Annotated in this window: 85 protein-coding genes and 3 tRNA genes (1 of these 88 cut by a window edge); 46 read left to right on the top strand and 42 right to left on the bottom strand. The window is 49.8% G+C overall.

Going from position 1 to position 115343, the window contains the following annotated elements:
• The first annotated feature begins 197 nt into the window (after positions 1 to 197).
• Complete coding sequence (locus tag EL262_RS09370; protein ID WP_078735520.1) at positions 198 to 2150, top strand: LTA synthase family protein; 1953 nt, start codon at positions 198 to 200, stop codon at positions 2148 to 2150.
• Positions 2151 to 2229: 79 nt separating this feature from the next.
• Here EL262_RS09370 and EL262_RS09365 read toward each other — a convergent pair whose 3' ends face one another.
• Positions 2230 to 2985 (bottom strand): exodeoxyribonuclease III, encoded by a 756-nt coding sequence (locus tag EL262_RS09365; RefSeq protein WP_036844490.1) that lies wholly within the window; start codon positions 2983 to 2985, stop codon positions 2230 to 2232.
• 186 nt (positions 2986 to 3171) lie between these two features.
• On the opposite strand from EL262_RS09365, the gene EL262_RS09360 reads away from it, so the two are divergent.
• The 11 genes from EL262_RS09360 (at position 3172) to EL262_RS09310 (ending at position 18810) form a co-directional block, all read left to right on the top strand.
• Positions 3172 to 3582 carry a 5-fold beta-flower protein gene (locus EL262_RS09360; RefSeq protein ID WP_126464420.1) on the top strand — a complete coding sequence of 137 codons (411 nt, stop codon included), beginning with the start codon at positions 3172 to 3174 and terminating at the stop codon, positions 3580 to 3582.
• A 584-nt stretch (positions 3583 to 4166) separates the two neighbouring features.
• Positions 4167 to 4826: an HmuY family protein gene (locus EL262_RS09355; protein ID WP_078735519.1), complete on the top strand. Its 660-nt coding sequence runs from the start codon at positions 4167 to 4169 to the stop codon at positions 4824 to 4826.
• Positions 4827 to 4847: 21 nt separating this feature from the next.
• On the top strand, positions 4848 to 7040 hold the full coding sequence (locus EL262_RS09350) for a TonB-dependent receptor (RefSeq protein ID WP_078735518.1): 2193 nt from the start codon (positions 4848 to 4850) through the stop codon (positions 7038 to 7040).
• Between the two features lie 40 nt (positions 7041 to 7080).
• Positions 7081 to 11454 (top strand): cobaltochelatase subunit CobN, encoded by a 4374-nt coding sequence (locus tag EL262_RS09345; protein WP_078735517.1) that lies wholly within the window; start codon positions 7081 to 7083, stop codon positions 11452 to 11454.
• 172 nt (positions 11455 to 11626) lie between these two features.
• Entirely contained in the window at positions 11627 to 12361 is a 735-nt protein-coding gene (locus EL262_RS09340; protein WP_025836938.1) for a hypothetical protein, read from the top strand.
• Between the two features lie 17 nt (positions 12362 to 12378).
• Positions 12379 to 12978 carry a MotA/TolQ/ExbB proton channel family protein gene (locus EL262_RS09335; protein ID WP_036844469.1) on the top strand — a complete coding sequence of 200 codons (600 nt, stop codon included), beginning with the start codon at positions 12379 to 12381 and terminating at the stop codon, positions 12976 to 12978.
• Positions 12979 to 13074: 96 nt separating this feature from the next.
• Positions 13075 to 13389: a DUF2149 domain-containing protein gene (locus EL262_RS09330; RefSeq protein ID WP_036853325.1), complete on the top strand. Its 315-nt coding sequence runs from the start codon at positions 13075 to 13077 to the stop codon at positions 13387 to 13389.
• A gap of 570 nt (positions 13390 to 13959) precedes the next feature.
• A complete protein-coding gene (locus EL262_RS09325; protein ID WP_078735516.1) occupies positions 13960 to 14976 on the top strand; it encodes a peptidoglycan DD-metalloendopeptidase family protein in 1017 nt (338 codons plus the stop codon).
• Between the two features lie 206 nt (positions 14977 to 15182).
• On the top strand, positions 15183 to 15734 hold the full coding sequence (locus tag EL262_RS09320; RefSeq protein ID WP_025836935.1) for a shikimate kinase: 552 nt from the start codon (positions 15183 to 15185) through the stop codon (positions 15732 to 15734).
• A 4-nt stretch (positions 15735 to 15738) separates the two neighbouring features.
• On the top strand, positions 15739 to 16734 hold the full coding sequence (locus EL262_RS09315; RefSeq protein WP_036853287.1) for a glucosaminidase domain-containing protein: 996 nt from the start codon (positions 15739 to 15741) through the stop codon (positions 16732 to 16734).
• 24 nt (positions 16735 to 16758) lie between these two features.
• Positions 16759 to 18810: a gluzincin family metallopeptidase gene (locus tag EL262_RS09310; protein ID WP_078735515.1), complete on the top strand. Its 2052-nt coding sequence runs from the start codon at positions 16759 to 16761 to the stop codon at positions 18808 to 18810.
• 275 nt (positions 18811 to 19085) lie between these two features.
• Here EL262_RS09310 and EL262_RS09305 read toward each other — a convergent pair whose 3' ends face one another.
• The 4 genes from EL262_RS09305 to EL262_RS09290 form a co-directional block, all read right to left on the bottom strand.
• A complete protein-coding gene (locus EL262_RS09305; protein ID WP_078735514.1) occupies positions 19086 to 21347 on the bottom strand; it encodes an nSTAND3 domain-containing NTPase in 2262 nt (753 codons plus the stop codon).
• Between the two features lie 196 nt (positions 21348 to 21543).
• Entirely contained in the window at positions 21544 to 21978 is a 435-nt protein-coding gene (locus EL262_RS09300) for a CPBP family glutamic-type intramembrane protease (RefSeq protein WP_159442718.1), read from the bottom strand.
• 491 nt (positions 21979 to 22469) lie between these two features.
• A tRNA-Phe gene (locus EL262_RS09295) sits at positions 22470 to 22542 on the bottom strand.
• A gap of 408 nt (positions 22543 to 22950) precedes the next feature.
• On the bottom strand, positions 22951 to 23553 hold the full coding sequence (locus tag EL262_RS09290; protein WP_025836927.1) for an FKBP-type peptidyl-prolyl cis-trans isomerase: 603 nt from the start codon (positions 23551 to 23553) through the stop codon (positions 22951 to 22953).
• A gap of 193 nt (positions 23554 to 23746) precedes the next feature.
• Here EL262_RS09290 and EL262_RS09285 point away from each other — a divergent pair, with 193 nt between their 5' ends.
• From EL262_RS09285 to EL262_RS09230, 12 genes are all read left to right on the top strand, one after another.
• The gene (locus EL262_RS09285; RefSeq protein WP_126464419.1) at positions 23747 to 25102 is read left to right on the top strand and encodes a hypothetical protein; all 1356 of its coding nucleotides are present in this window, start codon (positions 23747 to 23749) and stop codon (positions 25100 to 25102) included.
• A 613-nt stretch (positions 25103 to 25715) separates the two neighbouring features.
• Entirely contained in the window at positions 25716 to 26513 is a 798-nt protein-coding gene (locus tag EL262_RS09280; RefSeq protein ID WP_025836920.1) for a glycogen/starch synthase, read from the top strand.
• Between the two features lie 95 nt (positions 26514 to 26608).
• Positions 26609 to 28045, top strand: a complete 1437-nt coding sequence (locus EL262_RS09275; RefSeq protein WP_159442717.1) for a DUF4270 domain-containing protein — start codon at positions 26609 to 26611, stop codon at positions 28043 to 28045.
• Between the two features lie 146 nt (positions 28046 to 28191).
• Complete coding sequence (locus EL262_RS09270; protein ID WP_078735511.1) at positions 28192 to 31296, top strand: PD-(D/E)XK nuclease family protein; 3105 nt, start codon at positions 28192 to 28194, stop codon at positions 31294 to 31296.
• A gap of 49 nt (positions 31297 to 31345) precedes the next feature.
• Positions 31346 to 32023, top strand: coding sequence for a lipoyl(octanoyl) transferase LipB (lipB, locus tag EL262_RS09265; protein ID WP_025836914.1), 678 nt, complete (start codon positions 31346 to 31348; stop codon positions 32021 to 32023).
• Between the two features lie 227 nt (positions 32024 to 32250).
• Positions 32251 to 33180: a sirohydrochlorin cobaltochelatase gene (locus EL262_RS09260; protein WP_078735510.1), complete on the top strand. Its 930-nt coding sequence runs from the start codon at positions 32251 to 32253 to the stop codon at positions 33178 to 33180.
• Positions 33181 to 33201: 21 nt separating this feature from the next.
• Positions 33202 to 34374 (top strand): proline dehydrogenase family protein, encoded by a 1173-nt coding sequence (locus tag EL262_RS09255; RefSeq protein ID WP_078735509.1) that lies wholly within the window; start codon positions 33202 to 33204, stop codon positions 34372 to 34374.
• Between the two features lie 53 nt (positions 34375 to 34427).
• Positions 34428 to 35141: an energy-coupling factor ABC transporter permease gene (locus EL262_RS09250; RefSeq protein WP_036851807.1), complete on the top strand. Its 714-nt coding sequence runs from the start codon at positions 34428 to 34430 to the stop codon at positions 35139 to 35141.
• A 7-nt stretch (positions 35142 to 35148) separates the two neighbouring features.
• Positions 35149 to 35445: a hypothetical protein gene (locus tag EL262_RS09245; RefSeq protein WP_025836913.1), complete on the top strand. Its 297-nt coding sequence runs from the start codon at positions 35149 to 35151 to the stop codon at positions 35443 to 35445.
• Positions 35426 to 37504: a cobalt ECF transporter T component CbiQ gene (cbiQ, locus tag EL262_RS09240; protein WP_078735508.1), complete on the top strand. Its 2079-nt coding sequence runs from the start codon at positions 35426 to 35428 to the stop codon at positions 37502 to 37504. Before EL262_RS09245 ends, cbiQ begins: the two co-directional genes overlap by 20 nt.
• Positions 37501 to 39051, top strand: a complete 1551-nt coding sequence (gene cobA / locus EL262_RS09235) for a uroporphyrinogen-III C-methyltransferase (RefSeq protein WP_078735507.1) — start codon at positions 37501 to 37503, stop codon at positions 39049 to 39051. The genes cbiQ and cobA overlap by 4 nt, the downstream gene beginning before the upstream one ends.
• A gap of 136 nt (positions 39052 to 39187) precedes the next feature.
• Positions 39188 to 39895, top strand: coding sequence for a PmeII family type II restriction endonuclease (locus EL262_RS09230; protein ID WP_025836906.1), 708 nt, complete (start codon positions 39188 to 39190; stop codon positions 39893 to 39895).
• Positions 39896 to 39910: 15 nt separating this feature from the next.
• Here EL262_RS09230 and dcm read toward each other — a convergent pair whose 3' ends face one another.
• On the bottom strand, positions 39911 to 41131 hold the full coding sequence (gene dcm / locus EL262_RS09225; protein WP_036844621.1) for a DNA (cytosine-5-)-methyltransferase: 1221 nt from the start codon (positions 41129 to 41131) through the stop codon (positions 39911 to 39913).
• 251 nt (positions 41132 to 41382) lie between these two features.
• On the opposite strand from dcm, the gene EL262_RS09220 reads away from it, so the two are divergent.
• On the top strand, positions 41383 to 42903 hold the full coding sequence (locus tag EL262_RS09220; RefSeq protein ID WP_025836902.1) for a GH3 auxin-responsive promoter family protein: 1521 nt from the start codon (positions 41383 to 41385) through the stop codon (positions 42901 to 42903).
• A 69-nt stretch (positions 42904 to 42972) separates the two neighbouring features.
• On the opposite strand, the gene EL262_RS09215 is transcribed toward EL262_RS09220, so the two are convergent.
• Entirely contained in the window at positions 42973 to 43500 is a 528-nt protein-coding gene (locus EL262_RS09215; RefSeq protein WP_078735506.1) for a GNAT family N-acetyltransferase, read from the bottom strand.
• 130 nt (positions 43501 to 43630) lie between these two features.
• Here EL262_RS09215 and EL262_RS09210 point away from each other — a divergent pair, with 130 nt between their 5' ends.
• The 3 genes from EL262_RS09210 (at position 43631) to EL262_RS09200 (ending at position 45019) form a co-directional block, all read left to right on the top strand.
• On the top strand, positions 43631 to 43810 hold the full coding sequence (locus EL262_RS09210) for a hypothetical protein (protein ID WP_126464418.1): 180 nt from the start codon (positions 43631 to 43633) through the stop codon (positions 43808 to 43810).
• Positions 43811 to 43863: 53 nt separating this feature from the next.
• Complete coding sequence (locus tag EL262_RS09205; protein WP_025836897.1) at positions 43864 to 44061, top strand: hypothetical protein; 198 nt, start codon at positions 43864 to 43866, stop codon at positions 44059 to 44061.
• A 277-nt stretch (positions 44062 to 44338) separates the two neighbouring features.
• Entirely contained in the window at positions 44339 to 45019 is a 681-nt protein-coding gene (locus EL262_RS09200; RefSeq protein WP_159442716.1) for a porin family protein, read from the top strand.
• A gap of 367 nt (positions 45020 to 45386) precedes the next feature.
• Here the strand turns inward: EL262_RS09200 and EL262_RS10080 are convergent, their stop codons facing one another.
• The 4 genes from EL262_RS10080 to EL262_RS09185 all read right to left on the bottom strand — a co-directional run bounded on the left by EL262_RS10080 (position 45387) and on the right by EL262_RS09185 (position 49900).
• A complete protein-coding gene (locus EL262_RS10080; protein ID WP_159100485.1) occupies positions 45387 to 45554 on the bottom strand; it encodes a hypothetical protein in 168 nt (55 codons plus the stop codon).
• Between the two features lie 28 nt (positions 45555 to 45582).
• A complete protein-coding gene (locus tag EL262_RS09195) occupies positions 45583 to 46254 on the bottom strand; it encodes a class I SAM-dependent methyltransferase (RefSeq protein ID WP_025836891.1) in 672 nt (223 codons plus the stop codon).
• Between the two features lie 148 nt (positions 46255 to 46402).
• A complete protein-coding gene (locus tag EL262_RS09190; protein ID WP_159100484.1) occupies positions 46403 to 47476 on the bottom strand; it encodes a DUF4249 domain-containing protein in 1074 nt (357 codons plus the stop codon).
• A 15-nt stretch (positions 47477 to 47491) separates the two neighbouring features.
• Positions 47492 to 49900, bottom strand: coding sequence for a TonB-dependent receptor (locus tag EL262_RS09185; RefSeq protein WP_025836889.1), 2409 nt, complete (start codon positions 49898 to 49900; stop codon positions 47492 to 47494).
• Between the two features lie 418 nt (positions 49901 to 50318).
• On the opposite strand from EL262_RS09185, the gene EL262_RS09180 reads away from it, so the two are divergent.
• Complete coding sequence (locus EL262_RS09180) at positions 50319 to 50831, top strand: (deoxy)nucleoside triphosphate pyrophosphohydrolase (RefSeq protein ID WP_338047371.1); 513 nt, start codon at positions 50319 to 50321, stop codon at positions 50829 to 50831.
• Between the two features lie 91 nt (positions 50832 to 50922).
• On the opposite strand, the gene EL262_RS09175 is transcribed toward EL262_RS09180, so the two are convergent.
• Entirely contained in the window at positions 50923 to 51234 is a 312-nt protein-coding gene (locus EL262_RS09175) for a hypothetical protein (protein WP_025836884.1), read from the bottom strand.
• Between the two features lie 229 nt (positions 51235 to 51463).
• On the opposite strand from EL262_RS09175, the gene gyrB reads away from it, so the two are divergent.
• Positions 51464 to 53419 (top strand): DNA topoisomerase (ATP-hydrolyzing) subunit B, encoded by a 1956-nt coding sequence (gene gyrB, locus EL262_RS09170; protein WP_025836882.1) that lies wholly within the window; start codon positions 51464 to 51466, stop codon positions 53417 to 53419.
• Positions 53420 to 53559: 140 nt separating this feature from the next.
• A complete protein-coding gene (locus EL262_RS09165) occupies positions 53560 to 55365 on the top strand; it encodes a membrane dipeptidase (RefSeq protein ID WP_126464417.1) in 1806 nt (601 codons plus the stop codon).
• Positions 55366 to 55574: 209 nt separating this feature from the next.
• On the opposite strand, the gene purN is transcribed toward EL262_RS09165, so the two are convergent.
• Complete coding sequence (gene purN, locus EL262_RS09160) at positions 55575 to 56165, bottom strand: phosphoribosylglycinamide formyltransferase (protein WP_036853285.1); 591 nt, start codon at positions 56163 to 56165, stop codon at positions 55575 to 55577.
• A 169-nt stretch (positions 56166 to 56334) separates the two neighbouring features.
• On the opposite strand from purN, the gene EL262_RS09155 reads away from it, so the two are divergent.
• From EL262_RS09155 to EL262_RS09135, 5 genes are all read left to right on the top strand, one after another.
• The gene (locus EL262_RS09155) at positions 56335 to 56577 is read left to right on the top strand and encodes an acyl carrier protein (RefSeq protein WP_025836878.1); all 243 of its coding nucleotides are present in this window, start codon (positions 56335 to 56337) and stop codon (positions 56575 to 56577) included.
• Between the two features lie 169 nt (positions 56578 to 56746).
• Positions 56747 to 58003 (top strand): beta-ketoacyl-ACP synthase II, encoded by a 1257-nt coding sequence (fabF, locus tag EL262_RS09150; protein ID WP_025836876.1) that lies wholly within the window; start codon positions 56747 to 56749, stop codon positions 58001 to 58003.
• 23 nt (positions 58004 to 58026) lie between these two features.
• The gene (locus EL262_RS09145) at positions 58027 to 58827 is read left to right on the top strand and encodes a ribonuclease III family protein (RefSeq protein WP_078735503.1); all 801 of its coding nucleotides are present in this window, start codon (positions 58027 to 58029) and stop codon (positions 58825 to 58827) included.
• 269 nt (positions 58828 to 59096) lie between these two features.
• Positions 59097 to 60827, top strand: coding sequence for a single-stranded-DNA-specific exonuclease RecJ (gene recJ / locus EL262_RS09140; protein ID WP_025836872.1), 1731 nt, complete (start codon positions 59097 to 59099; stop codon positions 60825 to 60827).
• A gap of 36 nt (positions 60828 to 60863) precedes the next feature.
• Positions 60864 to 62804: a RecQ family ATP-dependent DNA helicase gene (locus EL262_RS09135; protein ID WP_025836870.1), complete on the top strand. Its 1941-nt coding sequence runs from the start codon at positions 60864 to 60866 to the stop codon at positions 62802 to 62804.
• A gap of 164 nt (positions 62805 to 62968) precedes the next feature.
• Here the strand turns inward: EL262_RS09135 and EL262_RS09130 are convergent, their stop codons facing one another.
• Positions 62969 to 63823, bottom strand: coding sequence for a VanW family protein (locus tag EL262_RS09130; protein ID WP_036853284.1), 855 nt, complete (start codon positions 63821 to 63823; stop codon positions 62969 to 62971).
• A gap of 98 nt (positions 63824 to 63921) precedes the next feature.
• Complete coding sequence (locus EL262_RS09125) at positions 63922 to 65007, bottom strand: hypothetical protein (protein ID WP_025836866.1); 1086 nt, start codon at positions 65005 to 65007, stop codon at positions 63922 to 63924.
• 639 nt (positions 65008 to 65646) lie between these two features.
• On the opposite strand from EL262_RS09125, the gene EL262_RS09120 reads away from it, so the two are divergent.
• Positions 65647 to 66249 carry a hypothetical protein gene (locus tag EL262_RS09120; RefSeq protein ID WP_078735502.1) on the top strand — a complete coding sequence of 201 codons (603 nt, stop codon included), beginning with the start codon at positions 65647 to 65649 and terminating at the stop codon, positions 66247 to 66249.
• A 100-nt stretch (positions 66250 to 66349) separates the two neighbouring features.
• Here EL262_RS09120 and clpB read toward each other — a convergent pair whose 3' ends face one another.
• The 12 genes from clpB to EL262_RS09060 all read right to left on the bottom strand — a co-directional run bounded on the left by clpB (position 66350) and on the right by EL262_RS09060 (position 81466).
• Positions 66350 to 68941 carry an ATP-dependent chaperone ClpB gene (gene clpB / locus EL262_RS09115; RefSeq protein ID WP_078735501.1) on the bottom strand — a complete coding sequence of 864 codons (2592 nt, stop codon included), beginning with the start codon at positions 68939 to 68941 and terminating at the stop codon, positions 66350 to 66352.
• Positions 68942 to 69187: 246 nt separating this feature from the next.
• Positions 69188 to 70000, bottom strand: a complete 813-nt coding sequence (locus tag EL262_RS09110; protein ID WP_078735500.1) for a 5'-nucleotidase, lipoprotein e(P4) family — start codon at positions 69998 to 70000, stop codon at positions 69188 to 69190.
• A 22-nt stretch (positions 70001 to 70022) separates the two neighbouring features.
• Entirely contained in the window at positions 70023 to 71828 is a 1806-nt protein-coding gene (locus EL262_RS09105; RefSeq protein WP_025836861.1) for a TonB-dependent receptor, read from the bottom strand.
• A gap of 13 nt (positions 71829 to 71841) precedes the next feature.
• Complete coding sequence (locus EL262_RS09100) at positions 71842 to 74847, bottom strand: tetratricopeptide repeat protein (protein ID WP_078735498.1); 3006 nt, start codon at positions 74845 to 74847, stop codon at positions 71842 to 71844.
• 527 nt (positions 74848 to 75374) lie between these two features.
• A tRNA-Lys gene (locus tag EL262_RS09095) sits at positions 75375 to 75450 on the bottom strand.
• Positions 75451 to 75920: 470 nt separating this feature from the next.
• Positions 75921 to 76376, bottom strand: a complete 456-nt coding sequence (locus tag EL262_RS09090; protein ID WP_025836855.1) for a DUF4293 domain-containing protein — start codon at positions 76374 to 76376, stop codon at positions 75921 to 75923.
• A 47-nt stretch (positions 76377 to 76423) separates the two neighbouring features.
• The gene (locus EL262_RS09085; protein WP_025836853.1) at positions 76424 to 76774 is read right to left on the bottom strand and encodes a DNA-directed RNA polymerase subunit omega; all 351 of its coding nucleotides are present in this window, start codon (positions 76772 to 76774) and stop codon (positions 76424 to 76426) included.
• Between the two features lie 29 nt (positions 76775 to 76803).
• Positions 76804 to 77619, bottom strand: a complete 816-nt coding sequence (locus EL262_RS09080) for an outer membrane protein assembly factor BamD (protein WP_025836851.1) — start codon at positions 77617 to 77619, stop codon at positions 76804 to 76806.
• Between the two features lie 96 nt (positions 77620 to 77715).
• Complete coding sequence (locus EL262_RS09075) at positions 77716 to 78240, bottom strand: YqiA/YcfP family alpha/beta fold hydrolase (RefSeq protein ID WP_126464416.1); 525 nt, start codon at positions 78238 to 78240, stop codon at positions 77716 to 77718.
• Positions 78241 to 78377: 137 nt separating this feature from the next.
• Complete coding sequence (locus tag EL262_RS09070) at positions 78378 to 78593, bottom strand: hypothetical protein (RefSeq protein ID WP_025836847.1); 216 nt, start codon at positions 78591 to 78593, stop codon at positions 78378 to 78380.
• Positions 78594 to 78743: 150 nt separating this feature from the next.
• Positions 78744 to 79862: an LOG family protein gene (locus EL262_RS09065; RefSeq protein ID WP_078735496.1), complete on the bottom strand. Its 1119-nt coding sequence runs from the start codon at positions 79860 to 79862 to the stop codon at positions 78744 to 78746.
• A gap of 224 nt (positions 79863 to 80086) precedes the next feature.
• Positions 80087 to 81466, bottom strand: coding sequence for a tryptophanase TnaA (locus EL262_RS09060; protein WP_025836845.1), 1380 nt, complete (start codon positions 81464 to 81466; stop codon positions 80087 to 80089).
• Between the two features lie 268 nt (positions 81467 to 81734).
• On the opposite strand from EL262_RS09060, the gene cls reads away from it, so the two are divergent.
• Positions 81735 to 83219, top strand: coding sequence for a cardiolipin synthase (gene cls / locus EL262_RS09055; RefSeq protein WP_078735495.1), 1485 nt, complete (start codon positions 81735 to 81737; stop codon positions 83217 to 83219).
• 142 nt (positions 83220 to 83361) lie between these two features.
• On the opposite strand, the gene pdxB is transcribed toward cls, so the two are convergent.
• Genes pdxB through EL262_RS09040 form a run of 3 tightly spaced genes read right to left on the bottom strand, consistent with a single transcriptional unit; the run spans position 83362 to position 85919 of the window.
• Complete coding sequence (gene pdxB / locus EL262_RS09050) at positions 83362 to 84474, bottom strand: 4-phosphoerythronate dehydrogenase PdxB (protein WP_036853283.1); 1113 nt, start codon at positions 84472 to 84474, stop codon at positions 83362 to 83364.
• Complete coding sequence (locus tag EL262_RS09045) at positions 84474 to 84902, bottom strand: SufE family protein (RefSeq protein WP_078735494.1); 429 nt, start codon at positions 84900 to 84902, stop codon at positions 84474 to 84476. Before EL262_RS09045 ends, pdxB begins: the two co-directional genes overlap by 1 nt.
• 6 nt (positions 84903 to 84908) lie before the next feature.
• On the bottom strand, positions 84909 to 85919 hold the full coding sequence (locus EL262_RS09040) for a M28 family peptidase (RefSeq protein ID WP_025836843.1): 1011 nt from the start codon (positions 85917 to 85919) through the stop codon (positions 84909 to 84911).
• A 225-nt stretch (positions 85920 to 86144) separates the two neighbouring features.
• Here EL262_RS09040 and EL262_RS09035 point away from each other — a divergent pair, with 225 nt between their 5' ends.
• The 4 genes from EL262_RS09035 (at position 86145) to EL262_RS09020 (ending at position 92297) form a co-directional block, all read left to right on the top strand.
• Complete coding sequence (locus EL262_RS09035; protein ID WP_025836841.1) at positions 86145 to 86633, top strand: DUF6769 family protein; 489 nt, start codon at positions 86145 to 86147, stop codon at positions 86631 to 86633.
• Between the two features lie 128 nt (positions 86634 to 86761).
• Positions 86762 to 87991, top strand: a complete 1230-nt coding sequence (locus EL262_RS09030; RefSeq protein WP_078735493.1) for an efflux RND transporter periplasmic adaptor subunit — start codon at positions 86762 to 86764, stop codon at positions 87989 to 87991.
• A 21-nt stretch (positions 87992 to 88012) separates the two neighbouring features.
• Positions 88013 to 91108: an efflux RND transporter permease subunit gene (locus EL262_RS09025; RefSeq protein ID WP_078735492.1), complete on the top strand. Its 3096-nt coding sequence runs from the start codon at positions 88013 to 88015 to the stop codon at positions 91106 to 91108.
• Positions 91109 to 91118: 10 nt separating this feature from the next.
• Positions 91119 to 92297 carry a TolC family protein gene (locus tag EL262_RS09020; RefSeq protein ID WP_025836839.1) on the top strand — a complete coding sequence of 393 codons (1179 nt, stop codon included), beginning with the start codon at positions 91119 to 91121 and terminating at the stop codon, positions 92295 to 92297.
• A 163-nt stretch (positions 92298 to 92460) separates the two neighbouring features.
• On the opposite strand, the gene dpp7 is transcribed toward EL262_RS09020, so the two are convergent.
• From dpp7 to EL262_RS08975, 9 genes are all read right to left on the bottom strand, one after another.
• Complete coding sequence (gene dpp7 / locus EL262_RS09015; protein ID WP_036851748.1) at positions 92461 to 94563, bottom strand: dipeptidyl-peptidase Dpp7; 2103 nt, start codon at positions 94561 to 94563, stop codon at positions 92461 to 92463.
• 83 nt (positions 94564 to 94646) lie between these two features.
• A complete protein-coding gene (locus tag EL262_RS09010; protein ID WP_025836837.1) occupies positions 94647 to 96038 on the bottom strand; it encodes a DUF389 domain-containing protein in 1392 nt (463 codons plus the stop codon).
• Entirely contained in the window at positions 96035 to 97543 is a 1509-nt protein-coding gene (locus EL262_RS09005) for a polysaccharide biosynthesis C-terminal domain-containing protein (RefSeq protein ID WP_025836835.1), read from the bottom strand. Before EL262_RS09005 ends, EL262_RS09010 begins: the two co-directional genes overlap by 4 nt.
• 51 nt (positions 97544 to 97594) lie before the next feature.
• The gene (ruvB, locus tag EL262_RS09000) at positions 97595 to 98641 is read right to left on the bottom strand and encodes a Holliday junction branch migration DNA helicase RuvB (protein ID WP_036844590.1); all 1047 of its coding nucleotides are present in this window, start codon (positions 98639 to 98641) and stop codon (positions 97595 to 97597) included.
• Positions 98642 to 98680: 39 nt separating this feature from the next.
• Positions 98681 to 100882 (bottom strand): ribonuclease R, encoded by a 2202-nt coding sequence (rnr, locus tag EL262_RS08995; RefSeq protein WP_025836830.1) that lies wholly within the window; start codon positions 100880 to 100882, stop codon positions 98681 to 98683.
• Between the two features lie 194 nt (positions 100883 to 101076).
• On the bottom strand, positions 101077 to 102348 hold the full coding sequence (locus EL262_RS08990) for a DUF1302 family protein (protein ID WP_126464415.1): 1272 nt from the start codon (positions 102346 to 102348) through the stop codon (positions 101077 to 101079).
• Complete coding sequence (locus EL262_RS08985) at positions 102348 to 103124, bottom strand: outer membrane lipoprotein-sorting protein (RefSeq protein ID WP_036853312.1); 777 nt, start codon at positions 103122 to 103124, stop codon at positions 102348 to 102350. The genes EL262_RS08990 and EL262_RS08985 overlap by 1 nt, the downstream gene beginning before the upstream one ends.
• 224 nt (positions 103125 to 103348) lie before the next feature.
• Positions 103349 to 105691 (bottom strand): efflux RND transporter permease subunit, encoded by a 2343-nt coding sequence (locus EL262_RS08980; RefSeq protein ID WP_078735491.1) that lies wholly within the window; start codon positions 105689 to 105691, stop codon positions 103349 to 103351.
• Between the two features lie 27 nt (positions 105692 to 105718).
• Positions 105719 to 106339, bottom strand: a complete 621-nt coding sequence (locus EL262_RS08975; protein ID WP_025836825.1) for a TetR/AcrR family transcriptional regulator — start codon at positions 106337 to 106339, stop codon at positions 105719 to 105721.
• Positions 106340 to 106684: 345 nt separating this feature from the next.
• Here EL262_RS08975 and EL262_RS08970 point away from each other — a divergent pair, with 345 nt between their 5' ends.
• Together EL262_RS08970 and EL262_RS08965 are read left to right on the top strand one after the other, a co-directional pair.
• A complete protein-coding gene (locus tag EL262_RS08970; protein ID WP_025836823.1) occupies positions 106685 to 107089 on the top strand; it encodes a hypothetical protein in 405 nt (134 codons plus the stop codon).
• A 303-nt stretch (positions 107090 to 107392) separates the two neighbouring features.
• Entirely contained in the window at positions 107393 to 109996 is a 2604-nt protein-coding gene (locus tag EL262_RS08965) for a DUF5686 family protein (protein ID WP_126464414.1), read from the top strand.
• A gap of 144 nt (positions 109997 to 110140) precedes the next feature.
• Here EL262_RS08965 and EL262_RS08960 read toward each other — a convergent pair.
• The 3 genes from EL262_RS08960 to EL262_RS08950 form a co-directional block, all read right to left on the bottom strand.
• Positions 110141 to 110214 (bottom strand) — tRNA-Met (locus EL262_RS08960).
• A 60-nt stretch (positions 110215 to 110274) separates the two neighbouring features.
• Positions 110275 to 112425, bottom strand: a complete 2151-nt coding sequence (locus EL262_RS08955; RefSeq protein WP_052095376.1) for an ATP-dependent Clp protease ATP-binding subunit — start codon at positions 112423 to 112425, stop codon at positions 110275 to 110277.
• Between the two features lie 27 nt (positions 112426 to 112452).
• Entirely contained in the window at positions 112453 to 113094 is a 642-nt protein-coding gene (locus tag EL262_RS08950; protein WP_025836818.1) for a cytidylate kinase-like family protein, read from the bottom strand.
• Positions 113095 to 113537: 443 nt separating this feature from the next.
• Here EL262_RS08950 and EL262_RS08945 point away from each other — a divergent pair, with 443 nt between their 5' ends.
• The gene (locus tag EL262_RS08945; RefSeq protein WP_126464413.1) at positions 113538 to 114371 is read left to right on the top strand and encodes a GLPGLI family protein; all 834 of its coding nucleotides are present in this window, start codon (positions 113538 to 113540) and stop codon (positions 114369 to 114371) included.
• Positions 114372 to 114430: 59 nt separating this feature from the next.
• Positions 114431 to 115343: the beginning of a TonB-dependent receptor gene (locus EL262_RS08940; RefSeq protein WP_234983401.1), read on the top strand. Its footprint extends 1604 nt past the window's final position; only the first 913 of its 2517 coding nucleotides appear in the window; it begins with the start codon at positions 114431 to 114433; the stop codon falls past the right edge of the window.

Genomic DNA, 115343 nt, shown 5'->3' with positions numbered 1-115343 from the left:
GGATAACCCACCTATCCTCTAAATAATTCAGGGTGCAGATTCAAGTATCAAGTGCAAAATTAGGGTAATAGACTGGAGAATACTTGAATCTGCATAGGCCCTATTATCTATGATCGGTCACCACCTTGAAGCTAAAATCATTACCTTTGTCCTCTGTTTACTGAAACCGTGTCACACTTTTATGACTTATCACTGATATGAAAGCAATAGAGACAAAGTACAGGTATTTGGTCTTCTTTTACCATCTCTTTCTGTCGTGGTTGATGTTCAACCTCGGTCGGCTCGTCTTCTATGTACACAACTACACCTACTACAAGCACTTCTCTGTAAGCGATCTGTGGACGGCTTGGTGGGGTGGCCAGAGGTTTGACATTGCGGCCATGGGGTACCTCAACAGCGTGTATATGCTTATTTTCATGGTACTCGGATTTTTCTCACCCAAGGTGCGTACCCATCGTGTGTCTTATCAGGTGATGAAGTGGTCCTTCCTCTTACCCAACATCGCAGGCATCATCCTGAATGTCGGCGACTCCGGCTACTTCCCTTTCGTGCGCAAGAGGATGACATCGACGGTCTTTCAGGAATTCGGTGGAGACAACCCGGTCCTCCTTGTCCTCCGTCTGGCATGGACGAACCCCATACTGACACTCGTTGCCATTGCGATGATCGTCGCCCTCATACTTGCCTATCCGCGCATCAGATATAACGCAAAACGCTCCGTGCCTGTGGTGGCACGTATCTTGGGGACTACGGTGGCACTCCTTGCGACCGTCTTCGTGACCGTCGTGGGCATCCGTGGCGGGCTTATCCATAGTGTGAGGCCCTTATCTCCCTTCAATGCTCAGGCTTATGTCGATCAGGTCAAGGACAGAGACATCGTGCTCAATACCCCGTTCTGCATGATCCGCACGGCAGACAAAAAGGTACTCAAGGAGATCGAATACATCCCCACAGCCGAAGCCGAAAGCCTCTTCTCCGCCCTCTACAAGGCACAGCCCTTATCCTCCACAGACTCTCTCTATGGGGCTTACAAGGACTATAACGTGATGATCCTCATCTTGGAGAGCTTTGCGAAAGAACACATCGGCACCCTCCAAGAGGACGGCAAGGGCTACACCCCGTTCTTTGACGCTCTGATCAATGACCCTGCCACGGTATCTTGGCCGTACGCCTTTGCCAATGGTCGTAAGTCCATCGATGCCATGCCATCGATCATCGCCAGCGTACCGGCTCTTGGTCTCAACTTCGTCACGAGCAACTATTCGGGCAACGAGATCGATGGCATGGGGACCTGCCTCCGTCGTCATGGCTACAAGGCAGCGTATTTCATGCACGGTGCACCGAACGGTTCGATGGGCTTCGATGCCTTCTCCAAGCACATGGGCTATACCGGCTATATCGGCATGACGGAGTACAACAACGATGACGATTACGACAATGCGTGGGGGATATGGGATCAGAAGTTCGTGCCCTTCCTACCGGAGCAGATCAGCCGATTTGAACAACCATGGCTGGGGACGATATTCACCCTCTCAAGCCACGAACCATTCAAGCTCCCCAAGGGCGAAGAACACAAGTACCCTCAAGGCGAAGTCCCCCTTCAAGCGACGATAACATACTCAGACGAAGCCCTCAGGATGTTTTTTGAGAAAGCAAAGAGAGAGCCGTGGTTCGACAAGACCATCTTCGTCATCACCGCCGACCACACCTCGCAGTCTGCCGATCCCATCTATGACAATATAGTGGGCAACTTCGCCATTCCACAGCTCTGGTATATCCCGGGCAAACCTCTGCCTAAGGAAGCCATAGACACCAACAAAGTCATACAGCAGGCAGACATCTACCCCTCCCTGCTCTACCTCCTCGGCATCGATGATGAGATCGTGTCATACGGCCACAACATCTTCAACCCTCTATCCAAGGCTTATGCCGTGATCTATTGGGGAGAGCATCACCTCATCACATGGGACAAGATCTACACCTTCGAAACAGAGACCAACAAGCTCTCCGTCGACAGCCTCAACACCGTCCTACTCCCTCGTCCCGACACGATACATCATACCGTCTCGGAACGACTGCTCCCTGCCATTGTCATGGACTACAACAAGCGTCTCATTCACAACAAACTGAGTGCACGTTACAACCAATAATCAAGATCAACACTCTTGAATCAACAAAAAAGGTCACCCGTCGGGGTGACCTTTTTTGTTGACGATATGTATGCCACGTTCAGCACTTGAGGACAAGTTCCACAGGACAGTGGTCAGAGCCATAGATATCCGAGTGTATCTTGGCCGAATCAAGGTGCTCTTGAAGACGATCGGAGGTCAAAAAGTAGTCGATACGCCAGCCTGTGTTCTTCTCACGAGACTTGAAGCGATAAGACCACCACGAGTAAGCCCCCTCAAGATCAGGGAAGAAGTGACGGAACGTGTCCGTAAATCCTGCATCCAACAGGGTCTGAAACTTCCCACGCTCTTCGTCCGTGAAGCCCGGATTACGGCGGTTGGTCTTGGGGTTCTTGAGATCGATCTCCTTGTGTGCCACATTAAGGTCACCGCAGACGATGACCGGCTTACGGCTGTCGAGAGTCATGAGATAAGCTCTGAAAGCATCCTCCCAAGTCATACGGTAGTCGAGCCTCTTGAGTTCGTCCTGCGTGTTGGGTGTGTAGCAGGTGACGAGGTAGAAGTCCGGCATCTCCAGAGTGATGACCCGACCCTCCTTGTCGTGCTCCTCGATCCCTATACCGTAGGCCACCGAGAGAGGCTCATGCTTGGAGTATATCGCAGTACCGGAGTAACCTTTCTTCTCTGCGTAGTTCCAGTACGAGTGATAGCCCTCCATCTCCGCATCGAGTTGGCCGGCCTGCATCTTTGTCTCCTGCAGACAGAAGAAGTCCGCATCCAGTTCTTTCATGATCTCCGGGAAGCCCTTACCGAAACAGGCACGCAATCCGTTGACGTTCCAAGATATAAATTTCATTATTGTATGTGTACTTTCTTGTTTGATTTATGTATAAACCAATAAGACCGCCGGAATGTTGTCCTCCCCACTCGATCTTTAGCCCGAAGACGAATACTCCACACCGACAAATGATTATATTTGCGAAGAGAGGGAGAGGCAACACTCCTCATCATGTTTCATCTCAAAAAATAAAAAATGATGCTTATGAGGTATTTATTCTTACTCATCTTTTCGCTCTTCAGCCTGACCACCGTGTGTGCACAAGAAGTGAAGCTAAGCGATGGCAAACAGATCGGATCCATATCATCCGACGGCACGATACGCAACCGCAGCAACGCACAGATCGGCAAGATCAGTTCGGACGGCACGATCAGAGACCGTAACAATACCCAGATCGGCAAGATAGAGTCCGATGGTACGGTACGCGACAGAAGTGGATCGCAAGTGGGCAGGATCAAGTCCGACGGCACGGTCTATGACCGCTCCAACGCTCAGATCGGCAAAGTCGAGTCCGATGGGACTGTCCGCAACAGACAAAACTCACAGATCGGCAAGGCTTCGGGGGTGAAGAGAGAATGGGTGGCAGTGGCCTTCTTCTTTTTCTATTTCAACTGACACCAAGACCACGCGTCTGCATAGACGAGTGAAAACCGACGAAAAAAGTCCAAGGATCCTCCAAATCGATTCGTATGATTCGATGACGAAAGTCGTATAACTTGATTTGGAAGATCCTTGGACTTTTTTTGCTTCGACTTGAAGGCGTCTTCCATCCTTGAATATATCGATCAAGCTCTGCCCCCTCACACAATCATCCAATAACAAAACGGGCTGTGTCAATCAATGCTTTGACACAGCCCGTTTTGTTACAATTATCATCACCACACGACACAGAAAAAATGTATAACAGACATTTATGGTGTATCTGACCGCATTTTCTCACGGCAGAGCACACATAAACCATCAGGTCGTGCAAATCAATCACATCTCGACTCTACCCAACAAGCCATCGAAAAAAAGGGACATCAAAGAGAGTAAAAGTCTCACCTCATACCTTCGTTTAGGGATATAAAAGAGGTTAAAATACCCACATTAGAGTATTTCGGAGGGGGTGCTTATTGCATACTTTTGCAATGTCAAAATGACATTTAACCGAAGTGAGTAGAACTAAGCAATAATCAATTCAAAATACTTAACTACACATGAAGAAACTATTAAGAACACTAAGCCTCGCTCTCCTCGTGGGCGTAGCCCTTTTGGCAACATCTTGCGACAAAAAGAACAATGGCAATGAACCTGAACCTCCTGTGACTGGAGAAGTCAAGAAGGCAGAATACATCGATGCCAGTGCTTACGATAAGTGGGCATACTTTTCTTTCGCTACGGGCAAAGAGGTGAAGGTATCGGATCCCAAGAATAGTAAGGATTGGGATGTTGCCTTTCACAGAGGAGACATCAGAGTCAACGGTGCCGAAGGATTCAGTGGCAAGGGTGGTGTATTCATGACAGAAGGCACTGATCTAAACGCTAAAATCGACACAAAAAACATCAATTTCAAGACAAATACAGAAGCTTTGGTTCAAGTAGAGTCAGGGATGATTGCCAAACAAGAGAATCGTCCGGTGAAAACAGAGAAACAGCACTATATCTTTGTCGGAGAGAAAACAAACGAATATAGGTTCTTTGCCTACAACTCAAATAGTCAAATGGGTGATGTGAAGAATATGTACCCTGCCAATAAAAAGATCTTTGTATTCAGAGGAGCCGACGGCAAGAGTATCTACAAAGTACAACTTGCAGACGTCCTCGATGCTAAGGGTAGAAAGGCAGGATTCCTTTCTTTCAACTACGCGAAAATCTAATAACGCCATACACACAAAGACATGAGATCAGGATACTGCCTTTCATTGTTGGTAGTGTTATTCTCACTCGTATGCACCACACCTTCTTTCGCTTCGGTGAAGGAAGGTGAAGGTGATATCAAGGGGCGAGTGGTCAGACAAACCAATCACCAACCCATATCCGATGCCAAAGTAGAGATCATCGAGGGTAACAAGTCCCTTGCTAACACCCAAACGGACAAACAGGGAGGATTCGTGCTCGAAATACCCAAACTGCGAGGGATCAGACGTCACTTCATCATACGTATCTCTCATGTCGGATATGAGACATACATCAAGAGGGTAGACCAAGAGGTCAAAGCCTTGGAGCTCGAAGAGATTGTACTCAAAGAGAGTACCCAAAATCTCGAAGAGGTGGTGGTGACATCTACCCGTACCCTGCGTCATCACAAGGATGTGCCCGTACCGACACAGATCATCACAAGGGCACAGATCGACAGGATCGCTCCGACGACGATGAAGGACATCTTGCTGTATTCGATCCCGGGGATTGAGTTCAGTCAGCATGGTGGGATCACACATATCACCATGCAGGGGTACAATGCAGATTACATTGCGTTCCTGATCGATGGCGAAGAGGTGGCCGGGCTGAAAAGTGGCAGTATAGACTTGTCTCGCCTGAGTCCGGACAATATCGAGCGTATCGAAGTCATCAAAGGTGCGGGCTCTGCCCTTTACGGATCGAGTGCGATAGCAGGTGTCATCAACATCATCACCCGTCAGTACAACAAACCCTTTTCGGCAGGAGCTTCGGTCGGCTACAGTCAGACCGGCGGATGGACCAGTCACCTCCAAACGGGTGTAAAGACGAAGATCATCAACAACTCGCTCACAGGCTCTTTCGACCGAGAGGGAGGATATACGTTGGAGACAAAGAATAAATCCGTGTCTCTTGATGTGCCTCGCAATGACATATTCAGGATAGGCAACAGATTGAAAGTCACTCCGAGCGATCAGATAGCATTTGGGTGGGATGTCAATTTTTCTCGTCGCAAGCAGTTCCGCAACGAATTTCACAACGACATCTATGACTATCTGACCAACACCCTGCGTGCTTCGTGGCAACTGAGCCCGACCTACCGTATCTCTGCGCACTACAACGGCGACTACTCATCGAGAATACGAGACTACTTCAAAGCTGAGGAGAAGGAGATGCAGCACAAAAACTTCGTACAGACCCTCCGACTACATCATGACGTACACTTCGGCAAAGGGAATGATCTCAACTTCGGCATCGAGGGGCACATGGAATCGATGCTATCGTCTCAGATCAACGAGGGGAAAAACAAGAAGAGCATCAAGTATGGTGTCCTCTTTGTCCAGCACCTCCGGAAGATAGGCTCCACCCTTGACCTCCTCTATGGAGCACGAGCAGACTATCACTCGAACTATGGACTTCACCTCTCTCCCAAAGCTACGTTGTCGTACAAGATGGGAGGGTGGATACTACGTGGCGGATATTCGAGGGCGTTCAAGTCCCCATCGGTGATGGATCTTTACTTCAACTGGAGTCATCAGGGGTTGTTTGACATCATCGGCAACCCCGATCTCAAGCCGGAGACGGCAAATCAGTTCTTAACAAACCTTGAGTGGAGCAATGCCCAATTGTCATTCGCAGCAGGTGTGACCCATACCCTGTTCAAGGATCGCATCGTGATGCAACAGAGCAAGAAGGGTGATCAGCACCACGTCAACATCGATGGTACAAGTCGCATGACCGTTGCCGATGCTCATGCTTCATGGCGCATCTGCAATGGTTTTACCTTGTCGGGCTCTTACACCTTTTCTCATGCTCCGGCATATAAAGAGATCAATGGAAGTCAGGTCGATCTGAACACCATCCGTCCTCACAACCTCCTTGCCAAGTTCGATGCCTATAAGGCTTGGGACGATAAGTGGAGTACTTCGTTGGCACTCATCGGTCAATACTTGTCGACGATAAAAGTGAACACGGTCTCGAAAGAAGAAGGGACAGATAAGCTCAAAGTTGAGTCTCAGGTTTATGACGGTTACCCGATGTTCCGGACGACGGCAAGTGTGAGCTATGATCGTCGCATCACACTATCATTGAGCGTGGACAACCTTCTCGGCTACAAGGCAAATAATCTCGGTTATCAAAACGCCTCGCTCACTCCGGGCAGAATATTCTACGGAAAGCTATCTTTCCAACTATGATACTATCAAGAAAAAACAAACTTAAAATAGACCAATTACTATGAATAGACGTAAGCTACTGTTCATGGCATTAGGCACCCTCATTGTTGTGGGTGCCCTCGTGCTATTATGGAACACCTTCGCAGGGAAGACCAAAGTCGCCCTTGTGAACTTCCCTGCATTTCAAAGTTCGGCGATCGTAAAGTCGAACCAAAACAAACACGTCGAGTATGATGTCATCGGGGCGAATGACTTCCGTGGCAACAAAACCTACGACTTCGTACTCGTCTCGGGCATGGGACTCAAGATCGATGAGGATCACAGGGCTGCCATACAGAAGTATGCAGACAAAGGACATCCCATCAAGATCATCCGTGTCACCAACCCAGCCAACAACATCTCGAACCTCGACTCTATCACCGAGTCTTCGGTCATGGACTATCTCAACAATGGCAACAGGAAGAACTACCTCTCTATGGCGAACTATATTCGTAAGTATATAGACAAGAAGAAGTTCTTTGCACCCGAGCCCGGCGAAGTCATACCGTCCGAGTCGGAGGTCTTCTACCACCTCGACGAAGAGGTGGCGATCAAGGATAAGGATGAGTTCGACACTTATCTCAAGAAGATCGGGCATTATCACGAAGGTGCGCCTCGCATCGCTGTCACCGGAGCCATCAATGACCCATACAGTGGCAACAAGGCTAACCTCGACAGCATGATCGTCTCGCTCAACCGCAAGGGCTTCAATGTCTACCCCATCCTATCGGGACAAGGACGCTTGGCCTTCTTGGACGCTGTCCAACCACAAGCGATCATCTACTTCCCTCACGGACGTATGTCGGGTGGCACGGGCGATCAGGTCGTGGAAGCACTCAAGCGTTACAATGCCCCACTCTTCATCCCCCTCACTGTGATGACATCGAAAGAAAAGTGGGACAAGGATCCTATGGGTATGTACGGAGGATTTATGTCTCAGAGCCTTGTGATGCCTGAACTCGATGGTGCAATCTATCCGTATGTCGTCAACACTCAGGAAGAAAATGCCGAAGGTATCGTGGAGACCGTGGCCGACCCATCTCGCCTGCACAAGTTTGTCGAGATACTCTCGAATACCGTCGCCCTTCAAAGCAAGCCCAACAAGGACAAGAAGGTGGCGATCTACTACTTCAAGGGTCCCGGACAAAACGGCATGGCAGCCCAAGGTTTGGAAGTCGTGCCATCACTATACAACACTCTGAAGAGACTCAAGGACGAAGGATATACCATCAATCTTCCTGCATCTCCCGAAGCACTCTCGGATCTCATCATGAAGCACGGACCCGTATTGAATGACTTCACCGAAGGATCCATCGAAGAGTTCATGAGGAAAGCCTCACCCCTCCAAATCGATGCCGAGGAATACGATGGCTGGCTCAAGAGAGGCCTTACGGCAGAAAAGTATGCCGAGCTAACCGAGCTCTTCGGACCTGCTCCCGGCAACTATATGAGCGGAGTCAAGGACGGTCGTCCTTACATCGCCATTGCGGCTGTCGACCTCGGTAACGTCGTCCTCTTGCCCCAGCCTATGGCAGGCATCGGAGGAGACTCGTTCGCCATCGTCCACGGTGCCAAGTCTGCACCTCCCCATCCCTATGTAGCCGCTTATTTGTGGGCCAAAGAAGCGTTCCATGCCGATGCGATGGTACACTTCGGCACACACGGTAGCTTGGAGTTTACTCCACAGAAGCAGGTCGCTCTCGGAGATTCGGACTGGCCGGATGCCCTTGTCGGCACCACACCGCACTTCTACTACTACACGATCGCGAATGTGGGAGAGTCGATGATGGCGAAGCGACGTTCGTACGCTACGACGATCAGTTACCTCAACCCTCCGTTTGAAGAGAGCCGTATGAGAGCATCGTTCGACAAGCTTCGTCGGGACATGATCTCCTACGAAAAGGCCGACAGAGACGACATCAAGCTCAAATTTGCCCTCGATGTCAAGCGCGAAGCCGTACGCATGGGCATCCACAGAGAGCTCAGACTGGACAGTGTGCTCACCAAGCCTTACACCGATGAGGAGATGTTGAAGTTGGACAACTTCGCCGAAGAGATCGCCAACGAGAAGATCAGCACCATCCTCTATGTCACAGGCATACCTTATACAGCAGATAAGATCAACTCCTCTGTACTTGCCATGAGCAGTGACCCCATTGGGTACAGCAAGGCGGCACTCGACCGCATGACGGGCAAGCTCACCGAAGACAACTTCCGCAAGCAGGCCTACATGACCGAGCATTACCTCGCTCCGGCAAAGAGACTCGTGAGCGAAGTCCTCAACGGCAAAAAGATCGACTCAGCCTTCGTCTGCTCTTACGCAGGCATCACTATGGAGCAGTTCCGCGAAGCCGTGGAGATCACCACCCCAAAACTCACCGGCATGGCAGCAATGATGGAGGCCATGCAGGGTCGTATGAATATGGAACTTGCCAAGGATGGTTCGGCTACCATGGGCAAGGGCAAGAAGAAGGGGGGACACCCATCTTGGATCCCTAAGTTCGGCAAGAAGCCGGATCATGTAGGCAAAGAGAAAGAGAACAAGGGCGGACACCCTGCCAATATGCCCAAGGATGGAAACAAAGCCATGGCCGGTGGTCATCCGGGCGGCATGCCGACAGACTCTGCAAAGGCCATGGGTATGGGAGGTCATCCCGGTGCCCCAAAAAATGACATCACACCCGAAAAGAAAGCCAAGGCGGATGCCATCGTAGAGCTCGCACGTACTCTCTTCAACATCAACCGCTATCAGGTCGGCTTGCAACAGAGCCCGTACCTCGAACTCTCGGGTCTCATCAGAGGACTTGACGGAGGTTACATCGAACCCACTTCCGGTGGAGATGCCGTAGCCAACCCATCGACAGTACCTACCGGTCGCAACCTATACAGCATCAATGCCGAAGTAACACCTACAGAATTGGCTTGGGAGAAGGGTAAGAAGCTCGTCGAAAGCACCCTCGAAACGTATGTCAAGAAGCACGGTGACTATCCCAAGAAGGTGAGCTATACCTTCTGGAGCAGTGAGTTCATCGAGACCGGAGGAGCCACCATTGCCCAAGTGCTGTACATGCTCGGTGTCGAACCCGTCAGAGACGTCATGGGTCGTGTGAGCGATGTGCGTCTCATACCATCCGAAGAGCTTGGTCGTCCACGCATCGATGTCTTGGTACAGACTTCGGGACAGTTCAGAGACCTTGCTGCCTCTCGCCTCAACCTCATCTCGAAAGCGGTCTCTCTTGCGGCTGCCGCAGGAGCCGAGGAAAAGCATACCAACTTCGTCCATGATGGTAACGTGAACATCGAAAAACGCCTTGTCGAAGAGGGCATGTCCCCCAAGGATGCTCGCGAATGGGCAAGCGTCCGTGTCTTTGGGGGTGTCAACGGCATGTATGGCACAGGCATCCAGGAGATGATGAAAGCAGGGGACAAGTGGGACGACCGTGCGGACATCGCAGAGGTCTATCTCAACAATATGGGTGCGGCTTATGCGTCGACAGACAATTGGGGAGCCTTTGCCAAGGGACTCTTCCGTGCGGCTGTCGAAAATACGGATGTCATCATCCAGCCTCGCCAGAGCAACAACTGGGGTGCACTCAGTCTCGACCACGTGTTTGAGTTCATGGGCGGGCTCAACCTCACCATCGCTCAGGTCACAGGCAAAGAGCCCGAGGCTCTCTTCGCAGACTATCGCAACCGCAACAATGTCAAGATGCAGGATCTCAAGGAGGCCATCGGCATCGAGAGCCGCAGCACGATACTCAATCCTTATTTCGTGAAAGAGGCGACCAAGGGAGGCAACTCCAAGGCCGGTGGCATAGCAGAGATCATCGAAAACACGTATGGCTGGGAAGTCTCCAAGCCCGAGGTCATCGATGACGAGCTCTGGGACAACATCCACGATATGTGGATCGAAGACACACAGAACCTCGGCACCAAGGAATTCTTCGAGAAGATGAACCCCGCGGCATTGGAGCAAATCACTTCGGTGATGCTCGAGACCGTACGCAAAGGGATGTGGAACGCTTCGCCCGAACGTGTCCAAAAGCTCGTCGAGGTGCACAATAAGGTCGTCCAAGAGCATGGTTCTTCGGGCGCAAGCTTTGCGACATCGAACGAAAAACTGCGTGACTTTATCACTCAGAAGCTCGACCCTCAGCAGGCTCAAAAGTACACTCAACAGATGGATGCTTCGCTCAAGAGAAGCGACGTCAAGAGCGACGACAAGAGCATCGTCCTCAAAGAAGACAAGTCTGCTTCGCAGCAATCCCAACAGATGCTCAAGACCGAGGATGATACCTCAAAGGCTTGGTACATCGGCATCGGTGTCGTCATCCTTGTACTCCTTGTACTCGGCATATTAGGTCTACGCAAACGCAACAAACGACTCGATGACTGATCCGATCACATCACAAAACTTCCCTCTCCTCCAAGTATAGGGGGACTTCGTCCGTCCCGGGACAGAATACATTTTGTTCAGGGACGGACGACTGTCCATCGTATGCCGGAAAGTATTCCGACACGAGACAGAAAAGGGACGGATCATACTCATCCCCAACGAAAACCATCCAATGATGATCACACTTGTATACATCGTCATGCTCCTATGCCTCTTGGCCGTCTCAGCCAAGCTGAGTCTCATCGGCTTCAAGAGGAGCCTGGTATATGGTATCCTCCTGCTGGCCTTTTCGTGGCTGGTGATGCCCTATGCCATCACGAGCAGTCGTAACGAGATAGCAAGCTACCTCTCATCTCACGAAGCACGACAATATGTGGCGATACTGGTCACCGTGGAGTGCGCCATAGCCTTGGCTTTTGCCTTCAGACAATGGCACCCCACAGCCAAAGACCCCGAGAGGGAAAGCCGATGGCATAGGATCAAGACCATGCTCGCCACCCCACTCTGGTGGATACAGAAGTACTACGTGTCGCTCCTCGTACTGCCGACTCTGTTTTTCATCCAGACACAGGTCATCTACGCTCTTCCGGGTGTGGACTTCAAGATCCCGGCCTTGCTTGTGGGTGTGGGAGCACTGCTCTTCTTCCCATTCATGTCGTTGCTCTTCAGATGGGCCCTCCCTCTGCGTGCCATGCGCGAAGAGCTGGTGCTGTCTCTATCCATCTTGCTGTGCCTCTCGGCACTCTTCTCGACCACCACGGAGGAGATGCTCTTTGCGCCCTCCAAGGCCACACCCACACCGTTCATCTCCTACCTCTTGGCACTGGTTGTCTTCCTTGTCTTCTTCGGGGTGGGACTGATCTTCGAACTCAGAAAGAAATACAAAACATCTAAGCGTCACAGATAAAAAACATCTCAAAACCTATGGAACTCATCTCCAAAATTCTCTTTGGCATCGCCAACAGCCTCCTCATCCCGGACATCATCCTGCTCATCATCCTCTTCGTGAGAGCCATCATGCTGGCAGGATCATTCTACGGACAGTTCATCACCAATCGCAAGAACATGGCGAAGCTCCAGCCCATGATCGACAAACTCAAAGACCATGACACCCAAGCCCTCGTCGACCTCCTCCCCAAGCGTAACAACGCACCTGTGATCCCTTACATGAGAGACATCCTTGAGCATGGGGCGGACGAGGACTTCGCAGAGTACACGATCGCCAACTTCGAGATCCTCGTGACCAAGGATCTCACGGTGAGTCGTCTCCTCGCAAAGATGGGACCTGTCCTCGGTCTGGTCGGTACCCTCATCGCTATGAGCCCTGCCCTCGTGGGGCTTTCGACAGGAGATATCGGTGGTATGGCTTACAACATGCAGGTCGTGTTTGCGACAACCGTCGTAGGTCTCGTCATCAGTGCCGTAGGACTCATCACACTCCAATACAAACAGAGATGGTATGCCAAGGATGTGAATAACCTCCTCTACATCTCTCGTGTCCTACAACAACGCAAATCCAAATAAGATAGAACCATGGACGAAAAAAATCTGATCACTTCCTCACCACGCCCATCCGAAGACAAGCATGAGAAGCCGCTACGTCGGCCTCGTCGCAAGTCTATGCTCGATAGCGACAGTGACGAGGATCTGCTGAGCGTGATCGTCAATATGTTCGACGTCGCCATGGTCTTTGCCGTATCGCTCATGGTGGCGATGGTGATGCACATGAACATGACAGAGATCTTTGGCAAAGAGGACTTCACGATCGTGAAAAACCCCGGTAAAGACAACATGGAGATCATCACCAAAGAGGGCAAGCAGATCAAGAAGTTTACCCCCAAAGAAGAGCAAAACAACTCCTCCAAGAGCAAAGGCAAGCGTGTAGGTGTGGCGTACGAACTCGAAAACGGTGAGATCATCTATGTCCCCGAATAAATAAGTACCTCTCCACGATCGATACAAAAAAAGGTAAGGAAATGCCCCCGAGATGAAGAGAAGTCACCCTCTCACCCTCTCGGGGGCATTTCCTTACCTCATTTTATCAAAGACTATTTGACTGAAAGACTCCTACACAAAACTCGTAAAATACCCTCCGGTCGGACAAGACAGTGACACGTGATCACGAAAATCACATGACCCGGCAAAGAAGATTTTCTGGCTCCGTTTTATCTCACAAAAACGTATTTTCTCTGAAATCATTTCGGGCACCAAAAGAGGTCTATTTAAGCAGTAAAAAGTTGTTAAAATAACGTAATCAAGATGTTTTTCCATGTATAATGTATTGCCGTAGGCCATTGTTTTTGTAATTTAGCGCATCAAGAGGAAGTCCATAGTGGAGTACACCGCCTCATTTTGAGCTATTTTCGAGTGATCATGAGTGTGTGCTCTTTTATGGTTTTCATCTTTTATTTAACGGTGACGGTCTTGACGGCGAATAAACTTCCCGCAGAGTAACATCAAGGGTGAGCCTTCAAGATCAAGTATAAACAAAAGACGAAAAGACTAATGACGTTCAGACAGATTTTACTGCTGTGTTCCGGGTCGTTTTTATTGAGCTTTGCCAACGCCACGACCCCACCGGTGAAGAAGCTGGAAGTACCTGCCCAGAAGTTAGAGGTCCCCAGTCCCGCAACCACCCAGCCTAAGAAGAAAGGCAAAGAAGAAATCAAACCTTCGGCCGAACTCTTGGCAGACAATCTACCCATCAAGGACAACAGAAGAGTCCTTGAACTAAAGAAAATGATGAGCGAAGTCTCCGAAGAGGAGTTGGAGTTTCCCGCAGTGGATCTCTATGGAGAGGACTCTTGGAGTGAGTATGTCAATCCCTTCGCAGGAAACAAGTCCGTGCAGATTCCTGACACTTGTTCCATCAATTGTACCGAATTCTCTTACCCCCTGACCACCATTACCGCTACCACATCTCGATTTGGCTACCGCCGTCGCTTCCGTCGTATGCACTACGGCATAGACCTCAAGGTACAAGTGGGCGACACGATTCGTTCGGCCTTCGATGGCAAGGTGCGTATCGTCAGTTTTGAGCGCAAGGGTTATGGCAACTACATCGTGGTGCGTCACCCCAATGGGTTGGAGACAGTTTATGGGCACCTTTCGAAGCATTTGATCCAAGAAGGACAGATTGTCAGAGCAGGTGAACCTATCGGTCTCGGAGGAAACACCGGTCGTTCGACAGGGCCACACCTCCACTTCGAAACAAGATTTATGGGTATCCCCATCAATCCGGAAGAGATCATCAACTTTGACACCGGTATTCCCCTCAAGGAACAGTACGTATTTGTCAAGAGAAACACTCAAAAAGCCATCACAGGCACTTCTTATCTTGCCAAAAAGAAGAAGTCTTCGGGCTCCAAGGGCTCAAGCATCGCCGTCCACAAGATACGTCAAGGGGATACTCTCTCCGGCATCGCGGCCAAATACGGCACATCTGTGGCTAAACTTTGCAAGCTCAATGGATTGACATCGAAGACCACACTGAAGGTCGGTAAGTCGATCAGAGTAAGTTGACAAAAAACAAAAGGAATAATCCACACTGAGTAATAGCGTGACAAATCTTGAGAGATCAGCGGGGTCTTGACAGTATTTGTTTGGAGTGTGAGATTTGTTACGTGTGTACCCATCTAAAGTACGCCAAATGAGGGCTGTTTCGGAGGTTTTCTTCAGGAACAGCCCTCGTTTGTATTCAGAACCAAGTCAGTAAGGAGTAAATAAATATGACACCAGAAGACCCGAGGCCAATTTTTCTCATCGGTTTCTCAGGAGTAGGCAAGACGACCATCGGGCGTCATCTTGCCGAAATGACGGGGAGGACATTTGTCGACACCGATGCATACATCGAAAAGAAATACCACAGCAGCATCACAGATATGTTTGCCTGCTGTGGTATAGATAAGTTTAGGAAGCGTGAGACCGTCATCCTCATAGAATTGTCTCAATACAAAGACCTCATCATTGCAACAGGAGGAGGGATGCCTTGTACCGACAATAACATCGACATCATGAAGTCACGTGGCACAGTCGTATACCTTTACAGCAACATGGACAGTCTCACCGACCGTCTCGAGATCTGCAAAGCAGACAGACCCTTGGTCGCACACTTGGACAAGGAAGGCATACGGAGGTATGTCGAAGAGACCTTACCCAAGAGAGAGCTTTACTATACACAAGCCCATCATACTGTCGATGTCTCGGGGATGATGACCGTCGAGGATGAGAAGCGCATGGCCGAACACATACTATCAGTACTGAACACTCCTAAATCATAAGTATATGAAATCTATTTATAGCCTGACACTTTGTGGCTTCCTATCTTTGGTTGTGCTTCTTGGCACGAGTTCCTGCTCATCCACCCGCACAGCAGCACCACGCCCCATCCCTGCAGCACGCGCCTACACTCCATACAACGATTACATCAACCGATATGCTCCCCTTGCCTTAGATCAACAAAGGAAACATGGCATACCAGCCAGCATCAAGCTCGCCCAAGGCATACTCGAAAGCGGTGCGGGCAAGAGTAAATTGGCAAAAGAGGCCAACAACCACTTCGGCATCAAATGTCACCGCAGCTGGACCGGCGGTCGCTCTTACCACAACGATGATCTGCCGAACGAATGCTTCCGTGCCTATGACACCGTCGAAGAGTCGTTCTTGGATCACAGTTACTTCCTCAAGCAAAAGAGATATCAACGCCTTTTCAAGTTAAAAATCACAGACTACAAGGGCTGGGCAAGAGGTCTTCAAGAGTGCGGTTATGCCACCAACAAAGGCTATGCCAATGCGCTGATCAAGCTCATTGAGGACAACCGCCTCTACCTCATAGACAAAGAGAATCCCAAGCGTCTGTACACTTACGATGCTCCATCAAAGTCTGTTGCGCCCCAACCCAAAAAACAACAGCCAAAGAAGGAGAAGAGAGGTGTACATGGAGAGCGCCCTGCATACATCGGCAACGAGCTATTGTACACCATCGTTCAGCAAGGAGAGACACTGGCAGACATCGCTCGTGAGATGGAGATGAGCGAACGTAAGCTGGCAAAGCACAACGACTTCCCTGAAGGCTATCCTCTCACTCCGGGCGACATCGTGTATCTGCAACCGAAACGATCCAAGGCCGTCCCTCCACATTACGAGCACGTCGTGAAGGTCGGTGAGTCGATCCACCAGATCGCACAGACGTATGGCATCAAGATTTCGGCTCTATATGCCCTCAATAGGTTGTCCGAAGAGTATGTCCCCAACGAAGGTGATGTCCTCCTTCTACGATGACCCTAATCCTTAATACGTATTGCTATGAGAAGAGTTTACTTACTCCTTGTCACCGTCACAAGTCTGCTTTTATCAGCTTGTACGGCGCCCTCCAAACAAAAGGCTGATATGACACCCGAACGCTTCATCTCAGACGCCCAAGTCTCCGGCACCATAAGTGCACTCAAAGAGAAGTTTGGCGAAGCCCAAACATTCCGTATCGAACGAGGGGTGAAACAAGTCGCACACCTTTGGATCGAGAAGGATGGTTCGGCAGAGGACTTCGAGAAGTTCTGTCTCGATAGGTTTGTCGACGATCCTTCAGCCCTCGGCACACTTTACGAGACTCTCGAACGCAACTTCGAGACCCTCAACGGCCACTTCCATAAGATCGACTCGCGTCTCAAGATGCCACTCCATGTCACCGGTCCGGCCTTGACAGAAGTGGATATGCTCTTCGGAGCTTATGATGTGAAAGCCCACCTCGACGAGGATCTTTTCGCAAACAAGATAGCCTTCATCACTGCGCTCAACTTCCCACACTATACTCTTGCGGAGAAGACAGCCAAAGGTGACAGTTGGTCACGCCAAGAATGGGCTTATGCACGTATGGGTGACCGTTTCATATCGAGAGTCCCTGCGGACCTGCGCCAAGCCATGTCCACCTCACTGACTGCCAATGACACCTATATTGCTGACTACAACATCATGATGGGCAATCTCGTCGATGAGAAGGGCAACCGCTTCTTTCCCGAAGATATGCACCTCATCTCTCACTGGGGTTTGAGAGACGAACTCAAGTCCAACTACTCGGACAGCCAACAAGGACTCACCAAACAACGCATGATCTACGAGGTCATGAAGCACATCATCGACCAAAGCATCCCACAAATCGTCATCAATAATAACGAAGTCACTTGGGATCCTTATACCAACAAGGTTTATAAGGGGGACGAAGTTCTTACGGACGCCACAAGAGAGCCCGATGTACGCTACGCTCACCTCTTGGAGTTGTTCAAGATCGCACGCCGTCTCGATGCTTATTCACCACACTATCCTACACAGATCGAACGAGCCATAGACTTGGAGATGGAGATGATGCTCGATGATGTAGTGAAACTCTTTGACACCCTCCTCACCCATCCTGTCGTCAAGGATGTTGCTGCACATATTTCAAGGAAACTTGGCCGATCACTTGAGCCATTCGACATCTGGTACGACGGCTTCAAGGCTCGTAGTTCTGTAAATGAAGTGAAGCTCTCTGCCGAAACAGCAAGGAAGTACCCCACACCACAAGCCCTCAAAGACGATCTGCCCTATATCCTCATCAAACTCGGCTGGACACCCGAACGTGCCCGACAGATCGCCTCCCTCATCGAGGTAGATCCGTCTCGTGGTGCAGGTCATGCCATGGGATCACAGATGAGAGGAGATGTCGCTCGTCTGCGCACACGTATCTCTGACAAGGGGATGGACTACAAGGGTTACAACATCGCCATACACGAGTTTGGGCACAATGTCGAACAAACACTCTCTATGAACGATGTCGACCACTACATGCTCAGTGGCGTACCCAACACAGGCTTTACCGAAGCCCTCGCCTTCCTCTTCCAAGCCCGTGACCTCCAACTCCTTGGCTATCAGAGTACAGACAACCTCGATGCCGTCAGCCTTGATGTCTTCTGGAGCTGTTACGAGATCATGGGCGTGTCACTCGTAGATATACAAGTATGGCAATGGCTTTACGCACATCCGGATGCGACAGCAGGCGAACTTCGTGACGCGGTCCTCGACATCGCAAAATCAGTGTGGAACAAGTACTACGCAGGCATCCTCGGTGGCAAGGACGAAACGCTCCTCGCCATCTATTCGCACATGCTGGTATACCCCATCTATCTGCCCAACTACGCCATCGGGCACTTGATCAGCTATCAGATCCAACGCTATATGGAAGGCCGTCCACTAGCAACCGAAGTTGAGCGAATGTTCACCATCGGTAGGATCATTCCCAACCAATGGATGCAAAATGCTGTCGGAACACCAATCTCTACCACACCGATCATCGAAGGCGTGACAGAGGCTCTCTCAAAACAATAAACACATCATCCTCTCATAAATAAAAGCCATCACGCATGATGCGTGATGGCTTTTTACCTATCACCTGAGCACAATCAATTACATGAGGATCCTCTCCGATGTCGCTACATCAAAGCGAACACAAAGATAATACACCCCAATACCGCACCAGTCGATTATCGTCGATTACAGTCGAATGTTAATCCAATTTTAAGCTCTTAGCCAAGAAATAATTAGAAAAGATCAATTATCCCAAGATATAGGATATAAAACACAACACGTAAATGACCCAAAGATTACTTAACCCTAAGACTGCTCATCATTTCATTGATACTTATATCATCATTACCTCCATCATATCTGGTAAACTCTCGATCATACCCATCATCTTCGTAATCCCCCTCATATTCTTTAAGAGCCTCCTGAACTTCTCCTAACCACTCAAGAAAATTACAGTTAAAATTATCCAGTGGCAGGAATTTATCTATATCATCAAGAAGAGAAGATACCTCATCAATTTCTTCAGTCTTTGAAATACTATCTATTTCACAAGATATAATTGTCTCTATGGAAGCCAATAACTCCTGATCCTTGAGTCTTTCATTAAGCCCTAATTCTGTAAGCATCTCCAATAAGTCTCGGCAATCTTCAGTAGATGCAATCTCTTCTATAAGACGATCTACAACTTTATTCAAATCAACAGAGAGTATTTGCCAGTCCAGCATTGCCACAAAGGTCGTTCTATGAGAAAATGATATTTTTTTATCAAAAACATCTTTGAGTTCAAAGTGCTTCTCAAAAAGGCCTTTATTTACTTCAAGTAACCGTCGGTAATGAGATGAGAAGTTCAAATAAAACCATATTTTGTTGCAATGCTGATTACGGTATACTCGTCCTCCAAAAACAGAGAGCTCACAAGATAACGATGAATTTATCACTACTTTTTCAAAACTCTCTATCACACTATCCCATAAATCCTTTTCTATATTAACATAAAAACAATTGTATATACTTGGTTTATCAGACACCTTAAATATCGTGTAAAGCTGCTCCATGTAGAGTGTGGACTTGATCAACAGTCTCTGAATTTCTCTGAAGTCGTTCAGATAAGCAACTATAAAATCACGTACAGATGGATTAAAATGAGAAACTATAATATCTCCATCATACATTTTTGTTCTAATAAAGCAATCTTCCAATATCCTTAAAACTCTACTCCACTCATGATCACCACATTTTAGTTCCAAATCAGAATATGTTTCTTTACAGAAATGAGAAAATGCGCTCTTCCAGTCTTTTAGAAACACCTTATCTCCCATCGACGTTAGTACAATTAACGCATAGCGTGCTTTAACATCAAGATCCGTAAATGCATACTCCCAGACCATCATTGGTTTATCAAAGAAGAGCTTAAAATTAGTCACAAATTGGTCAGCAGGGTATTTTTTCCATGCCCCATTATCTATATATGCCTCTATAATACGAGGATTATAATTGGGATGGTCAATTAGGTTTCGATATTGCTTATTAGCTAACAATTGTTCAATATAATCATTTGGCAAATTAGCTTCAGCCAAATGATTATAGAGGATATTCGCCCTGACATATCTCGAGTACGAGGAAAGATCAACCGTACACTTTGCAATGTCTATGTCTCGTATTTTAAAGACCTCGTATTTACTTTTAGCTTCAGATAGGATATACTCTCGAGTAGTCAAGATAAGTACTTTATCCTTTGCTCTTCTAATTGCATCAATAAAGGCAATCAATCTCTTGTCAAACCCCTTTCCGGACGGCTCAAAAACATTCGCTCCCAGAAAATCATCGAAAAAGAAAACTTGCTTTCTTCCCTCTTGAAAAAGAGTTGTGGCATCATCCAAATCTCCCGCAACATAAACAAACTCTTCGTATCCTTGAGCCAATAAATGATAAGAAAGCATTCTGGCCAATGTCGTTTTCCCAATACCGGGAATACCGGAAATGATCACATAACGCTGTTCTTTTAGAATATCGTCTGCCACTCTAAAGCTATCATTTTGCACATATAGCCCAATTTCCTCTCTAATCTGATCCAATTCGAACTTTGAGCGATTGACAACGCCCCTATTCGCAATTGCTTGTAATATATCGACACTCGCTAACCAAAGCTTATAGTACTTACGCTCTATACTGTTATGTTTACCTATAAGATTATTCAAGTCATCTCGCCCATAGATATCACCGGCATCAATGATATAGGGTGAGAACATCTGCATAATTTCAGCCTTATTCTCCGGGGAAAGAGCTACAGATGTGGATATCATATATCGACGAGGTGCAAGCCTCTGAACCTTCTCAACCTCTTGCTTCAGGTTTTGCTTGAGATCTTTCCACTCTTTATATCTCTTGACTTGGACGACTGTCTTGTCGTCTCCCGTTGAACCAAAACGCAAATCTATCCCTAAATCACGTCCATCCCTAAAGCTTTCTATGTAGACATTAAACTCAGCTTGAAATAGATCACGTGTCAAAAGTTCAAGCTCATTATATTGTAAAATTTGGAAATCATAATTAGTCATACTCTACAAAAAGATCAAGGGGGTATTATTCTACGAACAGTATCTCTAAACACTAATTTAAAGATAACATAATTTGCAAAAACACTTAATTCAGTAATATTTACACAACCCAATCACCTAATATTTTTGTGTATTATCTATAGCGTCAAAAACAAAACAACAAGGATTATATCTCGTTGTTTTGTAGAGAGCCTTATCAGCCAAGAGCCTTATAGATAGCGAAGGAGATGTTGAAGAGTGAGTGGATCAAGGTGATTGTCCAAAAAGGGTGTTTGTTTATTCGAATGTGGTAGGAGTAAATCAGGATTAAGCCGATGATGAAAGTGTAGATGATGTAGGCTATCGAATAGATGTGAGATAGCGCAAAGAGGGAAGCAGAGATGATGTAGACGATCCACATATTTCTCCTCAAATATGAGCTCTTCGTCAGCCCCCAATATGGCAATTTCTGAAAAAGCAGAGATTCCAGCATGGGGATGATCACAATACCTGAAAAATACTCAAAGACTTGATTGATATCGGGTGCCTCTGAAATGTACCCGACATCAATCCCTGAGGCCACTATTACTACATTGAAGACAACACACCATAAGATACAGACCAAGAGGATCAGTATTACAAACGATGCCATCGATATCCTTGATAACCAATCTGAGATCTTATGGATCATAACATGTGGTCTGTTTGAGCTACAGTTTCTTTTTCTTTTCGTAAATAGAGGCCCTCAGGAAAGTATTTGAGATCTGCCCTCAATGTATTTCCCTGACTACTTTAGGAAGTCTCTGGATTCCGAGGGCTTAGACTGTAAGTTTTTCATCCACTAAAATGCCCCCATGACAAACCGCAGGGCTTTCCAACCATAATAGCCAATAGCGTACCCAATTTGCTCAAAACCGGCGACTTTATATTTAGAAAGGATAAAGAGAGTCAGAAAAATTGCCGTAGGTAAGACTATAGGTAACATTTTCTGTATCCGGAATTCCTTCTTGCTTGACATAATATCTTACGGCTAAACGTTTACAAATACAGATATCTTCGCCCCCTTTAGCCGAAAAAACTGTATAAGGTTAATAATAAAGAAAGCACCTGACTTCATTAAGAGGTCAGGTACTTTGTTTGCTGTGGTGCCACCAGGAATCGAACCGGGGACACAAGGATTTTCAGTCCTTTGCTCTACCAACTGAGCTATGGCACCGTTGCTTTTCTTTTGCTCTGCAAAGGTAATACATTATTTTGATTCCACAAGGGGCAGAGCGTTTTTTCTTGCTTTTTATTTGGGATTTGGTGTTTTTGAGAATAGTAGTCTCCCTTACAGAGAGAAGAGTCCTTGACCGATGAGGTTAGCAAAGTGACAAATCAAGTTAGACATCCTTTGAGATCGAATTAGACAACTTGATGAATTGAATTAGACAACCGTTGTCGTCGAGTTAGACAATTCATTTTGGAGGATCGCAAGGATGGGTAGGAAGCAGTGCAGGAGAGGCCCTAAGAGCCGATAGTATAAGTAAAAGCCGAGTGATGAGCAAAAAAATCAACGATTATATCGAGATCCCATAAGAGGGAGGATATAATCGTTGATTTCATTATGAGGAGAAGTTATGGCTTAGCAACCGCAGCCGCCAGAACCACAGCCACAGCTGTCTGTCGAGCAACCGCCTGATGAGCAGCCACCACCGTGTTCTTCTGAGCCACAGCCACAGCATCCGCCACCTGCATGAGGATTGAGGATAGCTTGTACCTCATCGGGAGTTGGTTCAGACACTTCTTGGATCTCACCTACAAAGTGTAGAGTCTGTCCTGCGAGGAATGGGTTGAAGTCCATCTTCACACCGTTATCGGTGATTTCGAGCACCTTACCGAGAAGCTGGTTGCCATCCGCATCGAGCATAGGCACCTGTCCGCCTACGAATACGACTTCTTCGTCGAACTCGCCATCGACAAGGAACACTTCCTTAGGGAGGGTAGTGATGTAGTCTTCAGACACCTCGCCGTATGCTTGCTCAGGAGTAAGGACGAAGTCAAACTTCTCACCCTGTGCAAGGCCGAGGAGGTTGTTTTCGAACTCAGGGAGCATCAATCCCATACCCTGAATGTACACCAATGGCATCTCAGGAGCTGTCTGCTCGACCATCTCTTCCTTGCCATCAGTAGCGACTGTATATAGCGTGTACTGTGCCTTGACCAATAGATTTTTATCTACTTTCATTGTAATAATATTTTGTGTTAGAATCATTAAATATCTTCAAAGATACAAACAAAAAAAGAGATGATAATGTTTTCGCATGACACATTGTTTATAAAGGCCACCCTCGTTTCTAAAAATAATTACTATATTTGCAAGGCTAAGAAAGAAGATTAAGTAAAGACTCCATTAAACATTAAGATCGAAAACATCAATTATGAAGAAATTTGTAGGATATCTTATGGTGCTGATGATAGCACTTTCAGCATGTGATCACGACAACAAGCCCTCACCTAAGCCTGAAGAACCAAAGCCCGAAAATCCGGGCGGATCCAAAGAAGACCCTCAGCAGCAAAATCTCACTGCTGAGGAGATAGCTCAGTACTACAACTGGAGCACCACAATGACCGTGGAAGCCGTGGACGCTCTGGTGAGATCCGTACACGAAGCGAAAAAGGTCGGCTCGAAGACGATTGAGATCAAGGATGCCACCCTCACGGATCGTGACGATACCAAGGGGACATTCACCCTCGACATCCGAGAAGCTCTCATCGATGGAAAGAAACATAGTCAAAAGATGGCATTTTCAGGCTTTGCGATACGCCCGTCAGATTCGGAGATCGGGATCAGAGCGTATGCCACATGGAAGGTCAAGGGGGAAGAGCTCTTCAAGACCTTTGACCTCGACCCTCTGTACATCAACAACAAAACCGAGATGTATGACACCGAATATCTTGCACGCTTCGTGTCGTTTATCTCGTCGAACACCCAGGGACAGCAGTACATCCTTACTGAAGAGGACATGAAGTATGTCAAAATCATCGACTTGAGGTATGATCGCGCCAAAGAAAGCATCACTTTCAAGATCGGCTACAAGGGTTTCTCGAGTTCATCCTATGCCACATTACCGCTGAGACCGATGGACTACTACGATCACAAAGTCAGCATCGTCGAAAACTTTGCACCACAGAAATATATGCGCGGAGTATTTATGCACCTCGGGCTATACAGCGGACATATGCTCTCGTATGACCACGACAAATATGTGGTCGAACTCTCCGACAACGGACACCAAGGAGACGACAACAACAATGCACTATGGCTTACCGTCAGCCTAAGAGATAAGGATTCAGACAGAGAACTGGCGACCTTGAGAAAAGAAGTAAACAACTTCAAGCCTCTGACCGAGCTTAAAAAGGATATCGACATCAGCACCAGCGCGACCTTGGATGAGACCCTCAAGAAGAAGCTCAAAGGAGACTTCACCGAGGGTAAGGACATGAGTGACAAGCTCAAATCGGGCATCATGAATTGGATCAAGCAAGCTCAGTTCTCCTACAAAGGTGAAGCCTTGGACTACCACACAAAGGGCATGAACGACATCATCTCTTGCGGAAGTGGCATCACACAAGAGAATGGCGATCTGTACCTCGAAAACCCAAGATTCGAACTCGTGTCTGCCGTCATCCAAGACGCGAAGCTCCGGGTGACCGTACGCCTCACGTTTGCAAACGAAGTGGCTGTGGAGGGAGTAACCTTTGTCTTCGTTGCACACGGATTCAGAAACGCATAAATTCAATACAGTTACGATAGAGAGACTTCGTCGATCGGATCCACCGGATCCATCTCGGCGAGGTCTCTTCTTTTTTTATCAGCTTACGAGTCCTATTCTCACAGACATTACAAGAGACCTGCGAGCACCGACGAACGAGCCTCTCCGCCACCCTACGAAACGATCCCAATCTCCCGGACAATAAAAAAAAACATCCCACCATGACTCGGAAAGATTCTGTCGGTCGACAGAATGCTTTCTATCCCCTCCCGGAATGGATTCTGTCGGCACATAGAACACATTCCGAGGTACTCCTCGAAAACATGCAGGGCAGGAAAGGATAAGCCCCGAAGCATTCCCGACAAAAAAGCACGAAAGGTCTCACAGGAGGAAAAACACGGACACCCACAAGCCTACACCTTTTTTCTCGAACAGATACCGGCACAGAGGCGATGCGGACACCTCCCAAACACCCTTGACATCCGAAACACCTATGACACAGAAATTCACCCCCTCTCACCCCATTTGAAAAACCTGCGGTTAATTGCGCAAAAAATCGTATCTTTGCTAAGTATGTTGCACTTTTCATGCACATTTGTGTATGGAAGGGAATTTGAACAATCTTTTTACGTTTATGACCGCAAAAAAAGTCCTATTCTTAGCTCAAGAGATTCATCCATATATCGAAGACAGCCCTATCGGTAAGATCTCACAGTTCTTGCCCCAAGGGATTCAAGAACTCGGGTATGACATCCGTACATTCATGCCCAACTATGGCACGATCAATGAACGTCGCAACCAGCTCCACGAGGTGATCCGTCTCTCAGGCATGAACCTCGTCATCGACGACAAGGTACATCAACTCGTCGTCAAGGTAGCCTCGCTCCCCTCTGCCAAGATGCAGGTGTATTTCATCGACAGTGACGACTTCTTCAGCCGCAAAGGCAACCTCCACGATGAGTCGGGGGCACTCTATCCGGACAATAGCGAACGCTCTGTCTTCTTCCTTCGCGGGGTCTTCGAGACCATCAAAAAGCTACGCTGGGTACCGGACATCATCCACTGCCAAGGTTGGTTCACAGGGCTTGCCCCACTCTATCTGAGGACACTCTACAAAGATGAGCCGGCACTCGCACAGGCAAAGATCGTCTTCTCGGCTTACGACCAGACTCCCCAACAACCTTTCGGCGAAGAGCTCACAAGGGTCTTGGGCTTTGACAACATCACATCACCTCTACTCGATGGCACCGCATTGGACAAGGAGACCTTCGTCCAGCTCGTGCTGAAGTACATCGACGGCATGGTGATCTCAACGAAGGAGATCAGTCCCGAACTGCTGGAGGCGATCCACGGCTCGGGCAAGAAGTACTTGGACTACCACGAGCCCGAAGAGTTGGTGAAGGCCGTGGATGACTTCTACGCGACCCTCTGATCCGACCGACAGCCTTTTGCACTTGAGTGTGAGAGGTAGGACGGATGCTTTTTTTGAAACGACATTATCACACCAAAGACAATACACTTATCCCGATGAATAGACTAAAGCATATCGTATGGGGATGTTTGTTGCTCATGACCGGCCTGATGGCCTCCTGCGATGACCGCAACAACGCATTGGGTATCGACAATCTACCCGAGTATGACAAGTTGTCGAGCTTCAGCAAGGAGTATGAGATCAAGTGGAAGACAGTCTCTGCAGACTTGAAACACCAAAACATAGCAAAGGGCACCTCGTACAATAATATCTATGTGACCTCACACTATGGTTATATCGGCGAGATACCCAACATCCAGTACGGTCGCATACGCAGTGAGTACCTTACTCAGTTTCATATCCCTGCGGGATTCAAGTTCGCAGACACTCCCATCAACGACCGTATCGACTCCATGGCGATCACGCTCTACTATTCGGGCTACACCGGAGACTCGTTGGCTCCGATCTCCGTCGAGGCATACAGACTGGCAAAGGCTCTTCCTTTCTCCAAATACACGATCTCCGATGTTAGCGAGTACGTATCAGATAAGCTCCTCGGCAAAGCATCTTACTATGCAGGCAGGGGGCACAGCAAGACAGTATCGGGTCTGACCGCCGTCGACATCCCTCTCCCTCGGGAGCTGGGTCAGGAGATCTACGACAAGAGCAAGGGAGGTGATCCGGTGTTCGCATCGCAAGCAGCGTTCGACAAGTACTTCCCCGGTGTGTACATCACAGTGGGTGCAGGGACAGGCAGCATCCTACGTGTCCAGCGTACGGCATTGACCATGTACTTCAAGAAAGAGGTCAAAGGCAAGACAAAGGACAACAAGAAGGACTCGACTTACCTCGCCACATTCACCCAGCAGTTGGCACACACATCCGAAGTGCCACAGTTGTCTCGATTTGCAAACGAGAACCTTGATCGCCTCATCAACACAGATCCGTCAAAAGGCATCAGCTACATCAAGTCCCCCGCAGGTGTGGTGACAGAGCTCACCATCCCGACGACAGCCATCGCAAAGACGCTGAAAGAGGGTAAGGCTGATATGATAAGAGAGTTGAACTCATTACCTCTCACCCTCTACGGAGAGCCTCAGGGTAGCGGTCAGTACGATCTCGTCCTGCCAAGTAATCTCCTCATCTTGCCGAAAGACTCGGTAGGAAAATTCTTCGAAAAGGAATTGACAGAGATAGATGCACCGTACACGACTTACTTGAGCACCAAGTCTTCAACGGGCTCGGCCACCTATATTTTCGGCAACCTCGCTCCCCTCATCAGAAAGCAGATCAGCGAGAAGCCCAACGAAGATCTCGTCCTTTGGGTGGTGCCGGTGGATCGTACCACTGTGACAAACCCCAACACAAACCAACCTCTCTCAAGCTCGATCTCCAACCTGGTGCTACCGACAGCAATAAGGCTCAACTTCACGGGAGACAAAGGCAAGATCAGAGCGATCATGACGGAGCACAAAAAGGGAAGTCCATTCTGATCCCCTTTTAAGACAGAGTTAACACAAAGTAATGAAGGTTTAGCTCCACCCAAAATTGGAGAACTCATAGAAGAGAGGAGATCCCCGAGTCACGGCATGGCCATGATGGAGATCTCCTCTCTTTTGAGACAAGACACCTCTTATCGATGATGACACCTTTCCTCGAACAGATCGCCACACACTTCTTCGAAAAGCACCAGAAGGAGTTGTACAAGTACAGGATATTCTTGCCCAATAGGAGGGCAAGGTTGTTCTTCATGCACTACCTTCAGTCCCGACTCGGAGACACTCCCTTATTGGCTCCACAGATCACCACACTCAACGAATACATAACCTCTTCGTCCCGCTTGGTGTCGGGCGAAAAGCTCATCCTGCTCTTTGAGTTGTACAAGTGTTATGTGGCAAGGTTGCCCGAAGAAAAAGCAGAGTCGATGACCTTTGAAGGCTTTTATCAGATCGGCGAACTCATCTTACAAGACTTCCAGGATCTAGACAAGCACCGCAGTGATGCACAAAAGCTCTTCCGCAATCTCTACGAACTCAAAGAACTGGAGAACGAGCTCTCTTATCTCGATGATACTCAAAAAGAGGCGATAAACAGTTTTCTCAGACCTTTGCCCGCAAAAGCAGAGGATGCCAAACCTCTACTGAAGAGTTTCCTCACCTTTTGGGATGGTTTGTACGACTTGTATGTCAGTTATAAGGAAAGCCTACGCAACCTCGGTATAGGCTACGACGGTATGATCATGAGGGAGGTGTGCGACAGTATCGACGCAGGCAAGAGCACCTTGGGACAGGATGGAGTGATCAATGTATTCGTCGGGCTCAATGCCCTTACCCCTTGCGAGCACCGCATCCTCAAGCATCTCAAAGAGAGTAGCGAAACGCTTTTCTATTGGGATTATCCCTCGATACCGCTACAAGACAAGAGCCCAGGAGCATATTTCAGAGAATACAACCTCAGCCACTACCCTGAGCCGACAGGTGACGATGCCATCATCAGAGAGAGTATCAAGAGCTTCCCAAAGGTAGAAGTCACGGCCATCCCCTCCTCCGTAGCGCAGACGGCATACATAGGCGCAGATCTCAAGGCCTTGCACGAGACCCAACCCGAGAGTATGCAAGACCTCCGTGTGGCAGTAGTGCTACCGAATGAAAGGTTGCTCATCCCGATGCTCAACAATATACCTGCCGAGGTACGCCATCTCAACGTAACCATGGGTTATCCCGTACGAGAGACTCCACCGGTGGCACTGCTCGAACAACTCATCCTCATCATCCGCAAACAAAAGAACGGTCCCTCCGCTGAACGACAAATATGGAGAGGTACCGATGTCATACAGTTGCTATCGATGTCTGTGCTCTCTCCCTATCTGACAGAGATCAGAGAGAAGATGAGCGAAAACATCATCCGTCGCAAACACATATCTCTGAACGGAAAGACGATCCTTACCCTTGCAGAGGAAGCGTTTGAGACCCTCTCCATAGATGTCAACGACAAAGCCATGGCACTGCTCCGATTGATATTCGTCGCCTTGCCTAAAGAAGAAGACGGAGGGTTGAGCCTCTTCGACTACTTCATAAGGTTGTTGAGATTTCTCTCGGCAAGTCTTATCTCTACTCCCGAAGACCTCACCGAGTGGAATAAAGACATCCCCTCCGACACCGCAACCTCTGATGACCCCTCAGCGTCATTCTCAGCCGAAAGAGCCATACTCCCACGACTGCTGTATCTCACCCTCGAAGTCCAACACACCTTGACCCACTGGCAGAGAGAAATAGACAGTCTGCCACTGACCATAGACACCGTGGCAGATGCCCTCTTGACCGTCTGGCGCAATGCCCGCATCCCTTACAGTGGCGAGCCACTCAAGGGGCTTCAGATGATGGGGGTGCTTGAGACTCGTGGTTTGGACTTTGACATCGTCTATATCCCCGATGCTTCGGAAGGTCTACTTCCTCAAAAAAGAGCGGTGTCGGGGATCATCCCCTACTCTCTGAGATTGGGCTACGGTCTGCCCACTTACGAGTGGCAAGACCGCACAAGGGCGTACAACTTCTTCCGTCTCATCAGCCGTGCCAAGCGAGTGGTGCTGACCTATGACTCACGCAAAAGCGACCTCTCTCAGGGTGAGCCATCGAGATACATCCGCATGCTGCACTACATCTACGGTGTGGATGTCGAGTACAAGACCGCCGACTATCCGCTCTCTCCGCTCCAGAAGCTCGACAGCAACGATGTCCTTCATCCCGAGCTCATCTCGGCATACCAAAAATCTCTCCAAGACCCCGAGAGTGGGAGAGCCCTTTCACCCTCACGGCTCAAAAGCTTTGTCGTCTGCCCGAGACAGTTCTACTATACCATGATCCAAGAGATCAACGCCCAAGAGTCCTTACGGGAGCGCATCGAGAGCAACGACCTCGGCACGATCATCCACAACAGTCTCGAAGCCTTGTACCAAGGATTTATAGAGCGTTATGATGGCATTATGGACAAGGGACAACTCGATGAATGGCTCCGAAAGGACAACACCGAAGTCTCGAAACTCGTCCTATCGAAATTCCGCCAACACGTCTTCGGCAAAGATGACGGACAGCCCCTCAAAGGCTACAACCTCATCCAGTACGAGTACGCAGTGAGTCAGGTGAAAAGTATCATCCGTAAGGACAAAGACTACCCTCGACAACTCAAATATGTCGGAGGGGAAATGAGGCTCATCGACACCCTCTCCCTCTCCAATGGCTCCACGATCAACGTCAAAGGCTTCATCGACCGCATCGACCTCGAAGGGGACTGCCTCCGCATCACAGACTACAAGACAGGCCGGGATATCTATGAGATCTCATCGAACAATGACCAGCCGAGACTCTTCAACGGAGCGGCGACCCAACTCCTTTTCTACTGCCACGTCATCCAAAAGATGTCGCCCGAGCATCCGTTCAGACAACAGTTGCCCGCCTTCTCTACCCTCCGTCCGATCATCAACAAGCCCCACCACCGCTCCAAGACCGGCGAACTCATCATGAAGGACAGTTCGTCGGGAAGGTCGGTCAGCACCGTCATCGAAGATTATGCTTCGGTGCAGGAGTGGTTCGAGGGCTTCATTGATCCCCTCCTCTGTGCCATTGTAGATCCGACACAGACCTTTGCGCCCCAACCCTCTCCCACAGTGTGTAAGCACTGCCCCGCTTTCGACCTCTGTGAGGCAACGGCACGCAGCACGACGGGCGAGATCGGAGAAGAGGAATAAAAAGCCTTGCCAAAAAATCATTATCTCCACCAAAACAACTTCCTCCATCATGGACATCATCAGCACCACACATACAGATATAGAATACGCAGACTCTCTCGCACTTCAGCAACAAGCCTTCGACCTCGGAGTCGAAGCAAAGAAGGAGGGCAAGAGCGTACAACACCGCCTCTTCTTCAACGAACACCGCCCCGTCATCACCCTTGGTCGTCACGCCAAGGAGAGCAATGTCCTCTTCTCCGAAGCCTTCCTTGCTCAGCAAGGGGTCTCCCTCTTCCACATCTCACGAGGAGGAGATGCCACTTACCATGGTCCGGGGCAGTGGACGATCTACCCTGTCTTCGACCTCGAGGAGCTCGGTATGGGCGTGCGTGAGTTTGTCGAGTCGCTCGAAGAAGTCGCCATCCGCATCCTTGCCATGTACGGTCTCCAAGGCCACCGTCTCCCCGGGGCTTCGGGCGTATGGATGCACGTAGACAGCCCCATGCCTCGCAAAGTCGCAGCCATAGGGATACATTGCAGTCGTTATATCACGATGCACGGCATGGCATTCAACGTCAATACCGATCCTCAAGCTTTCCACTGGATCAACCCTTGCGGGTTCACCGACAAAGGGGTCACCTCTCTCCACCTCGAAGTCGGACACGAGCTCTCGATGGAGACCCTACGTGACCGATTTGAGGAGGTCTTCAGCGAAGTCTTTGGACGAGAAATCATAAAAACCTGAATATCGTATCGTTTATCAACAAATAAAATAACTCCATCCGACTTTTTCTCCCAACGAACACATTCGTGACACAACTTTTTGTTGCCAGACAGAATACTTTCCGGCAGGCAACAGAATGTATTCTATTTCGGGACAGAAAGTTTTCTGTCTGCCGACAAAAATGATATACCTCTAAAATTCTGCAATAAAGGTCATATATCTCCAAAAAAGATTATTTTTGTACAGATATGAATGTAACACCATCACACACGATGCACGACGAAATAAATCCAAGAGATAAGCATATCGGACTCATGTCCAACTACAAGAGAGACCCTCTGACCGAGAAGATCACCGAAGGCAAGCGTATGGCCATCGTAATGACCCACTTCGGGACGACACACAACGACACGAGGGAGAAGACCATCGATGCCATCAACAGATCGGCACAAACCCTCTATGAGGATATCACAGTGAGAGATGCCTACACCTCTCGCATCATCCTCAAGAGACTCAGAGACCGGGGAGAGCCAAAGCTGAACCTCCCCGAGACCCTCGAACACCTCCGATCCGAGGGATACACACATGTGGTCGTGCAGCCGACAGTCCTTATCGATGGGTTGGAGATGGAGTCGATCCGAAAGGATGTGACCACCTGCCGTTCGAGCTTCAAAGAGATACGTGTGGGATCACCACTCTTCTATCACCCCATCGACTATTATAGAGCCATAGAGGCGATTACGAGTGATTACGACAAGGATCGGGCTTACGTGTGGGTGGGTCATGGGACTTATCACCCTTCGACGGCACAATACACGATGATCACTTATGTACTGAGAGAGATGGGGATCGACAATGTCTTCGTAGGCACCATCGAAGGCTTCCCGACACAGGAGCAAGCCATGGCAGAACTCCGACGCTCGGGACACAAAAAGGTGACTTTGGTACCATTTATGTTTGTGGCCGGAGAACACGCAAAGAATGACATTGCAGAGGATTGGAAAGAAGACTTTGAAGCCGAAGGCTATGAGGTCGATGTCCTGCTCCAAGGGCTGGGCGAACATCCCGGCATACAAGCCCTTTACCTTCGCAAACTTGAGGACACGGTCACTTACAGCGAGTGGGACATCATGTCGAAAAAGAAAATATACACCGTCACCGGTGAGAAGATGGACTAAAAACCCTCAAACGATAACATTATGATAGACTTTTCAAATACCAAAAACGCCTTCGAAGGCAAGTCGGATGCAGATCTCCGAGGTGCCGAGCTGCTCTTCCGTGCCATGGCGTCGACCACTCTCGTCAAGACGGGTAAGGTACTCTCGAATATTGCAGCAAGCATACATTTCCCGATAGGTTGGGCTCTTCGCCCCACGATATACAGGCACTTCGTCGGGGGAGAAACGCTCGAAAAGACTCGTCCGACACTCGAAAAACTGGGATCGAGAGGGGTATGTGCCGTCCTTGACTACTCGGCAGAAGGGGGTAGCTCAGAGGCAGACATCAATGCGACTTATGAGGAAACGATACGTTCGCTCAACTTCGCAAAGGGAAACCCACACGTGAGCCACGGTGTCTTCAAACCCAGTGGTGTAGGGCCTACCTCCGTACTCGAAAAGGTTACCAAAGGAGAAACGCTTACAGCCGAAGAGCAGAAACGTTTTGATGCTTTTCGGAAGAGGTTCATGGAGCTTTGTCGTCTTGCTCATGAGCATGGCACACGTATCCTCATAGATGCCGAGCACTATGCTTATCAGGGGATTGTGGACGAATTGTCTGTCGAGGCCATGGCTGAGTTCAACAAAGAGCGTGCCATCGTCTTTGCTACTCTTCAGATGTATCGCCATGACCGCCTTGCCTTGCTTGAGCGTATCGACGAAGAGGCGCGCGACAAGGGGTTCATCCCCGGCATCAAGTTTGTCCGCGGTGCTTACATGGAAGAGGAGCGCATGCTCGCTCAGAAAAACGGGTACCCCGATCCAATCTGCAAAGACAAACAGGCGACTGACGACAACTATGATGCAGGTGTACGCTTCGTCCTCGAACGCATCGATCACTTTGAGATCTTCGTCGGCACTCACAACGACAGAAGCCTCCTCAAGGCGACAGAACTGATGAAGCAGCAAGGCATCGCACCGGATGACAAGCGCATCTTCTTCGCCCAACTGTATGGCATGAGTGACAACCTCAGCTTCAACCTCGCCAAGGCGGGTTACAACGTCACCAAGTATCTCCCCTACGCACCCGTGGACAAGGTACTCCCTTACCTCATCCGTCGTGCCGAAGAAAATACAGCCATCAAGGGGCAGACTACCCGTGAGCTCGGGCTCATACGCACCGAAAGGCAGAGACGTCGCTCCGCAAAAAGCTAAAGAAAAAGCAGTCTGAGACTCGTCAAGACACCTATCCCCAAACCTATTTCGATATGAAACAAAAACTATTACTCTTACTCAGCCTTGTCGTGCTATCGGCACCGACAGCATCGGCGATGCACATCATGGAGGGCTATCTGTCTCCGACATGGGCTATCGTATGGTATGTGCTTAGTTTGCCATTCATCATTCTGAGTTTCAACGCTATCCGAAAGATAGTCAAAGGCAATCCGAGAGGTAAGATCACGCTCGCACTGTCGGGCGCATTCATCTTCATCCTCTCTGCGCTCAAACTCCCCTCCGTCACCGGCAGCAGCAGTCACCTTACCGGGACGACACTCGGTGCACTGACGGTCGGACCACGTACCATCCCATTGTTGGGGCTCATCGTACTACTGTTCCAGTCGTTGCTATTGGCACACGGAGGTCTTACCACACTTGGCGCCAATGTCTTTTCGATGGCCATCGTCGGCCCCTGGGTAGCTTATTATGTCTTCAAGCTCATCAAAGGCCTCAACGCTCCCAACTCCATTGCGATCTTCTTCGCAGCCTTCTTAGGCTCGATGAGTACTTATGTGACGACGAGTTTCCAGCTTGCATTGGCTTACCCGGACCCAAGCAGCGGCATCTTTGGTTCGGCGATGCAGTTCCTCTCGGTCTTTGCCGTGACACAAGTGCCCCTCTCCATCCTCGAAGGTATCATCACAGCAATCATCATCCGCCTGCTGTCGGATGTCAAAGTCCCCTTAGTATCCACTTCAAAATAAGTCTATCATGAACAAGACGACCAATAAGATCATCCTCGTGATCATCCTCCTGCTCTGTCTCGCTGCACCCATCGCCAGTGCATGGATAGACTTCGGCGGAGGCACGGACGATGCAGCCTGCGACGTGATCCACAACATCACGGGTCACGAAGGACAAGTCCTTGAGATGAATGCCATAGGTTACGAGCCCACCGATGCGACCGAACCATGGTTGTTCGTACTCCAAGTCCTCATCGGCATCTGTATATTCGTGGCAGGATATGCCCTTCTGAAGAAACACGCTAATGACAAGTCAGCAAACTGACCATCCTGACTCAAACAAGACACAGACAACCTCCGGTCCACTCTATAAGGAGATGGACTCGGGGTTGTTCCGTCTATTTTATCCCCTTATTTTCCTTATCACTGCTCTATTCGTCAAGAGCATCATCGGGCAGGTAGTCCTGCTCATCCCCCTTGTGGCACTCCACGCTTGGCTCACGCCTCGAAGTGGTCGTGCCAAGCTGATCCGACGTGTAGTACTTACCCTCCTCTTCATCCTATTAGGCACTCTGCCTATCCTGCTGACAAGCATAGAGGGAGGGGGGCAAGCCATCCTTACCCTCCGGAGATGGGGTGTCACTCATGAGACTCTCAGACTCTTCGGACTCATCTCTTTGAGGTGCCTCAATGGCTTCCTCGCCATCCTCCTCATCACCTCCACCACACCGATATACAGCGTCATGCACCGTCTTCGCGCACTGGGAGTTCCTGCACTTTTTGTCGAACTCTCCGAACTCATCTACCGCTACATCAACGTGATGACGGAGACGGCTTCGCACATCCTCACGGCCCAACGTTGTCGCCTCGGTTATACCACGTGGCGAAGCAGAGCGGAACACTCGGGCATGCTCTTTGCGCAGACATTCATCCTCGCACACAACGATGCCGAGAAGGTCTACCAAGGTCTGCTATCGAGAGGTTACAGCGAAGAGGACATCTACTCCACTCCGAGAGGTCAATCAGAGCCGACGACATTGAATGACAGCCTGTTGTCGGTAGCCAACGCCTCTTTCGGTTACGAAAAGGACTGCCCCATACTCCACGACATCACACTTGAGATAAAGAAAGGTGAGCGCATCGTCCTCTTGGGCGAAAATGGTGCAGGTAAGTCTACCCTATTCGCACTCCTCTCAGGCATCCATAAAGTCCAAAATGGCGCTCTGTCTCTCAGGGGAGAAGTACTCACGGATGTCAATGATCTTCGTCATACCGTCGGCTTTGTCTTCCAAAATCCTTCGCACCAACTCTTCACCCCCTCCGTGGCAGACGAGATAGCTTTCGGACTCAAAAACCTTGGCCTCAAAGGCGAAGCCCTCGAAAGTGAGGTCGATCGCATCATACGAGACTTCGAACTCCATCCCCTGATGAAGACCCCACCCCACCTCCTCAGTGAGGGCCAAAAGAAGTGGGTTGCGATCGCTTCTATCGTTGCGATGAGTCCGGAGATCATCATTTTGGACGAACCCACGGCAGGTCTGGACAAGTATTTTACCGAAAGGATCAGAGGACTCCTCACCCGACTACACACAGAGGGGAAGACCATCATCCTCTCCACCCACGATATGGACTTTGCTCATCGGTGGGCTCAGAGGGGCATCATCCTGCACCAAGGGAGGATCATCGCTGACGGGGACATCGACATGATTTTTACGGACACCATTGCCCTCCGAGAAGCCAATCTCCAGCCCCCACGTTACTCGAAACTGAGAGTTGGTGCTGCATCAAAAGAAGTTGAGAGCTGTCCCATTTTCTTACCATCTCAAGTACACCATGCCCTCATCGTCGGTGGAGGACAAGGGGCTTACCGCAAGGCGCTCACGCTGAGTCACCACGGCATTCCTTTTGACGTCATCAGCCCCGAAGTATGTCCCGAGATGCAGGCATTGATAGCAGCCCAAGGGGCACACCACATCGCACGTACATTCATCCAAGGGGACACGTGGAGATACACCCTTGTCATTGCCGGGACAGGCCATACCACTGTCGATAACATGGTCTCTGAAGAATGCCACCAACGAAGCATCCTTGTCAACAACCTCTCATCTGCCACCGAGAGCACCTTCGTCCTTGGTGCATCATCGTCCAAAGGAGACACGACCTTTGCCATACAGACCAAGCACCGCCTACCCGAAGTGGGGCAAGTACTCAGAGATCGTTATGAGACCTATCTCGACACTCACCTTGACACCGAGAGACTGCATTCACTGAGCCGACTTCGTCAGGATATGATATCTGCCCGAAGAAAGGGAGACAACGACCGATACAACGAACTCAAAGCCCTCTACGATAACGAAAAGAACGAACTCATCAACCGACTATGACATCATCAGACATCACCCCCACAGATCATATTCCCGAAGGCACCATTGTTTCGCTCGTGGGCGCAGGCCCCGGAGACCCCAATCTCCTCACCTTGCGTGCCGTCCGATGTCTGCGCAGTGCTGATGTCATCTTTTACGATGCTCTGGTCAATCCTGTCATCCTCAGCCATTGTCGCCAAGGGATCGAACGCATCCCCGTGGGCAAACGTTGTGGACGACACTCTCACCCTCAGGAGGACATCAATACGCTCCTCGTCGAACGCGCCCTCAAAGGCGGTCGCATCGTCAGGCTCAAGGGTGGTGATCCTTTCGTCTTCGGACGTGGGGGAGAAGAGCTCCAAGCCCTCATCGCACGAGGCATCCCCTTTGAGGTCGTACCCGGCATCACGGCAGCCAACTCCGTCACCACCTATACCGGCATCCCCGTCACCCACCGGGGTATGAGCCGTAGTGTGACCCTGATCACCGCTTCAACCAAGGAGCATCAGCACGAAGCTTCGTCATGGAAGAGTCTTGTGGAGCTCCAAGGAACCATCGTCTTCTATATGGGAGCGACCGTCATCCCGACGATCTGCCAAAGGCTCATCGAAGCAGGATTATCCCCCGACACACCCGCTTGCGTCACGACGAATGGCACGCTGCCCTCTCAGCACAGTCTCATCGGCCAAGTAGGAGACTTCACACCCGACTTCACCGACTACTCGAAACTCTCTCCGGGGCTCTTCGTGGTGGGCGAAGTGGTCAGTTTTGCCGAAGAGTTTTCATTCTTCGCTCCCACTCCTCTCTCACAGGTGAAAGTCTTGGCTGTGAGCGTGGATACCGAACGCTCTGTGATCGAAGACCTCCTCGGAGACAAGGTCGCCTACATCCATTCTCTACCAACCTCCAAGCATGAGATGGATGAGTATTCCGAAGAGATCGAACAGAAATTAGCACAGATACGACCCGGAGCATGGGTCGCCTTCTCCACCACCGCAGCCGTGGACTATATGATGGAGATGCTCATCCGCAGTGGCAGAGACATCCGTACCTTGGCACAGTGTAAGATAGCGGCCATCGGTAAGACGACAACCCTCCGCCTCCGTAGCTATGGACTTGTTCCCGACTTCGTCCCCACACGCAGAGACAGACAAGGACTCATCGACGAACTCATCACTCACATCGGTGATAGACCGACAACGATCGTCTCACCCCACGGTGCTTATGACAACGAGACAAAGCCCCTCATCTTCCCACCACTCGCTCACCTCTCCGTCATCGACATACCTCTGTATCACAGCGTCAAGGTGAGTTATGTTAAGGACGATGTGACTTTCTTTAAGGAAATAGGCTTCACCCACATCATCTTCAGTAGCAGTAAGGCTGTGGACAACTTCGCTGAACTCATGGAGAAATACGACCTACACAGCCTCCCTCGCCAAGCCAAAGTCATCACCTATGGTCCTGCCACCACTGCACGATTATCCACCTACGGCATCCAAGCCTACTGCACCCTCCCCAAGGCCACACCCCAAGATGTCGCCCAAGCCATCATCGACTCTCTGTGATACAAGTTGATAATTCTATTCATCTCCATTATCCCTAAAACTTAAAAAGTGCGGTCATGCTAAATAAGTACAAAATCAAACAGACAATTATCTAAAAAACTGCTAACTTTCGATATTAACATAATATAAAAATGTCATGACAGAAAACGAAAGAAAAAACATTATAGCTAATGCTAAAGATTTTTTCAGGAAAGAACTCTTTGAAACTCACATAGACAACAGCTACAACAAAGCTTCTTTGTTAAAAAGCTATAATGTAAATCCTTTTCTAATTAAATATTTGGCATGCTTTCTTGAAGGCAATGATAGTCCTCAAAGCATTGCGAAAGCCTTAATATACCCAAGAGTACTAGGCACCTCTATCAACACCTCATTTGGAAATAAAACCCAAAAGATGATAAACACATTATTCTCAGGATTTGGATCAACTACCCAAGGCATTGACATTGAATTCATTGATGCAATAGATGGCAGAAAAAAGTACTGTCAAGTAAAAGCTGGTCCCAACACAATCAACAAAGATGATGTTAAAACTATATCGGATCACTTTCAGAGTGTAAAAAATCTCGCAAGAACAAATAATCTTGATGTTGGCATTAACGACTTAGTAGTGGGAGTTTTATATGGTAAAATAGAAGATTTGAGTGCCAATTACAAAAAGCTCAATGAAAACTTCAATGTATACATAGGAAAAGACTTTTGGTTACACTTGACGGGCGATGAGGACTTTTATTCCCAATTAACTGATGCTATAGGAGAAATAGCACTCGAATACAATTGTTCAAAACAATTAGATGGCATTATCAATGCCCTAGCAGATGAAATATCTTCCAAAGGGTTATAAAAGTATATAATAATATTATTTCTGAGCATAATAGTCATTCAGAAATCTTACAATGGAATACCCAATCTCCTTAGCAAGGTTGACCGGCACAGCATTACCAATCTGTTTGTATTGTTGTGCTATAGACCCTTCAAACTGCCAATCATCTGGAAATGTTTGGATACGAGCATATTCACGAATAGTAAAGGGGCGAGTTTCTTCAGGATGACATCTTTCTGTTTGTTTTTGAGCAGGACTACATGTAAGTGTCAAACAAGGCTCATCCCAGCCTATTCTTCTTGCCATACCAGTTTTTCCACCTCCTAAATAGTAACTTCCCCCCATATATAACTTCTGAATTTCTATAGGTAGGTCTCTCCAATATCCCTTGGGAGGGACTAGTTTTAGCACTTCCTCCTTTTGAGGGGGATATTTTGCACCAGGGGAACTTGGAACATCACTATCGTATAGCTCTCCAGCCTTAAGAGCATCAGCTAAGTTGTATACACGATGATCGGGAAGTGGCATCTGAAACTGAGTTTTAATATCCTTCCTTATACCAACAATGATAACTCGTTCCCTTTTTTGAGGAACTCTATAGTTCGTTGCCTTAAGAATTCGAGGAGGAAGTACATTATATCCTATTTCGTTCATAACAGAAATCATACCTTCTATTGTTCGACCGCCATCATGAGACAAAAGACCTTTTACATTTTCTCCAATACAAATCAATGGATTAACTTCTTTCACAACCCTTGCAAACTCATAAAATAGGGTTCCACGAGCATCTGTAAATCCAAGTCTTTTTCCTGCATAACTAAAGGCTTGACATGGAAATCCCCCTGTAACAACATCGACCTTATCTCTATACTGAGTGAAGTCAAAATTCTTGATATCTCCTTCTAGAACGTTCCAAAAACGTCTGTTACGTCTCAATGTCTGACAAGCCCATCTATCCATCTCATTAAGAGCTATACAATTAAGCCCTGCAGACTCCAACCCGATGGCCAACCCTCCCCCTCCAGCAAACAGCTCAATTGTTGTATAATTTCTATCTGGTTCTACAATATTTGAACATGCTTTATCCTCAATTAAGTGAGAGAATAGTCCTTCTATCTCCTTTCTTGGATAAACTCTATATCCACTAATTGGTTCCCTCATAGCAGTAAGTTTACCTTCAGCATCCCATCTTCTAAGAGTTTGTTTACTCTTATTCAACAGTTTTGAGACCTCTTCTATCTTTAGAAAATCATCCATAACCACATTATACAACATTATACATGGTTACAAATTTACAACAACTAAATTAATCTGCAAGTATTAAGATCACAGATAAATTAAACCTTACTTTATGGATACTTATTCTTAGACTTCTATTTAGAATTATCTCAAAATACAATAAAAAGATTAGCGACACAGACTTTTAGATTGTAATCCTCGGAGACAATCGTTATTTTCGCATCTGAACAATTCATTTCCGCCAACAAATAGACAAACAGTGCACCGACATGGATACCCTTACTTCACTCTATACCCTGCTGTATCGCAAGCGTCCGAGTCAGATCGCCGGCTATGCAACCCATGCGATGGAGATACAGGCTCGTCAGCTCCGAGAGATCACACGTATGCTGGCACGCACCGAGTATGGTCGCAAGCATGGCATCACGGATCGTATCGGCTACTCGACCTATGCCGAACGCCTTCCCATTGTGATGTACGAGGATCTCGCGCCTTATGTCGAGCGTATGCTGGCCGGCGAACAAAGAGTGCTCTGTGGAGAGCGTACGGAGTGGTTTGCCAAGAGCAGTGGTACGACAAACGCGAAGAGCAAGTATATCCCGGTACCTCCGACACATCTTTCACGTTGTCACTTCCGGGGAGGCAAGGATGTCCTCTCCCTTTTCGTCCGTAACAATCCCGAGACGAAAGTCCTTTCGCACAAGAGTTTTGCACTTTCCGGGAGCTTGTCGAAGGGGAGCTACGGAAGATTCATCAAAGCAGGCGACCTCTCTGCAGTGCTCGTGAGCAAGTTTCCCGTCTGGGCACGCAGTCTGAGAGTACCGAGTATAGAAGTCGCTCTGCTCGAAGAATGGGAGGAGAAGCTCGACCGCACTTCCGATGCCCTCGTGCGTGCCGACATCGCGACCCTCTCGGGCGTCCCTTCGTGGATGCTCGTCATCGTCAAAGAGGCGATGCGTAAGGCCGGTGCAAAGACCGCAAAGGAGCTTTGGCCTGACCTCGAAGTCTTCTTCCACGGTGGGATAGCCTTCGACCCTTACCGGGACGAGTACCGACGAGTGCTGGGTGAGGGGGTAAAGTACATGGAGACGTACAACGCTTCGGAGGGGTTCTTCGGTATTCAGGACGATCCTTCGGACAGCTCGATGCTACTCATGCTCGACTATGGGGTGTACTATGAGTTCATCCCGATGGATGTCTTTGACGAAAGCGATCTCACAAATGCCATCCCACTCCACAAAGTCTCCCAAGGGATCAACTATGCCATGGTCATCTCCACCCTCGGTGGGCTTTACCGCTACATCATAGGCGACACTGTGAGGTTCACATCGACAGCACCGTACAAATTCGTCATCACGGGGCGCACGAAGAGCTTCATCAATGCCTTTGGCGAAGAACTCATGGTGGCGAATGCCGATAAGGCTCTCGATCATGCCGCCAAGGAGAGTGGAGCAAGACTCAGAGAGTATTCGGCAGGACCGGTATTTCTGACCGAAGAGGGCAAAGGCTATCACCACTGGGTGGTGGAGTTTGAGGAAGAGCCGAAAGACATCGCACGCTTTGCATCACTCTTGGATGAAGGACTCAAAGCCCTCAACTCAGACTACGAGGCGAAGCGTTACAAAGACATCTCACTCCGGCCACCCCTTGTCACTGTGGTCCGGGAGGGGACATTCTTCGGATGGATGAAGGAGCATGGCAAACTGGGAGGACAGCACAAGGTGCCCCGACTCTCCAAGGACGACAGCATCATCCGTCGCCTCATTGAACTCTCTGACGGACAGAAATAAAAAACATCCCGATCCAATTCGACTATGGATCGGGATGTTTTTATTTGCTTCCTCCTCAAGGGATATCTCTCATCGGTCATCGTCCCTCTGATAAGCGAGTCTTGGCGAACCGTCTGCAACATAAATGATCCCACAGTACTCAAAGCCGAGAGAGGTGACGATGTGTTGCATCACATGGTTGTCCCTATGCGTGTCGACCCTTATGTTCGGATACTGTGCAAGTGCCCACTCAAAGACCTGACGACCAAGCCCCTTCACCTCCCCGTCCGAAGCCAGGCGATGGATGACCCCATAAGGACGATCATGAAGCCACGCCCCATCTTCTATATATGTGTAGGTAGGCTCTTCGATGATGCCGAACCAAAAAGTGCCACACACTCGCCCATCAGGCGTGAGACACACGTGGCAATACCCTTCTCGGATGTCTTCTTCGATAAGCCCGATGGAGGGGTAATCACTGTTCCACTGATGAGGGTTGCCTGCACGGCGCATGAGCACCTTAGCCTTGTCGTATATGGGCATGATGGAAGGGAGATCCTTGAGTGTCGCTTTTCGGATCGTGAGTTGTGCCGGTTGGGTTGGGGTCGTAGTGGTCATAAGTTTGGTTGTTTGTTCACAAATATAAAGGTTTGGGAAGAAATATGTGTGGTGGGGCATGAGAGTATCACAAGTAATTGCTATATTTGAGATAAAGCGATCTATGTCTAATCTTTTGAACGACAAAGATATGAGAAAATATATCCCTTACCTGCCCTATGTCTGCGCATTGGCGATACTCCTCGTCGCCATGTCGGGGAAGGATGAGATCGCCTCTCCGAGCTACGCAGCCAAGATGGGTATAGCATTCGTCCTCATCGTCCTCTCCGTCATCATCCTGATACTCGCACGGATCGAACGAAGGAAGTAAACACGCACATACCGTCTTATCCTTTAATCTCAACTAATACACATCTTTTTATTATGGGCAAAAAGAAAGTTTCTGTACGCGAAAGGATTTGGAGTGCGGCCATCGCTACGATTGGCTTCCTCTGTGTACTTCTTGTGGTGGGGCTCATCATCGGGCACAACTTGTTCGTGGAGCACACCCTTACGGTCGTCATTGCGACGGTGGTTCTCTTTGTGATCGACTTGATCTTCCCAAGAAGGAAGCTGTACTAAAGAGTCAGAGCACCTGCCCCCTCTCTGTCCACTGCCACGAGACAAGGTCAAAGGACACGACAAAACAAGTCGTATGACTTGACAACGCAGATCGTATGATTTGATGAAACAAGTCTTACGATCTTTTTTTGTATCCTTCGCCGACCACCTATTGCCCAAATTGAAGGGAATGTGTAATTTCGTTTGCCTAAAATCAAACCGATTGCCAAGATCCGAAAAAAGAGGGCTTTGCAGTCGTTATGGCCTCCAAGTCGCACAAGTAACAACATTCACAACTATGAAAAAGTACGTATTCATTTTTATTTTGGCACTGACGACCTTCAACACGGCATGGGGACAGTGGCGCAAAGGGATTCACGTGGGGATAGGGCATTCGGATGCGCTCTCCAAAGCCGAGCACAGCGGGATGGTCTCTTACACCGCAGGGGTGTTCGGAGAGTATAGGTTTGGTAGCGGGTTTGTGCTACACGGAGAGCTCAACTATGTCAACAAAGGGGCGACCCTCGACAAACCCGAGATGCAACAGTGGAATGGGATCATCAACCGATATGAGTTCCACTTGGACTATGTCGAAGTACCACTATCCATGGGCTATGCGCTACGACTGGGGGATGAGTTCGCCATCACCCCTCGTGCAGGGATGTATGTGGCGTACGGTGTGGGCGGTTATGGGCTCTTGACGACCGACAATCTGAAAGCAGATCAGGATCCGGGCACCATGAGGGTCGAGCCTTTCAAGGTGACTCAGGGCAAGATGCCTGCCCAGAACGCTCAATACTTCTTCGATGCCTTCCAGCGTCAGAACGTCGGTATCGTGCTGAGTGTCGACACCGACATCTCGAAGCGATTCAGACTGTCCCTCAATTCACAGTTCGGACTCTTATACCCCTTGGCACAGTACTCGACAGGCTCTGTGCATCTAAGGAACATCACACTTAGCATCGGCTATGCCTTCTGATCCGAAAGGATAAGGATAAATCCACATAGTCTCTGACTCGTCTCGAAACAGCCATGGCATACTGTTGCCATGGCTGTTTTTGCTTGTCTGATTGAGGTTATTTATCTCGTAGCCAAAGAGGCAGACTCCGTGGGAGCGTCTTGCTTATCAGCCCATCTCCCTTCCCCAAAGCAGACACCGACAAGCAAATGACAAAAAGCAGGAAGGACACTCCTGAGTATCGATCTACTCGGAGTGTCCTTCCTCTCTTCACAGAATATACTAAAAAAACACTCAACTCTTGAGGCTTATTGAATACAAGACATGCACCCAAGAGCTTAAAAAGGATGTCAGAAGCGCGAGAACGGACGTGTATATCCTCTCTATCTCAACGCTCGTCGGTAGAAGAGGTCTCCTCACCTACGATGTTGACGTACTGAGATACATCGACGTGAATGTCTCGTTCTTTCATCCATGTCTCTTCACAGAGACGTATACCATTGACTCCTTGTACTATGGTTATGTTGTCATAGTCGATTAGATTTGTGATGCTCATAGCTTTGTCTTTTATTATAACGTAAAACTTATTTCGTCTTCCGGCACTCAAAGATCGCTATCGATCGGTGGTGCGTCAGTGAGATCACAGTCCCGAAGATCGCTTCCAATTCGTCTCGAAGGCTTTCGAGAGTGTAATGAGAAGGTGCAAACAAACCGGTCTTGTCCAGCACCAGACGCACAAGCAGATCCGCCATCGGGCGTTGTCCCGTCACATAGGTGCATCCGTAGAGCCGCCCACCTGATTTGAGCACCCTTGCCATCTCACTAAGAGCTCGTTGCTTGTCGGGGAAAGCATGGATGCCGTTCATCGTCAAGACACCGTCGAAGGTCCCATCGGCATAGGCCAAAGATGTGGCATCTCCCTGCGAAAGTGTGAGTAGCTCCAGTCCGTGAGCCTCCTTGCGACTTCGGGCGATCTCCAGCATGGGTTCGGCATAGTCCACACCTGTGATCCGAGTATGCGACATACGTTTGTATTTCTCGCACGTAAAGACCGCTGTCCCTACGGGGATGTCCAGCAAATGCCCCGAAAAGTCATCCGGGATCTTGGCCAGTACCTCTTCTGCGATGGCATTGTCATCCACGCCCCAAAAGGAGTGCATGTACAACCTCGACCACCACCGACGTCCCGTGATGACATCATCATACCTGTCTACATTTTTATGGTATGGAGAGGGGTGTTGTTTTGCCTTCTTCATGACACCACAAAGCTACACAGCATATACTTCTGATGAAATACCTATTGTTTGTTAATTTCCTATCAAATAAGGGCATAAAATAAAAGAATCGGGTATCTCACCCTTGAAAAGTGAAATACCCGATGCCCTTTTGAGGGATAGAGTATCATCATTCGACAACCACAATCTCGACCCTCGTATAACCCAAAACGATACCCCTGCCTCCACGGACATTCGTAATGTCGAGTATGGGTTCTGAAAGAGGAGATACAGTGCCTTCTGTCATATCCGTCTCATCGTCTTCTCCCGAGCCGATGTCTCCCAAGCCGTACCTCATCTTTGCCCACTCATCGTAAAATGTATCCATGACATTCATGACGAGCTTATTTTTGATATCCTCCTTGCTATCGCTATGATGGTAATGTATATTTCCGGTAAGAGCGATGATATAACTATCCTCACTCATCTGAGCGGTGGAGAAATACGGATGTCTGTATCCGTCTTGGTAGGTGAAGATATACCTATTGAAGAACCTGCTCAGACTCACCGCATCTCTGGAAAAGATCAAGTCATCCGCCACACGTAGTTGACGTCTTTGGTATTGCTCAGAATCTCTCTGTCTGTCCGAAATGCCATAAAAACCTACCGCTACGGAGACATTAGGATTTTCGGGGGCCTTTTCCACCTTCACACGCATCTTCAACACGGTGTGTTGTCGGTGATTTCTCTTTTGAGGATAAAAGATGTTCATAGGAGCTTCCGTTTTCTCCAGCTTCTCTATCGTGAACTTTGGAGCGATAGGCAGACGGACTTCGGTGGTCACAGGATTCAACCCTCGAGAAGACACCTCAAACCTGACATGATCACCTGCCTGAGGCTTGACCTTTGCGACATAGAGGCATTCTATGTCGTTTCGGTTGTATCCCCCATTTTCATTGGGGTTGGTGTTTCTCTCTCTGAGCACCGTCTGCTGATCGACCAGTTTTTCATTGATATAGCACTTTATCACAGCCTCTTGTACGCCGAAGGCCTCATGTTTCTTACCTCGATAATATGGGATATTTACGGGCAAGGTCTTGGAGATATAAAGTCGAGGAAATTCATCTGCAATCACTTCTCCATTGACGACCAACAAGGGTTCGGCGCGAAAAGAGCTGTCTATTTCGAGATATTTATTCATCTCCATACACCCGGAGAGGATGAAAGGCAAAGTCATTGCCAAGTATATAAGTATTCGCTTCATTGTCATGTGGATTGGTTAGAATTTGTACGTGTAAGAGATCGAAGGGATGATGGGGAAAGCCGCCACTGAGTAGATGACGTTTCGAATCTGCTGATCCTTCGATGTATGCTCTTCGAGATTGACCAAGAAGGAATTGTGTTTCATATAAGCATTGTAGACACTTATGTTCCATATACCCATACGACCATTCTTCTTGGGTCTGTAGATGTTCAGTCCGAGATCAAGACGATGATAGTCAGGCATTCTGTAATTGTTGCGCTGGTTGATAAACGGAGTGACTTTATGATTGATGTCGATGTACTGCTCTTGCTGGATCGTCATCCTATTGCCCGAAGCGAAAGTCCAAGCTGCCGACAGTTCGATATTTTTACCAAGGCGGTACATGCCGACGATATTGAGCTTGTGGCGGTTGTCATACTTGTCCGGAAATCTCAGACCTCTATTGACCTCTCCTCCCTTGAAGATACGGTCAGCCCAAGAGAGGGTATAAGCCACCCAACCTGTAAACGTCCCACGAGTCTTCTTCAACAGCCACTCGAATCCATAAGCCCTGCCACTGCCTATCGCCACACGCTCCTGCCAGTCCACATCGGTGACGAAGACCGAAGCACCATCCTTGTAAGCAATGAGATGATTGAGACTCTTGTAGTAAGCCTCCATCGATGCCTCATAGGTACCGTTGTCCCAATATATACCTGCCGAAGTCTGTCGCGAGTGCAATGGTCGGATCTTCTTTGTCACCGGCACCCACATATCGGTAGGGAGAGAGATTATGGTCGTCTGCAAGAGGTGGACATACTGACTCATCTCTGCGTATGAGGCCTTGACGCTCAAGTTGGGGAGGAAGGCATACCTTGCCGACAGTCTTGGTTGTACGCTGTAATACTGTTTGCCCTCCACACCGATGATCGAAGCATGCACACCTATGTTGGTAGAAAAGCGGTCGTTCCAACTGATCTCGTCCTCTGCATACAGAGACAATTCATTGGCAGAGATAGGATCTTTAGGATTGGATTTGATGGCATTTTTCATATCCTCGTCGATCTCCTGTCCGGATAGATCTCTCGTCTCTATGTTCGGACGGAAGATGTGTCGGATAAGGTTACCTCCAAATCGGACATAGTGACTGTTTGAAGGTGTCCAGTCAAAGTCCGATCTGATACCGAAGTCACGTATACCGCTCTTGATGTCGTACTCAAAGCCGTAGGTCAGGACTCTTTCTCCATTTTTTGTCCAACTGTACTGACGATCGAGTGCCGAAATGGCAGACCCATACTCACCGAAATACAAGTTGGTATTGGCGAAGAGGTTGTCCGAAAAGACATGAGTCCACCCGAGAGAGGCCAGCTTGCTGCCCCATCTTGCACCGGCTCTGTTTTCGTTGAGCAGGAGTTTCTTGTCTGTCGAAAAGTCTTTGCTCCTGAAGTCGAAGACGTCATTGCCCATATAGAGACTCAGGAACAAGCGGTTACGATCGTCAAACTTGTGGTTCACCTTCACATTCACATCATAGAAGTGGTACCCGGGTTTGTCCTCGGAGAATCTGTCTTCTGTCGCACTCTCTCTGTTACTCTTGTTGATGAAATAAAATGCTGCGCCCATGAGCAAGTCGAGGTAGGTACGGCGGAGAGAGACATTGAAAGAGGTCTTGCCCTTGTTGAGTGGACCTTCGAAGTTGAGACGACTGGAGATAAGTCCGATGGAAGCAGTACCGGAAAACTTCTCCATGTCGCCGTCCTTCATGCGGACATCGAGCACCGAGCTCAGACGACCACCGAAACGTGCAGGGAAGCTTCCCTTGTAGAGGTTCGAGGTCTTGATCGCATCAGGATTGAAGGTCGAAAAGAGCCCGAAGAGGTGATTGATGTTGTACATCGGGTTACCATCGACGAGGTAGAGATTTTCGTCCTGATTGCCACCTCTGACGATAAGCCCCGAAAATCCCTCTTGGCCTCTCGCCACCCCGGGCATGAGCTGGGCATACTTGATGAGGTCAGTCTCTCCGAAGAGTGTGGGTGTACGACTGAGATCCTCCATGCTCATCTTGAGACGTCCTGTCTCCATCCCCTTGACCTCAGACTGGCGGTTGCCGACGATGGTCACCTCTCTGAGTGCCGTGGAGGCTTCTCGGAGCTTGATGTTGAGGCGGGTATTCTTGGTCACGACAAGGGTCGTATCCATCACGAGGTAGCCCACATAGTTGACACGGAGATGTACCTCCCCAGTGGGCACCTTGAGGGAATAAAATCCGAAGTTATTCGAGGCTGTCCCCTGCTTCCCGTCTTTTATGTAGACATTCGCGCCAATGAGGGTCTCGCCACTCGTGGCATCAGAGACATATCCGCTGATCGTAGCGGTCTGAGAGAAGGCCACCGCAGGTAGCCACGTGCACAAAAGTGCCCAAATGAGATGATGTGGTTTCATCTGAACATTAAAATAGTTTATGTAACGTTTTCATAGAAAATTGGCTTAGGTTGTCCAATATTCGTCGCAAAGATATCACAAAATATCGTTCACGTTGCTCTGCCTGTATAAATAGACCGGAGTCTTCTCCAAGAGGGCAAAGCAGAGATTTTAGGCAAAGGAGCCTCGCCTGCAGATTGTGAAAGAACCAATGTTTTCATTTCATTTACACTTGAATAATCCCCAATGAACCAATACCTTGCACAGCAGGTCTTTTGACTGTCCTTTCAGAAAGAGCTGAAAGCCCCCCGGAGCCTCAGGTCAGTGATCGTAAACGAATGGCGGATCTTTGTAGCCTGACAGAATGTTTTCTGTCGTGGGTCAGAAAGCATTCTGTCAGGCATCAGAATACATTCTGTCGTCTGAGCAGAAAAAGTCGATGCCGAACAGACATACCGTAGGTGATGAGCAGGATAAATGGGACTGGAGGAGACTTGGGCAGTCGTCATTTTTTGGCGAACTTCGTAAGGCTTTACAAAGACACAAACAGCGTATGAAAAGGATAGAAGTAGTCGCAGCCGTCATCACAGACGGAGACACTTACCTCGCCACACAACGAAAGGGCGGCGATTGGGATGGGTATTGGGAGTTTCCGGGCGGAAAGATCGAAGCCGGAGAGACTCCCCAAGAAGCTCTCGTGCGAGAAATCCACGAAGAACTGGATGTCCTCATTACAGTCGGGGACAAACTCTGCACCGTAGAGTACGACTACCCGACCTTTCACCTTACGATGCACTGTTACCTCTGCACCCTGTCAGAGGGTGCGCCCAAGCTCTCGGAACACAAAGCCATACGCAAACTAAAGGCTTCGGAACTCTCCTCTCTGACATGGCTTCCTGCCGATGTCGAAGTGGTCGCCCACCTTCAAGTCCACGAAGAAACCTTACAATAGAGGTAAATAAAAAGGCTGTGACACAAGAGTTACTTATGACACAGCCCCCACCTACCATCGGCCATGGTATTTATGTCGTTTCAGACTCGGATTATTTGAAGAGATCGACGATGAACTCTACCCCCAGTACCAGGTACCTGTAGAATGCAGCAGCAATCAAGAAAAGGGTGGCGATGTTGCGGAAGAGTTTGTCGTTCTTTTTCTTCAAAACATAAGAGACTCGCGCAGCCACATAAAATGCCACGGAGACAAAGCCCAATAGAGCTCTGATCGGATTAAAATCTAATTGTTTATGAAACAACGCTATCACCAGGATGAACGAAAAGACGATGAGATCCTGAACATCCCAACAGTTCCTTATCCAAGGTCTCTTGATGGTTTTTGTTTGTCTTGCTTGATCCATAATTTGATTTTTAAGGTTATTACAGCCCAATAATACAAATAAAAAACTTTAATGCAAAAAGTATTTGCCCAAACGCCCCGAAAACGATGAAAATCGGAATAAAAACACCTCAAAACGGCACACAAAAAGTGAGAAAAAATCTCTATCTTTGCTTATTATTGTGCAAGATCGGTGATACCGTCATCCATGTATTGGGATCGCCGATAAGTTTACTTAGCAAACACGTTTTATGAGCGAAGAAATCTTGGAGCAAAAAGCTCACTATGACTCATCCAATATCACGGTCTTAGAGGGACTTGAGGCTGTACGTATGCGCCCTGCGATGTACATCGGCGACATCAGCGAAAAGGGGCTTCACCACCTTGTCTATGAGGTCTTGGACAACTCCATCGACGAAGCGATGGCGGGGTTCGGTAAGAACATTGTCGTCGAGATCAACGAGGACAACTCGATCTCCGTCCATGACGACGGTCGTGGTATCCCTGTCGACATCCACGAGAAGCAGGGTAAGTCGGCTCTGGAGGTCGTCCTCACCGTACTTCACGCAGGGGGTAAGTTCGACAAGGGATCGTACAAGGTCTCCGGAGGTCTCCACGGTGTCGGTGTGTCGTGTGTCAACGCACTGTCCACCCACCTTCGTGCAGAGGTCTATCGTGATGGTAAGATCTATGCCCAAGAGTATTCGAAGGGTATCCCTCAGACAGAAGTCAATATCATCGGTAACACCGACCGTACGGGGACATCGATCACATTCAAGCCCGACGCATCTATCTTCACCGTCACCGAGTATCAGTACAAGATCCTTGCAGACCGAATGCGCGAACTCGCATTCCTCAATGCGGGTGTTCGCCTTACCCTTACCGACTATCGCACGAGAGACGAGGAGGGCAACCCCAAGACTACCGTGTTCTACTCGGAAGAGGGGCTTAGAGAGTTTGTCACCTACCTCGATGCGAGCAAAGAGCCTCTCATCGACGATGTCATCCACATCGTGACCGAGCGTCAGGGGATCCCTGTCGAGGTGGCTATGACCTACAACACGTCGTACAACGAAAACGTATATTCGTACGTCAACAATATCAACACCATCGAAGGTGGTACGCACCTTGCGGGCTTCCGCAGAGCACTCACCCGTACGCTGAAGAAGTATGCAGAGGACTCAAAGATCCTTGAGAAGGAGAAGATAGAGGTCTCCGGCGATGACTTCCGTGAGGGGCTTACCGCTGTGATCTCCATCAAGGTGGCAGAACCACAATTCGAAGGACAGACAAAGACCAAGCTCGGTAACTCAGAAGTCTCCGGAGCGGTGGACACTGCTGTGGGAGAGATCCTCGCAGACTACCTCGAAGAGCATCCCAAGGAAGCACGATTTATCGTCGACAAGGTGGTACTCGCAGCGAAGGCTCGTATTGCCGCTCGCAAAGCTCGCGATATGGTCCAACGCAAAGGCCCCATGTTTGGCGGAGGGCTTCCCGGCAAACTTTCCGACTGCCGTAGCCGTGACCCTGAGAAGTGCGAGATATTCCTCGTCGAGGGAGACTCTGCGGGTGGTACGGCAAAGAAGGGGCGTGACTCCATGTTCCAAGCCATCTTGCCTCTCCGTGGTAAGATCCTCAACGTAGAGAAAGCGATGCACCATAAGGTCCTCGAAAACGAGGAAATCCGTGCGATGTACACAGCCCTCGGCGTGACAATAGGCACAGAAGAGGACCCCAAGGCACTTAACATTGCGAAGTTGAGATACCACAAGGTCATCATCATGACGGATGCCGACGTCGACGGTGCACACATCGCGACGCTGATCCTGACCTTCTTCTTCCGTCATATGCGTGTCCTCATCGAGCAGGGTTATATCTACCTCGCCACTCCTCCTCTCTACCAGTGCCGTAAGGGGGATGTCAAGGAGTACTGCTGGACCGATGCCGACCGTCAGGCATTCATCGAAAAGTACGCAGCCGGCAATGAGGGACAGGTCGTGACTCAGCGTTACAAAGGTCTCGGTGAAATGGACGACGACCAGCTATGGGAGACGACCATGGATCCCGAGCAACGTTACCTCAAACAAGTCACCATCGACAACGCTGCCGAGGCTGACCGTATCTTCTCGATGCTTATGGGCGAAGATGTGGCTCCTCGTAGGGACTTTATCACAGACAACGCCAACTATGCTCGCATCGATGCCTAACGACAGACGATAGAGCGCATACAACTTCAAGGGATGAGGAAGATGATCCGAAAGTGCTTTGTGGAGGCCGACAGACTCCCTTTGCCCCGGATGATCTTCCTCATCTCGTTTTATCACAAAAGCCAAACACTACCGACCCCATGACGATAAGCAACACCACACCACTCTCGGAGATTCGTTTTTCGCTCAAAGAAGTCCGAGACCTTGTCCTTGACCAAGAGATAGACTGGCGTGACACCCCTGTCATCGGCATCTCGTCGAACCACCACGAGGATGAAAATACTCTTACGGACACTTATATAGAGAGTGTACGCCGAGCAGGTGGCATACCGATGATCATCCCCTTCAGCACCGATCCGAAGGTCATTACCGAGTGCGTGTCGAGGTGCGATGCCGTCATCATGTCAGGCGGAGGAGACCTTATGCCTGCATGGTTCGATGCAGCACCATCTCCCCACATGGGTCGGGCGAATACCCACAAGGACTTCTTCGACCTGACGATCATCCATGCGGCACTGCGCTTCTCCATCCCGATGCTGGCGATATGTCGTGGGATGCAACTCGTCAATGTCGTCCTCGGTGGCAAGATCTACCAAGACCTGCCGAGCGAAAAGGGGAATGTCATCGGACACAACCAGCCGGCCACACGCTACGAGCTTTGGCACAGTGTGAGTGTCCATCCCGAAGGACGCCTGAAGGAAGTCCTCGGAGCGGACGAAGTGATGGTCAATTCGTTTCACCACCAAGCCGTCTCCGATCTTCCACCCTGCGCCACCATCACGGCAACCGCTCCCGATGGGGTCATCGAAGGTGTGGACTACTACCCCGAACACAACATCCTCGGTGTCCAATGGCACCCCGAGGCACTTGCTTGTCATGGCTCCGAACCTCATACCAAACTCTTCGACTTCATCGTCGGCGAAGGATGCCTCTACCGCAAGGCTCGCAAGCTCCACGCTTCGATGCTGACGGTCGACACACATTGTGACACACCAATGATCTTTTCGGGCAAAGAGGATTATGACTTCACCCGACGAGCAGATCGGGCACTTGTCGACTTGCCACGTATGAAGGATGGCGGACTTGACACATCGTTCATGGTGGCTTATATCCCTCAGGGTGCTCTCGACGAAGAGGGATACAAAAGGGCTTACGACTACACCGAGCGCACCCTCGATGCCATCGATGAAGTGATGTCAAAGACAAGCGAAGGGGCTGTCGTTGCTGTCGTGTCGGAGGACTTGATCACCAATAAACAGCAGGGACGAAAGAGTATCATGAAGGGGATAGAGAATGGCTACCCCATCGCTCGTGACCTCTCCCGACTCGCACACTATGCCCGAAAAGGCGTGCGCTACATCACCCTCTGTCACAACGGAGACAACGATATCTGCGACTCAGCTTCGAAGAGCCAAAATACGCACGGTGGTCTCAGCGACTTCGGGCGTGAAGTGATCAGAGAGATGAACCGCCTCGGCATCCTCGTGGACCTCTCCCACGCAGGCAGTAGCACCGTGAAGGATGTCCTCTCGATCACCGAAGCCCCCGTCATCGCTTCGCACTCCTCCTGCCGTGCCCTCTGCGATCACCCTCGCAACCTCACGGATGATGAGATCCGTGCCATAGCCGGTACGGGGGGACTCATCCAGATGTGCATGTACAAAGGGTTCGTATCGAAAGACTCCGACCGAGCATCTCTCCTCGACTTTGTGGATCATATCGTCCATGCCCACAACCTCGTGGGGGCAGATCATGTGGGGATAGGGACAGACTTTGATGGCGATGGCGAAGTCATCGGATGTAGAGATGCTTCGCACATCATCCGCCTGACGATAGAGCTTGTTCGGCGAGGCTTCAGTGACAGCGACATCCGCAAGATGTGGGGCGAGAACGTGCTCCGTGTCCTCCGTGCGGTAGAACCACAGTTGGTCTCCAACCTCAAGTAAGGCGACCTCAAAGCCCACACTCCGACAAGCACCGCCGACACTTAGAAAAGAGAACAAAAAAGTCCAGGGACTTGATTTGTCAAAGTATACGACTTATGACATCAAGTCCCTGGACTTTTTTGCTCGCCTCCTATGACCTTTTTCGTGAGACTCTCGTAAAGATGCCACCAAGAGGGGTCAATCTTATGATCCTCAAGCTATTGGAGACATCAAAGCTCCGGCTGTGGATCACCCAGCACCCAACAGGCAATGACCTCGGGGAAATATCGGTGCTCAAGCACGTGTACCTTCTGTGCTATATCTTCCGGTGTATCTTCGGGAGAGACCTTCGTATGTGCTTGAAAAAGAGTCGTCCCCCTGTCGTACTCCTCGTCGATGACATGGATCGTGATACCCGTCTCAGACTCTCCTGCTGCCTTGACCGTCTCATGCACGTGCATACCATACATCCCCTTGCCTCCATATTTGGGTAGAAGGGCGGGATGGATGTTGACGATCCTCTGAGGGAAGGCTTCGAGTAAGAATTTCGGTATCAATGCCAGATAACCGGCCAAGACAATGTGACTGACTCCGTACTCTCTCAATATAGGCAGCAGTGTCTCCTGGGACTTGAGTTGATCCGACGTCAGATACAGTGCCGGGATCCCGAGTCTCTTTGCCCGATCAAGGACATAAGCATCTGCCTTATTCGTGATGACACAAGCCACCCGAATGCCTTTTTCAGGCTGGTTATCATGCAAATACCTGACAATAGCTTCGGCATTCGAACCACTTCCCGAAGCGAAAATAGCCAACTTCATAATCTTTAATAAGAGTTAAAAATGCACACAAATATACACCATGTGCAGAAATATAGTATTTTTGCAGGGTGAGAGTAGTATTATCGTTAAAATAATGACTACTTTTGCCTACAAAAGTAATAGAAAAAGAATAATCTATAAGTAATAACTAACCAAACAAACTACAATTATGAACCGTTCAGAAATTGAAGCTACTGTAAAGAAAATTATCGTGGACAAGCTTGGTCGTGAAGAAAGCGCTATCACTCCTGAAGCAAACTTCACAGCAGACCTTGGCGCAGACTCTTTGGATACTGTAGAGTTGATCATGGAATTTGAAAAGCAGTTCAACTTGAACATCCCTGACACAGAAGCTCAAAACATCCAGACTGTAGGCGACGCTATTAACTACATCGAGGCTAACCTAAAGTAATAGCATAGTCTTTCGGTCGTAAGACAAAGGACGATTTAATGATTGAGAACTCATCCACATAGACATGAGTCTTTGTCAGAAAAGAAACGGCAAACCCAGTCACTGTATAGTTCTTAGATAGTGTGGGTTTGCCGTTTTTGGTTTGTTTCATCTTTTATACAATAACCTTATGGAACTTAAAAGAGTCGTTGTGACCGGCTTGGGGACCATCAGCCCTCTCGGAAACAACGTTGAAGATACATGGAAAGCTCTCCTTGAAGGGAAGAGCGGAGCAGGTCCTGTGACCCTCGTCGATGCATCTACGTTCAAGACACAGTTCGCTTGTGAGGTCAAGGACTTCGATCCCAATGCACACTTCGATCGCAAGCAGGCTCGTACATACGACAGATATAGTATGTTCGGACTTGTGGCTGCCGAAGAGGCTGTCAATGACGCAGGTCTTGACCCTGAGAAGTTGGATTGCAACCGTGTCGGTGTCGTCTTCGGCGCAGGGATCGGTGGTCTCAAGACTTTCGAAGAGGAGACGATGGCATACGATCCTGAGAGAGGACCACGCTTCAGCCCCTTCTTCATCCCAAAGATGATCGCAGACATCGCTGCGGGTCACATCTCCATGAAGTACGGATTCAGAGGCCCTAACTATGCTACGGTATCAGCATGTGCTTCAGGCACAAATGCCATCGCCGATGGCTTCAACCTCATCCGTCTCGGCAAGGCCAACATCATCATCGCCGGTGGTGCAGAAGCTGCAATCACCATCTCCGGATTGGGTGGTTTCAATGCCATGAATGCCCTCTCCACACGCAACGATGACCCACAGGGTGCTTCTCGTCCTTTCAGCGCAAGTCGTGATGGCTTCGTGATGGGCGAAGGTGGTGCGGCTCTCATCCTCGAAGAGTATGAGCACGCCAAGGCTCGTGGCGCAAAGATCTATGCCGAACTCGCAGGTGCAGGTATGTCTGCTGATGCACACCACCTCACTGCATCGCACCCCGAAGGTCTCGGTGCAAAGCTCGTCATGCGCAATGCGCTCGAAGATGCAGAGATGACACCCGAACAGATCGACTACATCAACGTTCATGGTACATCTACCCCCGTGGGTGACATCTCTGAGGTCAAAGCGATCCAAGCGGTCTTCGGTGATCACGCATACAATCTCAACATCAGTAGCACCAAGTCTATGACCGGTCACCTCCTCGGAGCTGCCGGAGCGATAGAAGCACTGATCACAGTCCTTGCCGTGAAGAACGACGTCGTACCTCCTACGATCAATCATGCTGATGATGACCAAGATCCTGAGATCGACTACAAGCTCAACTTCACATTCAACAAGAAGCAAGAGCGTCCTGTGAATGCAGCCATCTCCAATACTTTCGGTTTCGGTGGTCACAATGCCAGCGTCATCTTCAAGAAAGTAAAAGAGTAATAGAAGTAACACCCAAATAAATAATGCACTTCTTGAAATCATCATTAGGACAGATATTAAGGAGCTTATTTGGAGGCAGTAGAAAAGGCGGTGCAGATCATGATCTGCACCGCTTTGTTCAGCAGTTATTGGGCTGCCCCACGCAGAACTTGGATCTTTACCGTCGGGCGTTCACACACCGCTCTTACCCCGGTGCATCTCGCAGGATGAACAACGAACGCCTCGAATTTCTCGGAGACTCTGTCATCTCTTGTGTCGTCGGACACCTCCTCTACGATATGTATGAGAACGACGACGAGGGCGCACTGACCACCCTCAGAGCACAGATCGTCAGCCGATCGAACCTCAACACAATAGCCACGAAGCTCCACCTCGACACCATGCTAAGAGCCTCGGGGAGTCTCAACCTCAAGCACTCTGACACCCTTGGCAACACTCTCGAAGCCCTCGTGGGAGCGATTTTCTTGGACAAGGGGTTCGACTTCGCACAGATGTTCGTCCGGAGTCACATCATCGTGAGCAAAAAGAATATGGAACGTGTGTCGGCAAAGGAGGAAGACTACAAGACGGAGTTCATCATCCTCATGCAGCAGCAGAAGATCGACTTCGAGTTCAACTACATCGATGCCGTCAACGATCCCTCTTTCGGGCTTGTGCACCGCAGCGAGATCCTCATCGGCAGTGATCGTCGAGCTATCGCCATGGGAGCGGGTACGACAAAGAAGATCTCCCACCAAAATGCAGCAAAGGATGCCCTCCGCCTCCTGAAGAAACACCCCGAGATCCTAAAAAAGTACGCCAAGGTCAAGTCGAGAGGCAACTAATCCGCCCCTCCCGAAAAGGCAAGATCTCCACAAAGCATCTGCCAGTCAGCATCACTGCACTGCACAACCGTAACCCACGGTCTGTGGTGCAGTTTATTTTTTTAAGGGAGCATCAAGCTCAATTTTGGCAAATGACAGACGATACAGAGAAGCCTATTTACGCTCTTCTGTGTCAAAAAGAGACATGACGAATCATTTCTTTTTTGTATATTTGAAGCCAGCCTATCGACGTACAATAGCGGTAGGGACACGAGATACGCCAAAGAACTATGAGCCACGAGTGGGACATATCGACTCTGACAAAAGAGGAAAAAGAGCTTGCCAACGAACTGAGAAGTCGTCACAAGCTCCTACCTGTCGTGGCCGACATATTGGTTCAGAGAGGGATAGACTCTCCACAGCACCTGCGCAATTACCTTGAGCCGAAACTGAGCGACCTGCATGATCCGTTCCTCATGAACGATATGCACAAGGCCATCAAACGTATCAACAAAGCGATCGGGAACAAGGAGAAGATCCTCATCTATGGGGACTATGACGTCGATGGCACCACGGCTGTCACCCTCGTCTACAAGTATCTGCGCCAAGTCACTGCCAACATCGACTACTACATCCCTGACCGTTATGCCGAGGGGAGCGGTATCTCCACACAGGGGGTGGACTATGCGCACCGCAACGGCTTTACGCTCATCATTGCTTTGGACTGCGGTATCAAGGCGGTCAACAAGGTCGCCTATGCGGCTTCGTTAGGTATCGACTTCATCATCTGTGACCACCACGTACCGGATGATGTATTACCGACTGCTGTCGCCCTCCTCAACGCGAAGTTGCCCGACTCGACTTATCCATTCGATGAGCTATCGGGCTGTGGGGTGGGATTCAAGCTCATGCAGGCCTTTGCGATCAGCAACGGGTCGGATATGCGTAGCCTCTACGACCTCCTCGACCTTGTGGCGGTGAGCATAGCAGCGGACATCGTCCCTCTCGTGGGCGAAAACCGTATCTTGGCCTACCATGGTCTGCGCAACCTCAACCAAAACCCTGCCATAGGGCTCAAAGGGATCATCGAGGTAAGCGGTCTGAGATCGAAGGAGTTGGACATCTCCGACATCACCTTCAAGATCGGGCCTCGTATCAATGCGTCCGGACGGATGCAGAGCGGGCGCGAGTCGGTAGACTTGCTCTTGGCACGCACACCGAAAGAAGCGAAGGCGATGAGCCACCACATCGATGAGTACAACAACAAACGTCGTGAACTCGACAGGGAGATCACCCACGAAGCAAAGAACATCGTCGAGAGCTTCACAGATATCGAAGACCGAAAGGTCATCATCGTGTATGACCCTGCGTGGTTCAAAGGGGTGATCGGCATTGTGGCTTCACGCTTGTCAGAGAAGTACAACCGCCCCACTATCGTCCTCACGGACACGACCGAAGGCTTGGTCTGTGGTTCGGCGCGTTCGTCCGAGGGCTTTGACATCTATACCTGCATCGAGAGTTGTAAGGACATCCTCGAAAATTTTGGCGGTCACCCTTATGCCGCAGGTATGACGATCAAGAAATCAAACCTCCACAAGTTCATCAAGATGATGAACGAAAAGGCAGACAGTACATTCTCGATGGAGTCTTTCACTCCTCGCCATCGTGTCGATGCCGAGCTCTCACTCAAAGAGATCACACCGATGCTTCGCCGACAGCTCAAGAAGATGGCTCCGTTCGGCCCCGGCAATGAGAAACCGATCTTCTGCACCAGGGGCGTTGTCTGCGTGACCCCACCACGTGTCATGGGGCGCAAGAAGAACCACCTCAAGATGGTCGTCAGCATGCCGGGAGAGATGCCTTTCTTCCAAGCCTTCGCTTACAATCAGTCCGATGCCCTCGCAGCCCTCTCAAAGGGACAAGAGTTCGATATCCTCTACAATATCGAAGAGCACAACAGCATGGGCAAAAAGATGGTACAGCTCATCATCATCGACATCCACGTACCCGAGCAGCAGTAAAGCCTGCGCCCTGACTTGTACCAAGAACTCTCCGCCATGGCTCTGAAGTACAACACATCCCTCACACCGGTAGACATCTTACGTACCTATTGGGGTTACGACACCTTCCGCCCTATGCAGGAGGAAGTCATTGCATCCATTCTTGCAGGTCATGACACACTTGCATTGATGCCCACAGGTGGAGGGAAGTCAATCACTTTTCAGGTGCCTGCACTCTTGTGCGAAGGCCTCTGTATCGTCATCACCCCTCTCATCGCTTTGATGAAAGATCAGGTAGATACCCTCAAGTCTCTCAACCTGAAAGCAGCCTATCTCCATAGCGGACTATCACGGAGACAATCTCTCACAGTACTCGACAACTGCACATACGGCGACTACAAGTTCCTCTATGTATCACCCGAACGGTTGGCCAACGAGACCTTCCTCAAACGCCTCTCGATGCTCGACATATCTTTTGTCGTCGTCGATGAGAGCCACTGTGTCAGTCAGTGGGGTTATGACTTTCGTCCCTCTTACTTGGCTATATCGGACTTCAGGAAATTCATTCCCGATGTACCCGTGCTCGCACTTACAGCGACAGCACCTCCACTCGTCGTCCGAGACATCATGGACAGACTGAGCTTCGGAGAGGATCGGAAGCTATTCAAACGCAGCTTCTACCGCAAAGCCCTCTCCTATGTCGTACGAGAAACGGCGGACAAACCTCGTGAACTCATACACATCATCAACAATGTCGCCGGAAGTGCTCTCGTCTATACCCGCAGTCGCAAGCGCACAGCCGAGTATGCCGCTCTACTGAAAGATGCAGGGATCTCGGCGGACTACTATCACGCAGGACTGAGTTCGGAGGTCAAGGCTCGGAAACAAAACGAGTGGCAGAAGGGAGACATCCGTGTGATGGTCTGTACCAATGCTTTCGGGATGGGGATAGACAAAAACGATGTCCGCCTTGTCGTACATCCGGACATCCCGACCTCGCCCGAAAACTACTATCAGGAAGCAGGACGAGCAGGTCGCGACAATAAACCTTCGTTTGCAGTGCTCCTCTTCAATCCCAATGAGGATGAGCGAAATATGTACAAGCGTCTGGCCAACAGCTACCCCTCCAAGGACACTGTACGGAGGATCTATGAGGCGTTGGGCAACTTCTTCGAGATTGCCGAAGGATCAGGACAGGGACAATTGTATGAGTTCAATCTATTTAAGTTTTGCCACGTATTCAAGTTCCAAGCCTTCCAAGTCCTATCGGCACTTTCACTGCTGACAATCGGAGGATTTATCGACTATATGGAGGACAAGGAGTTTTCGTCGAGGCTGATTTTCCTTGTCTCACGCAATAGTCTTTACAATCTCTTTGAGCATGACCAACCCGTCTACGAAGACATCATCGAAGCGATATTGAGAAGCTACACGGGAGTATTTACAGACTATGCATTCATAGATGAGAGCCTCATATCCCAACGCACCGGGCTCTCTGCCGAAGTCATCTACAAGGCACTCATAGACCTCAGCCGATGGAAGGTCATCGACTATGTCCCGGGCAAGCGTTCGACCTATATCCGGTACACACTCGACCGCCTTCCCAAGTCTCGGATCTACCTCACCGAAGAGATCTACGAACGCCGATACAACAGCGAAAAGGAGCGGCTCGAATGTATGCTGGACTATCTCAAAAGTGATGACAAATGTCGTGTGCTGACATTGATGGAGTACTTCGGAGAGACAGATCCTAAACCCTGCGGACTCTGTGACTACTGTCGTCGGCACACCCCCAAGGCCTTGTCCTACCGCACGATCGATATCATAGAGAGCTACCTGAGTGACCTCCACAAGCAGGGGATAACCACGGTGTCTGTCAAAGAAGTCTCGACCACACTCGATATCCCCACCACACACATAAAGGAAGCGATCGACTTCTTCATCTCCGAGTATGCTCCCATCTCTTGGGTAAAAGAGGGAGAGATTGCGCTCACATAGTACACAAACGGAAAAGCCCGCTGCACCTTTGATGGCAATGTTGCAGCGGGCTTCCTTGTCTCCATGACTAAGTGCTACATCAGACGATAATATACAATCTCGGAGACCGTCGATATTATCACTTCTATCTACACAAAGGTATTCACAGAGCTTCGTATTCTCGTTCAGTCCCTCGGTGCAGCATTCGTCTCAAACTCCGCATTGGCAGGAGGAGAGAGCATGGGGTTGTACATCATGATCGCATGATTTTCGACCAAGAGTTGTTCGTGCTCCCGACCGTCAGGATGTTTGATCACTTGTACGATACGGTTGTGACGCGTGTAACCTCCCCAGTATTGGGTGACGACTCTGTGGTCTCTCTCTTCGATGCGATAGCTCTCTTGCTGAGGGACATCGGCACTGACACGACCGTGAAGATGTGTCTCATCGGTCCACAGCTCGACGAGATAGGTCTTCTCGGTGGGATTATACACACGTAGGTCGATGTAATTATAAGAAAGTGTTGCTCCTGCGCCAAAGGGGACATTGCGGTTGACATCAGGAAAGACATCGAAGCTGTGGCGGTGACGCTCGGTGATGCGTAACGGCGTGTGTGCAAACATCCAAAAGAGGAGATTGCCGAGCTGACAAAGCCCTCCCCCTACCCCTTTCGTCACTTGTCCCTGATGAAGGACGAGACCTTCGAGATAGCCCTTGGAGGCCGTAGGTCTGCCGACCTTATGCCATACCGAAAAGGTCTCACCCGGGCGTATCATGATCCCATTGAGATGCTTGATGGCCAACTTCAGATTTGTACGCTTATTCTCTTGCAGATACATCTCCACATCCTTGAGCGGACGGAGGATCATCGAGGAGTGCTCCTTGATGGGATAAAATGTGGTCGTCACTCTTCGCCTCTTGGCCCACTTGGTCCCACCCAAGATATCCCTCATCTTACGCTTGAGGATATAATACTCACGCCCGAGGCGACGTCGCCATGGGGACCTCATCAGAGGCTTTTCGACAAAATCTATTTTCATTATCTATTCGTTATCCATAGTAACATAGAACAGCCATCAATATCTGACCAAAGCACTTCACTTGCACGCCCCGATATCCTCCTTTGTATTGGCACATATCAGTAAGAGTAGCTTTCACTGGCCATATATGCACGTTGGATCAGTCTGTCTCCTCGTTGGTACATCGTAAAATAGTTGGCTCCCTCAGGCCCTTGGCTTATGAAGAATAAATTCAACGTACCGCCCTTATCTCTAAAAGCAAATATCAGGGAATGCCCTTCATAATGCCCCCCATCTCCGGTACGCCAAGTCGACATCTCATCTTTTACAGCAAAGTCTTCCCCAAAGAGAAGCTTGCCATCATCAGATATGACTGTAAGACCAAGCACAACAGGAGATTTCATATTGATCATGAGAGAATACGAGCGAATCTTACCATCCTCGGAAACCGATCTCACCGAGAAGGTCTCGATGCCTTGCTCGTATCGTTGCTTGATAGCAGTCTTGATCAGCTCCAAATCCCTGAGCTGACCGTCCGTATATTGGGGCGGAGTATCTTCATGTGAGCCACTCTCATACTTTGTTGGGATGAATGTATGAGCAGACACGAACTCTTTCGAACACATCAAAACAGTAGCTCCTGTATCTCCGGGGACGATCTTACCACCTGTGATTTCGTACAGATAGCCCTCCTCATTATCGACACTGTATTCACCATCCTCTGACTCTTTACCCTCTTGCTTACGGATGAACTTTACCTCAAAAACCTTACCTGCAATGATACAATGTGTAAAGTCAGATGGCTTCACTTGTACGTTTTGATCATCCTCCACCCAGATCACCTTTGCCCGATTTTTATCAGTAGAGCCCACTGCAAATTTGAATGGCAGTCTTCTCTTATTCTGCTCGATGAGGTCATTATATTCAGGAATAAGTTTTTCGTAATCGACATCATTCCCCCATGATCGCAGATTGTCCAATATTGTCTTACGAAGTGCGTCAATCTCTTGCTCTGCGAGGGCGAGTGCGACTGTATCTTCCGTAAATGTTTCGACCTGCTTCGACTCCTCAACCAATGTTTCCCCCAAAGGGTGTTCGACAGTGGTTTCAGAGGTAGTTTCAGCACTCTTTTTGGTTCCACCGCAGGAGACGATGAGTAAAACCAATAGGACAAGTAGCCCTGCTCTCAAATAGTCTTTTTTCATAATATCATATTTACTTATTGTGTTTACAGTCCCAACATGGCGGTAGAAGATCCTCCGAATACAGATATAGACAAAGCCAAAGACTCCGACAAGGTTGAAGAAGTCCTTTTTACTACAACGCAGATATATTTCGGTTCTGTGACATCCCTCCTTCGAAAATGCTCCCCACTCTATTGCCTTTCAAACTTTGATGAACGGCAAAAACCACTTCAAATATAATAATTTATCTTAAAAGCAAAATTCGTCCACCCACAAAAATAGAAAAGGAGGCCTTGATCTTTCGGATCTCAGCCTCCTCTTCACTTCTTACCAATTAATAATCCTAACCTAAAAAACCTAAGTGCCCCCATGAGGGGCTCCATTCATGAAAAAGAGAGTGTGTTATCAACATCATGTGGACCAACCACATTTTTGTGATGTTATCAGTGTATTTGTATTACCAATCTGCCTATATAATCCGCCCATTCAAGTATCCTTGCATGGGGGGGGGATTTTTTTTGTTGAAAACCTATTCCATGGCTCAGATTTCAGGTAGGACTACCCTATTACCTCCTAAAAACTCACATTTAGATATTGTTATTCACAATAATAACATTACCTTTACGACATTATCAATTCATTAACCTAAAAAATATTTCTGTGAAAAAGTTTTTTTTTATTGCAGTACCCATTTTGATCAGCCTTTTTTCATGCAAGGAAAGTGTAGAAGTATCATCTGAGCAAAAAGATTTTTACGAGAGGAAATGGGAGATCGAAGTTCCTGCTAACGAATTGGCGCAGTTTACTGTCACGTACGCTTCAGAGTTAAGGTCAGAATCCGAGGAGAAGCCAAACGTTGAAGCATTGGCAGAATTGAATGGTAAACTCTTTTCATACATCGAAAAGCAAAAGAAAGAAAAGAGCATAGGTTGTACAGTATTCTCTATAGTACACAATAAAGAGGAGAAGACTTTTTCTGTAAGCGAATTGATTATGTATGACTTTGAAAAGATTCCAGCAGAATTTGCGATGGCTTTTGCTTTTGCTGATCAGTGGACTCTTGAAACTCTCAGAGCTGAAGTAGAGAAATTGACTATCTCCTGCGAGGGCGGAAATCACGAAGGAGAATCCATGACAGCAGAACGTCCAACCGGATCAGGTTCTGCAATTAAGTTTGCAAAGAAAACAGCTGAATTTATGTCAAATTGTTTAGATGGTGGTGGGTGCGTTAAAGTCTGTAAGGCAGAGTTTACATTGTCCTGACATTTGACTTATTGAGATTATTGGCATTCTGCCAAAATAAACACAGAGGGGATGTGCCGGATGGCACATCCCCTCTGTGTTTTTACACCTCTTTGGAGGATCAGTTGCGGAAGATGATTTCGCCCTCGGCGGTGGCATCTATCCTGATCGTCTGATCTTTAGAGACCTTGTCCGCAAGGATAGCCTGCGACAGTTCGTTGAGGATACGTCTCTGGATCACTCGCTTCACAGGACGGGCACCATACTGTGGGTCGTAACCTTCGTCCGCGATCTTGTTCACCGCTGCATCGGTATAACCAAGTGTGATACCGTTGGCTGCAAGGATCTTGCACACAGAGCCAAGCTGTATGCGCACGATACTGCGGATCTGATCTATTGTAAGCGGTGTGAAGACAATCGTCTCATCGATACGGTTGAGGAACTCTGGGCGTATCGTACGACGGAGGAGCTCCATCACCTCGTTGCGTGTCCGGTCGATGACCTCCTCGGCGTTCTTCTCATCATAATGATCGAGGTTGCGATGGATGATGTCCGAACCCATATTTGAAGTCATGATGATGATCGTGTTTTTGAAGTTCACCGTACGCCCCTTGTTGTCGGTCAGACGACCGTCATCAAGCACCTGAAGAAGGACATTGAACACATCGGGATGCGCCTTCTCGATCTCATCGAAGAGCACCACGGAGTAAGGCTTACGACGGATCGCTTCGGTGAGCTGCCCTCCCTCGTCATAGCCCACATATCCCGGAGGCGCACCAACGAGTCTCGATGCCGAATGCTTCTCCTGATATTCGCTCATGTCGATGCGAGTCATCATGTTTTCGTCATCGAAAAGGAGCTCGGCAAGGGCACGTGCCACCTCGGTCTTACCTACACCTGTCGTACCGAGGAAGAGGAACGAACCGATAGGACGCTTCGGATCCTGAAGTCCTGCACGGCTTCGACGCACGGCATCGGCAATGGCAGTAAGGGCTTCGTCCTGCCCGACGACACGCTGACGAAGGTGCGCTTCGAGGTGAAGGAGCTTTTCACGCTCCGTCGCCAGCATCTTAGACACCGGGATATTCGTCCACTTCGAGACGACCTCCGCAATGTCCTCGGAGTCCACGACCTCCTTGATCATGGCGTCATCGCCTTGTATCTCGTGGAGACGCTGCTGTGCCTCCTCGATCGCCTTCTGAAGCTCCTGCATACGGCCATAACGGATCTCTGCCACCTTGCCGTAGTCCCCGGCACGCTCGGCACGCTCGGCCTCATATTTGAGTTGCTCGATCTCCGCCTTGTTCGCTTGGATCGAGTTGACCTGATCCTTCTCACTCTGCCACTTGCTCATGAGGTCGGACTGCTGATCACGCAGTTCGGCGATCTCGGCATCAAGGCCGACGACCTTCTCGGTGTTGTTTTCACGCTTGATCGCCTCACGCTCGATCTCCAACTGCTTGATCTTGCGCGAAAGTTCGTCCAACTCCTCCGGAAGCGAGTCCACCTGCATGCGCAGACGAGCCGCCGCTTCGTCCATGAGGTCGATCGCCTTGTCGGGCAAAAATCTATCGGTGATATAACGGCTCGAAAGCTTCACCGCAGCGATGATCGCATCATCGAGGATACGTACCTTGTGGTGGGTCTCATAACGCTCCTTGATACCACGGAGGATGGATATACTACTCATCTCGTCCGGCTCATCGACCATGACGATCTGGAAACGACGCTCCAAGGCCTTGTCCTTCTCGAAGTACTTCTGGTACTCGTCAAGGGTCGTCGCACCGATGGCACGGAGTTCGCCACGAGCAAGGGCAGGCTTGAGGATGTTGGCGGCATCCATCGCGCCGTCACTCTTTCCTGCACCCACGAGGGTGTGGATCTCGTCGATGAAGAGGATGACCTCACCCTCGGACTTGGTCACCTCATTGACCACAGACTTGAGACGCTCCTCGAACTCTCCCTTGTACTTCGCACCCGCAATGAGGGCACCCATATCGAGGGAGAAGATCTGCTTCGACTTCAAGTTCTCCGGCACGTCACCTCGCACGATACGGCGTGCAAGGCCTTCGGCGATGGCTGTCTTACCGACCCCCGGCTCACCGATGAGGATGGGGTTGTTCTTCGTACGGCGTGATAGGATCTGCAGGACACGGCGGATCTCGTCGTCACGACCGATGACGGGGTCGAGCTTGCCGTTGCGTGCACGCTCACAGAGGTTGATAGCATACTTGCCAAGGGCGTCATAAGTATCTTCGGCCGAAGGGCTGTCGACCTTGCTCCCCTTGCGCAGCTCCTTGATCGCACTCAAGAGTCCATCGTAAGTCGCACCGAGATCCTTGAGGATGCGTGCGGTCTCATTGTCGCTCTTGAGGAGAGCAAGGAGGAGGTGCTCGATGGAGACATATTTGTCCTGCATCGAGGATGCGATGTCTTCGGCCTGCCGGAAGAGCTTGTCGGTATCGTTCGTGAGATACGGCTCTCCACCGGAGACCTTGGGTAAGGTGGCGATACGCTCCTCTACCCGTCTGACGAGTGTAGCGACATCCACGCCGACCTTCGGAAAAACAAAATTGGCTACATTGCCTCCCTTGTCTATCAGAGCGGCAAGAATGTGAGCAGGATCGATGGCCTGCTGTGAGAGACTGCGTGCCTTATCCACGGCACCTTGCAGTACCTCTTGAGTCTTGATTGTCAGGTTGTTCATATTCATAATAATCTTTCTTTTTTTGAGTCTGAGCTTCTTCAAGAAGCCTATATAATCTATTTCTGTCCTCAGACAGAATGCCTTCTGTCGCACTCCGAGATGTATTACGGCAGGGGTCAAAAAGCATTCTGTCGTCTGCCGTCATCCTTTGCTTATCAACCTACAATATCTAAGCCCAATATAAAAAAAATGTCAGAGCACGACAATAATTCCGTCGTACTCTGACATTTACCGTTTATGTCGTGACAAGACTTAGTAGGCCTTCGCTTTTTGTCTGTATCTCTCTGCTTGTTTGTCAGGCGATAGGCGTTCGTGACCCATGAGAGCACTCTCCCAAGTACCGTAGTTGGGGTTAGGTAGGACGATGAACTTCGTACCGATGCTCTCCTTGATGCCGAAGAGAGCTGCATTGCGTCCATCCTCATCCGCCTTGTCAAAGGCCGATGAGAAGTCTCCGAGATTGTCTCCCAAGTACATGATGACATGGTACTTCGCAAGGACCTTCTGACGACGTTCGTCCTTGTTGGAAGTGTTCGTGCGAAGGAGGAGGTGCGCATCGTCGGCATTGGGGAAGCCGAACTTCTGAAGGTTCGTCAACGTCCCCTTACGATCCTTCTCACTGCGATTCGAGATGTAGAAGATCTCTACCCCCTGAGCCGCAGCCTTCTTGAAGAAGTCGAGCCCTCCGGGGATGGTGTCGGCACTTGCCATGGCACACCAGCGGTGCCACTCTTCGTCCTGATAGAGCTCGTTTTTACGTGCTTGGAAGACAGAGTTGGGCGAATTGTCCAAGAAAGTCTCGTCGATGTCGGTGATGATCGCCAACTTACGTTTCTTATTTTTGGTGTCCTTGACCTCCTTCATAAGGTGTGTCTCTGCGACATTGAAGGCTTGGTAGCACAAAGCTTTGTATTCGGCCGCACGCTGCATCCATACCGAAGTATAGAGCTTCGCAAAGGGCATATTGGAGATCTCCGCGTCGTTTTGGCTCTGACGCTGAAAGAGGGCGCACGAAGTCATGGAAGTCATCCCAAGCAGGAGGACGATGGTCTTTATTGCTTTCATAATAAATCGTTGATGTGATAGATTAGAACGTTATAGTGGCTGTTCCGAGGATACCCGAACCTCTCTGTTCGTAGTGTCTCCATCGGACATTTCTCAGATTGAGCAGATTGGTACCGATGACGGATAACCCCACACGACGAGAGAGTCGATAAGAAAACTCTGCACTAAGTTCATTGACCGTGGTGTGGACATACTTGCCGGGCTCGTCCACATCTTCAAACGCCATCCCGAAAAGTCCGGTGTAAGAGGCCTGAAGACTCATGCGAGAATTGATATCGTACACCGCCGAAGCACGGACTTCGAGCTTGGGCAAGCCGAGGACAGTCAGAGGCTTGTCCTCCTTATCTGTCATGTCCGAAGTGATGTAACGATTGTACTGTGCCGAAGCAGAGAGACGGAGACCGGCCTGAGAGACATACCTCGCAGAGATGTTGCCGTAGGTCTTCTTGACGTTGTCGCGATGACGGAGATCATACACGAAAAGGGGTAAGGTGATCGAGCCATCAAGATCTGTGACGAGCTTGCGTTGCTCCCAATCGACGAAGTCACGATAGTCCACGTATCCACCTTGGAGCGTGACGGACAAGCCGGAGAGATTGCCCAGCTCGACCCCTGCGATGACCCTGTACTTGGATGTCTCGGTGGCATTGGCGATAGAGGGACCGAAGAAGTATTTGTTGTACTTGTACACTTCTCTCAGATCCATGGCAGCAGTGCCTCCGTCGACCTTCGCAAAGAGTGAGAAGATGTCGATAGGACGGAAGCGGAAAGAGGCATCGGGAGAGAAGACGAGTGAAGATGAAGCCCTGTTGGCATACTGAACCCGCCCTCCCACATGCATCTCGAAGTGATCTCCCTTGTAAGAGACAGAGGGGCGAAGTCCGAGGATGAGGAGATTTTTGATCGGATACTTGACAACGAGCTTGGGATAATTGCGGAGGTCAATCTCCGCACCGACATCAAACTTCCAAAGATCTGAGATCTCGTACGCCAGCGTCGAGCGATTGGCAAGTCTCAATTCAGAGGTAAGCATACGCTCTCCTCCCGAATAGAGAGGATCCGGATCATTTTTGACCAAGGTCGGATCATTCTTTCCGACATAAGAGAACGTCCCGAAAGTGCTTGCATACCAATTCGAACCGACAGAGATAGGAGCATAAGTCCTTTCGCCCGAAAGGATCGCACCATAATTATTGATCAAGGGATAAGGTGGCTTGAAGTCATAAGACTCAAGCAACAGAGCTGCCGGCTGACCGTTATGTGACCCATAAAGGGCCTCTATGTCGTAGAAGAAATGTCCCCTGACACGAAGTGTGGAGAGTGCCAACTTACGAGCGTAGCCGAGAGTGAAGTCCGTGTCATGTGTACGGAGGGTCTTGAGTGGAGCCGGAAGGGTGTTCCGCCCGAGGTACTTCCTCGTGAAATGGTTGAGAGACAGATCAAACTGACTGTCCTTGCCATTGGTGAAGTTGCCTCCGACATTGAGTCCGAGCACTCCGGGAAAGCCTCCATACACACGTACAAAGCCCTTCTGATCGAGAGACTCAGGTGCTCTGTCGTTGTATATGGGGTCAAAAACTCTGTGCTCAATCTTTGCACCGATACTGTACGAGTCGTTGACAAAACGTAGAGGTGCGAGGGGCGAACTCTTTTTCGTCGCCAGCGGACTGAAGAACGACTTCTGCACCTGATCCTGAGTCGGGACGAAGTCGCGTTCGAGCGTGAGTTCTCTATTGAGCGAATCCTTCTTTGCCACTTGTGCCACAGCATCGTGAGAGATCAGAGCCGAGGCAACGAGCATTACAGAGAGATATAGGATATTCTTCATATTCTTGGTGCGATTAGTTTTGGATCTTTGAGAGTCGTTCATTGATCATATTGATGATACCATCGGTCTTGTTGTTGTAGTTGCTCTTGACCCCTTCGAGATAAGTCTTGGCACTCACCTTGTCACCTTCCTTGATATAGGTATCGGCAAGCAAGACAAATGCTCTTGCCAACCAATAGGTGTCTGTGGTACCCATGTCGATGACCTTCTGAGCAGCATTACGAGCCTGAGTGTTCTGCCCTCTGTCATAGAGTTCCAAAGCCTTGACGACACCGGCACGAGCGTGCTGACCGTGATCACCGAGCATCAAGATACGATCGGCATAGATCAAGGCCTCCTGCTTGCGGTTTGAGCGCGCAAGGATATGAAGAGCTTCGCCATAGACACGACTCTTGACTTTTTCGTTGATCGAGATGCGGTCTCTTGCGATATCATCAGCCATGGAGAGGATGAAGTCTTCGGAGCTCGAAGCAAGAGCATTATCGACAGCTTTGCTCACGAATACACTACGATCCGTAAGGCTCTTTGTCTTGAGTGCCTGAGCGAGATAAAGTTCGGCAGCCTTGTCGGGACGTCCCCAGTCGACATAAGCGGCGGTAAGCACCTTGTAAGCATCCCTTTCGAGTTCGGCATCACCGACAAGATCGGGCAAAAGTTGCTCAAGTGTCAATGTCGCCTCACGGTAAGCCTTATTTTGGTAATGCACAAGAGCCTTGGTGTACAGTGCCTTCTTGACAAAGACTCCGTCAGGATGAGCAGCGACATACTTATCAAGAGCCTCGATGGATCTCGAGGCCTTACCTTCACCGACGATCTTCTCCGCAGCGAGATAAGCCAACGAATCCATTTCCGAAGCCGACACCGCACTGCCCAGCCCTATCTCACGAGCAAGGGCTGCATACTCATCGACTCTGTTGAGCTCGATACTGATCCCCTTGAGATCCTCCATGGCAGCCTTGGCCTCATCGGTCTTTGGGTACTTGCGTGCTACCATCTCGTAGATGCGAGCGGCTTCATCGAGCTTCTGCATATTGAAGTAAGAGAGTGCCAACTGCACACCGGCCTTAGGTGCGATATCTGTGTTGGGATACTGCTCGAAGACCCTCTGGAAGACCCCTTGAGCCGACCGCTCATCGTTGAGCAACGAAAGAGCACGTCCCTGCTCATAAAGAGCCTCCGGAACATATTTGGATGACGGATACTTGGAGCTCAGGAGAGCGAGATAATCCGCTTTTGTCCTATATTCTTTGAGGTAACCATAGGTCATCCCCCTCTTGAAGTAAGCATAGTCTGCTTCATTTCCACCCTTTTGGATGGCAGTATCGTAGAGTGACAAAGCTCGGGAGTAGTTACGTCCGAAGACCTCAATATCAGCCAATCGGCTGTAAATAACGGTCTGTTCATCAGCCGTAGCATCGGGTCTGACCCTCAAAAACTCACGGAAACTCTCTTCGGCCTCACGCCAGCGAGACAAGTTGTAGTAGGCGTAGCCGAGGTTGTAGTAAGCGTTCGGATTGACAGGCGTATCCTGAGGACGCACTTTGAGATAACTCTGTGTCGAAGCTATGGCATCACCATACCTACCCTCACGATAAGCGACCTCACCCTTCCAGAGATGAGCCTCAGCCACACTCGCAGGGTCGGCGTTGTTCCGAATGATGTTGTCATACTGACGGCTTGCGGAAGAAGTATTCCCCTTATCCAGCTGGGTATTGGCACTACGCAGACGCACCTTTTCGAGAGTCCTGCGAAGAGGCGCAGGCAGAGGGGTGATGCGCTCGATGGAGGCCAAAGCCTTGTCCACATCAGGATCATTGAGGTAAGCATCCTTGAGGTGATCGACGGCCTGAGCGGCATACTCTCCCTGCGGATAATGGACGAGATAGTCAGCCAAACGATCTGTACCCTCATTCATCTTACCAGGATTGTTGCTGTAGAGAGCCAAAGCCGCATTGAACCTCGCCGTCTCGGTCAATCTCGGATAGACATCCAGTTCTGCCGCACGATCGAAAGCGATATGAGCCTTCATGGGATGATTCAGAGCCAGCTGTCCCAACCCTTCATAGTAGAGAGCCAACTGCCCCATGAAGTCGGGATGCCTCTCCTCCGATGCCTTCGCCAAAGACTCGACTGACTCCTCGTACCTTCCGGCATCGAAGAGCTCCTTGCCGAGCGTGATCATCTCAAGGCGACCGGCCTTGGGAGCCAAGCGCATATAATCCTGGAGATAACTGATGGCAACCTCTCTCTGGCTCAGAGCCGAGGCTGCCAGACCACCACTTCTGAGGAGCGAGAGCCTCACCTCGGTGTCTCGTATATCTTGACGCTCTCCGACACGCACCTTCTCCATGGCTTCGGAGTATCTCCCCTTTGCCAAAAGTCCGCTCGCCATATAAGCGCAAGCATAAGCACCATACTCGCCGTCGTGGCTCACATCATCAAGGAGAGCGACAGCTTCGTCCGTACGACCAAGTCGAGAGAGGATATAACCGCTATAAAAAGTGGCATCACGACCAAAAGTCTTCGTCCCTATGAGCGGTCTGAAGTGTCCCAGAGCCTGTTCCTCACGACCATCTCTCATCAATGAGAACGAGAGGTAGTAGTCCGAAGCCTGCGCCATCTCGTCGGGTAGCAAAAACGGATCGTACTGCTTGAACCAATATGCCGCACTTCTATAATTGCCCTGTACGAAGTACCACTCACCCAGCCTCATCTGTGCATAAGGTCTGTAAGCCGAATGCGGATAACGCTCGATAAAGTCGAGTAGCTTGGTCTCCCCTTCGGGCGAACGAAGTGCACCCTGTGCTATGGCATTGAGGTAAGCCGCCTCTTCATCGAAGTAAGGGCACACCCACTTATCTATATGTCTTACCGAAAGTATCGAAGTCACTCCCACGTAGCTCTTGATCGCAGTGAGCTCATTGGCCATCATCAACACATCGGTAGTTCGATCGATGACCTGTCCATGGGCGGCAGGGATGCCACCGAGGAGGGGAAGCAACAGAAGGATCTTCTTCATAGAAATATCTTTTGTCTTAAACACTTTGGGATTGCTTACCAACGACCCCAACAACCCTCAAATATACACAATTTTCGCCTCATGAGTCGTCTATATCACGGAGTTGTACACTTCGTACAGGAGAAGGTCACTTTGGGATATATCGAAGTGCCCTCCAAAAAGATCGTACGAGACGATGAAAAAAGTCGTTAAACTTGATGACGAAAGTCGTTAAACTTGATGATGAAAGTCGTTAAACTTAATATCGAAGATCTTACGAGACGGTGACGAAGATCATTAAACTCGATCTCAATGCTCGGCTCCTATCCTAAAAGAAGCACTCAACTCCATCGCAAAGCGAAACAGCCTCGTTTCCCATCGAAGCCCAAAGCCCTCAAAGGATCCCCCGTCAGGTATCACTAAAAGACAAAACATCCCGCTGTAACCACAGGACAGGAGAAGAGCAAACACAAAAAAGCCCTCGTAAAGAGGGCAAAAAGAAAGGGAGCTGATGTCTAAGCCTCGGCTTATTCATCAGCTCCCTTGGATGGTGACCCCGGAGAGATTCGAACTCTCGACCCAATGATTAAGAGTCATTTGCTCTACCAGCTGAGCTACGGAGTCATCAGAAGTCTCAAGCAATGTTCTTTGCTTTTGCTCTGCAAAGGTAGTGATTATTTTTATTTCACCAAAACATCTCTAAGTTTTTTTTCTGCGAACTTTTCCACCCACGAGCAACAATCACCCTCCAAGACATCCTTTTTCACACCTCTCCGACCCACGACAGAATACAGTCCATCAGGCAACAGAATACTTTCTGACCCACTAAACCGGGAAAAAAAAATAATTGACTGCCATCCGCCAAACTCAGAAATAACACCGAAAGAACCCCTAAACGTTTCCTCATCAAATTAACGTCAACTCGATTCTAAAAAACCTCCATACAATAAACAAAAGCCTATGATTAAAGGGACTTCACACAGCCCACCTCATAAAGCAATCGAGAAAAAAATATGCCCTTACGAAGCCTTGGTATCAAGTCACTCCATAACGGCACATATTTTTTAATACTCCTCCACTCTTACGATTGGAAACTATCTGAGTCTGTCCATAAATCTCACCTTGCGCTCATCGATGGCGATGCCTCTATGGGCGAGATAGTCCAAGATGATGGCCAAGAATGGCAGAGCAGCCCATGGTGTGAACGCCATCCCGACATACCCTTCCGGCTTGAAGTTCGTCATCAGGACGTAAGCCAAGACGATGAAGCCAAACTTGAGGAGTAGCCCCAACATTGTAAATCTCATCTGCAATATCCTGTTCTTGAACAAGAAGATCGTGAAGAATGAGAAGAGCACCAAAAGGACATTGAGCACTGCAAGGAGCCACATCGGTACCACCAGAGTACCGGTAGCATCCGAGTACCCGAGCGAAGTGAACGAATACGCTCCATCTGCCATCGTAAAGACTTTAGCCGAATCCAAGAAGACCACGAGAGTCATCAAGACCGCAGAGAGAAGCAGGTACAGTGTTTGTTTGCGTTGTATCATGTCGCTGTCTCAGTTTTTTTTGTTGATTCTGCAGGTATGATGGCAGATCAGACCTCTGCGTCATCATCGAGGTTACGCATCTGTTTTGCAGGATTGCGGTGATACACCTCACCATCGGTAAACTCCTTCGCTGCGATGAGCGTGGGCTTAGGGAGCTTTTCGTAGAACTTTGATATCTCGATCTGCTCCCTGTTTTCCGACACTTCCTCCATATTGTCCGTGTAGGTAGAGAACTCTTGAAGCTTCAACTCCAACTCCTTCTTCACCTCCTGTGAGATCTGGTTGGCACGGCGAGCCATGATCATGACCGACTCATAGATATTGCCCGTCTCTTTGCTCAATTCGTTGACGTCACGAGTTACGGTAGATAGTGGAGCATTGATTTTTCTGTAGTCCATGTTCTGTATATCTCAGTTTTTAGTATTGTTTATTCGTCTTTGATGTTCTTATCTGCGTAGAGGAAGTACTTCTCAAGCTTCTTGGCATACTTCCCTTCAGGATACTCATTGAGGTAGTTGTAATACTCGTCACGAAGGTCTCTCAGACGCGCTTGTTGCTTCTCGATGACACTGTTGTAAGCGATTTCGTAGAGTGAAGCCACGACAAGGTAGTGCATCTCCTCTTTGTACTTGGAGAAGGGGAAGTCCTTCATTGCGTTACGAGCCGTGATGATACAAGACTCATAGTTGTTGAAGATATAATTCCCAAGATTGTAATACAACCTTGCTTCGAGCAATACCTTGAGGGCCAACTGTTCTTGGAGCATCACAAGAGCCTCCTTGGCTTGAGGAGCCTTCTCACTCTGGGGGTAATGATCCAAAAATCCCTGAAGTTCCTTGATGGCAGCATAGGTCGGACCCTGATCTAACCTCACATCAGGGATATCAAGCGAGAGCCCATAGCCGGCATAAAAACGTGCCAACTCTGCATATTCACCGCTTGGGTATCTTGAATAGTATTGTACGAACTTATCATTGGCCTGATAGTAATCCTTCATCTCGAAATACGACTGACCAAGGAGATACAACGAAGCCTCAGCCTCGGTCGTACCGTTGAGATAAGGCACGACCTCCTCCAAGAGTTGGGCAGCATGACTGTACTTCTTCGTATTATAGTACTTTTTGGCATAGGAATACTTCTCCATGACGTCTGTACTCTTCTGAATACGTGTAAACTCAGTACACCCCGTACCCAAGAGTATTGCCATCAGGAGCGACAAGCCGATATATAGATATTGTCTCATAAAAACGCGCTTTTGTGGTGCAAAGATATGAATTTTGGGAGACACTTCCGCTCTCCTATCTCCTTAAAGTGCAAAAAAAGAGCGACAAAGCCCTTCTTACTTTCCGAAATATGAATGAATATGGGGAATGACAATGTCCGTGATCGTTTCATCCAAGACATGATGCGAGTCCTCCGTCTCTATGACATGCGCATAGTGTGTGGAGAAGATGTCTCGGTACGAAAAGAGTTCATCATTGAGACCAAAAAGACCGGTCGTATTCGTGCGTTCTGCCTCATCGATATCATCCCAGATGACCTTCGACAGCCTTTCAAAACCGGAAAGATCACCGTCATAGCCGTTATTAGGGAGCGTGAGATGAGGAGCGACACTCGGGTTGATCACAAACTTTGGTATACCTCTGAGACTGAGCGCAACAAACCCACCCAAAGAGGTAGCAACGACCATATCGACGCCCTCCTCTCTGATGATACGCCGAGCCATCGGGATGGCCTCTTCGGGATCGTTGGAGAAGGTAGGATGAATGAGTTCGAACCCCTCGCCCAGATGAGCCAGCAAGACCTGAGCAGTCCTCGACTCGGACGAAGAGTTGTATCCGTGGATGTACAAGATCTTCTTCATGATGACAACAAGAAAAGATACCGAAGGCGACAAAACAAGTCAGACGACTGCCGTCTTCGAATTACACAACATTTTCCTCCTCCGCCGTACAAGTCTCATGAGCGACAGCCCCTCACGACTCCGGGTAGAGCCGAGCCTTAACCGTTATAGTCATCAGGAATGATGACATCCTCGATGATCTCCACATTGGTCGAACCACAGTACATACACACGTATGGGCCGGGGCCTCCGGCATGGTCATCATCGTCGTCATCCATGAGCATGACATTGCTCTCCCAGTTGCCATCGGCATCATAGGGGACATACCACTCGTAGCCACAGTCAAGACAGATTATCTTTCGTCCTCTTCTCATTGTCAGTTATACTATCTACTTTCTTGTTACTTTGTTTGATTGGGAAGCTAAAGGTAGCAATTTTTCTCTACTTCCCTTATGCAGTGCAACAAGAGCACATAACATTCTCAAAAAACATCTTTGAAGATAGGATTCAAAAGGCCACCGAAACTATCTCCACTCCTCACACTCATCTGTGAAAGAACGAATCGTAGAGATTACCTCATCGTTGTCATCGGTGATGGAGAGGAGGATGCCATTGATCTTACCCTCGGCCGACATCCCTTCGAGGAGTGGATAGATGGGACGTTCGTGTGTCCAGTAGTCTTTGCCCAAGAAGATCATCGGGCTGGACATCTCGTAACTGACATAGTGGTTCTGTGCAAGGTCTTGGAAGATCTCCTGCATCGTACCTGCACTACCGGGCGAGAAGATGACACCACCTTTGGCAAGGGCAAGGAGACCTTCTTCGCGAATGCTGTTGGCAAAATACTTGGCGATGTGTGTAGCAAAAGGAGTTGCCAACTCATGGCCATAATGCCATGTAGGGATCCCGAGACTGAAATACTGTGGCGATGGGAAGCGGTGCATCACCTCCAATGCCGTCTCCAACCACCCCTCATCACTGTACTTCGGTGCGGAGGATAGGATACCCAGAGCCTCTTCGACCACCTCCTCAGAATGCCCGGCGAGCCAAGCTCCCAAGTGTGTGGCTTCCATCGCTCCCGGGCCACCTCCCGAAAGTAAGAGATAACCAAGTTCCGTCAACCTCTTGGAGAGAAGTACCACCTGTCGATACATCCCATCGGTACGAGCAGCACTGTGCCCACCCATGATCGCAACAATCTTATGGACAGGATATGGGGATAGGAAGTCGTTGAGATTTTCGGTGATAGAGTGGTCATGAAGTGTCTGCGCCAAAGAGTCCTTGATCGAAGGCTTCCTCTCCGAGCCTTTGTAGTAGTCGTAGACACGTTTGTCATAACAGTCTTGGTATGATTCGGGCAAACCTCTGCGATACCCCTCATACAACGATGCTCCGTCATACAAAGTCTTAGGGTAGGTTTTGAACGGCACATCGAGACGAGGGAAGACATAGTTGTCCGTCGACAAATAACAACTCACCCGTGGAGGCATCTCACATCCGAGGAAGAGACAGTCCATCCACCTCACAGTCATCACTTCATCCTCTATCGCACCAAAGTCTATACCCTGCACCGCCACCGCCGTCATCTCACCTACGGCCATGGCCTTACGCAAGGTTTCTATTGTCTCATAAAGTATCATCATCTACCGATCTTATCATCAACGAAAAAAACAAGAGGTCTCGGGCATACAGTCTTTACACTCTCCGACAACCCTCTGACCACTATTGAGTTTCAACTTAGGTAAAACCAAAAGGAACTCCCTAAAGTTCACACCTTATCTGAAACACACGAAGGGGCAGTGTCACGGATGATGGATGACACTGCCCCTTGTCTACATTTGGTTGTATTATGTCGTTGCGTTGCGGATTACTTCGCGCGTTCGAGTTCGACGGTGAAGTGACGCATCACAGGAAGCTCGTGAGTGATGACGAAGCCCTTGTTGATGCTTGCAGCACGTTCCTTGACGTTGGCCAAAGCTGCCGCTACGACATCCATGTGGTTGTTGGTATAGGTACGGCGTGGGATGGCGAGACGAAGGAGTTCGAGACGTGGATAGCGGTTTTCACGTGTATCGGGGTCACGGTCTGCAAGGATGGCACCGATCTCCACACCACGGATACCTGCTTCAAGATAAAGTTCGATACCGAGGGTCTGAGCGATGAATTGTTCCTTAGGGACATTCGTCAAGATCTGCTTAGCGTCCACGAAGATAGCGTGACCACCCGCAGGACGTTGGTAAGGGATACCATACTCGTCGAGCTTCGAACCGAGATAAGCCACCTGACGGATACGGGCATCGAGGGTGTCGAACTCTGTACCCTCGTCAAGACCTTGAGCAAGGGCATTCATATCTCTACCGCTCATACCACCATAGGTGATATAACCTTCGTTCATGATACAGAACATCTGACACTTACGCCATAGCTCTTCGCTCTTGAACGCCACGAAACCACCCATGTTGACGATCGCATCTTTCTTGCTCGACATGGTCATGACATCTGCATAAGAGTACATCTCACGGACGATCTCCTTGATGCTCTTGTCAGCATAGCCCTCTTCACGAGTCTTGATGAAGTATGCATTTTCGGCAAAGCGTGCAGAGTCGAGGAGGAGGGTGATACCATACTTACGGCAGAGCTCAGAAGTCTCACGGATGTTCTTCATAGATACAGGCTGGCCACCGGCAGTGTTGTTCGTCACCGTAAGGACGACACAAGGGATCTTTTCTTTTGGTGTCTCCTTGAGGATCTTTTCGAGCTTGTTGAGGTCCATCTCTCCCTTGAATGGGATCTCAAGTTGAGTGTCCGCAGCGGCATCGATGGTACAGTCGGGAGCATAAGCCTGACGGTATTCGATGTGACCCTTGGTGGTGTCGAAGTGTGAGTTACCGGGGATGATGTCTCCCTTCTTGACGATGGTCGAGAAGAGCACGTTTTCAGCTGCACGACCTTGGTGTGTAGGCAAGAAGTAGTCGAAGCCAAGGATATCCTTGATCGCACTCTTCATGTTGAAGTAGCTCGATGCACCGGCATAGCTCTCGTCCCCAAGCATCATCGCAGACCATTGGCGGTCACTCATGGCACCTGTACCTGAGTCGGTAAGAAGGTCGATAAACACTTGATCACTCTTAAGCATGAAGAGGTTGTACTTCGCATCGCGGATCCATTGCTCACGATCCTCTCTTGTAGAGACACGGATAGGCTCTACCATTTTAATCTTATACGGCTCGGCATAAGGTAGTTTCATAATAAATCTTTTTTAGAGGTTAGAGATTTCTCTGTTTGTTTTCGCGCTAAAGTTACAAAAATAACAATACAATGCTACCTCCAAGTCGGAGCATTTTACACACACAAACAACTACCACAGAGACACATAGATAACTTTTGGATCACAAATCACGGCATCTCGACATCATTTTAACAAAAATAATATGTAACTTGCGACGAAGTAGAGACATTTTACCACACAATAGCAACAATTCAACAATTCGACTTCGCCGTTCTTTTTTATCGGTATGCTTGAGAGTTTTGCACAGTTGATCGCAGAGATTTTCTCCCATGGTATGTTTTGGAGGACGCTGTATGTCGTCATCACGCTGAGTATCATACTCCTCGTGATGCTCGAAAATCGCAACCCGATCAAAGCTGTCGGATGGGTCATCATCCTCATCCTGCTCCCTGCCGTAGGACTCGTGACTTACTTTTTCTTCGGGCGAGACAACAGACGGCTCCGACTCCTCTCCAGACAAGCCTACCGTCGTATCATGAACAACTCCATACCGAGCATACCTCAGGAGGACGACGGCAAAGCAATGACCACTCAGGCAGTCTCTCCTCTCATACCCAAGACTCCCCTATCCCACCTCATCGAAGGGCAGACCAATGCACCCATACTGGTCGCCCACTCTCTCGAAGTCTTCACCGATGGGCACAGCAAGATGGGACGTCTATACGAAGACATAAGACAGGCCAAAGAGCATATACACGTACAGTACTACGTGTTTTCGGACGATGATACAGGGAAAGCCTTGGCCGATCTCCTTGCCATCAAGGCAAGCGAAGGGGTCAAGGTGCGTGTCATCTATGACCATGTGGGGAGCTGGGAAGCCTCCTCTCGCTTCTTCAAAGGCATGAGAAAGAAAGGGATCGAAGTTTATCCCTTCCTACCCGTGATCTTCCCTCTGCTCACAAGCAAAGTCAACTATCGCAATCACCGCAAACTCATCGTCATCGACGGAAAGATAGGCTATGTCGGAGGGATGAACATCGCCAACCGCTACACCATAGGCAACGAACTCGGCATCTGGCGTGACACCCATGTCCGCATCACCGGGCCTGCCATCAACGGTCTCCAGACGTCATTCATGACCGACTGGTATGTAGCTTCTCAGCGCATCCTTCCGATAGATGTCTACTATGCCGATCACTCGGAGACGACACCGCCCGAACGACAGATCCCGGTACAGTTCTTCCAATCCGGCCCGACCGGTCCATGGCGCACCCTCCTGCTCGCACTTGTCCGTGCCATCACCAATGCCCGTAAGTCCGTATGGATAGAGACACCTTATTTCCTCCCCAATGACTCCCTCTACAAAGCCATCATCGGTGCAGCCCTCAGTGGCATAGACGTCCGTCTCATGATACCCCTCAGAGGAGACAGCCGTAGCGTGCGCTTGGCAAGCGACTCCTATATCGCCGATCTCCTCAATGCCGGCGTCAAAGTGTACAGATACCACCGCTCCTTCTTACACTCCAAACTGATGATCGTGGATGACGAACTCACCATCATTGGCTCGGCCAACATGGATTTCCGAAGCATGGAGCACAACTTCGAACTCACAGGATGCATCTACGACCGTGCCGTGAACGAAGAGATGAAAGCCGTCTTTGCACAAGACCTCAAGCACTGCACCCCCATCACCGCCAAGACTTGGCGCAAACGCCCCTTCGGCACACGACTCTCAGAGTCCTTCATGCGTCTCTTTGCACCTCTCCTCTGAAGCCACGAAAAAAGTCGTTTGACTTGATGCAACGAGTCCAAGGACTTTCGTCATCGAGTCAAACGACTTTTTTTCGTGGCTTCTACGCTTTTTTGTATGGAGGATAAAGAGAGACTGTGGGTAATGTGTATGTATCGGAGACTCAGGGCAAGAGCCGGTCGAAGGCCTTGCGTTGTCCTTCTGTCGCATGGACAAGGGTATAGGCGTGAGGCTCACGCGGATAGTCGTAGGTCTTGCGAAGGTACTCGAAGTCCGTATAGCCTGCTCTCAGATCGCCGTCCACCTTACGAGGATCGAAGGTCTTGAGGATGGCTTCGAAAAGAGCGTTTTCGCTCCACTGAGACATATCTATCTCGGGGTGCAGAGGTGCAGGGGGCGACATCGGCGAGAGGATGTCAGGTCGGTCGATACCGAAAAACTTCATCCCTGCCTCGACGCACATCCTTGCGCCATTGGCCTTGCCGTCAGCAGAGAAGCCCGCGATGTGGGGCGTGCCGATGAAAGCCCTATCAAGCAATGCAATAGAAATGTGTGGTTCACCCTCCCAACAGTCGATGATCACCCTATCGATCCTTCCCGTCGCCAAGCCGTCCAGAAGAGCCTCGGTGTCTGTCACGCCACCACGGCAGGCGTTGATGACCACAGGTTTGCGCCCAAGGCGTGCCACGAGAGCCTTATCGAAGAGATGATAGGTCGGATGCGCCCCCGACTTGGTGAGTGGGGTGTGCAGTGTGATGATGTCGGATCGGGAAGCTATTTCTTCGAGAGAGACAAAACCCTCGTCTCCCTCTCTCTCCGCTCGTGGTGGGTCGTTGAGGAGACAGACCATACCGAAAGCCTCGGCATACCTCTTCACCACCGTCCCGACATGACCGACTCCGACGATGCCGAGCACCTTCCCCTTGGGGTAAAATCCGGTCTCGGTGACGAGCGAAGCGATCACACCGGCAAAGTACTGCCCCACGGCTTCGGCGTTGCATCCGGGAGCATTGCGCCACGTGATCCCCGCAGCATCGCAGTACTCTGTGTCGATGTGGTCGAAGCCTATCGTTGCCGTCGTGATGAGGCGTACACGAGAGCCGGTCAAGAGTTCACGCGAACACTTCGTGATGCTTCGGACGATGAGCCAGTCGGCATCACGTACAGCCTCCGGGGTAAAGTCCGACGAAGGGAGGTAGGTGACCTCCCCCAGTGATTCGATCACCCCACGGAGGTAAGGGACGGAGTGTTCGGCAATGATCTTGAGGGGCTTCATCACTTTGTCTGTGCAGCGTGTGCGTAAGCCTTGATACGCTTTACCATCGCAAGGAGACCGTTCGAGCGTGTAGGCGAAAGGTGTTCTTTCAAGCCGACCTTGTCGATGAAGTAGAGTTCGGCCGAAGAGATGTCGGTAGGCTTCTGATCATTGACCACCTTGAGGAGCATGGCGATGATCCCCTTGACGATGACGGCATCACTCGCAGCTTCGAAGTGCAGAGATCCGTCTTCGTTGGCACGAGCGGTGATCCACACACGGCTCTGACACCCTTCGATAATGTGCTCAGGGACCTTATCGGATTCAGGCATATCAGGGAGGGTATCGCCCATGTCGATGATCATCTGATATCTGTCCATCCAGTCATCGAGGAATGAAAACTCCTCTACAATCTCGTCTTGTATTTCGTTGATTTGCTTCGTGTTCATATTGATTTATTTGATACTGTTGTCATAGTCGAGGAGCACCTGCCATACGGTTTCGCCCACGGCCTTGAGTGGGGCACGGTCGATGATGCTCATGTTGTCGTCGTGGGTATGCCAGTAAGCACCGAAGCCATTGTGGGTATCGGGCTTGAAGTTGATGATGTCGACACAAGGGATACCGAGGTTGCGGATGACGAAGTAGTGATCATCCGTCACCGCTCCCCCCATCTCGTTGATGAAGTACTCCTGATGTCCGAGACGACGTGCGGTGTCCCATATCTTTGTGACCGTCTTACCGGCAGACTCTTGAGAGAAATACTCACGATAGAAGGTCGCACCCTTCGATCCCACCATGTCAAGCAGGATACCGAAGTCTGCACGATAGCCGGGGACATGGGGACTCTGCGTCCACTTCTGTGTGCCCAAAGCCCAAGTGACAGTACTCTCTCCGCTGTAATTGGCGTGCTCGGGCGCACCATAATCCTCGGCATCAAAGAGGGCGATATCTATACCTATATTCTTCATCGGATGGAGACGCAGGAGACGTGCGATCTCCAAGAGGACGCCGGTACCACTGCCGCCATCATCGGCACCATCGATGGGGAGGTCTCTTTTCGACTTATCGCCGTCGTGATCCGCCATGGGACGTGTATCCCAGTGAGCAAAAAGGAGGATACGTCTCTTGGCCTCGGGATTGTGCACCCCGATGATGTTCTTTGCCTTGAGGATGGTACCGTCATAAGCGGTGACATCGACGTCCTGCACATACATCGTGAGCCCTTGAGCTTCGAGAGCAGAGGCAAGATAATCGGCACAAGCTCTGTGACTCTGAGTATTGGGCACACGAGGGCCGAAGTCTACTTGTCTCTTGATATGTAGGTAGGCAGAGTCGGCACTGAAAGGCGATGCCTCGGCGACTCTTGTCTCTGTCTCCCGGGTCTCGGTGGTCTTCTTGGCATTTTTCTGTCCGCCACAGGCCGTCAATGCCGTCAGAAGGAAGAGCATATAAAGTGGTTTCATACTGTTACATTGTCTTTTAGTGATCTTATCATGGGGCAAAGATAACATATTCTTGTCACTCGGAGGGGCAAAATGACAGCCGGACTCAGAGATCCACCGTACACGCAATGCTCCATATAAAGGATCAAGGACTTCCGGTTTTCTGTCGAGGGACAGAAAACATTCTTTCAGAGAGCAGAACGCATTCTGTCCCCGGGCAGAGAAAAAACATTGCAACACTGTTGCATGAAAATTTATCTTATCTTTGTTCGTATCAAAAAGAAGTGCCAAGTGAGACGTATCATCTCCATACCTTTCATCCTCATATCGGTGGTGTTACTGCTGATATTTGCCGTCGTGCCTCACCATCACCATGGTGGGATGCCTTGCTTGACAATGGAGGTGTGCGAGGGAGCCAAGGTTTGTTGTGAGGGTCACCACGACCATGGACATGACGGCTGTACAGGGCATGAGGACGGCTCGTGTATCATTGAGGATGCACTCTTCGTTGCGCACTTGGATAACGAACCCCTATACAAAGCCTTACAGTCGGTCGACTGTGGGCATGACCTGATCTCTCACTATCCACTCTGCTTCATTGTCGCCGATCTGCTCAACTTCGACGACTCCTCCCCCCTTCCCTCAAGACATCCCGATGACCGACAGGGGGATTATATCTCCGCAGATGTAGATGCCCCACAGGGGTTGCGTGCTCCTCCTTTTGGGTTAGTGTAAGGTGCTACTTGCTTCATAGTTGAGGCATGAGTGCTTTTCGTTTGCTATGCAGATGACCATATCGGCATGGCACTTTGTGTCTATTCGGATCGGTAGATCCATCGTACCCACACCTAACCCCAACAACAATGAAAACATATACACTGACCCTGCTGACAGCATTGGGCATAATCATGACCGGATGTAATTCATCATCGGGAAAACTGTCCGATGCCACACACACATCTGTCACCGATGCGCACGAACACGATCATGATCACTCGAAAGAGCACGAGCACTCGCACGATCATGATGAAGGGAACTGTGATCACAATCACGAGGAGATAGATCTGACGGATGCGATCGAGTTTTCGGAAGCACAGGCCGAACTCATAGGTCTGGAGACCGAAACGGTCACACGCGGAGACTTCGCCTGCGTGATCAAGACGAGCGGGCAGATACTTCCCGCCCAAGGAGATGAGATCACTGTCGTGGCGACTTCGAACGGCATCGTGACCTTCCCCCACAAATCACTGACCGAAGGAGCTTCGATCCAAGCAGGGCAGAGCCTTGTGACGATTTCGGGCAAAAAGCTCTTGGACGGTGACCCTTTCGTCAGAGCCAAAGCGGAGTATGAGACTGCGCTCAAGGAGTATGAGCGTGCGGAGGGTTTGGTACAGGATAAGATCATCTCCACAAAGGACTTCGAACAGATCAGACTGCGCTACGAAACGACAAAGAATGCCTATCAAGAACAGTCCACCGCGGTGACACCCCACGGTGTCGTCATCACGGCTCCGATCTCGGGCTTCCTCAAGAACAGACTCGTCTCACACGGAGAGTATGTCTCCGTGGGGCAAGCCATCGCAACAGTTTCTCAAAACCGCAAATTGCACCTTCGTGCAGAAGTGTCAGAGAGGCATTACAAGGCCATAAGGGGCATATCGGGAGCTAACTTCCGACCATCTTATGACGAGGGGGTGTACCGGTTGGCAGATTTGAATGGCCGATTGCTTTCGCATGGCAAGGATGTAGGGCAAAGTTCTTTTCTCATTCCGGTGACATTTGAGTTTGACAACATCGGGGCAGACTTCGTACCGGGCTCCTTCGCAGAGGTATATCTCCTCGGTGGCTCTCTGAGCGATGTATTGTCGGTACCCATGAGCGCGATCACCGAGGAGCAGGGTCTGCACTTCGTCTACGTCCGTCTCAACGAAGGGCACTACCGAAAGCTGGAGGTGACACTCGGACAGTGCGATGGGAATCGTGTACACATCCTCTCGGGGCTCAACGAAGGGGACGAGGTCGTGACAAGAGGGGTATATCAGGTGAAGCTGGCAGCGACATCTTCGGTCATCCCTCATGGTCATAGTCATTAACCTCCAAAATCTGACCATATCATGCTGAACAAAATCATACACTTTTCGCTCCACAATCGCTTGATCGTACTGGGAGCGGCTGTGCTGTTGATGATCGTGGGGACTTACACCGCAACGAATATGGAGGTAGATGTATTCCCCGACCTCAATGCCCCTACCGTGGTGGTGATGACAGAGGCCACGGGCATGGCACCGGAGGAGGTCGAGTACTTGGTGACTTTCCCGGTCGAGACGGCTCTCAATGGAGCGACAGATGTGCGCCGTGTGCGTTCGTCGTCGACGACCGGGTTTTCGATCGTCTGGGTCGAGTTTGACTGGGGGACGGACATCTATCGGGCACGACAGATTGTCTCGGAGAAGCTCGCCGTGATCCGTGATGCCCTGCCTTCAAACGTGGGCAACCCGACACTCGGTCCTCAGTCTTCGATCCTTGGCGAACTGATGATCATAGGACTGACTTCGGAAAAGACTTCGTTGCAAGAACTGCGAACGATAGCGGACTGGACAATACGACCTCGTCTCCTGTCTACGGGTGGTGTGGCACAAGTCGCAGTCATCGGTGGAGAGATCAAGGAGTATCAGATCCTCCTCGATCCGGAGCGGATGAAGCACTTTGGTGTGGCTCTCGATGAAGTACTGCCGGTGGTCAAGGAGATGAACCAAAACGCTGCCGGAGGCATATTGTATGAGTATGGGAATGAGTACATCATCCGTGGGATGCTCTCGACCAACAAGGCCGAAGAGCTGGGAAAAGCAGTTGTGAAAAGCGTAAACAATTCACCACTTCTGCTTGAAGAGATTGCAGAGGTACGGATAGGCGACAAAGCTCCAAGGTTGGGGGTGGCTTCGAATGATGCCAAGCCGGCAGTCCTGATCACGGTGACGAAACAGCCGGCTTCGAGCACCTTGGATCTGACAAAGCAGCTGGACATCTCTCTTGAAGAGCTCCGACATAGCCTACCTTCGGACATCAAGATATCGACCGATGTCTTCCGTCAGGCGAGATTCATCGATAGTTCGATCGACAACGTAAAGAAGTCTCTCTACGAGGGAGGGATATTCGTCATCATCGTACTTTTCATCTTCCTGATGAATGTCCGCACGACAACAATCTCTCTGATCACTATCCCTCTTGCCTTACTCTGTTCGATCCTTGCGCTCAAAATCATGGGGTTGACGATCAACACGATGAGTCTCGGGGGGATGGCTATTGCCATAGGCTCTCTCGTCGATGATGCCATCGTGGATGTCGAAAATGTATTCAAACGACTGAGAGAAAACCGACACAAGCCCAAGAGCGAACAACTACCGGTGCTTACCGTCGTCTTCGAGGCATCGAAAGAGGTGCGTATGCCGATCCTCAATTCGACCCTCATCATCATCGCCAGCTTCGTGCCCCTTTTCTTTCTCTCCGGGATGGAGGGCAGGATGCTTGCACCATTGGGTGTGGCTTTCATCGTCGCGCTCATAGCCTCCACCTTGGTGGCACTCACTCTCACCCCGGTGCTGTGCAGTTACCTGCTCGGCAATCCGAGAAACAGCGAAAAAGATGACAAAGAGCCATTTGTGGCACGCAGACTCAAAAGTGTCTATCGACGAGCATTATCCTGGACTCTCATCCACCGACGTTGGGTGCTCGGTGGGACAGGGTTAGTGCTTGTGCTGACACTCATTGTCTTCTTCTCCCTTGGACGCAGCTTCTTGCCTGCGTTCAACGAGGGTTCGCTCACCATCAATGTCAGCACGTTGCCGGGGATATCCCTCGAAGAGTCGGACAAGATGGGACGTATCACCGAAGAACTGCTCCTTTCGATACCCGAGATACAGACCGTGGGACGAAAGACCGGTCGTGCCGAACTCGATGAGCATGCCCTCGGGGTCAATGCTTCTGAAATCGAGGCTCCATTTGTCCTCGACAAGAGATCGAAGGACGAGATGGTCGAAGAAGTGCGCGAAAAGTTGTCTGCCCTACCCGGCGTAAACATCGAGATCGGTCAGCCCATCTCGCACCGTATCGATGCGATGCTGTCAGGCACCAAAGCAAACATAGCCATCAAGCTCTTCGGCTCGAACCTCAACCATATGTTCCGCCTCGGTAACGAGATCAAAGAGTCCATCCAAGACATCAGGGGGATCGCAGACCTAAATGTCGAACAACAGGTCGAACGCCCCCAACTCAAGATCGAGCCACGCCGTGAGCTCTTGGCGAAGTACGGCATCTCCCTACCGGACTTTGCGGACATCGTCAAGGTACTCTTGGCAGGAGAGGTGGTCTCTCAAGTGTACGAAGGGAACCGATCCTTTGACCTTACATTGAAAGTGAAAGATACCGGACGGGAGTCGATGGACAAGATCAAAGACCTGCTGATCGATGCAGGAGATCGCAAGGTGGCTCTCTCCGATGTTGCGAAGATCACATCTTCGACAGGGCCCAATACCATCAACCGTGAGAATGTCATGCGCAAGATCGTCATCTCTGCCAATGTCTCCGGGCGTGATCTCCGTGGTGTCGTCGAAGACATCCGACGCACCATCGACGAGGAGATCACACTTCCCGAAGGTTACCACATCGAGTATGGAGGACAGTTTGAGAGCGAGCAAGCTGCATCCCGCACCCTCTTCATCACATCGATATTCTCGATCTTGGTCATCTTCATGCTCATCTTCAGTCAGTTTAAGAGCGTATCTCAGTCCCTCGTTGTGATCCTCAACCTTCCTCTCGCACTCATCGGAGGAGTCTGTGCCATCGCGCTCACGGGAGGTGTACTGAGCATACCGGGCATCATCGGGTTCATCTCGCTTTTCGGCATCGCCACACGCAATGGGATGCTGCTCATATCGAGGTACAACGACCTGAGATCCGAAGGGTTGAGTATCCGAGAAAGTGTCATGGCAGGCTCGCTCGACCGACTCAACCCCATCCTCATGACAGCCCTCACCTCAGGCCTTGCCCTCATCCCTCTCGCTCTCGGAGGTGACCTGCCGGGCAATGAGATCCAAAGCCCTATGGCAAAGGTCATCCTCGGAGGCCTGCTGACATCGACATTCCTCAATGGATTCATCATCCCGATCATGTACCTCATGACCGGTAAGAAGACTGAATCGATAACCGAATAATCTCCCACTCATGCGTACCATATTATCTTTTATACTGAGCCTCACATTGCCCCTATCGATCTGCGCACAAAGCGATATCGACAGGGTGTTGAAGGTCATCGAACAAAACAACACCACGCTCAAGAGTCTCCGAGAGACGGCCGAAGCCGACAAACTTGCCAACAAAACCGAGATCTACCTCTCCAATCCCGAAGTGGAGTACGGTCACCATTGGGGTAAGCCCACAGAGATAGGCAATCGTACGGCATTGAATGTCACGCAGACTTTCGACATCGCCACTCTCACAGGCATGAAGAGCAGACTGGCCAGGGATAAAAACACCCTCATAGACCGCCAATACCGTTCCGACCGTATGGCGATCCTTCTCGAAGCGAAGCAGACCTGCATCGACTTGATCTACTGCAATGCCCTGAGAGAAGAACTCTCCATGCGCCTGCGACATGCCGAACTCATCGCTGACGGTTACAAGTCAAGGATGGAAAAAGGAGATGCCAACATCATCGAGTACAACAAGGTACGCCTCAATGTCACTCGCGCACAAAACGAACTCCGTCTCATCGAGATCGAACGCCAAACCCTCCTCTTGAGACTTAGACGGCTCAATGGTGATATCGACATCTCATTCGGTCTCACGACTTATCCTGCGACGATGCTCCCCACGGACTTCGACACTTGGTACAGCCATATCGAGACGACCGATCCGACTCTTGCTCATGCACGACAAGAGATCGAAGTCAGCAAGAGGCAACTATCACTGACCAAAGCGATGGGGCTGCCCTCCTTCTCGGCAGGCTATGCGAGTGAGAAAGTCGGCCAAGAGGACTTCAAAGGCATTTCCGTAGGCATCACCATACCTCTTTGGGAAAACAAAAACAAAGTCCGCCATGCCAAAGCCTCCATACGTGCAGCTGAAGCGCGGGCAAACGACACTCGTCGAGAAGTGTACAACCGTCTCAAATCCCTCTATAACCGCACCGCAGGACTTCGTGACATCGCTCACAGTTACCGCAACACACTCTCACAAGCCAATAATGCCGATCTACTCAAGAAAGCCCATGATGCCGGCGAACTCTCCCTCCTCGACTACATCCTGGAGATAGGCATCTACTACGATACAGTAAATCAGATGCTCACAGCCGAGAAAGACTACCAAAAAGCTCTTGCTGAACTATATGCGACTGAGTTGTAGCGTAAAAACTCTTAATTTCGTTTCCCCCGAAGGCCAATAAAACCACACCTTCGGGGGATTTTTTATTGACTTTTTCAGAACCTACATCGTACTGATAAAAATAAAATAGGCCCTTTCGATATATCTCGGAAGGACCTATTTATTTTTGTTACTTGATCAGGGCTTAACGCACGAATTCAAGCTCCTTGATGATGTTGTCTGCCTTGCCCCACTTGTGGATTGCCCATAGCACGTAGCGGATGTCTACGCTGATGGTGCGCTGGAGGTTGGGCTCAAACTCGATGTCACCACTCATTGCCTCCCAGTTACCGTCAAAAGCAAGACCGATCAAGTGACCATCCTTGTCGAAGACCGGACTACCTGAGTTACCACCGGTGATGTCGTTGTCAGAAAGGAAGCATAGGTGGAGTGTACCGTCTGCATCTGCATAGTCACCGAAATCCTTTTCGCCAAGTTGCTTGAGGATCTCAGGTTGTACGGCAAATTCATGGCTGTCAGGATCTTGTTTTTCGAAGATACCTGCTTCTGTGGTGTAGTAGTCATAAGTCGCTGCATCGAATGGCTTGTAGCCCTTGACTGAGCCATAACTCATACGCATGGTGAAGTTGGCATCTGATGGGAGTGCTCTTTCAGGCCACATCTCTCTGAGACCTGCGAAGAAGAGACGACGACCCTTGAGGTATTGTCCCATAGTCGCGCCGATCTTTTCGCCTACCTTGGAAATGGAGTGCATAAGATCGCTGACGAGCATCATCGCAGGATCGGAGTCCATGGCAGCCTTGAGTGCGGGATAGTCTTCCATCGCCTTGACCATTCTGTCTCGATCCACCACGACTGAGTTTTCGTAGAGAAGTTCGGCAAACTTGCTGTAGTCTCCTCCGAAAGTCTCCTCGACAGCAGCAATGACGCTTGGCTGGAACTCGGGATCTACATTCTCCTTGATTGCACGGAGCATCACGGGAAGGGTCTCCTTTGCCACTTTGGGGTTGAAGTCCTTGTAGCGAGCTTCGACATCGAAGTCTTTAGCCTTTTCGGGAAGAGAGACGAGGCTGCGAAGCTCGGTGCCTGCGAGGGCTTCGGTAAGGATGGTATAGTTCTTTTCATAGCGTCCCTGTGCTTCGAGAGGAATACGGAGGCTGTCGAGGACAAATCCGTACTTCGCTTTGCGTTCGGGTGTTGAATTCGCCCATTGAGCAAATTCTTTTTCGATCTTACGCTTCTCTTCGATGACATTGAGACGCTTGAGGCCTTTGTTCATACCGATGGAGTTCTTCCAATAGTTGGAGCTTTGGGCATACTTAGAAGCGTATTGGATGTTGATGCCTTGGTCCGCCTTCATATGCTTGAGCCATACGTCTTGCTTGAGACCACGAACGAGGATGCGAGGTTCGTTTTCGTACTTGATGAGGTTGTCTACCCCCCAAGAGCTGAGATATCTGTCTGTCGATCCGGGGAAACCGATGGTCATGGCATAATCGTTCTCCTTGACACCTCTGAGAGAGACCTTTGCGAAGAACTTAGGGCGGTAAGGTTTATTCTTCGGAGAGTAGTCGGCAGGTCTGTTCTTAGCATCCGCATAAGCACGGAAGACAGAGAAGTCGTTGGTATGACGAGGCCACATCCAGTTGTCTGTGTCACCACCGAACTTACCCATAGAGCTGGGAGGAGCAACGACCATACGTACGTCTGTGAATACATCGTAGATGATGAGGTAGTAGACGTTGTTTTCGTAGAATGGATAGACTTGAGCCTTAGTGTTTTTTGTCTTGTTGTATGGCTCTGCGAGTTTATCGAGAGTTTCGCTGATCTTCCTGATACGAGTCATTTCGTCAGAAATCCCTGCTACAGAAGCCTCCACTTCAGCTGTGACGTCCTTGATGCTATTGAGGTAGCTCACGGTAAGCCCGGGAATAGGAAGCTCTTGTGTCTTGTTGTGAGCGACGAATCCGTCACGTAGATAGTCGTGTTGGACCGTACTTTGGCTTTGGATGGCGTCGTACCCACAGTGGTGGTTGGTGAAGATAAGCCCTTCATTGGAGGTCGTGATGCCGGTACAACCACGTCCGAAGATGACGACTGCGTTTGCGATGCTGGGAGCATCATTGTTGAAGAGTGCTTCAGGGTTAAGCGTGAAGCCGAGCTCCTTCATCCTCTGGATGTTTTCCTTCTTGAGCTCATTGAGGAGCCACATCCCCTTGTCTGCCTTTGCCATAGGGCTCAGAGAGAGGAGAGCAACGGCTGCCAAAAGTAGTCTTTTTAGTTTCATTGCTTGTTGATGTTACGTTATATAATGTGATTAAATATGCTTTGTGCGCAAAGATAACTATTTATGTGATAGAGATCGGAAGATTAGTTCTCATCCAATGTATGGAACTGGATAAATGCACCCGGAAGCGAGTCACTCAACCATCTCCGCAGACGCTCTTTGCTATCGGTTGTGAGAGCCTTCTCAGAGACCAAAGTCACTGTAAGGACAGTATCGAGGCCGAGCGAATTGAGGGAGATCGAGTAACTGTTGGAAAAATCTGCTCTGACGATCTCGGGGAAGAGGGTCTTCATGTCCGCAGATACGGTAAGTGCTCGTACTGAGAGCTGTTTGTTGTCATTGATCTGTGTGCGTAGGGAGTCGATGACAAGCTGTTGGTACTTGATGTAGTCGCTCGAAGACTTGGTGATGTCCTGCATGATGTCAGAACGGAAATTGTCGAGGTTCATACTACCGAAACCTTGGCGCACGACAAGAGCCGTATTTTTGAGCCCATAATCCGGCAGTTTGGCTTGGAGGTATTGTACCATGTCCGGTGTAAGTTCCTTACCTATCATCGACACTTCGATGATGCTGCTGTCTCCACGTTGGAACACATGATGCTTGAGGACCTGGGTATCCTGGAATGCCAGCTCCGAGCGGATGAACCTCATCTTCTGCTCTTCGAAGATGTTTGCCTGGATCAGTTTGTAACCCAAGAAGACGCTCGGCACAGCCGTGCAGGTCACGATGGTCAGCACAAGGTAACTCAGACGCTTTGCCCTGATGGGGTTCATGTAACTCACCTTACGGTATTTGAGCAACTTGATCATCATATATGTCGCCAGACCGATGAACACACAGTTGATCATGTAGAGGTAAAAGGCTCCGAAGAAGAAGTTCGGCTGCCCCGTAGCTATGCCGTACCCTGCGGTACAAAGCGGAGGCATGAGTGCTGTCGCGATGGCTACCCCCGGGATGACATTCCCCTTGGACTTCGTGGCTCCTGCGAGTACACCTGCCACACCACCGACAAGGGCGATAAGCACATCATACAGTGTAGGTTGTGTACGTGCCAACAGTTCGCTCTGTGCCGTAGAGATAGGAGAGATGAGGAAGTACAGTGTGGAGGTCAGGAGTGCTATCCCTGTCGCTATCGCAAAGTTGCGTAAAGCCTTCCGTACCAGCCTGAAGTCCACGATGCCGAGTCCCAAGCCGAGCCCGATGATAGGACCCATGAGAGGGGAGATAAGCATGGCACCGATGATGACGGCTGTGGAATTGGTGTTGAGCCCCAGCGAAGCAATGAAGATTGCACAGATCAAGATCCAAGCCTTTGTACCACGGAAGTCCACATCCGACTTCATGGCTTCGATGGTGAGGAGCTCGTTTTCTTTCTCGCCTTTGACGTCGAAGTAGGAGATAAGGAATTCCCAAAGGTTCTGTCTCGGCTCACTATTATTCTGATCCACAGGAGGATTAGGTGTATTATTCATCGTCTTGTGAGTTGTCTTATTGTTTGTAGTATATTCGGATTGATCAATCTAAGTGAGAGAGCGGCAAAGGCCATGAGGAGCACTGTCCTTAGGGCTATGCGCACGGGGATGAAGTCGACCATGATCTGCATGCCGACATAGTAAGCAATGGTCGTGAATGCCGCCAGGATAAGAAGTCTGCGCACATCGTACTCTATCGGGTGATACTTCCGTCCGAAAGCATAAGAGAGCAACATCATCACCACATTACACATGAGCGAGGCCCACGCACAAGCGACATAGCCGTACTTGGGGGTGAAGATGAGGATCAGCCCCACAGTGATCACAAATCCCACGAGCGAAAATACCGTCCCAAAGTACGTACGATCGCTGAGTTTGTACCACATTGAGAGGTTGTAGTAGATCCCGAAAATGATCTCACTTGCCATCACTATGGGCACGATGCGCAGACCCTCGTAGTAGTCGGGGCTGACGATATGCTTGAAGAAGTCGATCCAGTACATCACGCCAAGGAAGATGATGCAGGTGAAGAGCAAGAAGTAGTTCATCGCTACCCTATAGGCTCGTGGAGCATCGTCCTTCTTCATCTTTGAGAAGACAAATGGATCGTATGCAAATCTGAATGCCTGCATGAACATCACCATTACCACCGAGATCTTGAGACACCCCCCATAGATACCCAGCTGACTCATGGCATAGGCTTTGTCCTCATAGAGTTCGGGAATGAGTATCTGTCCTGCCATACGGCTGAAGTTGCCCATCACACCGAGGAGCATGAGGGGCAGGCAGTAGCGGAGCATCGGCACAATGAGGGTCTTGTCGTACGACTTTAGCCCGGGACGGATCACAGGGAGCATGAAGAGCAGCTCGATAGCCGTCGCCAAGAGGTTGGAGACGAAGATGTACCCTACACCATAATCCGTCCTGTAGAACCACGAAACACTCTCAGGATGATGCTTGTAGAGCCAAGGACAGAGGACAAGGAAGAAGAGATTGAATATAATATTGAGGAAGATGAAAAGGAACTTGAAGAATGCAAATCTCAATGGCCTCTTCGTATGTCTCAGATAAGCAAAGGGCAGCGACAGTAGTGCATCCATCGACACAATGGTCACGAAGATGCCTATGTATTCGGGATAATCGGGATACCCCAGTCCCGACGCAATGTTATCTACGAAAAGTAGCCCCATCAGTAGGAAAAGCCCCACGACGACACCGAGTATCCTCAGTGTCGTCCCATAGACCTTATTCGGTGCATCGGAGGTGTTCATGTACCTGAACAAGCCCGTCTCCAATCCCAAGGTCAGCACCACGAGGATGACGCTCACCCACGCATAGAGGTTCGTCACGATGCCGTACTCTGCACTGTCGGCAAGGACACGGATATAGAATGGAGCCAAGAGCCAGTTGAGGAACTTGCTCACGATGTTGGTGATGCCGTAGATCACGGTATCTTTGGCGAGTCCACCCAAGCCGGAGGATTTATTGACCTTTGTATCGCTCATGGAAGATCGATAATTAACGATAGTTTGGACATCCGCATTCGATTGTTCTTTTCAGTCGAAAAGAGAACGCTCCTTGGGGTGCATCGTACGTCCGAAGTGGTTGTACGCCTGCTCTGTGACCTCCCTGCCTCGGGGGGTGCGCTTCATGAAGCCCTCTTTGATGAGAAACGGCTCGTACACCTCCTCGACAGTCCCGGGGTCTTCGCCTATGGCTGTGGCTATCGTACCGAGACCGACCGGACCTCCACTGAACTTATCCATGATCACCGTCAAGATCTTGTGGTCGATCTGATCCAGTCCGTGGCGGTCGATGTTGAGTGCCTCCAAGGCGTAGCAAGCGATATCGTGGTGGATGCGCCCCGAGCCTTTGACCTGTGCATAGTCACGGACACGTCGGAGGAGAGCATTGGCGATACGAGGTGTACAGCGACTCCGCTCTGCAATCTCTTGTGCCGCATTTTGCTCACACTCGACACCCAAGATTCCTGCACTACGCAAGACGATCCCCTTGAGCGTGTCGATGTCGTAGTATTCGAGGTGTAGGTTGATGCCGAAACGAGCTCTCAGTGGGGCGGTAAGGAGACCGCTACGTGTCGTCGCTCCGATGAGTGTGAAGGGGTTGAGATCTATCTGTATGCTCCTCGCTCCGGGGCCCTTGTCGATCATGATGTCTATACGGTAGTCCTCCATGGCTGAGTAGAGGTACTCTTCGACGACCGGAGGCATACGATGGATCTCATCGATGAAGAGGACATCGTTCGGCTCAAGCGACGTCAATACCCCGGCAAGGTCACCGGGCTTGTCAAGGACAGGACCCGAAGTCACCTTGATACCCACTCCCAGTTCGTTCGCAATGATCTGAGAGAGTGTTGTCTTGCCCAGACCGGGAGGACCATGTAGCAACACGTGATCGAGAGACTCACCACGCATCTTCGCCGCCATGACGAAGACACGAAGGTTCTCCACCACACTGTCCTGTCCCTTGAATGTGTCGAAGGTATAAGGGCGAAGGGCTCTGTCGGGATCGGCTTGTTCCTTGAGTCTGTCCGGCTCCATCGCTCTGATGTCAAACTCCTCCAAGCCGTTGTTGTTTTGCATCTTCATTTGGTTGTATTCCCAAGTATATTTTTTCGTAGGTCAGACGAGGGTGAAGTCAAGCTGTTTGCGCTCAAGGTCGGCATCCGCCACCCTTATGGTCACCTTCTCTCCGAGACTGTACGTTTTCTTTTTGTGGAAGCCACGTAGACAGTAGTTCTTCACGTCAAACTCGTAGTAGTCATCATCAAGCTCACGTATGGAGACAAGTCCCTCACAACCATTCTCGATGATCTCCACATAGAGTCCCCAGTCCGTGACACCGGAGATGACCCCCTCGTACTCCTGACCTATGCGATCCATCATGTACTCCACCTGCTTGTACTTGATCGAAGCACGCTCAGCCTGCGCTGCGGTATTTTCCATCGCAGAGTCATGCTCGCACATCTGTTCGTAGGCACGTTTGTCCACATTCTTCCCTCCTGCGAGGTAGTGTGTCAGCAAGCGGTGTACCAGCATGTCGGGGTGACGGCGGATGGGAGAGGTGAAGTGGGTGTAATACTCGAAGCCCAGCCCATAGTGTCCGATATTGTCCACGGTATATGTTGCCTTCGCCATCGTGCGTATGGTGATCGTCTCTACCAGCTTTTCCTCGGGTTTGCCTTGGACAGCATCCAAGAGGGCGTTGATCGACTTGGCTGTCGCGCTCGGAGTGCCCATGTACTTGAGCTTGTAACCGAAGCGCATCACAAACTCCGATAGGTTCTGCAACTTTTCGGGATCAGGCAAGTCGTGCACACGATACACAAATACCGGTGCTTTCTTGCCGGCCTCGGCCTTACCTATGTGACAAGCGACAGTACGGTTGGCAAGGAGCATAAATTCTTCGATGAGTTTGTTGGCCTCTTTGCTCACCACACTCTTGACAGCAATAGGTTTGCCAGCCTCATCGATCTCGAACTTCAGCTCACTGCGATCGAAGTCGATCGCGTTGTTTGCAAAACGCTCTGCCCTGAGCTTCTGAGCCAGGACATTGAGTGCAAGGATCTCTTCCTTGAATACTCCCTCTCCACCCTCTATGACCGCCTGTGCCTCTTCGTAGGCAAGCCTTGCATCACTGTGGATGACCGTCCGTACGATGCGATAGTCGAGGATCTTGGCTTCCTTGTCAAGCTTGAAGATCACCGAAAAGGCCGGCCTGTCCTCATTCGGACGGAGCGAGCACAAGTCGTTGCAGAGCCTTTCGGGAAGCATCGGCACGGTGCGGTCGACGAGGTACACGCTCGTTGCACGCTTCTGAGCCTCCTTGTCGATGATGTCGTTGTCGTGGACGTAAGCCGTCACGTCTGCGATGTGCACCCCGACCTCCAGATTGCCGTCTTCAAGGACACGGTAAGATAGGGCGTCGTCGAAGTCCTTCGCCTCCTTTGGGTCTATCGTGAGCGTAGGTACTTCCCTGAAGTCTTCTCGGTTGTACTTCGGGTCGTATGCAGACTGTTCGTCGATCCTGTCGGCAGCCTCTTCGACCTCCTTGGGATACACATAAGGCAGACCGAACTCCGCAAGGATCGCATGCATCTCTGTGTCATTTTCTCCGGCACGGCCGATGACATCGATGACCTCACCCACGGGATTCTTTGCCCCCTCTTTCCATTCGACCACACGGACGATGACCTTGTCGCCATCCTTTGCTCCACGCACAAATCTATCGGGGATAAATATGTCGTTGGCGAGCTTGTTGCTCTCCGTCAGAAGAAAAGCCACTCCATTGTTGACTTCGAGCCTGCCCACAAAATTGGCCTCCACACGTTCGATGACCTGTACGACCTCCCCTTCAGGAGCTGTACCTCTGCGTTTGGCATGGAGTTGTATCACCACACGGTCGCCATCCATGGCGTTGCGAGAGTTGCGTTCGGCAATACGTATGGGGGCTCCTCCATCATCTGGAACGAACGAGTTGTGCCCCCTACCTCCCGTACGGCGAAATATACCTTCGAGGCTTTTGCTCGGTGCTTTGTAGAAGTACTTGCCACGCCCCGAACGCTGTATGATCTTCTCGTCCGACAGGCTTGCGACAAGCTCAGACACCACCTCATAAGCAACATCGCCATGTACACCGATGGCAGCAGCTATTTGTTTGTAATTGACGGGGGTGTTGGGATGCTCACGGAAGTACTCCATGATCTTTCCCCTCAACCTCGTGATAGAAGGCATCTTGTCGACAAAGTCATTGCCTGCGGCACTTCTTGACTTTCTCGCCTTGCGCCCCGGAGCCTTGCTCCTTGGTATATATTTACTACTCATTATGTTCTGTTTGATCTTGAGAGAAGGATGAAGCCATTTTTATCCTTCATACAAATGTACAAGATTTAGGCGAAAGGCTCAAACGACGAAGTTACTAATCTGATGATATAAAAGAAATCCCGATCCTATGCTCAATGGCATAGGGTCGAGACTACAATTCTTGGATGTATTTCGTCAAGGGTGCCCTTCTGATCTCAGAAGCTGTACCTAACTCTCAGCCAAAATTCAGAATTTTTCTTGTAAGCATCGAACAGCCCCCCTTTCCTGCTGCCGAGCCAGTCGTAGCCACCCATGATATGGATCTGATCGCTCAGAGCATAGTCTGCGGTGAAGCGACTGAACCACCCCTGCCCCACCATATCGATGTAAGCGAAGTCGGATAGTTTGAGAGTATTGCCCAGCAGGCTTTTTGAGATGCTGAGGGTGAGGAGGGCAGTCGTTTGATCTTGGCTGATGTGCGACTTGTAGCCGAAGATACTTTCGGAGGAGACCTGCCCCGAGATCATCCAGTCGTTGGGGGCATACCAGTCGATACCCATGAGCCAGTTGAGCGTCTCGAAGCCCTCCGAAGGTTTCGGCGCACTGTATGTGAAATGCTTGTCAATGCTCAGCGCTGCCTCTCCTCGGATCACGACCTGTCTTACAGGAAGCGCAATGTCTGCACCTATCAATCCCATACGGTAGTGTCGTGGCACGATGGTGAGGGCTTGTGGCGATACCCATTGTTGTTCGAAGATGGGCATCTTGTTCCAAGTATGCAGTGCAGAGAGAGAGAAGTCCACGCCCGGGAGGGTAAAACTCAGCCGCCCGCCGTACTCAATGTTGCGGATGTTGAAGTCCGGCCTGCCGGCATCGGTATCCCACGATACCTTCAGCCCCGGATGGGCATCAAGAGCAGCAAAGGGATACCAGGGGTTGCGACTGTCTGTGGGCAACTTATAGCCCTCGAAGGTGGGTACGAGCACCGCTTCAAACTGCACTTTCTCGTTGAAGAGCAAGAAGCGCAACGCATTCATCGGCATACGGATGTCGTCGTAGTCTTGAGCCAAAAACTCGGTCAAGTCCATCGGAGACAAGTGGTCGGTGATACGGATGCCGTCGGCCACGCCCCAGATGATGAGTTGTCGCCCGGCTTTGAGTCCCCAGTGGTGTTCCCTATGCTCGAAGTAAGCCTCCCGCAGACGGATCGAGGTCTCTTCCTTGAGGAGGGCATTGTGTACGATGTTGAGCGAGACATTGACCTGAGAAGACCCGAAAGTTTTCTTTACCTCCGTCCTCACCGTCGATCGTGAGCTCATGAAGTCAAAGGGCGAACTGCTCCTCAAGGCCTGATAAGTATCGACAAAGCCCTTGACCTCAAATCTCTGCTTATCATCTTGTTGTCCCCATGCCACAAGGGACACGGCAAAGGTCAGTACGACCGAGACGAACAAGTTCCATCCCTTGGTGATCCCGAGCATCTTCATCACATACTGCCTTTTTCAAGAGTGGAGACACTGAACTTTGACTCCTCGAGAGGGATGTTGAAGCTGAGTCTGCCAAACTCCAGCACTGTCTTGTGACCGGTCTGCTCGTTGGACATTTCCATCTTCTTGGCTGTCCAAAATCCATCGACCTTCTCGATCCGTGAGAGGATGAGCCGGCGGTGGAGCTTATCCATCTTGTCATAATACTCGACCTTTACGGGTATGTGGCAGTCCTGACGGATCCAGACCAACTTACGAGAGTACACATCACGCTTGTCCTTGGAGACCGACTCCACCTTCCAACACTTTTGTCCGTCGAGCGTCTCCTCGCCCAAAAGGTTGTGTGTGTCTTCGTCCACATTGCGACTGCCCATGTCGTCGTAAGTGAAATCACTACCCATGAAGTAATCCTTCTTTGCGGACGAACCACTGATACGTCTTGTCTTCTTCATCGCAGGAAGATAGAGCCACTTATCATCATCTTTGCCCATCTCGTCGTAGTCCCATGTGAGGAAACCGGTCCCCTTGACATCCCCGGGATAGAGGAAAAACATCAGGGTCTTGCGGTCTTTCTTCCCCTTGCCCACATCGATGGAGTAAGACATGAGTTTGCGCTCACGTGTACTGCCGCGCTTATTGATCAAGGTCATCGTCAACTCTGACTGACGGGTATCACCGTTGGGACGATCCTTCGCCATCTGCATGATGTCTCGACCGCTCTGTGCTTGGACTCCGAAGATAGAGAGGAGAGAAATCAGCAGTATGTTTGTTGCCATGCGTTTCATATCGGTAAAATCTTTTTTTGAGGGGAGCTGTCTGCCGTAACCCTTTGACGAGCCATACGACCATGATCGGGACTCCCTTATGGTGAAAAAAATGTTAGTAAAGTCTCTCTTAGAATTTGTTTTTGTCGTGGGACAGAATGTTTTCTATTACGGGACAGAATACATTCTGTCGTTGTCCGGAATATGTTCTGTCAGCACCTTGTTTCTCGCGCAGTTCAAGCCTCCTTGCCGAAGATGTTGAAGCGACGGAAGAGTAGAGGAGTGATACACAAGTCCGCCAAAATTGCAGTGAACATCCCGGCCACAGAGAGGATGCCCATATGGACGAATGAAGCCCCTTCGGAAATCGTATAGGCCGCAAAGTTGGACGAGACGATGACACTCGTCAGCACGATGGGTGTCCCCACGATCCTGAACGACTTGAGTACCGCCCCTCGGTAGTTGCGCTGGCGGTCAAACTCCAAATGACCGTGGTTGAAGAAGTGGATCGTGTCGTCCACTGCAAGACCCAGGATCATCGGCATGATCGTCGCGGTCATCATGTCCAGAGGATAGTCGAGCAGTCCCATCAGACCACCCACCACGAGGGCAGGCATGATATTCGGGATCAAGCCTATCAGCCCCACACGGATGCTGCCGAAGACCATCATCATCAATACACCGATGATGATCAGCGAGATGACGAAGGAGGACAACTGTCCGTGCACGACATATTGCATCATCGTGGTGAACTGTGGCAGACTCCCTACGGGTGTGATCTTTGCTGTCGGGAATGCCTTCCGTGCAAAGTCCGTGATCCGGGCGAGCTCACGCTCGGCTTCACCCGAGTTGTATTTGCGTATCTCGACCTTCAGACGGAGGCGTTTGTACTCGTAGTCGATCCAGTTTTCGGCCTCGCTGCCCCCTGCATTTTCGTACAGCAGTAGCTGCTGAGCGATCTCCTCGGCATCGTCGGGGATGGTATAGTAGGCTTCGTCACCATCGTGCAAGGTCTGATTGAGATCCTTGAGGATGTTGAGGAGTGAAGTTGTACGCTTGGTGAGAGGATAGCTTTCGACCTCCTTCGTGACGACATCGAGGGCATGTAGGCTCCGAGGAGTCTTGGCATCACCTTCGTTGGGGAAATGGATCATGAGGTCATAGGAGTAGAGCGATCCGAGTTCGCTCTCCGCCACATGGAGGAGATCACGCACATACTCTACCTTTCGACCCATAGTACGCTCGACATCGAAAGCAGTCTCCATCCTCGTGAACCCATAGATCATCACTGCCGTAAGCAGTCCGGAGATGAGCCAGATGGACTTCTCGTGCCCAAGTACCCAGACACCGAATCTCTCGAGGAGACTGTCCATACACGAACGCTTCTCAACGGCGGAGGGGTTCGGTGTGCGATCCTTGCCCATACTCAGTGTGGTGGGCATGACCATGATGGCAATCAAGAAAGAGAAGAGGACACTGGCCGAGGTCGTGATCCCTACGAAATGAAGGGGGACGACAGGGATTGCCAAGAAGGACAACAGGGCGGCAAAGGTAGTCAAGGCACTGAAGAGGATGGGCCAGCCTGTCTCTTCGATCGTCTCTATCGCAGCGAGTTTGCGCTTGCCATGCCGGCGCATCTGCCGTCGGAAGTAGGAGTGGATGTGGATGTTGTAGGCGATGGCAACGGCAAAAGCCAGGAGTATCGGTATCATGATCATACCACTGTCGATCTCCAAGCGGAGATAGCCTGCTATACCATAAGCCATGATGATGGATGAGATGGCTGTGATGACAGGTACCACGACACCTCGGACAGTCCTTGTCGCCAGTGCCAGCACGACGATCGCGAGGAGGATCGCAAAGCCCAAGACTCGAGGCATCTCCTTATTGATCCAGTCCATCTTGCGTTCGGCAAGATAGGGCATACCGGTTCCCTTGGGGTTGAGAGGAGCGTATTCGGGCTTGGTGATGATGTGATGGAGCTCCTGACCCGTGAGGGCTTCGGCAGGAGAACCTGCCCCCTTCTTGTCCCCGACCGTATCGGCGGGGAAGGGGCGCAACTTGAGCAGTATCCAGGTCAGTCTGCCGTCGGCTGATACGAGCCTGTTGGCGATATTGGGCTTGAGGTAAGCCTTTCGCTTGATCTCCTCCAGCCCCTCAGGATCGGAAGGGATCTCTTCAGGCACGATCTGCTCGATGACCATGCCCTCCTCTTCACCGATCATGAACTCGATGTCTGTCAGCGAAGTGATCTTTTCGGCATAGGACATGCTGTCGAGCATCTCGTTGGAGAGACGACGGATGAGTTCGAGGTTGGGGCGGGTGAAGATATCCTCACTCTCGACCAGCACGGCGGCAAAGTTGTCATTGCCGAAGATGCTCTTGAACTCTTCGGTCTGTACGATCATGGGGTCATCCTCGAGGAAGTAGTCCTCCCATGATGTCTTGATGTTGAGGAAGCGCATACCGTTCAGCCCGAAGAGGACGAGGAGGACAAAGACTCCGAGGACGAACCACCGCTTCCCGATGATCCACTCGCCTTGTCGGCGAAACCATCTGTTGATACGTTCGATCTTCATGTGTGTATGGTATAAATAAATTATGTATTATATCTGCATCAATTCTTTCCACCCTGCCGTCGCAAAGGTGACGTATTCCCTCAGACCTTGTTCGAGTTCGGCCTCGGTGAGAGCATCGTTAGATACGATCTCGGTGAGGATATTGACCCACCATGTAGAGGACAGTTTGAGGAAGAAGGGAGAGACCTCACTATAAACCTGTGGATACTTCTCCTTAAACGCTCGCAGGTAAGTCAATCCGAATGCCACCTGCCGCTCCAAGAGACTATCCTTGTAATGCTCCAGAGAGGATCCGCCGGAACGTAGGAAGAGGAGTTTGATCTCCGTGCGGTAGTGCTTCGTCAGCTTGACAAACTCATCCACTGTCACGTCTCGGTAGCGAGAGGGGGTATTCATGTACAGCTCCATGTTCTCTTCGCTACAATGCTCCTTCAGTATCGTCTCGCTCGCCTCCAGCAGTGGTGTGAGGACAGCCCTGAACAAGGCATCCTTGTTGTCAAAATGGTTGTAGATATTACTCACCGTCACCCCTACCTCTCTGGCGATCACTCGGAGAGAGGCATCCCTGAAGCCCTTCGCGATGAATTCCTCACGGGCAGCCTGGAGTATCCTCCATCTGGTCTTGTTGTTGCTCAAATCCTGTTTCATACCTATCACAAAGTTATCACCCATGAACAGTGTTCACAATACCATCATCTCGGTATTTAGCGAGCTGCCAACCCGCCCCACGACCCAAGATATGGTGACTCAGCTCGTCTCCAGCCGTTAATTGAGGATCGACAGAAAACTGTTCTCTCTACTTTGTGCGCATGAGTGATATGAGGACTTTAGCTTAAAATGGATCAACTATTTGTATTTTTTGATTAAAAATCAGTATCATTGTAGGACAGAGAATACGATCTCTGACAAAATATAACTACCGAATTACTACCGAGTATGAAAGACTTCAAATGATAAATGATTAACCATCAAATAACATATAATTAAAATACTATGACTTCTACTTCTTTCCGTAAACTTGCCGAACTTCTTCTCGCTATCGGCTATGTGGCTTATGCTTTTTGGAACATCTCTGAAGGAGACTCTTACCTTGATCAATCGTTTTACTTCTTCTTTGCCGCGATCTTGTTGATGGCTGTGTTCTTGGATCCGAAAACGAAATCTCACAAGATGACTCCAAAGGAGAGAACAAGTTACTTCAAGGTAGTCCTTATGGGCATCATCGTTTTCGTAGTGGTGACTGTAGGGGTTTCGGTTTATGCCTTCTTTGTCAAGGGAATATCTGAGGTGATAAGTGTGATGCTTAGTGGTGCTTTAGCTGTCGTCATTCTTTCGGGATTTCTCTCACAGTATAAAACGTCCCCTGAGGGTAAGGATTTGCATAGGGAATTGAAATAACTTTTTTCTTTTAACACCAAATTCTATCGTAGACTTCATATCCAAGGGCTTGATCTTGTTTCGATGTGGCGATTTATTTGACTGTAATTGACGATAACCAACTCGGAGTGAATGTCCGTACGTTGTCTTTGTGTTGACTAATGAGCCCTTCTTGGTGATGTGTTTATATCCAGAAGAGTGTGTATTTTTCTGCAGACTTGGTAAGTAGAAACCAAATTTTGTTTGTAAATTCGTCTGAAACTCAATGTTAAAAACACTTGTGCGATAAGTATTCGTAGAGGGGCAGAAGAGTCAGTGAAGAGGATGAGAGTTGTATCGGGCATGGTACCGTGGAGATATGTGGTGTGGCTGGTCGTAGGTCTTTGTACCCTATCGGTCATGTCGATGGATATTCATGCCCAAGTCTCCCACATTGTCAAGGTCACCGATGCACTCAACCACAAGCCTATCCATGGGGTGTCCGCTGTCTCATACCTCCCCACGAAGCAACAGCACACAACACTGCTATCGGGAGCATTCAGGCTCAAGATCTCGCAGGAGGTCATCTCTTCAGGAAAGGCAATAAGCATCAACTTGGTGCACTCGGACTACCACCCCATCACACACACTTATATCCCACGAGATCTTGCAGGTGACACCGTACGCATAGAGATGATGCCGATCGGACAGTTGGCCAATGAGGTCTTGGTCGAGCGTGCACGGTCGGTGTACCAAGCTCAGGGCAATCCCGCGCTACTCCTCCTCGACACCCTTATTCAGGCGAGAGCATCGAAGAGAGATGAGTACACTTATCGCGTGTATGACAAGCTGAACCTGGCTATCGCCAACTTTGATCTGAATAATAAGTTACTCAACCGACTTTTTCCATTCTTTCGCAACTACGTCACGACTTCCAAGCTCAATGGCAAGTGGGTGCTTCCACTCTCACTCAGAGAGACGGTGTACGACATCGGACACAATCCCGACGATGATCGAGTGCGGGAGATCATACGCTACCGTAACCGTACCGGCGTCGATCAGAACATCGACGATGGTACGATGACACAAAGTTTGGAGGAGATCTTCCCTCGCATAGACATATTCAAGGATGACATCAAGCTCCTCGATAATCGTTTTGTCTCTCCACTATCAAGTACGGCACCGAGGTTCTACAAATACTATCTCACGGACACGATCATCACCCGGGGACGGGTCACACAGGTCATACAGTACTACCCATACAACCCCAGGACTTTCTGCTTCAGGGGGCAGCTCTACTTGACGATGTCGGATGGTGAGCTACAGGTATTGAGATGTGAGATGGAAGTCCCGAAGACGATCAATCTCAATTTCGTCGGAGCACTCAAGATCACTCAGGATTTCAAAGAGAGCGACAACGGCCGCTGGGTGGTAGACAAGGAGGAGATGAACATCAACCTCACACTCTTTAAGAAGGCTCTCGCCCTCTATGCCGAGCACACGAGGAAATACGATAAGTATAACTTTGAGACTCCGGACACTCTGCTCACACGCAGCCCTATCCCGATACGCAACTTGTCCGATGCTCCCGAGGCTGCTCGTTATGGTGTAGAACTCACGTCCCAACCGCTCCTGGCATCGGATGATGGAGCAAAGGGTTTTCTCGAGGAAGTACGACGTGTCCCTTTCTACAAAATAGCATTGGACGCTGCTGAGATGATCTCACGAGGTTACATCCGCACATCTTACTCACCGTACAAGTACTATGGAGGGAGTAAGTTTGACATCGGCCCGATACCGACCTTCTATAGCAAAAACGACATCGAGGGGGTCCGTCTGCGCTTCGGGGGACGGAGCACGGGCTACCTGTCCCCACGACTCTTCATCTCCGGCTATGGAGCTTACGGCTTCGGCGATAAGCAGTGGAAGTACAATGGAGAAGTGACTTATAGCTTCAAAGACAAACGCTACTTCCTTGACGAGTTCCCAAGGCATGATCTATCACTCATGCACGAGTACGACCTCCATACCCCCGGGCAGATCTACAATGACAATGATAAGGACAACATCTTACGCAACCTCGGGACTTCGTACCTCACGAGCCGTTCGTATCGCAAGACATGGCGACTCAGATACCGACACAACGGACTGAATGGGCTATCCGTCGAGCTCTCAGCGAGACACACGCTCGACAAACCTACAGGGTCGCTCTCCTATGTCTACGTTCAGAAGGATTCGACCTTCCTCAATCTCCCTCACCTTCAAGACATGTCTTTCGGCATTCAGCTACGCTATGCTCCGGGCGAGCGTGTCTACGAAGGTAACCTCAAGGCAGGCTCAAGACGACAACAGCAAAGAGATCTCCCCATCTTCACCCTACGACATGACACCTCGGTGAAGCTCCTCGGCGGAGACTTCTACTTCAACAAGACCGAAGCCGGGATCGAACAAAGGTTATGGTTCTCATCGTATGGCAACTTGGACTACAAGATGGTGGTGGGTAAAATCTGGAACAATGTCCCCTTCCCTCACCTCTATACCCCGCCTACCAACTCGGCAATAGCCTACAATGAACACTCATTTCAGCTCCTCCGACCACTCGAATACATAGGAGACGAATATGCGACACTCTTTGCATCTTACCACATGAGAGGATGGCTCATCAGTCGCATCCCACTCCTCAACCGTCTCAACCTTCGAGGAGTACTCTCTCTCAATGCCCTCTATGGCAACACCTCCAAACTCAATAGTGTCAAGACAAGCAAAGAACTCTTCATCCTCCCCTCATCGACCTCGGAGATGACTCACACCACACACGTGGAGATAGGGTTCGGATTCGAAAACATCCTGCGAATCTTGCGTGTCGATGTCTTCAGACGCCTCACCCCTCCCGGGATCAATGCCGGTCCTGATTATGGCATCAAAGGGGAACTCCGCTTCAACTTCTGACTAATGAGGTGACACCTCCTCAACGCCCCCAAGCCTTTCATGCATAGACCGTTGATTCTCTTGAGGCAAATTCTCCCACAGACAAAGCAACACAAAAAAGCCTTGAAAGTCTCACTAAGAGAATTTCAAGGCTTACACTTTGAGTAGCGAGACCGAGAATTGAACTCGGGACCTCATGATTATGAATCATGCGCTCTAACCATCTGAGCTATCTCGCCATTTGCCCTGCAAAGTTAACGCTTTTTTCCGAACAGGCAAATTATTTTACGAGAATATTACTACGACAGTGACAATTCGGGAGCAATCACTCTCAGTCCCTGTTCGCCACCCTCATGAGAGATGTCGACGATGTAAGCACCACCATGTCGGACATTGCCATCGAGGATCTCCTGTGTGATGAGGTCTTCGACATACTTGGCGATGGCACGCCGCAGTGGTCTCGCACCATACTGTGGATCATAGCCCTTTTCAGCCAAGAAGGTTTTGGTCGCATCGGTATAAGAGACTGTGATATTGAGCTGTTCGAGACGCTTGTCCAAGTCACCAAGTTCAAGATCCACGATCTTACGTATGTCGTCAGATCCGAGGGCATTGAAGGTCACTATTCGGTCGATACGGTTGAGAAACTCCGGAGAGAAACTCCTCTTGAGAGCCTTCTGTATCACCGCCTGTGAGACACCCGAGGGATCATAAGTATCCGCATCACGGAAGCCTATGCCATCACCGAAGTCCTTGAGCTGTCGTGTCCCGACATTCGAAGTCATGATGATGATTGTGTTTTTGAAGTTGACTCGTCGACCGGTACTGTCCGTGAGGATACCATCATCGAGGAGCTGAAGCAAGAGGTTGTGCACTTCGGGGTTTGCCTTCTCTATCTCATCGAAGAGGACGACCGAATACGGCTTACGGAGGACCTTCTCTGTCAGTTCGCCCCCCTCATTGTATCCCACATATCCCGGAGGCGCACCGATAAGACGTGACACCGCATGACGTTCCATAAACTCACTCATATCGACCCTGATCAGGGCATTTTCGCTACCGAAAAGCTCACGTGCGATCTGCTTGGAGAGATGGGTCTTACCGACACCCGAAGAACCAAGGAAAAGGAAAGTCCCGATCGGTCTGGAGGGATTGCGGAGTCCTACCTTGTTACGCTGGATGGCACTCGAGATGTCGGAGACGACATGATCCTGTCCGATGACACGAGCGGACAGACGCTCCGAGAGCCCTGAAAGGTTCTTGAGATCGTCACGAGTGAGCGACTCCAAAGGCAATCCGGTAGACAGCGACACGACCTTCTCCACCGTATCCACATCCACGATGAGTGGTGCGGCAGTCTCGACTCCGTTCTTCAAGTCCTCGATATATTTATCTAGTTCCTCACGAGCGACCTTCTCCTCATCCCTGTACTTTGTTGCCAATTCATAGTCGAGATTTTTGACCGCAAGGAGCTTCGCCTCATGTACCGTCTTGAGTCGCTCCTCCAAATCAGAGATGCGTGTAGGCTCAGCCTGATGCATGATGAACGTATGTGCTCCGGACTCATCGAGGGCATCTATGGCTTTGTCAGGGAACTGTCGCTCGGTGACATACCTTGCGGTCAGCTTGACACAAGCCTCGAGAGCTTCGTCCGTGTACTTGACCTTGTGAAACTTCTCGTATGTCGGGCGAAGTCGTCTGAGGATGTTGAGCGTCTCTGCCTCATCAGTTGCTGCGACGACCACCTTCTGAAACCTACGATCCATCGCCCCATCCTTCTCTATCGACTTGCGGTACTCCTCCATGGTCGTCGCTCCGATACAACGCACCTCACCACGAGCCAAAGCCGGCTTGAGGATATTTGCGGCATCGAGTCCACCTTCGGGATTACCACTCCCCATGATGGTATGTATCTCATCTATATAGAGGATGATCTCCGGATGCTCCTTGAGCTCTGAGATGACTGTCTTGAGACGCTCCTCGAACTGCCCACGATACATCGATCCCGCCACGAGACTTGCCAGATCAAGTGAGACGATCTTCTTGTCCATCAGTGCGATGGGGACCTTCTTCTCCTCTATCCTCTGAGCGAGAGCCTCGACAATGGCCGTCTTCCCTACACCCGGATCACCGAGCAAGATAGGGTTATTTTTCTTCTTTCGGCAGAGGATCTGAGCGATACGCATCATCTCATCCTCGCGCCCATATACAGGGTCGAGCTTACCGCTACGAGCGGCATCATTGATCGACACGCCGTAAGCATCCAGCATCGGTGTGTCCTTCTTACCCTTTTCCTTAGGAGCTTTGTCCGTCTTATCTTCGGTCGGCTTCTTCTCCTTTTTATCGTTGTTGAGCAACTCGTCGCCCCAGTTCTCTTCCGGGTTGTCCTCCTTGAAAGGCTGAGGGGTGCTCATACGCATATCATCGTTGTATGTATCTTTTTCTATCATTATTCCGGTCAAAATGTAGTTCGACTGTCAAGGCACCTGAGTGAGACGACTCACCAAGTCCCTTACCATTCTCACTACACAATCCGTGCCAAACTTCGAAAGTCGGACGCACAAGTCATAATTGTCTGCCACACCCCACTCTCTTGTCGTGTAGTAGAGATAGTACTCCTTACGCTCCTTGTCCACCCTTTCGATCTTCTCTATGGCCTCCTCCTTCGAGATCGAGAGACGCTCCATGACCCGAGCAGCCCGACGCTCCATGTCATCGGTCACGAAGATCGAGATGAGCCGAGGCTGCTCCCTCAGGACATAATCGCTACAACGCCCCACAAACACCGCGGGGCCTTGTGTCGCAAGGTGTTCGATCGTAGCGCACTGACGAGCAAAGAGGCTCTCATCGCTGAGAAATCCCGAAGTGTACGTATAGAATGCGTTGGTCATCGGATAGCCCGAGTCATAGATATAGGGAAACGCTCGGGTATTCCGCTCATCGACCTTGCGCAGGATGTCCGCCTGTATGTTGGTCTCCTTGGCGGTGAGATCCAAGAGGTTTTTGTCATACATAGGTATGCCAAGTGCCTTACTGATAGCCTCGGCAAGGGCCAGTCCCCCACTGCCGTACGAACGCCCTATGGTGATGAAATAGTTGGGAGATGAATTAGTTGTCATAACCAATACACTGTTAAGTTCATTACCTACATTAGCACAAATATCCCATATTTCTGCAAACTCTACACCGCAATGTAGCAATAATAAACGAGAATCGGGTGAGTCCAAATAGAAAACTTTGGCTCACCCTACTTTGAGGTATCGCAGAACGAATAAAAGCTCAGGGGATCAAGTTAATTTACGAGACAAAAGTATCTGTATGTGTTGTAACATCCTTGAAGACAGCCTTGAATGTCAGTACCTGAGTTCCTTGAACTTATTTATTGGTTTTAGCACTATTTTTTATATATTTAGAGACACATCACACATAGACAATAGAAAAAAGAAGCCTTGACCATAATTTGGCAGAGGATCCTGATTGAGAGACCAATTGAGATACAGGCCATGATGTATAAAAGAGGGGATTCCAATTTTATTCTATTTGAACGAACTAATAATTACCAATGAGAATAGATAGAGTTATATTCGGATTGATACTTCTCCCCATGATGGTATGGACACCTTCTGTAGCAAAGGGAGAAGGGAGGAAGAAGGTACAGATAAGAGTCCATTACACTACCAAGTACCATCAATTTGAAGGGCAAAAACAAGCACTTGTGGATGAGGCCATCTTGGATATTGGTGGCAAGATCTCCCACTTCTATGGACTCAATAATGTCCAAAGGGAGTTGATTAAAGAACGTATTTTGGCTCAAGGGGGTAGCCAAGGAGATGTGATGAATGCTTGCGAGCGTGCAGGCTACCCAAGAACAAACCTAAATTATCAGGTATGGAAGAATTATCCCACGACGAATAGCTTCACTTTCACTGAAAAGACCTTTAAGCACCTGCGCTATACAGAACCGATGAGCAAGCCTAAGTGGACTTTGGTACCAAAGGATAGTATCATCGCAGACTATCACTGTCAGCAGGCCAAGACCGAATACTTAGGGCGACATTGGACGGCATGGTTTACCACCGAGATACCCTATAGCGATGGTCCTTGGAAGCTTTACGGATTACCGGGGCTTATCCTGCACGCAGAGGAGAGCGAAGGTCTATTTGCCTTTTCGTGCATACAGATAGAGCGTGTCGAGGATGAAACCCTTCTCTATCCCAAAGGGAAATACGTTGAATGCAGCAAGCAAGAGTATCGCAACCTCATGAAGCTGCTATGGAAATCACCTGATGCACTATTTGAGAAGTTGACCGGCTTTAGGAGCCGAGGGAAAGATCAGTTTGGCAAGGATAAGACCTATCCGGAGAGAGTAGCACTATTTTTGGAAAAAGAACAATGATAGGTAATGTGCGTTTGCTCCCTTTATGCCTATGGATACTACTCTCGCTTATATCCACTATGGCTGTTGCGCAAACTACATACAATGGGCGAGTAATAGACGAAAAAGGTGTACCCATACAAGATGTCAATGTACTGCTCTACCGCAATCAATCTTCACTCGTCGGCTACACTTTTACCGAGGAGGACGGCAGATTTCAGATAACGACTGAGAGAGATGTCGACCCGGTAGCTATAGGATTTGTGCTACAGGGCTACGAGACGAAGCGCATAAAAATCGAGGAGTATAGAAGTGGTATGGATATTAAGCTACAAAGTGTCACGTTTGAACTCCGAGAGGTCAATGTCCGCGTCGAGAGGATCAAGCAGAAGCAAGACACACTGGTGTACAATGTATCCGGCTTCAAGCTAAGCCAAGACAGAAGCATTGCCGATGTGATAAATAAGATGCCGGGGCTGGCTGTACGCTCAGATGGGCAAATCACCTTCGAAGGGAAGCCTATAAATAAATTCTACATAGAGGGTTTAGATCTACTTGGCTCTAAATATGCCCAAGCGAGCGAAAACATAAGTGCCGACATGATAAAGGATGTACAGGTACTGCAAAACCATCAGCCGGTAAGGAGTCTGAAAGGGGTACGATTTAGTGATCAAGCAGCACTAAACATCGTACTAAAAGATGAGATGAAGAATGTATGGTCAGGGATACTGAATGCCGGGATCGGTAGTACAGCACAAGACTTGACACAAAGCAGGAGAGAGGTTCTCTACAGCGCACGCATGATGGGGATGGTATTTGGCCGTAAGATGCAGAACCTCTCCATGTATAAGTGCGACAACACAGGCAAAGATATCACCAATGAAATACAAGACTTGGCGACAGAGCTACATGGCAATCAGGCGGAAACCGGTCTATTGAGAAGGCTGGTAGCACCTGCAACAGCAATAGATCGGGAGCGATCTACATTCAATC

Source organism: Porphyromonas cangingivalis (assembly GCF_900638305.1).
GTDB lineage: Bacteria > Bacteroidota > Bacteroidia > Bacteroidales > Porphyromonadaceae > Porphyromonas_A > Porphyromonas_A cangingivalis.
Note: the sequence above shows the minus strand (reverse complement) of the source record. Positions and strands in the feature narration are given on the sequence as shown.

Coding starts and splice junctions, on each gene's coding strand:
- EL262_RS09370 (WP_078735520.1), top strand. CDS start 198: ATGAAAGCAATAGAGACAAAGTACAGGTATTTGGTCTTCTTTTACCAT.
- EL262_RS09365 (WP_036844490.1), bottom strand. CDS start 2,985: ATGAAATTTATATCTTGGAACGTCAACGGATTGCGTGCCTGTTTCGGT.
- EL262_RS09360 (WP_126464420.1), top strand. CDS start 3,172: ATGAGGTATTTATTCTTACTCATCTTTTCGCTCTTCAGCCTGACCACC.
- EL262_RS09355 (WP_078735519.1), top strand. CDS start 4,167: ATGAAGAAACTATTAAGAACACTAAGCCTCGCTCTCCTCGTGGGCGTA.
- EL262_RS09350 (WP_078735518.1), top strand. CDS start 4,848: ATGAGATCAGGATACTGCCTTTCATTGTTGGTAGTGTTATTCTCACTC.
- EL262_RS09345 (WP_078735517.1), top strand. CDS start 7,081: ATGAATAGACGTAAGCTACTGTTCATGGCATTAGGCACCCTCATTGTT.
- EL262_RS09340 (WP_025836938.1), top strand. CDS start 11,627: ATGATGATCACACTTGTATACATCGTCATGCTCCTATGCCTCTTGGCC.
- EL262_RS09335 (WP_036844469.1), top strand. CDS start 12,379: ATGGAACTCATCTCCAAAATTCTCTTTGGCATCGCCAACAGCCTCCTC.
- EL262_RS09330 (WP_036853325.1), top strand. CDS start 13,075: ATGCTCGATAGCGACAGTGACGAGGATCTGCTGAGCGTGATCGTCAAT.
- EL262_RS09325 (WP_078735516.1), top strand. CDS start 13,960: ATGACGTTCAGACAGATTTTACTGCTGTGTTCCGGGTCGTTTTTATTG.
- EL262_RS09320 (WP_025836935.1), top strand. CDS start 15,183: ATGACACCAGAAGACCCGAGGCCAATTTTTCTCATCGGTTTCTCAGGA.
- EL262_RS09315 (WP_036853287.1), top strand. CDS start 15,739: ATGAAATCTATTTATAGCCTGACACTTTGTGGCTTCCTATCTTTGGTT.
- EL262_RS09310 (WP_078735515.1), top strand. CDS start 16,759: ATGAGAAGAGTTTACTTACTCCTTGTCACCGTCACAAGTCTGCTTTTA.
- EL262_RS09305 (WP_078735514.1), bottom strand. CDS start 21,347: ATGACTAATTATGATTTCCAAATTTTACAATATAATGAGCTTGAACTT.
- EL262_RS09300 (WP_159442718.1), bottom strand. CDS start 21,978: ATGGCATCGTTTGTAATACTGATCCTCTTGGTCTGTATCTTATGGTGT.
- EL262_RS09290 (WP_025836927.1), bottom strand. CDS start 23,553: ATGAAAGTAGATAAAAATCTATTGGTCAAGGCACAGTACACGCTATAT.
- EL262_RS09285 (WP_126464419.1), top strand. CDS start 23,747: ATGAAGAAATTTGTAGGATATCTTATGGTGCTGATGATAGCACTTTCA.
- EL262_RS09280 (WP_025836920.1), top strand. CDS start 25,716: ATGACCGCAAAAAAAGTCCTATTCTTAGCTCAAGAGATTCATCCATAT.
- EL262_RS09275 (WP_159442717.1), top strand. CDS start 26,609: ATGAATAGACTAAAGCATATCGTATGGGGATGTTTGTTGCTCATGACC.
- EL262_RS09270 (WP_078735511.1), top strand. CDS start 28,192: ATGATGACACCTTTCCTCGAACAGATCGCCACACACTTCTTCGAAAAG.
- lipB (WP_025836914.1), top strand. CDS start 31,346: ATGGACATCATCAGCACCACACATACAGATATAGAATACGCAGACTCT.
- EL262_RS09260 (WP_078735510.1), top strand. CDS start 32,251: ATGAATGTAACACCATCACACACGATGCACGACGAAATAAATCCAAGA.
- EL262_RS09255 (WP_078735509.1), top strand. CDS start 33,202: ATGATAGACTTTTCAAATACCAAAAACGCCTTCGAAGGCAAGTCGGAT.
- EL262_RS09250 (WP_036851807.1), top strand. CDS start 34,428: ATGAAACAAAAACTATTACTCTTACTCAGCCTTGTCGTGCTATCGGCA.
- EL262_RS09245 (WP_025836913.1), top strand. CDS start 35,149: ATGAACAAGACGACCAATAAGATCATCCTCGTGATCATCCTCCTGCTC.
- cbiQ (WP_078735508.1), top strand. CDS start 35,426: ATGACAAGTCAGCAAACTGACCATCCTGACTCAAACAAGACACAGACA.
- cobA (WP_078735507.1), top strand. CDS start 37,501: ATGACATCATCAGACATCACCCCCACAGATCATATTCCCGAAGGCACC.
- EL262_RS09230 (WP_025836906.1), top strand. CDS start 39,188: ATGACAGAAAACGAAAGAAAAAACATTATAGCTAATGCTAAAGATTTT.
- dcm (WP_036844621.1), bottom strand. CDS start 41,131: ATGGATGATTTTCTAAAGATAGAAGAGGTCTCAAAACTGTTGAATAAG.
- EL262_RS09220 (WP_025836902.1), top strand. CDS start 41,383: ATGGATACCCTTACTTCACTCTATACCCTGCTGTATCGCAAGCGTCCG.
- EL262_RS09215 (WP_078735506.1), bottom strand. CDS start 43,500: ATGACCACTACGACCCCAACCCAACCGGCACAACTCACGATCCGAAAA.
- EL262_RS09210 (WP_126464418.1), top strand. CDS start 43,631: ATGAGAAAATATATCCCTTACCTGCCCTATGTCTGCGCATTGGCGATA.
- EL262_RS09205 (WP_025836897.1), top strand. CDS start 43,864: ATGGGCAAAAAGAAAGTTTCTGTACGCGAAAGGATTTGGAGTGCGGCC.
- EL262_RS09200 (WP_159442716.1), top strand. CDS start 44,339: ATGAAAAAGTACGTATTCATTTTTATTTTGGCACTGACGACCTTCAAC.
- EL262_RS10080 (WP_159100485.1), bottom strand. CDS start 45,554: ATGAGCATCACAAATCTAATCGACTATGACAACATAACCATAGTACAA.
- EL262_RS09195 (WP_025836891.1), bottom strand. CDS start 46,254: ATGAAGAAGGCAAAACAACACCCCTCTCCATACCATAAAAATGTAGAC.
- EL262_RS09190 (WP_159100484.1), bottom strand. CDS start 47,476: ATGAAGCGAATACTTATATACTTGGCAATGACTTTGCCTTTCATCCTC.
- EL262_RS09185 (WP_025836889.1), bottom strand. CDS start 49,900: ATGAAACCACATCATCTCATTTGGGCACTTTTGTGCACGTGGCTACCT.
- EL262_RS09180 (WP_338047371.1), top strand. CDS start 50,319: ATGCCGAACAGACATACCGTAGGTGATGAGCAGGATAAATGGGACTGG.
- EL262_RS09175 (WP_025836884.1), bottom strand. CDS start 51,234: ATGGATCAAGCAAGACAAACAAAAACCATCAAGAGACCTTGGATAAGG.
- gyrB (WP_025836882.1), top strand. CDS start 51,464: ATGAGCGAAGAAATCTTGGAGCAAAAAGCTCACTATGACTCATCCAAT.
- EL262_RS09165 (WP_126464417.1), top strand. CDS start 53,560: ATGACGATAAGCAACACCACACCACTCTCGGAGATTCGTTTTTCGCTC.
- purN (WP_036853285.1), bottom strand. CDS start 56,165: ATGAAGTTGGCTATTTTCGCTTCGGGAAGTGGTTCGAATGCCGAAGCT.
- EL262_RS09155 (WP_025836878.1), top strand. CDS start 56,335: ATGAACCGTTCAGAAATTGAAGCTACTGTAAAGAAAATTATCGTGGAC.
- fabF (WP_025836876.1), top strand. CDS start 56,747: ATGGAACTTAAAAGAGTCGTTGTGACCGGCTTGGGGACCATCAGCCCT.
- EL262_RS09145 (WP_078735503.1), top strand. CDS start 58,027: ATGCACTTCTTGAAATCATCATTAGGACAGATATTAAGGAGCTTATTT.
- recJ (WP_025836872.1), top strand. CDS start 59,097: ATGAGCCACGAGTGGGACATATCGACTCTGACAAAAGAGGAAAAAGAG.
- EL262_RS09135 (WP_025836870.1), top strand. CDS start 60,864: ATGGCTCTGAAGTACAACACATCCCTCACACCGGTAGACATCTTACGT.
- EL262_RS09130 (WP_036853284.1), bottom strand. CDS start 63,823: ATGAAAATAGATTTTGTCGAAAAGCCTCTGATGAGGTCCCCATGGCGA.
- EL262_RS09125 (WP_025836866.1), bottom strand. CDS start 65,007: ATGAAAAAAGACTATTTGAGAGCAGGGCTACTTGTCCTATTGGTTTTA.
- clpB (WP_078735501.1), bottom strand. CDS start 68,941: ATGAATATGAACAACCTGACAATCAAGACTCAAGAGGTACTGCAAGGT.
- EL262_RS09110 (WP_078735500.1), bottom strand. CDS start 70,000: ATGAAAGCAATAAAGACCATCGTCCTCCTGCTTGGGATGACTTCCATG.
- EL262_RS09105 (WP_025836861.1), bottom strand. CDS start 71,828: ATGAAGAATATCCTATATCTCTCTGTAATGCTCGTTGCCTCGGCTCTG.
- EL262_RS09100 (WP_078735498.1), bottom strand. CDS start 74,847: ATGAAGAAGATCCTTCTGTTGCTTCCCCTCCTCGGTGGCATCCCTGCC.
- EL262_RS09090 (WP_025836855.1), bottom strand. CDS start 76,376: ATGATACAACGCAAACAAACACTGTACCTGCTTCTCTCTGCGGTCTTG.
- EL262_RS09085 (WP_025836853.1), bottom strand. CDS start 76,774: ATGGACTACAGAAAAATCAATGCTCCACTATCTACCGTAACTCGTGAC.
- EL262_RS09080 (WP_025836851.1), bottom strand. CDS start 77,619: ATGAGACAATATCTATATATCGGCTTGTCGCTCCTGATGGCAATACTC.
- EL262_RS09075 (WP_126464416.1), bottom strand. CDS start 78,240: ATGAAGAAGATCTTGTACATCCACGGATACAACTCTTCGTCCGAGTCG.
- EL262_RS09070 (WP_025836847.1), bottom strand. CDS start 78,593: ATGAGAAGAGGACGAAAGATAATCTGTCTTGACTGTGGCTACGAGTGG.
- EL262_RS09065 (WP_078735496.1), bottom strand. CDS start 79,862: ATGATGATACTTTATGAGACAATAGAAACCTTGCGTAAGGCCATGGCC.
- EL262_RS09060 (WP_025836845.1), bottom strand. CDS start 81,466: ATGAAACTACCTTATGCCGAGCCGTATAAGATTAAAATGGTAGAGCCT.
- cls (WP_078735495.1), top strand. CDS start 81,735: ATGCTTGAGAGTTTTGCACAGTTGATCGCAGAGATTTTCTCCCATGGT.
- pdxB (WP_036853283.1), bottom strand. CDS start 84,474: ATGAAGCCCCTCAAGATCATTGCCGAACACTCCGTCCCTTACCTCCGT.
- EL262_RS09045 (WP_078735494.1), bottom strand. CDS start 84,902: ATGAACACGAAGCAAATCAACGAAATACAAGACGAGATTGTAGAGGAG.
- EL262_RS09040 (WP_025836843.1), bottom strand. CDS start 85,919: ATGAAACCACTTTATATGCTCTTCCTTCTGACGGCATTGACGGCCTGT.
- EL262_RS09035 (WP_025836841.1), top strand. CDS start 86,145: ATGAAAATTTATCTTATCTTTGTTCGTATCAAAAAGAAGTGCCAAGTG.
- EL262_RS09030 (WP_078735493.1), top strand. CDS start 86,762: ATGAAAACATATACACTGACCCTGCTGACAGCATTGGGCATAATCATG.
- EL262_RS09025 (WP_078735492.1), top strand. CDS start 88,013: ATGCTGAACAAAATCATACACTTTTCGCTCCACAATCGCTTGATCGTA.
- EL262_RS09020 (WP_025836839.1), top strand. CDS start 91,119: ATGCGTACCATATTATCTTTTATACTGAGCCTCACATTGCCCCTATCG.
- dpp7 (WP_036851748.1), bottom strand. CDS start 94,563: ATGAAACTAAAAAGACTACTTTTGGCAGCCGTTGCTCTCCTCTCTCTG.
- EL262_RS09010 (WP_025836837.1), bottom strand. CDS start 96,038: ATGAATAATACACCTAATCCTCCTGTGGATCAGAATAATAGTGAGCCG.
- EL262_RS09005 (WP_025836835.1), bottom strand. CDS start 97,543: ATGAGCGATACAAAGGTCAATAAATCCTCCGGCTTGGGTGGACTCGCC.
- ruvB (WP_036844590.1), bottom strand. CDS start 98,641: ATGCAAAACAACAACGGCTTGGAGGAGTTTGACATCAGAGCGATGGAG.
- rnr (WP_025836830.1), bottom strand. CDS start 100,882: ATGAGTAGTAAATATATACCAAGGAGCAAGGCTCCGGGGCGCAAGGCG.
- EL262_RS08990 (WP_126464415.1), bottom strand. CDS start 102,348: ATGAAGATGCTCGGGATCACCAAGGGATGGAACTTGTTCGTCTCGGTC.
- EL262_RS08985 (WP_036853312.1), bottom strand. CDS start 103,124: ATGGCAACAAACATACTGCTGATTTCTCTCCTCTCTATCTTCGGAGTC.
- EL262_RS08980 (WP_078735491.1), bottom strand. CDS start 105,691: ATGAAGATCGAACGTATCAACAGATGGTTTCGCCGACAAGGCGAGTGG.
- EL262_RS08975 (WP_025836825.1), bottom strand. CDS start 106,339: ATGAAACAGGATTTGAGCAACAACAAGACCAGATGGAGGATACTCCAG.
- EL262_RS08970 (WP_025836823.1), top strand. CDS start 106,685: ATGACTTCTACTTCTTTCCGTAAACTTGCCGAACTTCTTCTCGCTATC.
- EL262_RS08965 (WP_126464414.1), top strand. CDS start 107,393: ATGAGAGTTGTATCGGGCATGGTACCGTGGAGATATGTGGTGTGGCTG.
- EL262_RS08955 (WP_052095376.1), bottom strand. CDS start 112,425: ATGATAGAAAAAGATACATACAACGATGATATGCGTATGAGCACCCCT.
- EL262_RS08950 (WP_025836818.1), bottom strand. CDS start 113,094: ATGACAACTAATTCATCTCCCAACTATTTCATCACCATAGGGCGTTCG.
- EL262_RS08945 (WP_126464413.1), top strand. CDS start 113,538: ATGAGAATAGATAGAGTTATATTCGGATTGATACTTCTCCCCATGATG.